Here is a 115,343-nt window from a genome sequence, read left to right on the forward strand (position 1 = left end):
CACCGAGCAGACCGCGCGGACCCTGCACCTGGCGGTCGGCCGGACCGTCCACCTGTCCACGATCGCCGCGCGGCCGCTGCCGGTCCGCGTCACCGGCATCGTCGCGCCGCGCGACCCCGCCGCGCTGTGGTGGAACGAGGACCCCGACCTGCTGCGCCCGCAGCTCGCCGCCCCGACCCCGCCGCCCGGCGAGACCCCCAAGACGTACTGGCACTTCACCGTGCTGGTGGACCGCACCGCCGCCGAGTCCTTCCCGCTGCTCGGCGTGGGCGCCGACCTGTACTGGCACCACCCGATGGACATCGGCCGGCTCTCCGCGCACGAGGTGCCGGCGCTGCAACGGGAACTGTCGTCGTTCGAGAGCGGCCCGGACGCGGCGGCGCTGCAAGGCGACTCCGGCGGCGTCCACCTGTCCGACAGCGCCGGCTTCGTCCTGGACACCTTCACCGCCGAACGCGCCGCCGCCTCGCCGCTGGTGCTGATCGCCGCGGTCGGCGTCGGCGCCACCGCGGCCGCCGTGCTGCTGATGACCGGCGGCCTGGCGGCGGACCGGCGGCGTACCGAGATCGCCCTGCTGCGCTCGCGCGGCGGGTCGCTGCGCGCCATAGCGCTGCGGCTGGCCGGGGAGACCGCCGCGGCCGCGGTGCCCGGCGGCGCGGCCGGCACCTTGCTGGCGCTGGCGCTGCTGCGCACCGACCGGTGGACGACGGCGACGGCGCTCGGCGCCGCGGTCACCGCGGTCGCGGTGCTCGCGCTGCCGCTGCGCGCGGCCTGGGCGGTGCGCAGGCCGCGGCCGGCCGGCGGCCGGGAGGATCTGGCGGTGGCGCGGCCCTCGCGGCGGCGGCTGGTCGTGGAGCTGACCACGGCGGTCGTCGTGGTGGGCGCGGTGGTGGCGCTGCGGCAGCGCGGCACGGGCGGCGGGGGTGGAAGCGGCCCGGCCGCCGGGGGAGCGGGGGCGACGGGAGCGATCCGTATCTGGCCGCCGCGCCCGTCCTCGTCGCGGTGGCGGCGGCGCTGGTGCTGCTGCGGCTCTACCCGCTGCCGCTGCGGCTGCTGGCCCGCCCGGCGGCGCGGCTGCGCGGCGCGGTCGCCCACCTGGGCCTGGCCCGCGCCGGGCGCTCGCCGGCCACCGCGGCGCTGCCGCTGCTCGCGCTGATGATCGCCCTGACCGTGGCGTCCTTCGGCGGCTCGGTGCTGGCCGGGGTCGACCGCGGCAGGGACCGCGCGGCGACGGCCGCGGTCGGCGCGGACGCGAGGATCGACGCGCGGGCCACGCTGCCGCCGGACCTGGCCGACGCGGTGCGGAAGGTGCCCGGCGTCGGGGAGGTCGTGACCGTGCGCACGGAGCGCTACAGCCCGGCCGAGCCGTTCTCGGTCGCCTACACGCTGATCGTGGCCGACCCGGTCCCGTACGCGGCGCTGACTCACGCCGTCGGACTGCCGGACTTCCCCGCGTCCGCCTACGCCGGCTGGAAGCGGGGCGATCCGCTGCCCGCGGTGGTCTCGCCCGCGCTGGCCGCCGTGCTGCGCGACGGGCCCGAGACGATCACCACGGGCATGGGCAGCGCGGAGGTCCGTGCCGCGGCCACCCTGCCCACCACGGCCGCGAGCCCCGGCACGGCCTTCCTCGTGCTGTCCCGGGCCCAGCTCACCGGCCTCCACCCCGAGATGAGGTCCTACCCGCAGTACTCCGGGCCGACCGCGCTGCTCGCCGTGCGGGCCCCCGGCCGGCACATCGACGGCAGGGCGCTGCACGCGGCGGCCCGCAGCGTGCCGCTCGCGACGGTGCTGCTGCGCGACGAGCAGCGCACCGCGCTGTCCGACAGCCCGCTCCAGCAGGGCGCCCGCCGGATCTACCTGGCCGCGGTCGCGGCGGGGCCGGCTTCAGCGTGCTGGCGCTGCTGCTGTCGCTGCTCCAGGCGGCTCCGCAGCGCACCGCCCTGCTGGCGCGGCTGCGCACGATGGGCATGGGCCGCGCGCAGTCCCAGCGGCTGTTGCTGCTGGAGATGCTGCCGCAGGTGCTGCTCGCGGCGATCGGCGGCGTGCTCGTCGGCCTGGCGGTGATCCCCCTGCTGGGCCCGGGCGTCGACCTGCGCGCGCTCGCCTTCGGCGCGGGGGCGCGGGACCTGGCCCCCTTCGACATCGGCATCGGCCTGCGCGCCGACCCCTGGTCCCTCGCCCTCCCCTCGATCGCCCTCGTGGCCCTGGCCTGCGCGGTCCTGCTCACCCAGTCCTGGCTGACCACGCGCCGCCGCGAGAGCACGGAGCTGCGAGCGGGGGACCGGGCGACATGAGCGGAAGCGGCGGCGCGAGCGGGGCGAGCGCGGACGCGGACGCGGGCGGCGCGAGCGGCAGCCCCGGCGGCGTAGGCGGTCAGGTCGGGGCGCGAGCGCGGGTACGGGCAGAGCGGAGGAGGCGGACATGGACGGGGACGCGACGGTGAACGGACCAGCGGAGTCCCGCGGCGCGACGTCGGAAGCGGCGGACGCGCCAGGCGCGGCGGGCGCGGACCGGGAGGGCGACGCCGCGGGGGCCACAGCAGCGGCCGGCGGTGCGGACCCTGCGCACGCGGGCGCGACCTCGCCGGTCCCGGGGCCGAACCCCGGGCCGGACCCGGCCGGCGCCGGGGCGTCCGACGCGGCGAGCAGCGCGGCACGGGGCGGGGCGCGCGACGTCGGCCTGCGTCCCGCCGCGGCCGTGGACGCCCGACCCGCGGCACGCAGCCTCGCGGAGCTGGAGCGCGCCGCGGCCGAACGCCGGGACCGCCCCGCCTACGGCAAGGACTCGCTGATCAGCTGCGACCGGCTGGTCCGGATCTTCACTGCGGACGGCGTCGAGGTGCAGGCCCTGCAAGGGCTCGACCTGCTGGTCGCGCAGGGCGAGCTGATGGCGCTGGTCGGCGCGTCCGGCAGCGGGAAGTCGACGCTGCTGAACATCCTCGCGGGCCTCGACGTGCCCACCGCCGGCGCCGCCTCGGTCGGCGGCTACGACCTGCTCGCCATGGACGCCGCGGCCCGGCTGCGCTACCGCCGCGAGGTCGTCGGCTTCGTCTGGCAGCAGACCGCCCGCAACCTGCTCCCGTACCTGACCGCCGCCCAGAACGTCGTCCTGCCCATGCAGCTCGCCGCCCGCACCGGCCCACGCGGCCGCCGCCGGCGCGCCGAGCGGGCCGCCGGCCTGCTCGACATGCTCGGCGTCGGCCACTGCCGCGACCGGCGGCCCGCCCAGATGTCCGGCGGCGAGCAGCAGCGCGCGGCCATCGCCGTGGCGCTCGCCAACAACCCCGCGGTCGTCCTCGCCGACGAGCCCACCGGCGAGCTGGACTCCGCGACCGGCGAGCAGGTCTTCGCCGCCTTCCGCACCGCCAACCAGGAGCTGGGCACCACCGTCGTCGTGGTCACCCACGACCACGCGGTGGCCGGCGCCGTGCAGCGCACCGTCGCCATCCGCGACGGCCGCACCGCCTCGGAGGTCGTGCGCCGCACCGAGGTCACGGCCAGGAGGCCATGGTGGCCAGGGAGTACGCCACCGTCGACCGCGCCGGCCGCCTCCAGCTCCCGCGCGACTACACCGAGGCCCTCGACATCCGCTCACGCGTGCTGCTCGAACTGGAGCCGGACCACATCGCCGTCCGCCCCGACCGGCCGGACGCCGAAGCGCCCCGCCCCCGGCCCGCCGCCGACGACGCCGCCTCCCCCGAGCGGCCGGACCCGGCGTAGCGCCGCTCCCGCCTCCGGGCCGGGCGGGTGCCACGCCGGTTGCGCGGTCGGTCCGTACGCCTACGCCGCGCGGGTCCCGTGCCGCGCCGGTCTCAGCGCGGCGAGACCGTCAGGCCCGCCGCCGCGGTCGCGGTGCGCATCGCGACCGAGCCGTAGCCGGTGCGCAGCCTGAGCCACGGTCCGGCCGTCAGCACGGCCGGCGCGTCCTGCTCGGGTCCGCCCGGCCGCAGGAAACCGAGCGCGTGCGCCGCGTGGACGAGACGCAGCGGCACCTCCACGCCCCCTGCGGGCGGAACGTCCGCCGGGCCGCCCAACGGCCTGCGCCACAACTCCTCCGCCAGCGCGTCCAGCCCGGCCCGGGTGCGCTGCTCGGGCACCAGCGCCTCGGTCCGCGCCCGGAACTCCGCGACCGTCCGCGCCGCCGCCTCCCGCACCGCCGCCGGGTCCAGTTCGGCTTCACGCCGCCAGCCGGTGCGCGGCGGGAGGAGCCCGGCCCACGAGGGCCCGGTGACCGACGCCGGCACCGTGAACTCGCCGCCGTCCGCCGCCGCGGCCACCGCCTCCAGCAACTCCCCCGCGGACACGGTCGCGTCGACCGCCTGTCCGACGCCTGCTCCGCCGAGCGCCATGCTGCGCACCGCCAGCACCGAGCCGAACGGCGGCTGTCCGAACACCCCGAGCGCCGGCTCCTCCTCGGCCGACCTCAGCCGGACCACCGCCGCCTTGTCCCAGCGCACCAGCCTGCCGAGGAAGGCCGCCATCCCGGCCTCCCCCGCCCGAACCGCGCCGGCGTCCCCGGCCAGGGCGAGCCGCACGCTCATGCGGCCACGGCCCCCTCGTCGCGGAACTGCTCCAGGAACGCCTTCTCCTCCGCGGTGATCCGCCGGGGCCGCTGCGTCGTCAGGTTGTACGGCACGACGACCGTCGCAGCCCGGGCGTAGAGCGTCCCGGGGTCCTTGACCTCGTAGCGCACCGTCATGGACGCCGCCGAGATGTCGGTCACCCACGTCTCGACGTCGACCGGCTCGTGCCGGTGCACCAGCGGCCGCAGGTAGTCGATCTCGTGCCGGGCCACCACGCTCCCGCCGGTGAACGACGCCGCGCCCTCCCCCGGCGCCAGGCGGAACATGAAGTCGATCCGCGCCTCCTCCAGATAACGGAGGAAGGCCACGTTGTTGACGTGCCCGAAGGCGTCCATGTCCGCCCAGCGCAGGGGGCAGCGGAAGACGTGCCGAGCCATCAGCCGCGGGTCAGCTTCTTGTAGGTCGCCCGGTGCGGGCGCGCGGCGTCCGGACCCATCCGCTCGACCTTGTTCTTCTCATAGGACTCGAAGTTGCCCTCGAACCAGAACCACTTGGAGTCGCCCTCGTAGGCGAGGATGTGGGTGGCGACCCGGTCCAGGAACCACCGGTCGTGGGAGACGACCACGGCCGCGCCCGGGAACTCCAGCAGAGCGTTCTCCAGCGAGGACAGCGTCTCCACGTCGAGGTCGTTGGTCGGCTCGTCCAGGAGCAGCAGGTTGCCGCCCTGCTTGAGGGTGAGCGCCAGGTTCAGCCGGTTGCGCTCACCGCCGGAGAGCACCCCGGCCGGCTTCTGCTGGTCCGGCCCCTTGAAGCCGAACGCCGACACGTACGCCCGCGACGGCATCTCCACCTGCCCGACGTTGATGTAGTCCAGGCCGTCGGACACGACCTCCCACAGCGTCTTCTTCGGGTCGATGTTGGCCCGGCCCTGGTCGACGTACGAGATCTGCACGGTCTCGCCGACCTTGATGCTCCCGGAGTCGGCCTCCTCCAGGCCCTGCAGCATCTTGAACAGCGTGGTCTTGCCCGCGCCGTTGGGGCCGATGACGCCCACGATGCCGTTGCGCGGCAGGGTGAAGGACAGGTCGTCGATCAGCACCTTGTCCCCGAACGCCTTCGACAGGTGCTCCACCTCGACGACGATCGCGCCCAGCCGCGGGCCCGGCGGGATCTGGATCTCCTCGAAGTCCAGCTTCCGCATCTTGTCCGCCTCGGCGGCCATCTCCTCGTAGCGGGCCAGTCGGGCCTTCGACTTGGCCTGCCGCCCCTTGGCGTTGGAGCGGACCCACTCCAACTCCTCCTTCAGGCGCTTCTGCCGCTTGGCGTCCTTCTGCCCCTCGACCTTCAGCCGGGACGCCTTGTTCTCCAGGTAGGTGGAGTAGTTGCCCTCGTACGGGATCGCCCGACCGCGGTCCAGCTCCAGGATCCACTGGGCCACGTTGTCCAGGAAGTACCGGTCGTGGGTGACCGCCACGACGGTGCCCGGGTACTTGGCGAGGTGCTGCTCCAGCCACTGCACGGACTCCGCGTCCAGGTGGTTGGTGGGCTCGTCGAGCAGCAGCAGGTCGGGGGCCTCGAGCAGCAGCTTGCACAGCGCGACCCGGCGCTTCTCACCGCCGGACAGGTTCGTCACCGGCCAGTCGCCGGGCGGGCAGCCCAACGCGTCCATGGCCTGCTCCAGCTGCGCGTCCAGGTCCCAGGCGTTGGCGTGGTCCAGCTGCTCCTGGAGCTGGCCCATCTCCTCCAGCAGCGCGTCGGAGTAGTCGGTCGCCATCAGCTCGGCGATCTCGTTGAACCGGTCCAGCTTCGCCTTGGTCTCGGCGACGCCGTCCTGCACGTTCTCCAGCACCGTCTTGGACTCGTCCAGCGGCGGCTCCTGGAGGAGCATCCCCACGCTGTAGCCGGGCGACAGGAACGCGTCGCCGTTGGACGGCTGCTCCAGCCCCGCCATGATCTTCAGCACGGTGGACTTACCGGCGCCGTTCGGGCCGACCACACCGATCTTCGCGCCCGGCAGGAAGCTCAGCGTCACGTCATCGAGAATGACCTTGTCGCCGTGCGCCTTGCGCGTCTTGCGCATCGTGTAGATGTACTCAGCCAAGAGAAACCGTCCGGCATTCGAGAAGGGCCAATGTGCGGCTCTGCCGCGCGAGGGCAGATACACCCCATCTTGCCAGCCGTCCACCCCGCCGTGCGAACGGGTTGGCCCGCTCGCCCGTCCGGGCCCCTCGCCGCCGGGTGGGACCCGGCGGTGAGGGGGTGCCGTGCGGTCGCGGGTCCTACTCGGAGGCCGCGCCGCTCTTCTTGCGGCGGAAGAAGAACGCGGTGCCGCCGCCGATCACCACGAGGGCCGCGGCTATGCCCGCGATCACCGGGGTGGCGTTGCTGCTACCGGTCTCGGCGAGGTCTCCGCCGGCCGGCGAGGGCTGGTTGGCCGGAGCGCTGGGGCTGGTGCTCGGCGCGGGAGCGGCGGTCTTGCAGTCCACCACGCCCTGGAAGGTCTTCACCGAGCCGTTGGGCAGCTTGATGTCGATCCTGTACTTCTGGTCCTCGGCCACCGGCACGGTGACCGTCCGGGACGCGCCCGGCGCCACGGTGTAGGTCTTGCCAGAGAGCTGGAAGACGAAGTCCTCGTCACCCTTGTTCGAGGCGGTGACGTCGACGCCGCCCTTGGCGCACACGACCTGTGCGGACAGCGCCGGGATCGGGCCCTTGCGGGCCCAGGTCAGCGTGGCCGCGGCGGTGACCGTGGCACTGTCGGAACCAGCCAGGATCTGCGACTGGCTCGGGGTGTCGGTCGCCGAGAAGGCGCGGCCGATGGAGATCTGGGTGGTCACCGAGACCTTCACCGAGGCGGAGCCGTCCGCGGTGCCGGCGGGCACGTCGAAGTACAGCTGCGTGCCGTCCTTCGCCGTGGTCAGCGCCTTGCCGTCCTTGTCGACCAGCTTCACCCCGGCCTGGCACGTCGGAGCCGAGCGCCACGTCCACCGAGTCGGCCGTGGTGTGGACGGTGATCGGGCCTATGCGGTCACCGGACTTGCCGGAGACGGACGCGGGATCGAGCGTCACCGACGGCTTGGGCTCGTCCAGCGTGACCGCGTGGCTGTTGAGGTAGTCCGACAGCACCTTGGCGTCCGCGTCGACCGCCTCGACCTTCACCGTCGGGTCGGAGAAGTGCCAGATCGCGACCTGGGTCCCCTCGGCAGCCTCGGCCTCGGTGAGCGGCTCCGGCAGGTTGACCCCGTCCGCGCCGAGCTTGGCGGACAGGGCCGCCACGTCCAGCTTGGGGTAGGAGTTGTTGAGTATCCACGCGATCTTCCCGGCGTCCGGGTTGCCGCCCAGCGTCGAGTTCTTCCAGCCGACCTCGGTGTAGCCGGCGCCGTCCGTGGTGTGGTGCTGGAAGTCGATGCAGTAGGTCTCGATCGTCCCGCCACCGGGCACCGTCATCGTGAACAGTCCCGCGGAGTACTTCGTCTCCTTGCCGCCGTCCTTGACGATCGCGGTGCCGAACTTGCCCTTCTCCAGTCCCTGGAGGACGGCCGTGGCCCCACCGGACGAAGGTGTGGCGCCGTCCGCGAACGCGGCCCCCGCCCCCGCCAGTGCGCCGGCCGCGAGCAGACCCGCGGTGGCTCCGGCGGCGGCGATGCGCGCAGCGCTCCGCCTGTGCTGAGTGAACATGTGTTTTCCCCTCCGGGCGAGGCATGGTCGTCGAGGGCGGCCCCGCCTGCAGCTTCGATCCCCCGTGCCTACGAACATGCAGATCCTAGGAACCACGCGTCACACCGGTACCGGTGGGTGGCAAAAGGACCGGCTCCGATTCGCAATCGTTACGCTTTCACGGGCACGCCTCCTTGATTGTCGACAAGTCCGCCATTCAATTCGCGGCGTAAATACCGCGGAAAACGGATACACCGGAAGCTCAGGGCACGGCGACCGCTTCGACTCCGGCGGGCGGCCCTTCCTGACGTTCCGTCACCGTCGGCGCGGACGCGCCGCCCCGGCTGAACCGGGCCACGCCGCGGTTGAGGTCGTGCCCGACGGACACCGCCTCGATCTCCGCGGACAGATATCGCCGCCCGTCCTTCTCGTCGTCGCGGATTCTCAACCGCCCATGCACCAGCAGGGGTTGACCGAGTCCGACGGACTCCTTCACGTGGGCGGCGAGACTGCGCCACGCGCGCACGGTGTAGAAGCTCGTCGGCCCGTCCGTCCACGCCCCGCGCTCGGCGTCGTAGCGCCGCGTGGCCGTCGCGAGCCGGAAACGCGTGAGCTGTACTCCGGCGCCCGTCGTCTGCGACTCGGGCTCGGTGGCGACATTTCCCACGACGGTGACCAGGGTCTCGTTCATCGCACTCTCCCCTTTCAAGGGATTTCCTCGACCGCGCTCCCGATCGGAACGCGACAAGGACATCGTGCTCGAATGTCGACCCTTCTGAACGGACCAAACCAAATCTGTGGACAACTACCGCATTGTGGATAACTCCGTCACCCGGAGGGGTGACGGACGGGTCCGGGAGCCGCTCCGGACACCACCGCGTACTGTTCGCGGACCTCGCGGTACCGCATCAGCTCGGCCGCCACCGGTTCCAGGACCCGGGCCCGGCCGCAGTCGGCCGCCGCGTCGCGCAGCCGGCGCTCCACGGCCTGTCCGTAGCGCCGGGCCGGGCCGCGGGCGGCGATCCGACAGCCGAGACCGACCATCGGACCGCCCAGCGCGCCGGCCGCGGCCATCGCGAGCGGAATCCACCAGTTCATGACCAGCCAGCCGGTCGTCACAGCCGTCAGGCAGACCAGCCCGGCGAGCCCGAGCGCCATCAACAACATCTGCGTGGCACCGGCCGCCGCCCACCACCGAGGACCTTCCGGCGCGCCGGGCCTGGCCCGCTCGACCACCGCGTCCAGCGCGTCCGGCAGGTCGGCCCCGCCGCGCCGCGCCGCCTCACGAACCGCTTGGGCCCACGGAGCCGGCAGCCCGCGGGCCGCATCAGCCGACAGAGCTCGCACGGCCTCGTCGACGATCGGACGCGAGGCCAACGGGCGCGGCCCGATCGCCGGGGAGTCCGCCCCGAAAGAAAAAGAAGAGGGGGCCGGGCGCGGAACCCGTCGCGGGCCGGGGGGCAGTCGGGTCTTTCCTGCGGCGGCGGCACGGCCGCCCGCCGTCGGCCCCGCACCGGTCACCCGCAGGGGTGAACCGGTCTTTTTCCGTGCGAATCGGGAACCGCCGACGGGGCCGGTCCGTTCTCCGATCAACCGGCCCCACGGTGTCCCGCAGGCATTCCGGGCCGCTTGTCCCCAGTCCCTTTCCGCAGACTGACCGACTCCGCAGGCGCCCACGGCGTCCGCGAGCCGGTCGACGAACTCCTCGCGCGCCGGATCGGTGAGCCCGGCGCCGCCCTCGCCGACGTAGAGCGGCTGGAGACTGCTCGCCGCGCGGTCCATGTCCGCAGCCAACCGCCGCACCGCCGCGGCGCGTTCGGCCACGATCTGGGCCAGCACGGCGCGCAGGTCCGGCACGCCCTGCCCGGTGAGGGCGGAGGTCGCGAGCACGACGGCTCCCGCCTCCCCGTGCTCGCCCACCGCGAGGCCGTCCTCGTCGAGCAGCCGCCGCAGGTCGTCCAGTACCAGGTCGGCCGAGTCCCCCGGCAGCCGGTCGACCTGGTTGAGCACCAGCACGGTGACATCGGCGTGCCCGGCCAGCGGCCGCAGATAGCGCTCGTGCAGTGCCGCGTCGGCGTACTTCTCCGGGTCCAGCACCCAGACGACGACGTCGACGAGCCGCAGCAGGCTGTCCACCTGCTCGCGGTGCCCGGCCGCGGCCGAGTCGTGGTCGGGCAGATCGATGAGGACCAGCCCTTCGAGGCTTCGCTCCTCGGCTCCGCCGCGAGTTCCACCGGCCCCGGCGCCGCCGCCAACTGAAGAGTGGACATGGCCCGACTCCGGCCCGCCCCACCCGGAAGCCGGGCCCTCCAGGCGCCCGTATCTGGCATAGCGGTCCTGCGGGGCCACGCCCAGCCGGTCCAACAGCCCCGCCGCGCGCTCCGGCTGCCACGCGCAGGCGATCGGCCGGGCGGTGGTCGGACGCCGCACACCGGTGGGCGACAGGTCCAGACCGGTCAGCGCGTTGAAGAGGGTGGACTTCCCGCTGCCGGTCGCCCCTGCCACGGCCACCACCGTGTGGTCGAGCGACAGGCGCCGCCGCTCGCCGACCCGGGCCAGCAGCTCGCCCGTCTCGGCCAGCACGTCCGGGCTGATCCGGGTGCGCGACAGGCCCAGCAGCTCGCTCAGCGCGTCGGCCCGCGCGGTGAGGGGATCGGTGCGCCCGCGCCGGCCCGGCGGTGCGGGCGCCGCGGACGGTGTGCGGGCCGGGGCGCCGGAGGATGTGCGGGAGGACGTGCGGGCGCTGCTCACCCGGTCACCTCTCCTTCTGCAGTACGGACACGGTGGCGATCAGGGCGGACTGCTGGGCGGCGGTGACGTCGTGGTCGTCGACGGGGCCCAGGCGCCGTTCGCGCTCGGCACGCAGCAGGCCGGCGACCGTGTCGTCGAGCAGGTCCCCCGCGGCGTCACACAGGGAGAGCGCCGACTGCGCGCCGACCGTCTCGGCGAGCAGTTCCCCGGCGGCGCGACCGCGGCGTCCGCCGAGCACGGTCGTCATGAGCAGCGCCGTGACGGCCTCGGGGTCGGCGGGCGGGCGGTCCCCCGTGCGCCCGGCCCTGACCTCGGTGTACGCGAGGGTCGTGACGCCCTTGCGCCAGCGGCGGACCCGCTTGTCGATGCGGGCGGCGACGGCCACCTGCTCGCGGTCGGGGCGCGAGCCGGGCTCGTCCAGGAGGGCTGCTCCGGCGGGGTCCCCGCGCCAGGTCTCGGCGATGGTCTCGTCGGCGGTGTCGACCTCGGTCCGCAGCAGGGCGGAGAGTTCCTCGGTGAGCGCCTGCTGGAGTGCGTCTGGGCCGCAGGCGGGATAGCCGTGCCAGCGGGCCAGCGCCTCACCCGCGAGCGTGGTCCCGGTGGCGACGGCGTCGCCGATCCGCACGGCGGCCAGCTCATAGGCGTCCTCGACGGCCCGGGCCAGCCGGACCGCGGCGGCGTGCTGGGCGGCCGAGGCGGCGGCCAGCGCGGGCAGCCGGGTGCGCAGCGAGTCGAGGGTGCCGACCGCGGTCCGGCGGGCGGCGAGCTGCCGGGCGGCGGGGTCGTCGGCGCAGTGCGCCAGCCAGGCGCGCAAGGGGGCGACCGCGGTCTGCGGCAGCAGGCCGCCGCCGGCCGCGGACTCCGGCAGCTCGGGGACGGTGAAGCGGGGCACGTCGCCGAGCCCCGCCTTGGCCAGCAGCGCGGCGTAGCGACCGCCGACCTCGTCCGCGACCTGGTGCGGGACCCGGTCGAGGACGGTGGCCAGCGTGACGTCGTAGTCCCGGGCCGCGCGCAGGAGGTGCCAGGGCACCGCGTCGGCGTACCGCGCGGCGGTGGTGACGAGAATCCAGATGTCGGCGGCGCAGATGAGTTCGGCGGCCAGCTCGCGGTTGCGTTCGACGAGGGAGTCGATGTCGGGGGCGTCGAGCAGCGCCAGGCCGCGGGGCAGCGAGTCGTCGGTCTCCAGGCGCAGTTCGGGCCGCCGGCCGCCGGGCCGATCGCCGCCGCGGTCGTGGTCGCCGCGGTCGTGGTCGCCGCGGTCGTGGTCGCCGCGGTCGTGCGCGTCCTCGTCGGCGCGCGAGCGCTGCCGCACCGCCCAGGCGCGGTTCAGCCGCGGCAGCACCCGTGGGTCGGCGAACCAGGCGCGGTCCTCGGGGTGGCAGACCAGAACGGGAGTGCGGGTGGTGGGGCGCAGCACCCCGGGGGCACTGACCCTGCGGCCGATGAGAGAATTGACCAGAGTGGATTTTCCGGCCCCGGTCGACCCGCCCACGACGGCCAGCAGCGGCGCTTCCGGCGCGGTGAGCCGGGGAACGAGATAGTCGTCGAGCTGGGTCAGCAGCTCCAGGCGGGTACGGCGGGCCCGGGCAGCCCCCGGCAGCGGGAAGGGGAAGCGTGCGGCGTCGACACGATCACGCAGGGCAGACAGCGCGTCGAGCAGCTCGGGCCGTACGTCCAAGATCACCACAATGGCAGAATGCCCCATATTGCGGCAATTTTGAAGCTTATTCCGCGTAGCTTGCCCTATTCGGCCGCCCGGTGCCCCCATGTGACGAGCGGGAGCCAGGGGACAGAATGAGCCATCGGCATAACGAGTGCACAACAGCAGCATTTCGACGCGTCAAAAGCGATGCACCTTCCGCAGACGCCTGCGATTATCGGACCGCTTCACCGAACCTCCACAACGTGTCACGCGGGTGAAGCGCCCGGCAGCAGGCGTATGACGCCCTATCCTTGACCCGATACGAGGTCACGGAACCACCCAGGGGCGGAGACAGCCGCGGCCACTGTCCGGCCCCCGTAGCTCAGCGGATAGAGCAGGCGCCTTCTAAGCGCTTGGCCGCAGGTTCGAGTCCTGCCGGGGGCGCGCCGACCGACGATGCGCCCCGCACCACAGCGGGGCGCATCGTCGCAGTTCAGCCCCTTGTCCGAGGGATTCGCCGGCGCCACGGCCGGGCGGCCCGACCATGGGTGGCGACGATCCGGCCAGCAGCGCCGGCTCCGGTCCCGTTGGCTGAAAACAGCGGTCGCCGGATGGTGGTCACGTATAGGGGCGGAACGTCACCCGAGGGGTACGGCCTGGTAGCAGCGACGGCAGCCGCAGTCCTCGTCCGACGTCAGCGGCCACGCGGCCCCGTCGGCGATCTGGACGCGGAACTCCCCGGTGGCGTCGCAGTACACCGGGTCTCCCCCCGGACCCACCTCGGCGGTCAGGTGGACGACGACCGTTTCCGGCGGCGCGTGCCCGCCCCGCCCGTGCGGCACGGTGACGCTATAGCGCCGGCGTGCGGGCCGCGCGGGAGACGCGTGACGGCCGGGCAATGACGTGGACACGGCTCCTCCTCAGGGGAACCCCCTCCGGACGGAAGAACTCTCCCCCGATTTTTCCACCACGGGCAGGCCAAGGCCAGGGGCAAACCGTGACGGAAAGGGGCGGAACCGGGCGGTTTCGGCCGTGTCGGCGCGGAAGGGTGGGCCGGCGCCGAGCCGTTTGCCCGCGAACGCCAGGGGCACGCGTGGTGCGGGACGTGCCGGGACGTGCCGGGACGTGCCGGGACGTGCCGGGACGTGCCGGGGCGGCCTCGCGCACCCGCGCGCCCACGCTCCACAGCGCACACGCCGGGGAAGGAGCCCCCATGGTCGCGAAGCGGACACCTGGCGGTACGGTCGCGCACCGGCTGATCGGCGAGCACCTGGTGGAGGGCAGGACCGAGCCCGGCTCGGAGATCGGTCTGGCCGTCGACCAGACGCTGACCCAGGACGCCACCGGCACGCTGGTGATGCAGGAACTGGAGGCGCTCGGGCTGGACAGGGTCAGGACGCGCACCAGCGTGCAGTACGTCGACCACAATCTGTTGCAGGCCGACGAGCGCAACGCCGAGGACCACGCCTTCCTGCGCTCGGCGGCGCGCCGCTTCGGCCTCTGGTGCTCCAAGCCCGGCAACGGCGTCTCGCACCCGACGCACATGCAGCGTTTCGGGGTTCCCGGGATGACCCTGGCCGGCTCCGACTCGCACACCTGCGCCGCGGGGTCCGTCGGGATGCTCGCGCTCGGCACCGGCGGGCTGGAGGTCGCGCTGGCCATGGCGGGCCGCCCGCTGCACGTGACCATGCCGCGCGTGTGGGGCGTGCGGCTGACCGGGCACCTGCCGGAGTGGGTGAGCGCCAAGGACGTGGTGCTGGAGATGCTGCGCCGGCACGGGGTGAAGGGCGCGGTCGACCGCATCCTGGAGTACCACGGCCCCGGACTGGCCGGGCTGACCGCGATGGACCGGCACGTCATCGCGAACATGGGCGCGGAGCTGGGAGCGACCACCACGGTGTTCCCCGCCGACGACGCGGTGCGGGACTTCCTGCGCGCCCAGGGCCGCGAGGAGGACTTCCGCGAGATCGTCCCGGAGTCCGGGGCCGTGTACGACCTGGACGAGGAGATCGACCTGTCGGCGCTCGAACCCCTCATCGCCCGCCCCACCTCCCCCGGCAACGTCGTGCCGGTGCGCGAGGTCGCGGGCGAGCCGATCGGCCAGGCGGTCATCGGCTCCTCGGCGAACCCCGGGCTGCGGGACTTCGCCGTGGCCGCCGCGATGGCCAAGGGCCGGCAGACCGACGACGCGGTGAGCTTCGACGTCAACCCGACCTCGCGCGAGATCCTCCAGGACCTCACCCGCCGCGGCGCGACCTTCGACCTGATCGCGGCCGGCGCGCGCATCCACCAGGCGGGCTGTCTGGGCTGCATCGGCATGGGCCAGGCGCCGGCGGCCGGCCGCAACAGTCTGCGGACGTTCCCGCGCAACTTCCCTGGGCGGTCGGGCACCGAGGACGACGCGGTGTGGCTGTGCTCGCCGGAGACCGCCGCGGCCTCCGCGCTCACCGGCGTCATCACCGACCCCCGTGAGTGGGCCGCGGCGGGTCACGTCCGGTATCCGCGGCCGGACCTTCCCGAACACGCGGCCGTCAACACCGCGATGCTCCAGCCGCCCGCACCGCCGGAGGAGGCGGCGCTGGTGGAGTTGGAGCGCGGCCCCAACATCAGCGGACTGCCGCCCGCCGAACCGCTGCCCGATGTGATCGAGGGCCCGGCCCTGCTCAAGGTCGGCGACAACGTCTCGACCGACGAGATCTCCCCTGCGGGCGCGAAGGCCCTGCCGTATCGCTCCAACATCCCCAAGCTGGCCGAGTTCACGTTCACCCGCATCGACCCCGGCTATCCCGAGCGGGCCGCGGCGGTACGGGACGAGGGAGGCCACTTCGTGGTGGGCGGCGACAACTACGGCCAGGGCTCCTCCCGCGAGCACGCCGCCATCACCCCGCGCCACCTGGGCCTGAGGGCCGTCGTCGCCAAGTCCTACGCGCGCATCCACTGGCAGAACCTGGCGAACTTCGGCGTGCTGGCCCTGGAGTTCGCCGACCCGGCCGACTACGACCGCGTCGAGCAGGGCGACCGCCTCCGCCTGGAGGGCGCGCACGCCGCCCTCGCACCCGGCGCCGAACCCGCCCTGCGGCTGTGCAACATGACCAGGGATCAGGTTTACGACGTGCGTCACCGGCTGTCCGACGGCCGCCGCCGCGCCGTCCTGGCCGGAGGCATCATCCCCGAACTCGCCCGGCGCGACTCCTAGCGCACACGCCGCCGCGCCCGCGGGCGCCACCCCCATGAGCAGGGCGTATGACCCGCGGTCAGTTGCGGCGTGATTGCTCCCGCTTATGGACATCGCCCCCGCGACGTGCTCTCATGCCACCGCGAACCCGGTTTTCCAACGTTGCAAGGCCGGTGCGCGCGAGGAACGGCACGGCATGGACGGGCCGTGCGTCCGATACAGATCGGAGTTGTCCATGAAAGCCGCATCACGGATGCGACGCCTCAGATCGGCGCGACGGCAGCTCGGGGCTGCCGCCGCGCTGGCCGTCGGCGCCGCCGTCACGCTCGCCGGCGCAGGCCCCGCGGCCGCCGGCAGCGCGTCGGCGGCGGCCTCGGCCGCCACGTCCGGCTCCGCCGGGCACGCCCACCGCATCCCCACCGTCTCCGCCGGGGACGCCCGCTTCGAGATCCTCTCGCCCACGCTGATCCGCACCGAGTACGCGGGCGACGGGAAGTTCACCGACGACCCCACCTTCAACGCGATCGGACGCGACGGCTTCGCCCCCGCCGCGTACACCGCCAAGAAGGCCGACGGCTGGCTGACCATCAGGACCAGCGCGGTGGTGCTGAAGTACAAGCTGGGCGCGGGAGCGTTCGACGCCTCCAACCTCTCCGTGCAGCTGACGGCGGGCGGCACCCCGGTGACCGCCACGCCGTGGCAGCTGCTGACCTGTTCGCTGGGCGCGCTCTGCGAGGGCGAGAACCTCAGCCTGAACGGCGTGTCCGTGGCGTCGGACCACACCGGCCACACCGGTACCGGCTTCGCCGCCGGTTTCTCGGGCACGGGCAGTTCCGCGTCCGCCGACATCGATGTCAAAACCGCGGGCCGCTACCAGTTCGACCTGCGGTACGCCAACTCCCAGGGCGGCGACGGCAAGAACGAGGCCCGGACGCTGACCCTGACGGTGGACGGCGGCGCGGCGCAGCAGCTGACCCTGCCGACGACCGCGAACTGGGACACCTGGAACGTGGTCGGCGCGGCCCTCGACCTCACCGCGGGCCGGCACACGATCGCGCTGACCCGCACCGCCTCGGACTCGGGGAACGTCAACCTCGACAGCGTCGCGCTGGTCGCTCCGGGCGCCCCGTACCCGGGGGCCTCCACCACCGCGATCCCCGACTGCCTGCTCGGCGCCAGCTGCGAGGCCGAGGACGGCCGGATCAGCGGCAGCGCGGGCGTCGCCACCGACCACCAGGGCTACGCGGGCACCGGGTTCGTCGCCGAGCTGAACCAGGGGTCGAGCCTGACCACCCACCTGGTCGGCGTGCCCTCCGACGGCACGTACACCCTGCGGGTGCGCTACGCCAACGGCAGCGGCGGGGACGGCCTGCACCAGACGCGCACCGCGGCCGTCTCCGCGGGCGGCGCCACCGCCACGCTGAGTCTTCCGGCCACTACCGACTGGAACGACTGGCAGACCGCCTCGGTTCCCGTCGCGCTGAAGGCGGGCGAGGACGACGTCACGCTGAGCTGCCCCGACGCCGGCAGCTGCCACGTCAACCTCGACACCGTCTCGCTGGCCGCGCCGGGCGCCGCGGCCCCGCAGCCGCACCTCGCGCTCGGCGGCTACCGGCGCGGCCTGGACGGCGTGACCGGAAACGGCCCCGCCCCGGTGACCACGCCCGGCCTGCTCAACAAGGACGGCTGGTACCTGCTGGACGACACGCCGTCGGCGCTGTACGACGTCGCCGAGCAGAAGGTCACCCAGCGGCCCTCGCACGGCGGCGCGCCCTACCAGGACGGCTACGTGTTCGGCTACGGCCACGACTACAAGCAGGGCCTGGGCGACCTCGCCACCCTCACCGGCCCGCCGGCGCTGCTGCCGCAGTGGGCGTACGGCGTGTGGTACTCGGAGTACATCGACCGCACCGCGGCCGACTACGAGAACACGATCCTGCCGGCGTTCCGCTCCGAGGGCGTCCCGCTGGACGTGCTGGTGACCGACACCGACTACAAGGCCGTGAACGACTGGAGCGGCTGGGAGATCGACCGGGGCAGGTTCCCCGACCCCAAGGGGTTCTTCGACTGGTCGGCCGACCAGGGCCTGCACAACACGCTGAACGTGCACCCCAGCATCCTCGCCTCCGACCCGCAGTTCGCCCAGGCGCAGGCCACGGCCAAGGGCAAGCTGACGCCGGGCGGCTGCGCGGGCGGCGCCTCGGTCCAGAACAACTGCTACACCTTCGACTTCGGCGACCCCGACCAGCTGAAGGCGTACCTGGACCTGCACCGGCAGATGGACCAGCAGGGCAACGACTTCTGGTGGCTGGACTGGTGCTGCGACGCCTCCCAGTCGTCGATGCCGGGCGTGACGCCGGACGCGTGGATCAACCAGCAGTACGCCACGATGACCGGCAAGACGCTCGGCCGCGGCTTCGTGCTGTCGCGGGCCTACGGCTCGCTGCAGGCGGCCGGCGACAGCGGCCAGGCCGGGCTGCCGACCGGGCCGTGGGCGGACAAGCGCACCACCGTCCACTTCACCGGTGACACCTCCTCCACCTGGGGCACCCTGAAGCTGGAGGTGGGCTACACCCCCGGTGAGTCCGCCGCGACCGGCATGGCCGCCATCACGCACGACATCGGCGGCCACAACGACACCACGGGGCTGACCGGCTCCGAGACGTACACCGACGGCGGCGGCACGCACACCACCCACAAGCTGCCCGACGACCTGTACGCCCGCTGGGTGCAGTTCGGCGCCTTCCAGCCGATCGACCGGCTGCACAGCAACCACAGCGACCGGCTGCCCTGGCAGTACGGCGCCCAGGCCCGCCAGTCCGCCGACAAGTTCCTCAACCTCCGCGAAAACCTGGTCCCCTACACCTACTCCCTCGCGGAGGAGGCGGCGACCACCGGCGTGCCCATCGTCCGCCCGACGTACCTGGAGTACCCGGACGAGGCGCAGGCGTACGCCACTGCGGGCAGCGAGTACTTCTACGGCTCGAACGTCCTGGTCGCCCCGGTGACCACGCCGGGCACGACGGCGACGACCTCGGTGTGGTTCCCGCCCGGCCAGTGGACCGACTACTTCACCGGCAAGACCTACCAGGGCGGCACCACCCAGGACGTCACCACCGGCCTGGACTCGATGCCGGTGTTCGTCAAGGCCGGCGGCATCCTGCCGACCCGCACCACGAACGTCTCCAGCGACGACAAGAACCCGCTGACCGACGTGACCCTGAGCATCGCCACCGGCGCCTCCGGTTCGTACCGCCTCTACGAGGACGACGGCACGAAGGCGGCGGCCCAGCCCGGCCACAGCGCCACGACGACCGTCCAGTACGCCCAGAACGGCGCGCGGCACACCGTCACGATCGGCGGGGCGCACGGCGGCTTCCACGGCCAGGTACAGAGCCGGCAGTGGACGCTGTCGCTGCTCGGCACGGCGCACGCGCCCACCAAGGTCACCGCGTCCAACGTGCGGCTGACCGCGCACGACTACCACTGGGACAGCGCCACCGGAATCCTCACGGTGACCCTGCCCAGGCACAACGTGCACAGCCCGATCACCGTCACCTACCAGTAGGAGGCTCGCACAGCGGCAGGGGGCGTCACCCTCAAGGTATCCACCCCTAGATGAGTAAGTCCGAAGTCTTCAGGGTGCAAAGGCGCGAGGGCCTCGTTGTTTGTGTGTGACGACAAACCTCAAGGCCCTCGCGACAGCACTCTACGTGAAGATCGATGACTGTCTGGCAGGATCGCGGCGCTCAGGACGCCCGCCCCGACTGTCGGACGCCGAACTGCTGACGCTGGCGGTCATGCAGGCACTGCTCGGCTTCGTCTCCGAGGCCAGATGGCTGCGCTACACCCGCACCCACCTGTCGGCCGAGTTCCCCTACCTGCCCGGCCAGTCCGGCTACAACAAACGCCTACGCGCCGCGAACACCCTGATCAGCCGCTTCATCCGCACACTGGCCCGCGACAGCGACCTGTGGCACGACGACGTGTGGGTCGTGGACTCCACACCGGTGGAATGCGCCCGCTCCCGCCCGACGGCCAAACGCTCCGACCTGGCCGGATGGGCCGGCTACGGCTACTGCCCCTCGCACTCACGGTTCTTCTGGGGCCTGCGTCTGCACCTGATGTGCACCCCCGGCGGACTGCCCATCGCCTGGGCTCTGGCCAACCCCAAGGTCGACGAACGCGAAGTCCTGGCCGACATGCTCACCCGCGACCCCGACCTGCCGGCCACCCACCCCGGGCAGACCATCATCGGCGACAAGGGCTACGTCTCCCACCAGCTCGACGCCCACCTGGCGCAGCTGGGCCTGACCCTGATCAGACCCAGCTACCGCAACCGCAAACCCCGCCCCGACGAGCACCTGCTCAAGCCGATCCGGCAGCTCATCGAGTCCGTCAACGACACCCTCAAAGGCCAACTCGACCTCGAACGCCACGGCGCCAGAACACCAGAAGGAGTCCTGGCCCGCATCGGCCAACGCATCCTCGCCCTGACCACCGCCATCTGGCACAACCGCAACACCGGAAGCCCCATCACCAGATCACTGATCGCCTACGACCACTAACCCCCAGACTTCGGACTTACTCATCTAGGGGAGCCCCTCTGCCGACGACCGCCCGCGGCACGGCGCACCACGCGCCGCGCCGCGGGCGGCTCCACGCCACGGCGCGGCCGGGAGAAGGAGACAGTCCCGGGAGGACGCGGCGGCCTCAGTGGTCGCCCGGCGGGCCGCCTGAACGGCCGGCCCCGCGGTGGACCGGCGGACGTACGGCGAGCGCGGCCCGCAGCGTCGGGCGCACGGTGAAGACCTCCTCGGTGCGGGTGAGCCGCAGCAGCCGCACCGCCTGCGGCGGCGGACCGGCGAGGACCAGCGGCACCCCGGCGGACCTGGCGTCGACGCGGGTGCGCAGCAGCGCGTTGAGCACGGTCGAGTCGCAGAAGCCGAGGGCGGTCAGGTCGACCACGAGAAGGGCGGGACGCGCCGCCACGGCGTCCGCGAGCGACCGCCGCAGCAGGGTGCGGCGGTGCACGGTCACCTCGCCGGCGAGGGTCAGGACCAGGACGTGGTCCTGCGGCCAGCCCGCCGTCACCCGCAGCCGCGGGAGCGGCGCGACGCCGGCCTCCGGTGGCCCCGGCCCGCCCTGGCGCCGGCAGGCGCGGCTGATACGACCGGTGTGACCCGTGTGAGGGAAGCATGAGCGGTTGCCTCCTCCTGGAGGTGTCCCTCTCCGATGATCCCACCGGGCCGCGCCCCCCGCCTCCGCGCGCGGCGGCCCCCCGCCTCCGCGCGCGCCCGACGCCCGCACTCGCCCGACGCCCGCACTCGCCCGACGCCCGCACCCACTGCTCACAAACAGACACAGAAGCCGCAAAAGGTTTCACGGTCCGGCCGCCGGGCACACCACTGTCGTGCTTCGGACCGCAGATGCCACGTCCGGGCGGAACCGGCCCACCGGTCCCGCCCGGCGCCCCCGCACCGGACACCCCCACGACGACGCGCCGGACACCACCGAGGCGTTCCGCCGCCTGGCCCGCATGCCGGAGGGCCGGGCCAAGGAGGAGCTGCGCCAGCAGATCGCCACCGCCTGGCTGCCGATGGCGCACCGGCTCGCCTCCCGCTACCGCAACCGCGGCGAGTCGCTCGACGACCTGCGCCAGGTCGCCGCGCTCGGCCTGGTCAAGGCGGTGACGCGGTACGACCCGGAGCGCGGCGCGGCGTTCGAGAGCTACGCGGTGCCGACCATAGACGGCGAGATCAAGCGCCACTTCCGCGACTGCCTGTGGTCGGTGCACGTACCCCGCCGGGTCCAGGCACTGCGGGCGCGGGTGCGGGCGGCGAGCCTGGAGCTGGCCCAGGAGACCGACGGCAGGGCGCCGACGACCGCCGAGATCGCCGCGCGTGCGCAGCTGACCGAGCAGGAGGCCGCGGACGGCCTCGCGGCGCTGGAGAGCTTCAGCTCCCTGTCGCTGGACGCACAGCGCCAGAGCGGCCGTCCCGCGGACACGCTGCCGCTGCCGCTCGGCGAGACGCTGGGCGCGCCCGATCCGGCGATCGAGGTGGTGGTGGACCGCGAGTCGGTCAAGCCGCCGCTGTGCCGGCTGCCCGAACGCGAGCGCCACATCCTCTACCTGCGGTTCTTCTGCGGGATGACGCAGAGCGCGATCGCCGACCGGCTCGGCATCTCGCAGATGCACGTGTCGCGCCTGATCGCCCGCTCCTGCCGCACGGTCCGGGCGGAACTGGCGCGGGGCCTGGCCGACGAGACGGGGCCCTGCGGCATCTGACGGCGCGCGTCCCGACCCGCGAGCAGGCCCGCGGCGGGGCGCCGGGCCTCGCCCGCCGGAACCCGCCGGCGGGGCTCGGGGGACCCGCCGGCGGGGCTCCGCGGGAGCCGCCGGCGGTGCCCGCGGGAGCCTTGCGGCGTGGCCGCCGCCGGTGTTCCCGGGCGCCTCCCGGCCGGCTTCCCCAGCCGGGCGCACCCCCGCCCCACCCCCGCCGCGGCACCCGGGTGAGCCCGTGAACCCCTTGCGCCACCTGCGCCTTCTCCCGCCACCCCCGACAGGACCGGGCACGAATGTTTGGGTCAATGACTACGGGCCGGAAAGCCTGCTGTGAGACTGTATGCGCCTGAGTCATGGGCCTTGACTCGGAGTTGAAGCGAGCGATGCGAGGGATCGTTGCGTATGGATTCCACACTGCCCGGGGACGCGCCCGCGACGGCCACGGCGGCGGCCGCGGCACGGCGCCGCCGGCGGCTGACCAACCGGATCAGGGACGGCCTGCGCGATGTCGGCATCCAGATGGCGCTGCTCAACCACCAGGTGGGCGCGCACCTCGACCTGCGGGACGCGGACCTGGAGTGCCTGGACCTGATCAGCCGCTACGGGCCCATCGGCCCGACCGCGCTCGCCCGCCGCGCGGGTCTGCACCCGGCCACCCTCACCGGCGTCCTCGACCGGCTGGAACGCGGCGGCTGGGTCGTGCGCACCCCCAACCCGACCGACCGTCGGGCCATCCTCGTACAGGTCATCAAGGAGCGCGAGGCCGAGGTGGCGCGCCTGTACGCGGGGCTCGCCGGCGCGATGGAGGACATCTGCGCCCAGATCGAGGACGACGACCTGTCGGTGATAGCCGACTTCCTGCTGCGTACGGCGCGGGCGAGCCGGGCGGCGACCGACCAGCTCGCGGGCAACTGACCCGACGCGCCCCGAGCCGCCCGCCCCGAACCGCCGCCCGCCCCTGACCCGCGGTCGCCGCACCGCCGCATCCGATACGGCCGCCGCACCCAGCCCGGCCGCCGCATTCCGCCCGAGTGCCGCATTCCGTCCGAGTGCCGCAGCGCCGACCGCGGCGCCGCCCGTCCGACCTCCCCGCCGGCCCTTCGCCCTCCCCCGCCGACCGTCCGGCGGGCGCTCCCGCATGCCCGCCTCCAGGGCCGCGCACGGTCACGCGAGCGGCGGGAGGTCGCCGCCCCGAGCAGGCCCGACGGGACGCACTCCCCACGCCCGTCTCACACCTCTGCGCATTTCTGTTCGTTAGATGCTCGTTTCGAGCAGGATTGCTCATCTACACTGACGTGAGCACGAGCGCGCCGGACCCGGGCCGCGGTCCGCGCCTGTCACCTGTGAGGAGCTTCGATGTCAGCGTCGTCCAGCCTGACCACCACCGAGATCACGACGCAGCCCGAGTGCTGGCGGCGCGCCGTCGCGCTCGCGCCGGCCGAGAGCGCGAAGCTGCCCGCCCCCGGCGAGCGGGTCGCGGTGATCGGCTGCGGAACCTCGTGGTTCATGGCGCAGTCCTACGCGGCGCTGCGCGAGCGGGGCGGGCACGGCGAGACCGACGCCTTCGCCGCCTCGGAGTTCCCCTTCGGCCGCGGCTACGACCGGGTGCTGGCGATCACCCGCTCCGGCACCACCACCGAGGTGCTGCGGGCGTGCGAGCAGCTGCGCGGCTCCGTCCCGGTGACGGCGATCACCGCGGACCCGTCGACCCCGGTGATGACCGCCGCCGACCAGGTCGTGGTGCTGGACTTCGCGGACGAGCAGTCCGTCGTGCAGACCCGGTTCGCCACGACGGTGCTCGCCCTGCTGCGCGCCCACCTCGGCGAGGACCTGACCGCCGCGGTGGCCGACGCGGAGCGTGCCGTCGCCGCCGAGCTGCCCGCCGGACTGGTGGACGCCGAGCAGTTCACCTTCCTCGGCACCGGCTGGACCTACGGGCTCGCCCAGGAGGCCGCGCTGAAGATGCGCGAGGCCGCGGGGGCCTGGACCGAGGCGTACCCGGCGATGGAGTACCGGCACGGTCCGATCAGCATCACGGGGCCGGGCCGCGCGGTGTGGTCGTTCGGCCCGCTGCCGGAGGGCCTGGCGGAGGACGTCGCGGGCGTCGGCGGCCGGCTGGAGGCCAGTCCGCTCGCCGACCCGCTCGCCGACCTGATCCGCGCGCAGCGGCTCGCCGTGGCCGTCGCCGAGTCCAAGGGCTACGACCCGGACCGGCCGCGGAACCTGACCCGCTCGGTGATCCTGGCCTGACCGAAGGTCCCCACGGCCGGCGCCCCCGGCCTGCCCGGCCCGCCGCGCCCACTCCCCCGCCCGCCCCTGCCGACCGCCCCGCACCCCACCGAACCGAGGACGTCCATGCCTGCCGCCGCCACCTCCGCGCTCGTCGCCGCCGCCCGCGAATCCGGGCGGGGCGTCGCCGCGTTCAACGTGATCACGCTGGAGCACGCCGAGGCGATCACGGCCGCCGCCGAGCGCACCGGGCTGCCGGTGGTGCTGCAGATCAGCGAGAACGCGGTGCGCTTCCACGGCGGCCGGGTGGAGCCGGTGGTGGCCGCGGCTGCGGCCGTCGCCCGCGCCGCCTCGGTGCCGGTGGCGCTGCACCTGGACCACGTGGAGGACGAGGATCTGCTGCGGGCCGGGGTGGCGGCCGGGGTGTCCTCGGTGATGGTCGACGCCTCGAAGCTGCCCTACGAGGAGAACGTCGCGGCCACCGCGCGGATCACCCGGTGGGCGCAGGCGCGCGGGGTGTGGGTCGAGGCGGAGCTGGGCGAGGTGGGCGGCAAGGACGGCGCCCACGCGCCCGGGGTGCGGACCGATCCCGGCGAGGCGGCGGCCTTCACCGCCGCGACCGGGGTGGACGCGCTGGCCGTCGCGGTCGGCAGCTCGCACGCGATGACCGAGCGCACCGCGCGGTTGGACCTGGAGCTGATCGGCAGGCTGCGGACGGCCGTCCCGGTGCCGCTGGTGCTGCACGGCTCCTCGGGCGTGGCGGACGGCGAGCTGCGCGCGGCGGTCGCGGCCGGCATGGTGAAGGTCAACATCGGCACCGCGCTGAACATCGCCTTCACCGCGGCCGTCCGCGAGCGCCTGGCCGAGGACGAGCGCGTCGTCGACCCGCGCCGCTACCTGTCCCCGGCCCGCGACGCGATGACCGCGGTCGCCGCGCATCTCCTGGAGGTGGTGGCGGCCCGGTCCGCGTGACGCCCCACCGGACGCCTCCGGCACACAGCGTAACCCGATCGCCACGTTTGTCACGGTTACGCGGGTTCCGTGTCACAGAAGATCGACAACCGCACGCGGCCGCCGCTGCCCGTCGTTGTCCGGACGAAGGTTACTGATCGACATCCCCGCCATTTGGAGGTGCATCATGACCGACCGGACCTTGTGGACGTACGCGGACATCGCCGCGCACATCCGCGTGCAGGTGGACACCGTCCGCTCGTACCGCAAGCACGGACACCTGCCGGACCCCGACCTGGTCGAGGGCGGCAAGCCGTACTGGTACGCCGACACGGTGCGCGCGTGGAGCGCCCGCCGCCCGGGCAACCGCGGCCGCAGAGATGCGTAGGGGCCGGATACGGTCCCCCGGCCCGCGCGTGGCGCCGGCGCGTCACGCCCGTCCGCCGGGTCCGCGCGGCGCTCGCACGCCGGGTCCGCGCCCCGGGACGCCTTACGTCCCGGGGCCGCCGTTCGCCGGGCAGATGTACGTCTCCGGTCCGCTCTCGGCGGGCGGGGGCTCGACCGCGAGGGAGGCGGCGACGACCGTCGAGGGGGTCGGGGGCACGGAGGCGGCCGGGGTCCGCGCGGCTTCCCCGGGGGCCCGCGGCCTGCGGCGCTCCCGGGCCCGCGACGCCCACTGCGCGCCGGTGCCGACGGCGGCGACCAGCAGGGACACGCCGAGCCCGAGGCACATGGCGTAGAAGGAGTTGGAGGCCGCGCGTCCGCTGACGTAGCCGACGCCGACCGAGTAGGACGCCCAGACCAGCTCCGCGATGCCGGCGCCGACCAGGTAGCGGCGGGCCGGGTAGCGCACGACGCCCGCCGCGAGGCCCCCGATAACGCGGCCGCTGGGCAGGAAGCGCACGCCGATCACGAACGGCACGCCGTGGCGCTGTATGCGCACCGCGGCCCAGCCCAGCAGCGCGGCCCGGCGCGGGCGGCGGCGCATGCGGTCCAGCACCCGGCCGCTGAGCGCCCGGCCGCTGCGGTGGATGACCATGTCGCCGAGGACCGCGCTCGCGGCCACCACGAGCAGCACCAGCGCCAGATTCAGGTGCCCCTCGGCCGCCATGACGCCGCCGGTCACGAGCAGCACGGAGTTCGGCACGAGCGGCGGGGCCGTGGTCAGGGCCAGCAGCGCGTACGCCCATATGACGTGCCCGCCGCGGAGGTACTCGGCGAGCCCGGAGGTGAAGTCCAGTGACGACACACTCAGTGCAACATCCATTCCGCCGCCCCTCTTCCCGCCTCCGCTCCTCAACGCTCGCAGCGCCGCGCGGGCGGGGGCAAGCGGGTTTCCCGCGCTTCAGGGATCTCTCCGGAAATCCCCAGGGAACGTCATCCTCAGGGGCAATGCCGGAGTAGTCCCCAGGCAGTACGGGCCCGGCGGCGGCTGCTACCGGGCCCGTACGGCGGCTGGAAGCGACCGGACGGCCACCCCGCGAACCGGACGGCCACCCCGCGAACCGGCCGGGCCGGAGGGCGGACCGGCGGGGCGCTCAGCGGCCGAGGAGTTCGCCGCCGTTGCACTGGAGGATCTCGCCGGTGATGAAGCCGGCCTCGGGCGAGGCGAGGAAGAGCACGGCCGCCGCGACGTCCGCCGGCCGCCCGACCCGGCCGACCAGGGTGCGGCCGGCCCGCCGGGTCAGCTCGGCCTCGTTGAGCCGCGAGCCGAAGAACTCGGTGCCGGCGACCGTGCCCGGCGCCACGATGTTGCAGGTGATGCCCTGCGGGCCGAGCTGGGCCGCCAGGGAGTGGTTCCAGGCGTGCAGGGCGGCCTTGGAGGCGCCGTAGGAGCCGCCGCCGCGCAGCGCCGCGACGGAGGTGACGGTGACCACGCGGCCCTGGTCGTGGGTGAGCCGGTCGCGCAGCGACTCGGTGATGAGCACGGCGGTCAGCACGTTGCGCTCGAAGTCGCCGCGCCAGCGGGCCAGCAGGCCGTGCGGGCCGGCGCCGGTGGCGAGCTCGCGGCTGCCGGCGTTGTTGACCAGCACGTCCACCCGCTCCGGCAGCTGCGGCAGCGCTCTCTCGACGTCGTCGGGGTCGGCCAGGTCGCACACCACGGGGGTGACGTCCAGGCCGCGCTGGGACCGCAGGTCGGCCGCGGTGGCGTGCAGCACCTCGCGGCGCCGGCCCACGATGGTGACATGGTGGCCGGCCTCCGCGAACCGCGTCGTGACGGCCAGACCGATGCCCGTGCCTCCCCCCGTCACGACGATGTTCCGGACCTGCGCCGCGTTGTCTGCCATGTGCTCCGCCCCTCAAGAAGAGACAGCACGCTACGGGATCGCCCCGAACCGGCCGCGAGCGGGGTAGCCTGCGGAAACAGCTTCCCTTCCGAGACGTAGATCACATAGCTTGGAACGTAACCATTACGGTGGTTCGTGGGTCTTATGTCTTGAGCACCCCGCTCCCGGCGGAGCGGGTGCTGGGGAGTGCAGTACGGACCGTCTTGGGGGACGGTCCGGGTTGCGTCGCCGGGGCGACGCCGGGGAGCTTTGAGCGGCCCTCCCGGTTTCTCGTCCCGGCTGCGACGCGCCACACTGGACACGCCACACTGAAAGCGCCCGGTTCGGACCCGTGGGGGGATCCGTACCGGGAAACGGGAGCGCCCCGTGCCGGACCCGTGGGGGGATCCGTCGCGGGGCGCTTCTTCGTACGTGGAGCGTGGCGCGCGGGGCGGGCCGCTCAGCGGGCCTCGACGGGCACGTAGTCCCGGGTGACGACGCCGGTGTAGATCTGCCGCGGGCGGCCGATGCGGGAGCCCGGCTCCTTGATCATCTCGTGCCACTGGGCGATCCAGCCGGGCAGCCGGCCGATCGCGAAGAGCACGGTGAACATGCTGGTCGGGAAGCCCATGGCCCGGTAGATCAGACCGGTGTAGAAGTCGACGTTCGGGTAGAGCTTGCGGGAGACGAAGTAGTCGTCGCTGAGCGCGTGCTCCTCCAGCTTCAGCGCGATGTCCAGCAGCTCGTCGGACTTGCCGAGCGCGGAGAGCACGTCGTGGGCCGCCGCCTTGATGATCTTCGCCCGGGGGTCGAAGTTCTTGTAGACGCGGTGACCGAAGCCCATCAGCTTGACGCCGTCCTCCTTGTCCTTCACCCGGCGGATGAAGGAGTCGACGTCGCCGCCCTCGGCCTGGATGCGCTCCAGCATCTCCAGCACGGACTGGTTGGCGCCGCCGTGCAGGGGGCCCCACAGGGCGTTGATGCCGGCCGAGATCGACGCGAACAGGTTGGCCTGCGAGGAGCCGACCAGCCGGACGGTGGAGGTCGAGCAGTTCTGCTCGTGGTCGGCGTGCAGGATGAGCAGCTTGTCCAGCGCGCTGACCACGGTCGGGTCGAGCTGGTACTCCTCGGCCGGGACGGCGAAGGTCATGCGCAGGAAGTTCTCGACGTAGCCGAGGTCGTTGCGCGGGTAGACCACCGGCTGGCCGACGGACTTCTTGTACGCGTAGGCCGCGATCGTCGGCAGCTTGGCGAGCAGCCGGATCGTGGACAGGTGGCGCTGCTCGGGGTCGAACGGGTTGTGGCTGTCCTGGTAGAACGTCGACAGCGCGCTGACCACGGACGACAGCATCGCCATGGGGTGGGCGTCGCGCGGGAAGCCGTCGTAGAACCGCTTGACGTCCTCGTGCAGCAGGGTGTGCTGGGTGATCTCGCGTTTGAACTCGGACAGCTCGTCGACGGTCGGAAGCTCGCCGTTGATGAGCAGGTACGCGGTCTCCAGGAAGGTGCCCCGCTCGGCGATCTGCTCGATCGGGTAGCCCCGATACCGCAGGATGCCCTGCTCGCCGTCGAGGAAGGTGATGCCGGACTTGTAGGCCGCGGTGTTGCCGTAGCCGCTGTCCAGGGTGACCAGGCCGGTGTCGGCGCGCAGCTTGCCAATGTCGAAGCCCTTGTCGCCGACGGTGCTGTCCACGACGGGGTAGGTGTACTCGCCGTCGCCGTACCGCAGTACTACAGAGTTGTCGCTCACGTCATTCCCTCACCGACGGTGTTGCCTCTTCTTCGAGGTGCCCTGACTACGTCCACTGTCCCCCATTTGGCACTGGGGTGTGCACTCGGGGTCGGCCATCGGGCCGAAAAGTGGCACGGAGTGCCTATTTTGCGCCCTGGGCGAGCCTGTGGTCGAGGGCCGTGAAGCGCCTTCCCGCGGACACGGTGCGCACCGCCTGCCCGATCGCGCGGCGCGACCCGACCAGGACGACCAGGCGTTTGGCCCTGGTGACGGCCGTGTAGAGCAGGTTGCGCTGCAGCATCATCCACGCACCGGTGGTGACCGGGATCACCACGGCCGGGTATTCGCTGCCCTGGGAGCGGTGGATGGTCACCGCGTAGGCGTGGGCGAGCTCGTCCAGCTCGTCAAAGTCGTACGCCACCTCCTCGTCCTCGTCGGTGCGCACGGTGAGCTTCTGGTCGACCGGGTCCAGGGCGGTGACCACCCCGACCGTGCCGTTGAAGACGCCGTTCGCCCCCTTGTCGTAGTTGTTCCTGATCTGCGTCACCTTGTCGCCGACGCGGAAGGTGCGACCGCCGAAGCGGCGCTCGGGCAGGTCGGGGCGGGCGGGGGTGACGGCCTGCTGGAGCAGGCCGTTGAGCACGCCCGCACCGGCCGGGCCGCGGTGCATCGGCGCCAGCACCTGGACGTCGCGGCGCGGGTCCAGCCCGAACTTGGCGGGGATGCGCCGGGCCACCACGTCCACGGTGAGCCGCCCGGCGGCCTCGGAGTCCTCCTCGGGGAAGAGGAAGAAGTCCGGCAGCCCCTGGGTGACCGGGGGCCGGCCGTCGTTGATCCGGTGGGCGTTGGTGACCACGCCGGACTGCTGGGCCTGCCGGAAGATCCGGGTGAGGCGGACCGCGGGCACCGGGCTCGCGGGGGCCAGCAGGTCCCGCAGCACCTCGCCGGCGCCGACGCTCGGCAGCTGGTCCACGTCGCCGACGAACAGCAGGTGCGCCCCGGGCGGGACCGCCTTGACCAGCTTGTTGGCCAGCAGCAGATCCAGCATCGACGCCTCGTCGACGACCACCAGGTCCGCGTCCAGCGGCCTGTCCCGGTCGTACGCCGCGTCGCCGCCGGGCTTGAGCTCCAGCAGCCGGTGCACGGTGGAGGCCTCCTCGCCGGTCAGCTCGGCGAGCCGCTTGGCGGCCCGGCCGGTCGGCGCGGCGAGCACCACCTTGGCCTTCCTGGCCCGGGCGAGCGCCACCACGGAGCGCACCGTGAAGGACTTGCCGCAGCCGGGGCCGCCGGTGAGCACGGCGACCTTCTCGGTCAGCGCCAGCCGTACCGCCTCCTGCTGCTCGGGGGCCAGATCCGCGCCGGTGGCGCCGGCCAGCCAGGACAGCGCCTTGTCCCAGTCCACCTCCTGGAAGGCCGGCATCCGGTCCTCCGGGCCGCGCAGCAGCCGCAGCAGCTGGGCGGCCAGCGAGATCTCGGCCCGGTGGAACGGCACCAGATACACCGCCGTGACGGCCTCGCCGCCGGGCTCCGGCGACGGCAGCCGCTCGCGGACCACGCCCTCCTCCTCGGCCGCGAGTTCGGCCAGGCAGTCGATCACCAGGCCGGTGTCGACCTGGAGCAGTTTGACCGCGTCGGCGATCAGCTGCTCCTGCGGCAGGAAGCAGTTGCCGCTGTCGGTGGCCTGCGACAGGGCGTACTGCAGCCCGGCCTTGACCCGTTCGGGACTGTCGTGCGGTATCCCGACGGCCTGGGCGAGCCGGTCGGCGGTCAGGAAGCCGATGCCCCACACGTCGGCGGCCAGGCGGTAGGGCTGGTTCTTCACCACGGAGATCGACGCGTCGCCGTAGTTCTTGTAGATGCGCACCGCGATCGAGGTGGAGACGCCGACGCCCTGCAGGAAGACCATGACCTCCTTGATGGCCTTCTGCTCCTGCCAGGCCGCGGCGATCAGCCGGGTGCGCTTGGGGCCGAGGCCGGGCACCTCCACCAGGCGGTCGGGCTCGGACTCGATGACGTCCAGCGTGCCGGGGCCGAAGTGGTCGACGATCCGCTTGGCGATCCTCGGGCCGATGCCCTTGATCAGGCCGGAGCCCAGATAGCGGCGGATGCCCTGGACGGTGGCGGGCAGCACCGTCGTGTAGTTCTCCACCGTGAACTGCTTGCCGTACTGGGGGTGGGAGCCCCAACGGCCGTGCATCCGCAGGGATTCGCCGACCTGCGCGCCGAGCAGCGCGCCGACGACGGTGAGCAGATCGCCGGAGCCGCGCCCGGTGTCGACGCGCGCGACGGTGTAGCCGTTGTCCTCGTTGGCGTACGTGATCCGTTCAAGGACGCCTTCGAGCACGGACAGATGGGGTGCTGCGGTGTCGGCCACGCCCGGCCTCCTCCCGGCTGCGGTGCTGATCCGCTGTCGAAAATACCGCCGGGCGCGGACAGTTCGCGGGGCCGCGACGCCGGCCTGTGGACAACTCGCCGACACGTCGCGGAAGGCGCCGCGGGCCGCGGCGGACGAAAGGGGTCCGGCACGAGGCCGGACCCCCTTCTCGTTCCCCCCGATACCCCCGAAGCCCCCCTCGGGCGTACTTACCCTCCCGGCTCCCTGAACCCCTCCCTGGAGCCGTGATGCCATGTACGACCCGCCACCCCCCGGAAGGGTTGTACGCCGGGCACAGGAATTTTCCGAAGATCTTTTCAGGGCGTCGCCGCGCCCTCCTCGGAGCGCGCCGGCCCGCGCGGACGCCTCGTCCGGGCGCCGCGCGGACGCCTTGTCCGGGGGCGGCGCGGGACCGTACGCGCGGGACCGGGTCCGGCGTGGGTCACAGGACGTGGCGCCGGTACCGCTCGGCGACCTCGGCGAGCACCTCCGCGCCGTCGCGGGCCCACAGACCGGGGTTGAAGATCTCCACCTCCACCGCGCCCCGGTAGCCAGCCGCGTCGACCGCCTCGCGCAGCCCGCGCAGGTCCACGCACCCGTCGCCGAGCTGGCCGCGCCCCAGCAGCACGCCCTTGGGCAGCGGGGTGACCCAGTCCGCGACCTGGAAGCAGGCGATGCGGCCGCCGCGCCCGGCGCGGGCGATCTGCGCGGGCGCCCGGTCGTCCCACCACAGGTGGTAGGCGTCGACGACGACGCCCACCTGTTCGGCGGGGAACGCCTCGGCGATGTCCAGGGCCTGCCCGAGGGTCGAGACCACGCAGCGGTCGGAGGCGAACATCGGGTGCAGCGGCTCGATCGCCAGCCGCACCCCGCGCGCCCGCGCGTACGGCGCGAGGTCCCTGACGGCGTCGGCGACGCGCCGCCTGGCCGCGGCGATGTCCCGGTCGCCCTCGGGCAGGCCGCCGGAGACCAGGACGAGGGCGCCGGCGCCGAGCGCGGCGGCCTCGTCGACGGCGGCCCGGTTGTCGTCGAGGGCCGCGGCGCGCTCCTCGGGGTCCCGGGCGGTGAAGAACCCGCCGCGGCACAAGGAGGTGACGGTCAGCCCGCGCTCGCGCATCAGCCGCGCCGCGCGCTCCACCCCGTACGCGCGCACGGGCGCCCGCCACAGCCCCACCGAGCCGACGCCGGCCGCGGCGCACCCCTCGGCCAGCTCCGGCAGCGACCACTGCTTGACGGTCTCCTGATTGACGCTCAGCCGGGCCAGGTCCCCGGCGGCGTCCGTGCCGGCCGCGGCCCGCGGCGCGCCGCCGTTCACGCGTCCACCCCGTGCACGGCGAGCAGGGCCCGCATCCGGGACTCGGCGAGGGCGGGGTCCGGGAACAGCCCGAGGCGGTCGGCCAGTTCGTACGCGGTGGCCAGGTGCGGCAGCGAGCGCGCCGCCTGCCGGCCGCCGACCATGGTGAAGTGCGTCTGGTGGCCGGCCAGCCAGGCCAGCAGGACGACGCCGGTCTTGTAGTGGCGGGTCGGCGCGCGGAACAGGTGCCGGGCCAGCGGCACGGTCGGGTCGAGCAGGGCGCGGAAACGCGCGGCGTCCCCGGTGTCCAGGGCGCTGACCGCGGCCGCCGCGAGGGGCGCCAGCGGGTCGAAGACGCCCAGCAGGGCGTGGCTGAAGCCCTGGGCGTCGCCCTCGACCAGTTCGGGGTAGTGGAAGTCGTCGCCGGTGTAGCAGCGCACCCCCTCGGGGAGGCGGCGGCGCAGGGCGACCTCGCGGCCGGCGTCGAGCAGCGAGATCTTCACGCCGTCGACCTTGTTCGGGTGTGCGGAGACGACCTCGACGAAGGTGTCGGTGGCCGCGTCGAGGTCGTCGCTGCCCCAGTAGCCCTCCAGCGCCGGGTCGAACATCGGGCCGAGCCAGTGCAGGACCACCGGCTCCGCGGCCTGCCGCAGCAGCCGCCCGTACACCTCCAGGTAGTCCTCCGGGCCCTTGGCGACGGCGGCCAGCGCGCGCGAGGCCATCAGCACCGCCCGCGACCCGGCGTCCTCGACGACCGCCAGCTGCTCCTCGTAGGCGGCGGCGACCTCGTCCGGTCCCGCGGCGGGGACCGTCAGCTGGTCGGTGCCGACCCCGCAGACGATCCGGCCGCCTTCCGCGCGGGCCTGCGCGGACGACCTGCGGATCAGCTCCGCGGCCCGCGGCCAGTCCAGGCCCATGCCGCGCTGCGCGGTGTCCATGGCCTCCGCGACGCCGAGGCCGTGCGCCCACAGGTGGCGGCGGAAGGCGAGCGTGGCGTCCCAGTCGACGGCGGCGGGCCCGTCCGCGACGGTGCGCAGCGGATCGGCCACCACGTGCGCCGCCGCGTACACCACGCGGCTGCGCAGCGGCAGCCGCGCCCCTGGGAGGGCGGTTCGGGAACGCGGCGCATAGGAGCGCAGTTCGCCGCTCTCGGCGGGCAGCAGGATCGTCACAGCGACAGCTCCGGCACGTCGAGCCTGCGGCCCTGCTCCGCGGACCTCAGCCCCAGCTCGGCCAGCTGCACGCCCCGCGCGCCCGCCAGCAGGTCCCACGTCCAGGGCTCGTCGAGCACCACGTGCCGCAGGAACAGCTCCCACTGCGCCTTGAAGCCGTTGTCGAAGTCGCCGTTGTCCGGCACCTCCTGCCACTGGTCGCGGAAGGCCTCGGTGGCGGGCAGGTCCGGGTTCCACACCGGCCTCGGCGTCGCCGAGCGGTGCTGCGCCCGGCACCTGCGCAGCCCGGCGACCGCGGAGCCGTGGGTGCCGTCGACCTGGAACTCCACCAGTTCGTCCCGGTGGACGCGCACCGCCCAGGAGGAGTTGATCTGCGCGACGATCCCGCCGTCGAGTTCGAAGACGCCGTAGGCCGCGTCGTCCGCGGTGGCGTCGTAGGGCTTGCCCCGCTCGTCCCAGCGCTGCGGGACGTGGGTGGCCGTCAGCGCCTGCACGGTGCGCACCGGCGCGAACAGCTCGCGCAGCACGTACTCCCAGTGCGGGAACATGTCCGCCACGATCCCGCCGCCGTCCTCGGACCGGTAGTTCCACGACGGGCGCTGCGCGGGCTGCCAGTCGCCCTCGAACACCCAGTAGCCGAACTCGCCGCGCACGGACAGCACCCGGCCGAAGAACCCGCCCTCCACCAGGCGCCTGAGCTTGATCAGGCCGGGCAGGAAGATCTTGTCCTGCACCACGCCGTGCTTGACGCCCGCGGCGGCCGCCAGCCGGGCCAGCTCCAGCGCCCCGGCGAGCGTGCTGCCGGTCGGCTTCTCGCAGTAGACGTGCTTGCCCGCGGCCACGGCCGCGCGCACCGCCTCCTCGCGCGCCGCGGTCACCTGGGAGTCGAAGTAGATCTCCACCGACGGGTCGGCGAGGACGGAGTCCAGGTCCGTCGTCCAGTGCTCCAGGCCGTGCCGCTCGGCGATGGCGCGCAGCGCCTCCTGCCGCCGGCCGACCAGGACCGGCTCCGGCCACAGCACGCTCCCGTCGCCGAGATCGAGCCCGCCCTGGTCGCGGATCGCCAGCAGTGAGCGCACCAGGTGCTGTCGGTATCCCATGCGCCCGGTGACGCCGTTCATGGCGATCCGCACGGTCCTGCGTGTCATCGTCGGTCCAATCCTCGGCGGTCGGGCCCCGCGCCCGCCGCGATCCGGTGCCGCCGCGATCCGGCGGGGCCCGGGACGGCGGGCCCGGGGAGGCGGGCCCGGGGTCTCCGCCAGGAGCGGGAATCATGAGCCGGGGTGCGCCGTGTGACAGCAAGCGCTTTCTCGCAATTCACGCTAGCGCCGGCGATCACTCCGCACAAGAGTGCCACTCTCGCCAGTAAGCGCTTTCACACGAGGCGCCGTGCCCCCTCGTCCCCCTTCTCCCGCTTCCCGGCGCCGAATGAGAGCATGACCCGGGCGGCGCGGGCGGCGTCCCGCGCCCGCCGGGGGACGGTGCGCCGCACCCGGCCGCCCCGCGCTTTCGCTCCCCGCGAGCGCCTCCACCCGGCCGACCCGAGGAGGACCGGAACGAGATGGCAGTGACTCTGGCCGATGTCGCGGCGCGCGCCGGGGTGTCCTCGGCGACCGTCTCGCGCGTCCTGAACGGCAACTACCCGGTGGCCGGCAGCACCAGGGAACGCGTCCAGCGCGCCGTGGCGGAGCTGGACTACGTCGTCAACGGCCAGGCCCGCGCGCTGGCCGCCGCCACCTCCGACCTCGTCGGCGTGCTCGTCAACGACGTCGCCGACCCGTTCTTCGGCCTCATCGCCAGCGCCCTGCAAGGGGAGATCGGGGCGGCCGGGACCGGCCCGGCACGGACGGCCGCGGGAAGCGGCGGCCCCAACGGCACGGGCGCCGGCCCCGGCGGCTCAGGCCACGGCGGCGCGGGAGCGGGCGGCACGGCGCACGGGAGTACCGGACTCGGCGGTCCGGGCCACGGCGGCGCGGGTTTCGGCGGTACGGGACCGGGGGGCGGGAAGCTCGCCGTCGTCTGCAACACCGGCGGCTCCCCCGAAGCCGAACTGACCTACCTCACGCTGCTGGAGCGGCAGCGCGCGGCAGGCGTCGTGCTCACCGGCGGCGCCGTGGAGGACGAGGCGCACACCGCCGCGGTCACCGCGCGGCTGGCCCGGCTGGCGGCGTCGGGCACCCGGATCGTGCTGTGCGGACGACCGCCGCTGACGCTCCCGGACGCCGCCGAGGCCGTGACGACGATCGCCTTCGACAACCGCGGCGGAGCCCGTCGCCTGACCGCACACCTGCTCTCGCTCGGCCACCGCAGGATCGGCTGCGTGACCGGCCCGGCCGGCCGCAGCACCACCCGCCACCGGCTGGAGGGACACCGCGCGGCGCTGGCAGCCCACGGCATGGGCCCCGGCACGCCCGGCGGGGCGCGGGCCGAGCGACTGACCGTGCACGGCGGCTACGACCGGGCCTCGGGATACGACGCCGCGCTCGAACTGCTGCGCAGGCAGCCGGACCTGACGGCGATCGTGGCCGCCAACGACACGGTGGCGCTGGGCGTCTGCGCCGCGCTGCGGGACCGCGGCCTCGACATCCCGGGGGACGTGTCCGTGGCGGGCTTCGACGACCTGCCGTTCAGCGTCGACGCCTCCCCCGCGCTGACCACCGTCCGCATCCCGCTGCAGGAAGCTGGCGCGCGGGCCGGCCTGGTGATGGGCCGGCAGGCCCCGCCGCCGGGCGGTCTGGCCACCGTCGCCACCGAGCTGATGGTCCGGTCCTCCACCGCACCCCCTCTGACCAGCGGTTCCTGACGTTATCCACAGGGCATTCCGCGACTCTTCCGCCCGGCTCCGCGCACCGGATATCTTTGACCCAGTCAAAGGAAATGTCGGGGGTGGAGACCATGACCGTCCAGGAAGTCCGCGAGTTCAACCGCTTCTACACCAACCTCATCGGCGCGCTCGACTACAGCCGCCACCTGCACACGCCGTTCACGCTCACCGAGGCGCGCGTGCTGTACGAACTCGCGCACGCGCGCGGCGCCGACGCCGCCGACCTGCGGGTCGAGCTGTCGCTGGACGCCGGCCACCTCAGCCGGATGCTCGCCAAGTTCGAGGACCGGCGCCTGGTCACCCGGGCCCCCTCCGAGCGCGACGCCCGCCGGCAGCGGATAGAGCTGACCCCCGGCGGCCGCGAAGCCGCCTCGCTGCTGGAGGAGCGCGCCCAGGAAACCGTCGCCGATCTCCTCGACCGCATACCGCCGCAGGACCGCACCCGGCTGACCGACGCCATGCGCACCGTGCGGGAGATACTCCGCCAGGACCGGCCGGACCGCGCACCCGGCGACCACCGGCGAGGCGGGCGGGGGCCGAGCGGCCACCGCCCCGGCGGGCAGCGGGACGCCGAGCGGCGGTCGCGGACAACGCTGCGCGACGCCCGCCCGGGGGACCTCGGGTGGGTCATCGAGCGCAACGCCGCCGTGTACGCCCAGGAGTTCGGCTGGAACGAGGAGTACGAAGCGCTCGTCGCGCGCATCGTCGCCGACTTCGCCGCCGGCCGCGACCCTCGGCGTGAGGCGGTGTGGATCGCCGAGTCGGACGGCGAACGCGCCGGCTGCGTCTTCTGCGTGCGCGACGAGAAGCCGGACACCGCGCGGCTGCGGCTGCTGCTCGTGGACCCCGCCGCCCGCGGCCTGGGCGTGGGCGGCCGGCTGGTGGACGAGTGCATCGCGTTCGCACGCGCCGCCGGCTACGCCGAACTGGTCCTGTGGACCAACGACGTGCTCGCCGGAGCACGCCGGATCTACCAGAATGCGGGGTTCGAACTCGTCGCAGAGCGGCCGCACCACAGCTTCGGCCAGGACCTCGTGGGCCAGGACTGGCGCCTGGCGCTGTGAGGCGCCACGAACCGGAAAGGGAGGCAGGACACATACGGCCCGACCGGCGGTGCGCGGTTGACCGTGCCGCGGCCAGGTGCCTAGGGTCCGCGGGATGAAACTCGCCTTCTCCACCCTCGGACTCCCCACCGCACCAATCGAGCAGGTGATCGAGCTGGCAGTCGAGCACGGCTACCACGGCGTCGAAGTGCGCGCGAGCCAGGAAGGGCCGGTCCACACCGGTCTCACCGCGGACGAGCGCGCGCGGATCGCCGGACGGTTCGGCGCCGCGGGGATCGCGGTCCTGGGTGTCGCCGCCTATCCGCAGGTGGCGGCCCCCGGCGACGACGAGCCGGTGCTCGCCGAGGTCGAGGCGACGCTGCGCCTGGCGGCCGACCTGGGCGCCGCACACGTGCGGGTCTTCCCCGGCGCAGGCTCCTCGCCCGCGGCGGAGGCGGACGCAGTGGCCGCCAGGCGGCTGGGCGCCGCCGCTGAGCTGGCAGAGGACCTCGGGGTGCGTGTGCTGCTGGAGACCCACGACTCGCACCGCGGCGGCGCCGACGTGGCCCGGGTCCTGGGCCGGGTGGGGCATCACGCCGCGGGCGCCCTGTGGGACGTCATGCACACCTGGCTGGCCGGCGAGCAGCCGTCGGCGACCTACCCGGCGCTGGCGCCCTACCTCGGCTACGTCCAGGTCAAGGACATCGCCTCGGCCGCGGACACCATGCCGCTGCCGCTCGGCGCGGGCGTACTGCCGCTGGCCGAGACCGTCGAGGTGCTCAGCCGCGCGGACTGGGACGGCTGGCTGTGCTGGGAGTACGAGAAGCGCTGGTACCCCGACGCCGCCGACCTCCCGGCCCTGCTCGGCCCGGCCCGCGAGCACCTGTCCCGCCTGCTCACCGAGTCGGCCTGACCGACCGGGCCGCCGTCGGCTCGGGGACAGCCGGCGACACTGTGCAGGCCGGGCGCCGACGCACCGCACAGATCGGAAGGGGGGGTGGGGGCGGGGGGAGGCCCCCGGGGGTGAAGGTGTGACCCGGAACCCGACCGCGGGGCTCGGCGTCTCATCGGCATGGTGACGTCGCGGGTGCGTGCGGTGGTGGCGACGGGCAGCGCTGTGGTGGCGCTGCTCGGGGCGGTGGGGTGCGGGCAGGGCGGCGCGGGGAAGGGCGTGGCGCGGGACAGGCCGTCGTCGCCGAGTTCGGCGCCGCGCACGGTGTTCTTGTCGTCGTCGGCGCGGGTGGTGCCACGGGCGCACGAGGTGCTGCGGGACCGGGCGCAGGTGGAGCGGTTCGCGGGACGGTTCGACGCGCGGGACGCGTCGGCGGCCGAGGGGATCAGGGCGGCCGGTCGGGCGGCGGACTTCTCGCGTTCGGTGCTGGTGGGGTGGACGGCGACGACGGGGTGCGGTGCGGCGACCTCGGCGCGTCTGGAGGTGGCGGGCGAGCGGCTGGCGTTGCGGGTGGTCACGCCGTCGGCGGCGCGGGAGTGTTTTGCGGCGTACCGGGTGACGGCGGTGTTCGAGGTGGCTCGGGAGCGGGTGCCGGCTGAGCCGGTGTTCGCCGACGGGTCCTGAAACGCGCGCCGCCCGGGTCAGGCGGCGGCGCGGACGTCGCCGGTGAAGGTCCGCCAGAGTGCGGCGTAGTGGCCGTCACGGGCGAGGAGTGCCTCGTGGGTGCCGTCCTCCACGACGCGGCCGTGGTCGAGGACGATGACGCGGTCGGCGCGGGCCGCGGTGCTGAGGCGGTGGGCGACGACGAGGGTGGTGCGGCGGACGGCGAGGCGGTCGGCGGCCTGGTTGACGAGGGCTTCGGTGGCAAGGTCGAGTGCGGCGGTGGCCTCGTCGAGGAGCAGCACGGCGGGGTCGACGAGTTGGGCGCGGGCGAGGGCGATGAGCTGGCGCTGGCCGGCGGAGAGGTTGCGGCCGCGTTCGGCGACGTGGTGGAGGTAGCCGCCGTCGAGGGTGGCGATCATCGCGTCGGCGCCGACGGCCCGGGCGGCGGCTTCGACTTCGGCGTCGGTGGCGTCCATCCGGCCGTAGGCGATGGCGTCGCGCACGGTGCCTGGGAAGAGGTAGGGCTCCTGGGGGACCACGCCGAGGCGCTGCCGGTAGGCGGTGAGGTCGAGGTCGCGGATGTCCTGGCCGTCGACCAGGATCGCGCCGCCGGTCGGGTCGTAGTAGCGGGCGACCATCTTGACCAGGGTGGACTTGCCGGCGCCGGTCTCGCCGACGAAGGCGACGGTCTGGCCGGCGGGGATGTGCAGCGAGATGCCGGTGAGGGCTTCCGGGTTGGCCGCTTCGGGGCCGCCGTAGCGGAAGTGCACGTCGCGGAACTCGACGTCACCTTCGAGGGCGGTGACGGGTTTGGGGTCGGCTGCGGCGGGCGTGCCGGTGGTCTCCCGCAGGAGCTGGCTGATCCGGCCGAGGGAGACGCTGGCCTGCTGGTAGCCGTCGAAGACCTGGGAGAGCTGCTGGACGGGTGAGAAGAACAGGTCGATGTAGAGCAGGTAGGCGACGAGGGCTCCGGCGGTGAGGGTGCCGTCGTTGACGCGGTGGGCGCCGACGATGAGGACGAGGGCCGCGGAGGCGCTGGACAGGAGTTGGACGAACGGGAAGTAGACGGAGATGAGGAACTGCCCGCGGACGCGGGCGTCGCGGTAGGAGTCGCTGCGGCTGCGGAACCGCTCGGCGCCTTGCTGTTCGCCGCGGAAGGCTTGCACGACGCGCAGTCCCGACACGAATTCCTGCAGGTCGGCGTTGACGACGGCGATGCGTTCGCGGGCGAGTTCGTAGGCGCGGACGGATTTGCGGCGGAAGATCCAGGTGGCGGCGATGAGCGGCGGGAGGGTGGCGAAGACCAGCAGGGCCAGTTCGACGTCGATGGCGAGGAGGGCGACGAGGATGCCGGCGAAGGTGAGGACGCTGACGAGTGCGGTGACCAGGCCGGTCTGCAGGAACGTGGACAGCGCGTCGACGTCGGTGGTCATCCGGGTCATGATGCGGCCGGTCAGTTCGCGTTCGTAGAAGTCCAGGCCGAGGCGGTGCAGGTGGGCGAAGATCTTCACGCGCAGGGTGTAGAGGACGCGTTCGCCGGTGCGGCCGGTGAGCAGGGTGGAGCCCCATTCGGCGAACCACTGGGTGATGACCAGGGCGAGGCCGATCAGGGAGGCGGCCCAGACGGCGCCGAGGGCGTGGCGGCGGACTCCGGCGTCGATGCCGTGCCGGATCAGGATGGGCAGCAGGAGTCCCGCGATGGCGTCGACGGCGACCAGCAGCAGGCTGACCAGCAGGGGTGAGCGGAAGCCGCGGAGCAGGTGGCCGAGGCCGAAGTGCGGGTCGGCGGCGCGGGCGTCGTCCTCGTCGATGTCGGGGGTGTCGGTGGCGGGCGGCAGGGCGGCGACCTTGGCGAGCAGGTCGGGGGTGGCGGGCATGCCGGCGAGTGCGCCGGCCATGGCGCCGCGTCCGGGTGCCGCGGGCGGGTTGCCGGGGGCGCCTGCCGTGCCGGTGGTGTCGGCGGCGGGGTCGGTGCGGCGCTCTTGCGGCCACAGGTGCGGGGTGATGCCCGGGAGTGCCGGGGTTTCGGCTGTGCGGGGTGCTTCCCGGGTCGTGACCGCTCCCCCGGCGGTCTCGGCTCCGGGGACGGTGTCGCCGGCCGGGTCGTCGGCGCGGAGGCCGGTGTGCGCCCTGGCGCCGGCGCCGGCCGGGTCGAGTGCGACGACGTCGGCGCCGAGTGCGTCGGGGTCGGTGAGCAGGGAACGGTAGAGGGCGCTGCGCTCCTGGAGTTCCTCGTGGGTGCCGATGTCGGAGAGCCGGCCGGCGTCGAGGACGGCGATGCGGTCGGCGAGGGCGAGGGTGGAGCGGCGGTGGGCGATGAGCAGGGTGGTGCGGCCGCGCATGACCTCGCGCAGCGCGTCGAAGATCTCGGCTTCCACGCGGGCGTCGACGGCGGAGGTGGCGTCGTCCAGGAGCAGGAGCCGGGGGTCGGTGAGGATGGCTCGCGCGAGGGCGACGCGTTGGCGCTGGCCGCCGGAGAGGGTGAGTCCCTGTTCGCCGACGACGGTGTCATAGCCGTCGGGCAGGGCGGTGATGAAGTCGTGGGCCTGGGCGGCGCGGGCGGCGGCGTGGATCTCCTCGTCGGTGGCGTCCGGTCTGCCGTAGGCGAGGTTCGCCCGCACGGTGTCGGAGAACAGGAAGCTGTCCTCGGGGACCATGCCGATCGCGGAGCGCAGGGAGTCGAAGGTGAGGTCGCGTACGTCGGCGCCGCCGATTCTGACGGTGCCGGCGGTGGCGTCGTAGAAGCGGGGCAGCAGCAGGGAGACGGTGGACTTGCCGGAGCCGGAGGCGCCGACGACGGCGACGGTCTCGCCGGGGGCGACGTCGAGGGAGAAGCCGCGCAGGACCGGCCGGTCGGGGCTGTAGCCGAAGGTGACGTCGTCGAAGGAGATGGTGGCGGGCGCGTCGGCGGGCAGGGTGGCGGTGCCCTCTTCGAGGGTGGGCTCGGTGTCGATGAGTTCCAGGACGCGTTCGACGCCGGCGCGGGCCTGCTGGCCGACGGTGAGCATCATGGTGAGCATCCTCACCGGGCCGGTGAGCTGGGCGAGGTAGGTGGAGAAGGCGACGAAGGTGCCGAGGGTGATCTGGCCGCGGGCGGCCATCCAGCCGCCGAGGGCGAGCATGCCGATCTGGCCGAGGGAGGGCACCGCCTGCAGTGCGGGGGTGTAGCGGGCGCTGAGTCGGACGGTGCGCAGCCGGCCGGCGAAGAGTCTGCGGCTGACCGTCGCCAGCTTGGTCATCTCCTGCTGTTCCTGGCCGAATCCCTTGACGACGCGGACGCCGGAGACTGATCCGTCGACGATGCCGGCGACGGCCGCGGCCTGTCCCTGGGCGTACCAGGTGGCGGGGAAGAGGCGTTTGCGGGAGCGGTCGGCGATGAACCACAGGGCGGGTGCGACGGCCAGGGCGACCAGGGTGAGCAGCGGTGAGAGCACCAGCATGACGACGAGGGACATCAAGAACAGCAGCAGGTTGCCGATCATCATCGGCGTCATGAAGAGCAGGCCCTGGATCAGTTGGAGGTCGCTGGTGGCGCGGCCGACGACCTGGCCGGTGCTGAGGTCGTCCTGGCGGCGGCCGTCGAGCCGCATGATCGTGGCGAGCATCTCGTTGCGCAGGTCGTACTGCACGTCGAGGGCGAGGCGGCCGCCGTAGTAGCGGCGCATGTAGGTGAGCACGTAGACGACGAGGGCGGCGGCGACGAGGGCGACGGCCCAGGGCATGAGCGGTTTGTCGTGCTTGACGATGACGTCGTCGATGATCAGCTTGGGCACGAGGGGGACGAGGGCGGTGACGGCCATGCCGCCGAGCGAGGCGCCGAGCGCCAGCAGCACGGTGGTCTTGTAGCGCCAGCAGTAGGCGAGCAGCCGGCGGAGCCATCCGGGCTCCGTGCGGTTCTTCGTCGCCGTCCGCGGCCTCGCCGTCGTCACGCGGTCCTCCCATGGGTCGCCGGGCGCGTCTCGCGCGGTCCGTGGTCTTCGCTGCTCGTCACTGCCCGTCACGGTCAGTCGCTGTCCGTCGCTGTCCGTCGCTGTCCGTCGCTGTCCGTCGCTGTCGTACGTCACTGCCGCCTGCGGCCGCCACGCGCCGCCGTCGCGCGGTGCCGCGTCGGACAACGTGCCGGGCTGCGGTTTTCATCCTCCCGCAACATTCCAACGACCAAGGTCGCACACGAGTGCGACCTTGGTCGTAATCCTTTCGGGTGGTTTGCCGAAGGGTTTGCCGAGTGCTGGGGTGGGTCGCCGGGCGGGGCCGCGGCGCCTGGGCGGGGCTGTCCGCCGGGGTTGGTTCAGCGGGCGGCGGCGATCTGCCGGGCCATGACCGTGGTGAGTTCGTAGGCGGTGTGGGAGGCGGCGACCGCGGTGATCTCGGCGTGGTCGTAGGCGGGGGCGACCTCGACGACGTCGGCGGAGACCAGGCGGAGGTCGGCGAGGCCGCGGAGGATCTCCAGCAGTTCGCGGGAGGTGAGGCCGCCTGCCTCGGGCGTCCCGGTGCCGGGGGCATGGGCGGGGTCCAGGACGTCGATGTCGACCGAGACGTACAGCGGCCGGTCGCCGATCCGTTCGCGCAGTTGCTGGACGACCTCGTCGACGCCGCGGCGCATCACGTCGGCGGAGGTGACGATGCCGAAGCCCATCCGCGCGTCGTCGTCCAGGTCCTGCTTGCCGTAGAGGGGGCCGCGGGTGCCGACGTGGGAGAGGGCGGAGGTGTCGAGGATGCCTTCCTCGACCGCGCGGCGGAAGGGCGTGCCGTGGGTGTAGGCGGCGCCGAAGTAGGTGTCCCAGGTGTCGAGGTGGGCGTCGAAGTGGAGCAGGGCGACGGGGCCGTGGCGGCGGGCGACGGCGCGCAGCAGCGGCAGGGCGATGGTGTGGTCGCCGCCGAGGGTCATCAGGCGGGCGCCGGTGGCGAGCAGGTCGTCGGCGGCGCCTTCGACGGTCGCCACGGCCTCCTCGATGTCGAAGGGGTTGGCGGCGATGTCTCCGGCGTCGGCGACCTGGGCGAGGGCGAACGGCGAGGCGTCCTGCGCGGGGTTGTACGGGCGCAGCAGCCGGGACGCCTCGCGGACGGCGTTGCCGCCGAAGCGGGCGCCGGGGCGGTAGGAGACGCCGGAGTCGAAGGGCACGCCGACCACGGCGACGTCGGCCGTTCCCACCTCGTCCAGCCTCGGCAGCCGGGCGAAGGTGGCCGGGCCGGCGTAGCGCGGGGTGCGGGAGGAGTCGACGGGGCCGCGCGGCGCTGCGCTGCTCATTGAGGTGGCCTCTTTCTGTGTGCTTCTGCTTGCTTCTCGGTGCTTGGGTCGGCGCGGGGGACGTCGTCCCGCCGCGGGACGCGTCGGGGACGCGGGGTGCGGGCCGCCCGCCGGGACGTAACGGTATGCGGCGGTCCGAAGGCGGCGGAATGTACGTTTCCTCCAATCCGCGGCGGCCATTGTGCCTCGGCGTCGATCCCCGTCCGTCGCACGGGCGGCGTCCGGAGGGCGACAATGTGCGCATGCCATTGGATTCCGCACCGGGCGCGCCCAGCCGCCAGACCCTCGCCGCCCATCTGATACGCACCCGGATAGCCGGGGACGTCGCCACGAGCCGGGACAACAACCTGGACCACTACCGGGCGCTGGCCGAGGGCAGCCGGTACTACTGGTTCGGCCTGGACTTCGGCGACCGCTGGCAGGACCCGCGGGCGGTGCTGGGGCTGATGGCCGAGCGGTGCGGGGTGGTGGCCGACCCGGAGCACCGCCAGGGGCAGGACACGATCGATCCGCAGCTGACGGTGGACGCCTTGGAGAGGATGGCGGAGGCGCTGGCCAAGGCGGCGGAGAACCGGTCGCGGGTGCTGCTGGCGACCGGGCACCCGGCGGGGCTGTTCGCGGTGCACCAGGCGGTGGCGGACGCGCTGCGGGCGGCGGGGTGCACCATAGCGGCGCCGGCCGAGCACCTGTACGCCGACGGGGGGAGGTGCGGCAGCTGGCGGGGGTGTTCATGCTGCACCGCGGCGGCGGCCTGGTGCACACGCACTCGCCGGACCCGATGCGGGAGATCCTGGACGCCCTGGAGCGGGCCGGGGAGCCGCTGCCGGACCTGGTGGTCGCCGACCACGGCTGGGCGGGGCACGCGGGGTGGCGCGGCATCGACACGGTGGGCTTCGCCGACTGCAACGACCCGGCGCTGTTCGTCGGCGAGGCGGAGGGCTCGATCAAGGTGAGCGTCCCGCTGGACGACAACGTGGCGCCGCACTTCTACGCGCCGATGACGGCGTACCTGCTGGCCGCGGCCGGGTTGCACGGCCGCCCCTGGGGCTGAGCCGGGGCCCGGAGGGCTGGGCCGGGACCCGGAGCGCTGGGTCGGGGCCCTGGGAGCCGGGCGAGGGCTGAACGGCCCTCGGGCAGGTCAGGCGCGCGGAATCCTGACCAGGCCCTCCTGGATCACCGACACGGCCAGCCGCCCGTCGCGGGTGTAGATGCGGGCGGTCCCCAGGCCCCGGCCGCCGGAGGCGGACGGACTCTGCTGGTCGTACAGCAGCCACTCGTCCGCGCGCAGCGGCCGGTGGAACCACATGGCGTGGTCCAGGCTGGCGCCGACCACGTCGCCGACGGCCCAGCCGCCGCGTCCGTGGGCGAGCAGCACGGAGTCCAGCAGGGTCATGTCGGACACATAGGTGGCCAGGCACACGTGCAGCATGGGGTCGTCGGCGAGCCGGCCGCGGGCCCGGAACCACACCTGGGAGCGCGGTTCGCGGGCGGTCCCCGCGGTCAGGAACGGCGGGTCCTCGACGTATCGCAGGTCGACCGCGGCGCGCGCCTCCAGGAGGCGGTCGACGACGCGCGGGTCGGGGAACTTGTCGGCGTGCGCGGGGAGCAGTTCCTCGGCGCTGGGCAGCGTCTCGGGGTCGGGTGCGTACGGCATCGGCTCCTGGTGCTCCAGGCCGGCCTCGTGGACCTGGAAGGACGCCGAGAGGTGGAAGATCGGCTGGCCGTGCTGGATGGCGACGACGCGCCGGGTGGTGAAGGAGCGGCCGTCGCGGATGCGGTCGACCTCGTAGACGATGGGGGCGCCGGGGTCGCCCGGGCGCAGGAAGTACGAGTGCAGGGAGTGCGCGCCGCGCTCCGCGGGGACGGTGCGGCCGGCGGCGACCAGCGCCTGTGCGGCGACCTGCCCGCCGAAGACCCGCGGCACCACCGCCGAACGGCTGAATCCGCGGAAGATGTCCTCTTCGATGCGCTCCAGGTCCAGCAGTTCCAGCAGTTCCCGCAGCGGCTTGGGGTCCTCGGGCGCAAAGTCCCCCGGCCGCGGGCCCCGGGGCGCGGAGCCGCCGGGTGCTCGGTCTTCTGGTGCGGGGCCGCCGGGCGCGGCGGCCCCGGCCGGGCTGTCGTTCACAGCCCCATCGACTTGGCGATGATCGACTTCATCACTTCACTGGTCCCGCCGTAGATCCGGTTGACGCGGTTGTCAGCGTACAGCCGGGCGATCGGGTACTCGTTCATGTAGCCGTAGCCGCCGTGCAGCTGGAGGCAGCGGTCGATGACGCGGGCGGCGACCTCGGTGCAGAACAGCTTGGCGGAGGCGGCGTCCGCCGCGGTCAGCTCGCGGCGGTCGTGGGCGTCCAGGGCGCGGTCCACGACGGCCTGCGCGGCGTCGACCTCGGCCTTGCAGGCGGCCAGTTCGAACTTGGTGTTCTGGAAGGACGCGACGGTGCGGCCGAAGACGGTGCGCTCCTGGACGTAGTCCTGGGCGAAGCGGACGGCCGCCGCGGCCTGGGCGTAGGCGCCGAAGGCGATGGCCAGGCGCTCCTGCGGGAGGTTCTGGCCGAGGTAGGAGAAGCCCTTGCCCTCCTCGCCGAGCAGGTCCTCAACGGGGACCTTGACGTCGGAGAAGGCGAGTTCGGCGGTGTCGGACGCCTTCAGGCCGAGCTTGTCGAGCTTGCGGCCGACGCTGTAGCCCTCGGAGGTGGTGTCGACGACGAACAGGGAGATGCCGGCCCTGCGGTCCTCGGGGGTGGCGGGGGCGGTGCGGGCGCAGACGATGACGCGGTCGGCGTGGACGCCGCCGGTGATGAAGGTCTTGGCGCCGTTGAGGACGTAGTGGGTGCCGTCGGCGGAGCGCTTGGCGGTGGTCTTCATGCCGGCCAGGTCCGAGCCGGTGCCGGGCTCGGTCATGGCGATGGCGAACATCGTCTCGCCGGTGACGAAGCCGGGCAGCCAGCGCTTCTTCTGCTCGTCGGTGGCGTAGGCCGTCAGGTACGGCAGGCACAGGCCGGTGTGGACGCTGCTGCCGCCGAAGCTGACGCCGGCGCGGGCGCACTCCTCGCTGAGGACGGCCTGGAACTTGAAGCTCTGCTCGCCGGCGCCGCCGTACTCCTCGGGGACCTCGATCCCGAAGACGCCCAGCTCGCCGAGCTTGTAGTAGAAGTCGCGGGGGGCCTGTCCCGCGTGCAGCCACTCGTCGTAGACGGGTACGACCTCGGCCTCGATGAAGGCGCGTATCGTCTGGCGGAACGCCTCGTGGTCCTCGTTGAACACCGTGCGACGCACAGCGCGCCTCCCATCGGCGGATCGGCGGGGCCGGGCCGCAGGAGCCGGGCCCGGACGACGAGCGGATAATAAGCAAGCGCTCAGTAAGTTACCCGTCGGTCCAGCCGGCTGTCCAGGTCCGGCCGCTGTCGAGGGCGTCCAGCGCGCTCAGCGCCAGCCGGTGCAGCAGGGCGGCGGTGGCGGCGCGGTCCGGCGCGCGGCCGCCGCCGCCGAGGTGCGGGGTGGAGTTCAGCAGGCCGAAGACGGCGTGCACGGCAGCGCGGGCCTCGAGTTCGGTGGCGTCGGGGTAGAGCCGGCGGACGACGCCGACCCACTCCTCGACGTACTGCCGCTGGAGCTGGCGGACCAGCTTGCGGTCGGAGTCGCGCAGCCGGTCCAGCTCGCGGTCGTGCAGGGTGATCAGCGGACGGTCGTCGATGGCGAAGTCGATGTGGCCGCGGATCAGGGCGTCCAGCGCCTCGGCCGGGCCCGGCGCCTCGGCGACCCGCATCCGGCCGGCCGACAGCAACCGGTCGCTGATCCCCACCAGCAGTTCGGCCAGCATCGCGTCCTTGCCCGCGAAGTGGCGGTACAGGCCGGGGCCGCTGATGCCGACCGCGGCGCCTATCTCGTCCACGCCGACGCCGTGGAAGCCGCGTTCGGCGAAGAGCCGCGCGGCCTCCCGCAGGATCTGCTCGCGGCGGTTTTCCACAGTCCTCGTCGGGTTCATGGAATCGAGTCTAGACAATCCAGTTAGCGAGCGTTAACGTAGAACCACCACGTTAACGCTCGCTAACATCCGGGGGCCGAACCATGGCAGCACCCGCCCTGTCCAGCGCCGTAGATCCGGCGTCGCAGGCGTACCGCACCAACGCCGAGGCGCACGCCGCGCTCGGATCGGTGCTGCGCGACAAGCTCGCCGCCGCCCGGCTGGGCGGCGGCGAGAGGGCGCGCGCCCGGCACGTCTCGCGCGACAAGCTGCTGCCGCGCGACCGGGTGGACGGCCTGCTCGACCCCGGCTCGCCGTTCCTGGAGCTGGCGCCGCTGGCGGCCGACGGGATGTACGACGGACAGGCGCCCGCCGCGGGCGTGATCGCCGGGATCGGGCGGGTCTCGGGCCGCGAGGTCGTCGTGGTCGCCAACGACGCCACCGTCAAGGGCGGCACCTACTACCCGATGACGGTCAAGAAGCACCTGCGCGCGCAGGAGGTGGCCCTGGACAACCACCTGCCGTGCGTCTACCTGGTCGACTCCGGCGGCGCCTTCCTCCCCCGGCAGGACGAGGTCTTCCCCGACCGCGACCATTTCGGCCGGATCTTCTTCAACCAGGCCACCATGTCCGCGCGCGGCATCCCGCAGATCGCCGCGGTCATGGGCTCGTGCACGGCCGGCGGCGCCTATGTGCCGGCGATGAGCGACGAGGCGGTGATCGTGCGGAACCAGGGCACGATCTTCCTGGGCGGGCCGCCCCTGGTGAAGGCCGCGACCGGCGAGGTGGTCACCGCGGAGGAGTTGGGCGGCGGCGAGGTGCACGCCCGCACCTCCGGCGTCACCGACCACCTGGCGGAGGACGACGCCCACGCGCTGCGCATCGTCCGCGACATCGTCTCCACGCTGCCCGCGCGCGGGGCGCCGCCGTGGACGGTGCGCCCGGCCGAGCCGCCCGCGGTCGACCCCGCCGGGCTCTACGGAGCGGTGCCGGTGGACTCCCGCACCCCGTACGACGTGCGGGAGGTGATCGCGCGGCTGGTCGACGGCAGCAGGTTCGCGGAGTTCAAGGCCGAGTACGGCACGACGCTGGTCACCGGCTTCGCGCACGTCCAGGGCCACCCGGTCGGCATCGTGGCCAACAACGGCATCCTGTTCGCCGAGTCGGCGCTGAAGGGCGCGCACTTCATCGAGCTGTGCGACCAGCGCGGCATCCCGCTGCTGTTCCTGCAGAACATCTCGGGGTTCATGGTCGGCCGGCAGTACGAGGCCGGCGGCATCGCCAAGCACGGCGCCAAGATGGTCACCGCGGTGGCCTGCGCACGGGTGCCCAAGCTGACCGTGGTCATCGGCGGGTCCTACGGCGCGGGCAACTACTCGATGTGCGGCCGCGCCTACAGCCCCCGGTTCCTGTGGATGTGGCCGAACGCGAAGATCTCGGTGATGGGCGGCGAGCAGGCCGCCTCGGTGCTGGCCACCGTCAAGCGCGACCAGCTCGCCGCGGCCGGAGAGAAGTGGAGCGAGCAGGACGAGGAGGCGTTCAAGGCGCCGGTCCGCGAGCAGTACGAGACCCAGGGCAGCGCCTACTACGCCACCGCGAGGCTGTGGGACGACGGTGTGATCGACCCGCTGGAGACCCGGACGGTGCTGGGCCTGGCCCTCACCGCCTGCGCCAACGCCCCGCTGCCGACCCCCGACCCGAGCGCGCCCGGCTACGGCGTGTTCCGGATGTGAGGCCGAGATGACCGCCGACATGACCGCCGACACCCCCACGACCGCGGGCACGGCCGCGGGCACGGCCGCGGACTCGACCTCGGTGACGGGCACAGCCGGCCGCCGGGTCCCCGAGGGGACGGCGCCCGCGATGTTCGACACCGTGCTGGTCGCCAACCGCGGCGAGATCGCCGTCCGCGTGATGCGCACGCTGCGCGAGCTGGGGGTGCGCTCGGCCGCGGTGTTCACCGACGCAGACGCCGGAGCGCGGCACGTCGCGGAGGCCGACACCGCGGTGCGGATCGCCGACTACCTCTCCTCGGCCGAGCTGGTGCGGGCCGCCCGGGCCGCCGGCGCGCAGGCCGTGCACCCCGGCTACGGCTTCCTCGCCGAGAACGCCGCCTTCGCCCGCGCCTGCGCCGATGCGGGGCTGGTCTTCATCGGGCCGCCGGCCGACGCGGTGGAGCTGATGGGCGACAAGATCCGCGCCAAGGAGACGGTGCGGGCCGCCGGGGTGCCGGTGGTGCCCGGCAGCAGCGGCAGCGGCCTCAGCGACGCCGAACTGGCGGCCGCGGCACGGGAGATCGGCATGCCGGTGCTGCTGAAGCCGTCCGCGGGCGGCGGCGGCAAGGGCATGCGCCTGGTGCGCGACGAGGCGCTGCTGGCCGAGGAGATCGCCGCCGCCCGCCGGGAGGCCCGCGGCTCCTTCGGCGACGACACCCTCCTGGTGGAGCGGTGGATCGACCGCCCCCGGCACATCGAGATCCAGGTCCTGGCCGACGCCCACGGCACGGTGCTGCACCTCGGCGAGCGCGAGTGCTCGCTGCAGCGCCGCCACCAGAAGGTCGTCGAGGAGGCACCCTCGGTGCTGCTGGACGCCCGGACCAGGGCCGCGATGGGCGAGGCGGCGGTGCAGGCCGCCCGGTCGTGCGGCTACACGGGAGCGGGGACGGTGGAGTTCATCGTGCCGGGCGACGACCCGTCGTCGTATTACTTCATGGAGATGAACACCCGGCTCCAGGTGGAGCACCCGGTGACGGAGATGGTCACCGGACTGGACCTGGTCGCCTGGCAGTTGCGGGTGGCCGCCGGGGAGCCGCTGGACTTCGGACAGCAGGACGTGACGCTGACCGGGCACGCGGTGGAGGCCCGGATCTGCGCGGAGAGCGCCCGCCCCGCGGAGGGCCGGGTGGATTTCCTGCCCTCGGCCGGCACCGTGCTGGAACTGCGCGAGCCCGCCGGCCCGGGGTGCGGGTGGACTCCGGGCTCGCGCCCGGCACCGAGGTCGGCACGTCCTACGACCCGATGCTCGCCAAGGTCGTCGCGTACGGCCCCGACCGGGCCAACGCGCTGCGCCGACTGCGGGCCGCGCTGGCCGGCACGGTGGTGCTCGGTGTGGAGACCAACACCGGGTTCCTGCGGAGGCTGCTGGCGCACCCCGCTGTGGTGGCCGGCGACCTGGACACCGGGCTGATCGACCGGGACGCCGCCGGACTGCTGCCGGACGGCGTGCCCGACCAGGTGTACGCCGTGGCCGCGCTGCTGCGGCAGCACGCGCTGCGGCCCGCGCCCGACGCCGCGGGGTGGACCGATCCGTTCGCGGTGCCCAGCGGCTGGCGGCTGGGCGGCGAGAGTGCCTGGACCGTCCACCATCTGAAGGCCCCAGGCCGGGACCCGGTGGCCGTCCGGGTCGCCGGCGGCCGGGTGCGGATCGGCGACGCCCCGCCGTTCGAGGCCCGGCTCACCGTGGACGGGTCGCGGGCGCTGCTGGAGCACGAGGGCACGGTCACCGCGTTCGAGCACGCCGAGGACCCCGGCGGCGTCTGGCTGGGCCGTGACGGCGACAGCTGGCGCGTGCAGGTCCACGACCCCGTCGCGGCGGCCCTGCGGCTGTCGGCGGCCGGAACCGGCGGCGACGCGCTCACCGCCCCGATGCCCGGCACGGTCACGGTGGTCAAGGTCGCCAAGGGCGACGAGGTCACGGCCGGCCAAAGCCTTCTGGTGGTGGAGGCCATGAAGATGGAACACGTCATCACCGCGCCGCACGACGGGACGGTCGCCGAGATCGACGTCGCCGCGGGCGCCACGGTGGCCATGGACCAGGTGCTCGCCGTGGTGATACCGGCTGACGCCGCGGGCGCCTCCGCCGCCGTGGACGCCGCGGACGCCGACGCCGCGGGCACGGGCGCTGCCCCCGCCCCCGCTCCCGCCGACGGGAAGGACGCGTCATGACCGCCGACGACGCCGCCAGGACGCCGCAGGCCGCGCGGGACGGCGCGCGGGAGGCCGCGGGGGCGACGGACGCCGATCCCGGTCCGCTGGCCCTCGGGCTGCCCATGGCGGTGGCCGCGCCCGGCCTGCCCCCGGCCGTGCGCATCCACGAGGTCGGCGCCCGGGACGGGCTGCAGAACGAGAAGGCGACCGTGCCGACGCGGGTGAAGGCGGAGTTCGTGCACCGGCTCGCCGATGCCGGGCTGACGACGATCGAGGCGACGAGTTTCGTGCACCCCACGTGGGTGCCCCAACTGGCCGACGCCGCCGAGCTGATGCCGCTGCTGGCCGACCTCACCGAGGACGGCGGCCGCTCCCCCGGTGTGCGGCTGCCCGTGCTGGTGCCCAACGAGCGCGGCCTGGACCGGGCGCTGGAGCTGGGCGTGCGCGAGATCGCCGTCTTCGGCAGCGCCACGGAGTCCTTCGCGCGGGCCAACCTCAACCGCACGGTGGACGAGTCGCTGGCGATGTTCGAGCCGGTGGTGGCACGCGCCAGGGCCGCGGGAGCGAGCGTGCGCGGCTACCTGTCGATGTGCTTCGGCGACCCCTGGGAGGGCCCGGTGCCGATCGCGCAGGTCGCCGCCGTCGCCCGGCGGCTGTACGCCATGGGCTGCACCGAGCTGAGCCTCGGGGACACCATCGGGGTCGCCACGCCCGGCCACGTCACCGCCCTGCTCACCGCCCTCACCACGGGCGTGGACCCGGCCCCGGCGGCCGGCTCCGCGGCGGCCGCCGGCCCGAGCACCGGCCCACGCACCGGAACCGGGGGCGGAACCGGGGGCGGAACCGGGACCGCCGGCCCCATCCCTGTCGCACATCTGGCCGTGCACTTCCACGACACCTATGGGCAGGCCCTGTCCAACACCCTCGCCGCGCTCCAGCACGGCGTGACCGTCGTGGACGCCTCCGCCGGCGGCCTCGGCGGCTGCCCGTACGCCAAGAGCGCCACCGGCAACCTCGCCACCGAAGACCTCGTGTGGATGCTGCACGGCCTCGGCATCCGTACCGGGGTCGACCTCGACCGCCTCAGCGCCACAAGCGTCTGGATGGCGGAGCAGCTGGGACGGCCCAGCCCGTCCCGTACCGTCCGCGCCCTGACCCACCAGGAGCAGTAGCCATGTCGATCGACCACCGCCTCTCCGAGGAGCACGAGCAGCTGCGCGCGACCGTCGCGGAGTTCGCCCACGACGTGATCGCCCCGAAGATCGGCGACTTCTACGAGCGGGAGGAGTTCCCGTACGAGATCGTGCGGGAGATGGGCCGGATGGGCCTGTTCGGGCTGCCGTTCCCCGAGGAGTACGGCGGCATGGGCGGCGACTACCTGGCGCTGGGCCTGGCGCTGGAGGAGCTGGCCCGGGTGGACTCCTCGGTGGCGATCACCCTGGAGGCCGGGGTGTCGCTGGGCGCGATGCCGGTGTTCCGGTTCGGCACCGAGGAGCAGAAGAAGACCTGGCTGCCGAAGCTGTGCTCCGGGGAGATGCTGGGCGCGTTCGGGCTGACCGAGCCGGACGGCGGCTCGGACGCCGGGGGCACCCGTACCACCGCCCGGCTCGACGAGACCACCGGCGAGTGGGTGATCAACGGCACCAAGTGCTTCATCACCAACTCCGGCACGGACATCACCGGCCTGGTCACCGTGACCGCCGTGACCGGCCGCAAGCCGGACGGCCGGCCGCGGATCTCCTCGATCATCGTGCCGTCGGGCACCCCCGGGTTCACGGTGTCGAAGAAGTACAGCAAGGTCGGCTGGAACGCCTCGGACACCCGCGAGCTGTCCTTCACCGACTGCCGGGTCCCGGCGGCGAACCTGCTGGGCGAGGAGGGCCGCGGGTACGCCCAGTTCCTGCGCATCCTGGACGAGGGCCGGATCGCGATCTCGGCGCTGGCCACCGGACTGGCCCAGGGCTGTGTGGACGAGTCGCTGGCGTACGCGCGGCAGCGCGAGGCGTTCGGACGGCCGATCGGCGCCAACCAGGCGATCCAGTTCAAGATCGCCGACATGGAGATGCGGGCCTACACCGCGCGGCTGGCCTGGCGGGACGCGGCGTCGCGGCTGGTGCGCGGCGAGCCGTTCAAGAAGGAGGCGGCGCTCGCCAAGCTCTACTCCTCCGAGATCGCGGTGACCAACGCCCGCGAGGCCACCCAGGTGCACGGCGGCTACGGCTTCATGAACGAGTACCCGGTGGCCCGGATGTGGCGCGACGCGAAGATCCTGGAGATCGGCGAGGGCACGAGCGAGGTGCAGCGGATGCTGATCGCGCGGGAGCTGGGCATGACCGGCTGAGCACCCGCACCGCCGCCGCGCCGCCCCGCCGCCGCGCCGTCCCGCCGCCCCGGCGCTCCCCGGCCGCTCCGCGCGCCTGTCCGACGCCCGCGCGGGGCGGGTGAGATCAGGACGCCGGCCAGTCCACCTGCGGCGAGCGGTAGTAGTCGATCCCCATCGCCGCCCAGCGCGGGCCCTGCGCGGCCAGGCGCACCCGATAGGCGTCCCAGTCGTGCGTGGCCTGCGGGGACCAGCCGATCTCGGCGATGCCGGGCAGGCGCGGGAAGGTCATGTAGTCCATGTCCTTGTTCGCCTGGAGCGTCTCGGTCCACAGCGCCGCCTCGACGCCCCGCACGGCGCCCGCGGGGACGCCCTGGACGAAGGTCGCCGGGTCCCAGTCGTAGGAGGTGCGCACGTCGACGTAGCCGGCCCAGTGCTTGCCGACCGGGGTGGAGGCGTCGTACTGCATGTCGAGGTAGGAGCGGTTGGCCGGTGACATGATCAGCCCGGTGCCGGCCTGGGCGGCCTTGGCGACGTCGGCCTCGTTGCCCGCCGTCCCCCAGTACTGGGCGAGGGCGCCGGGGGCCGGGTGCGCGGAGTCGATCTGGTGCCAGCCGACCGCGGTCTTGCCGTGGGCGGCAACGATCTGCTGGGCCCGGTCGGTGTAGGTGGCGTAGTCGGCGGCGCTGGTGGACTGCGCCTCGTCGCCGCCGATGTGCACGTACGGCCCCGGGGTGAGGGCGGCGATCTCGCGCACGACGTCGTCCAGGAAGGTGTACGTGACCTCCTTGGGCGCGCAGAAGGAGCTGAAGCCGACCGCGGTGCCGGTGTAGAGGGCCGGGGCCTTGCCGTCGCAGTTCAGCTCGGCGTACGAGGCGAGCGCGGCGTTGCTGTGGCCGGGGCCGTCGATCTCGGGGACGACGGTGAGGAAGCGGGAGGCGGCGTAGCGGACGATCTCCCGGTAGTCGGCCTGCGTGTAGTAGCCGCCGGAGCCGCCGCCGACCTGGGTGCTGCCGCCGTAGGAGGCGAGGCGCGGCCAGGAGTCGATCGCGATGCGCCAGCCCTGGTCGTCGGTGAGGTGCAGGTGCAGCGTGTTGATCTTGTACAGGGCGTACTGGTCGATGGCGCGCTCGACCTGGGCGACGGTCAGGAAGTGCCGGGCGGAGTCGAGCATCGCGCCGCGGTAGGCGTAGCGCGGCACGTCGCGGATGTCGGCGTCGGGCACGGTCCACGCGACGCCGGAAACAGCGTCGTGGCTCTCGACGGCGGCGGGCAGCAGCTGACGCAGGGTCTGCACGCCGTGGAAGAGGCCCGCCGGGGTGCGGGCGGTGACGGTGACGGCCTGCGCGGTGGTACGCAGCCGGTAGCCCTCGTCGCCGAGGCCCGGATCGGCGGAGTCCAGCGCGAGCACGATGCCCGCGGGGTCGGCGTCGCGTCCGCCCTCGCCGTCGGCGGTACGGCTCTGCTCGACCGGCAGCGGGTAGCCGGTGGCCGGGCGCAGCAGCGCGGCGGCGTAGTCGGCGACCGCGTGGGCCTCCGGCGAGCCGGCGTCGGGGGCGTCGGCCCCGCCGTCGACCTCGATCCGCGTCCCGGAGGTGATGCGGAAGGCGCCGCCGCCGGCCTGCACCGCGGCCGGCACGGGGATGACCCGCGCGTCGACTTCCGCCGCGGCGGCCCGCGAGGCGGCCGAGCCGGAGCCCGAGGCCGAGCCCGAGGCGGTCGCGGCGCCCGAAGCGGCCCCGGGCGCGGACCCCGGCGGGGAGGACGCGGCGCGCGCGCCGGCGGCCGTGGCACCGGACGCCAACAGCAGGGCGCACAGCACCCGGGGCAGCGCCCCTCGCATCCGCGGCGCCCCCCGGCCCGACCGGCCGCCCGACCGCGACGGCCCGCAGGCCCCGGACGGCCCGGAGCGCTCGCCCTCGGACGCCGCCTCGGACCCGTACGTCCACGCAAAAGCCCTGACTCGTCTCACGCCCCACGACTACCCCCGCGCCCCGGGGCGGTCAAGGCGACCGGGCCGCCCCACCCCGGACCGCCACCCGCCCGGCCCCGCGCCGCCCCCGACGCCGGCCCCGGCACCGGCCCCGACGCCGACCCCGGCACCGCGCCGGCACCGCGCCGCCCACACCCGCCGCCACGTCACGCCGAGCAGCCCCGAGCAGCCCCGAGCAGCCCCTGAGCCACCCTCGAAGCGACCCCCGAAGCGACCCCCGCCCCTCTCCTCGCGCCTCCTCACCCCTCCTCACCCCTTTGGCCGCGCTTGCGCGGCTGATCTGCCCGGAATCGGGCAGGATTCTTGCAAAGCAAAGATGATCACACCAGTATTCGTCGGGTGCTCGAACGCCGGACGCCGTACGACGACCTGATCGACCACCTGGTGCGCACCACCCCGCTGCACCGAGGGGAGGCCGGGCGGGTGGTGCTGGACGTCCTCGCGTACTTCGACGAGACGACGGAGGAGTTCGTCCGCCGGCGGCACCGCGAACTCCAGGCGAAGGGCATGGTGAACACCGAGATCTTCGAACGCATCGGCGAGGAGCTGCCGCACCGGGCGGTGGCGCCGCCCGCCCTCTCGGCCCGGCAGCTGCGCCGCATCGTCTACGGCTGACCCGGCCGCCCCCGGGCACGGCGCGCCTCCCCCGGACACGCCGCGCGCCCCGCCCCACAGCGCACCCACGAGCATCCACGAGCACCCGGAAGCACCCCCGCAAGCACCCAACCGAGCCCCCACGAGCACCACGCGCGGCGCCCCACCCTCACGCCGGAGGCCGGCCGCGACCGGACAGGAACAACGGAAAAGAGACGGAACATGTGCGGAATCGTCGGTTACATCGGCAGGCGCGACGTCGCGCCGCTGCTGCTGGAGGGCCTGCAGAGGCTGGAGTACCGCGGCTACGACTCGGCCGGCGTGGTGATCCACGGCAAGTCCGGCGAGCTGCGCGCGGTCAAGGCCAAGGGCCGGGTGCGCGAGCTGGAGAGCCGCATCCCCAAGCGGTTCGCCGGCACCACCGGCATCGCGCACACCCGCTGGGCCACCCACGGCGCGCCGAGCGACGAGAACGCGCACCCCCACCTGGACAGCGAGAGCAAGGTCGCCGTCGTCCACAACGGGATCATCGACAACGCCTCCGAGCTGCGCGCCAAGCTCGTCGCCGACGGCACGGTCTTCGCCTCCGACACCGACACCGAGGTGCTCGCCCACCTGATCGGCCGCGCCCAGGCCGAGACCCTGGAGAAGAAGGTCAGCGAGGCGCTGCGGTCGATCGAGGGGACCTACGGCCTCGCGGTGATGCACCGCGACTTCCCCGACCGCATCGTGGTGGCCCGCAACGGCTCGCCCGTGGTGCTGGGCATCGGCGAGAAGGAGATGTTCGTCGCCTCCGACGTGGCGGCGCTGATCGCGCACACCCGCCAGGTCGTCACCCTCGGGGACGGCGAGATGGCCACGCTCAAGGCCGACGACTTCCGCACGTACACCACCGAGGGCTCGCTGACCACGGCGACGCCGACCACGGTGGAGTGGGAGGCCGAGTCGTACGACATGGGCGGCCACGACACGTACATGCACAAGGAGATCGCCGAGCAGGCCGAGGCGGTGGACCGGGTGCTGCGCGGGCGGATCGACGACCGGTTCGCCACCGTGCACCTGGGCGGGCTGAACCTGGAGCCGGGCGAGGCCCGCCGGGTGCGGCGGATCAAGATCCTCGGCTGCGGCACCAGCTACCACGCGGGCCAGATCGGCGCCCAGCTCATCGAGGAGCTTGCCCGCATCCCCGCGGACGCCGAGCCGGCCTCGGAGTTCCGCTACCGCAACCCGGTGGTGGACCCCGACACCCTGTACGTCGCCGTGTCGCAGTCCGGCGAGACCTACGACGTGCTGGCCGCGGTCCAGGAGCTGAAGCGCAAGGGCGCGCGGGTGCTCGGCGTGGTCAACGTGGTGGGCTCGGCGATCGCCCGCGAGGCCGACGGCGGCACCTATGTGCACGCGGGCCCCGAGGTGTGCGTGGTGTCCACCAAGTGCTTCACCAACACGGTGGTGGCCTTCGCGCTGCTCGCGCTGCACCTGGGCCGTATCCGCGACCTGTCGGTCTCCGACGGCCGGCGGATCATCGAGGGCCTGCGCCGGCTACCCGGCCAGATCGACGACATCCTCAAGACCGAGCCGGAGATCAAGCGGCTCGCCAAGAGCTACGCGGACGCCAAGTCGATGCTCTTCATCGGCCGGGTGCGCGGCTTCCCGGTGGCGCGCGAGGCGTCGCTGAAGCTCAAGGAGGTCTCGTACATCCACGCCGAGGCGTACCCGGCGAGCGAGCTGAAGCACGGGCCGCTGGCGCTGATCGAGCCGGCGATGCCGACCGTGGCGATCGTGCCGGACGACGACCTGCTGGAGAAGAACCGGGCGGCGATGGAGGAGATCAAGGCGCGCAGCGGGCGCATCCTGGCGGTCGCCCACCAGGAGCAGGAGAAGGCCGACCACACGATCGTGGTGCCCAAGAACGAGGACGAGCTGGACCCGATCCTGATGGGCATCCCGCTGCAGCTGTTCGCCTACCACACGGCGCTGGCGCTGGGCCGCGACATCGACAAGCCGCGCAACCTCGCGAAGTCCGTCACCGTGGAGTGAGGATCACCGGCCGAGTGGGTCTCACCCGGAGTGTGCGGGTCGCCAGGTGAGACTCACCGTGCAGTGAGCGTCACGGAATGACGACCACCGGTCGCTGGGCGCGGCGGGCCAGGCGCCCGGCGACCGATCCGAAGATCCGGCCGGCCAGCCCGTGGGTCCCGCCGACCACGATCGCGTCGGCCTCGTACTCGCGGCCGACCTCCTCCAGCTCGTGGCAGATGTCGCCGCCGCGCTCCACCAGCACCCAGGAGATCTCGGCGAGGTGGTCGGCGCAGGCCAGCTCCAGGCCGAGCACCTCGGTGCGGTGGTCGGGGACGTCGACGAAGACCGGTGGCTCACAGCCGGCCCAGACCGTGGCCGGCAACCGGTTGGCCACGTGCACGATGATCAGCGCGGAGTGCGTCCTGCGGGCCATGCCCACGGCGTACGCCAGCGCGCGCTCGCTGGACAGGGAGCCGTCGAAGCCCACCACCACGCCGTGCCGGAAGGCCGGGTCGCACGCGTGGCTCTCTTCCGTGGCGCGTTCGGGCAGCGCCGCCGACTCGGCGAGGGACGGCCTGCGGTCCGCAGGGGCCCCGCGCTCGGCGGGCGGCCTGCGGTCGGCGGGCTCGGGAATCTCATGACCGGCCATGATGCGGATTCTCGGCGAGGGCGGCGCTGACGCGCCGAGCAGCGGACAGGACGGTTCGCGCGGAGCGGGGCCGCCGACCAGCCGGTTTCGGCCAGTTCGCCACTTCCCGTCCCACTCTCCCCAGAGTACGGCCGTGGAGTCCGTCTGCACAGGCGCTACGGACCCCACACGGTCTCCCGTACCCGAAGTTCCCAGGAGAATGCCGGAGCGGGGGCCGGAACGCAACGGGATCACGCCAACCGGGGACATGGCCGGGCGCACGGGCGCATCCCGGGGGCGCATGCCCCGGGCCGCAGGCCGGCGCGGTGCGTGCCTGGTCAGCGCGGGCGCGGCGGCATTCGCGGAGCGACCCGGCGAACAGCCCGTACCGAGGGAATTCCCAGTGGATTCCCAGCGGACACCCGCCTTTCGCGCCCCCGGCGCACCACCCGGCGCTCCAGGCCCAGCCGCGCCACCAGAAGGGCGATTTTCGGCCAACTTCCCTTGCCCGTCGCGGACTTGAGCAGGAGGCGGGCTAACACCTCCACCACCTGCGGTTCTACGATGCGCGGTGACGCAGGAGGTCGTTTCCACGGGCCGCGCGACAGGAGGCGTACTTCCCAGCGCGCTCTGCGAGTGAAACGCTTCGTGATCGAATGCTTCACGCCACGTTGTCTTGTCGACTTAGCGTCAGATGGTGAACTTGTCACTAACGCCCCACCTGACACAGTAGATTTGATCATGAGGTGGCTGCGCTGGATCAACGGGGGAGTACGTGCAGGACCGAGGGGACGACGCGTCGATACGAGGGGGGCTTGAGCTCCATGACCCAGGAGTCCAGTTCCGGTACGGCGACGGAGACTTCGTCGCAAGCACCATCGGCATCGCCCCGCGCCATCCGCAAGCTGTCCGCGCGGAGACGACCTGAAGTCGTCGCGGTGCTGCTGTTCAGCGGCGGCCCGATATTCGAGAGCTCCATACCGCTGTCGGTGTTCGGCATCGACCGCCAGGACGCCGGGGTGCCGCGCTACCGGCTGCTGGTGTGCGCGGGCGAGGACGGCCCGCTGCGCACCACCGGCGGCCTGGAGCTGACCGCGCCCTACGGCCTGGAGGCGCTGTCGCGGGCCGGCACCGTCGTGGTGCCGACCTGGCGCTCGATCTCCCAGGCGCCGCCGCCCGAGGCGCTGGAGGCGATCCGCCGCGCCCACGAGGAGGGCGCGCGGATCATCGGGCTGTGCACCGGCGCGTTCGTGCTGGCCGCCGCCGGGCTGCTCGACGGCCGCCCGGCCACCACGCACTGGATGTACGCGCCGACGCTGGCCAAGCGCTACCCGTCGGTGCACGTCGACCCGCGGGAGCTGTTCGTCGACGACGGCGACGTGCTGACGTCCGCGGGCACCGCCGCCGGCATCGACCTGTGCCTGCACGTGGTGCGCACCGACCACGGCGCGGAGGCCGCGGCGGCGCTGGCCCGCCGCCTGGTGGTGCCGCCGCGCCGGGCCGACTGGCAGACCGGCCAGGGCGGACGCCACCTGGACCGCTCTTTACCCGAGGAGATCGGCGCGGACCCGCTGGCCGAGGTCGTCGCCTGGGCGCTGGAGCACCTGCACGAGCAGTTCGACGTGGAGGCGCTGGCCGCGCGCGCGTACATGAGCCGGCGCACCTTCGACCGGCGGTTCCGGTCGCTGACCGGCAGCGCCCCGCTGCAGTGGCTGATCACCCAGCGGGTGCTCCAGGCGCAGCGGCTGCTGGAGACCTCCGACTACTCGGTGGACGAGGTCGCCGGACGCTGCGGGTTCCGCTCGCCGGTGGCGCTGCGCGGGCACTTCCGCCGGCAGCTGGGCTCCTCCCCCGCGTCGTACCGGGCCGCCTACCGGGCCCGCCGGCCGCAGGACGAGCCGGACCGCACCCCGCCGCCCGAACCGCCCGCGGCGCTGCGCCGGCCGCACAGCGGCCCGCACGGCGGCGCGCACCCCGGTCCGGCGTCCCAGGTGCTGACCATCCCCGGCAAGGCCGACCCGGAGGTCTACCGGGTGCCGGAGCAGCCGGGGCGGGGCGAGGCGGAGCACGCCGGCCGGACCCGGCTGCGGGCCGGGCGGGGCCTGGGCGCGGCCCTGCCGGGGCCGCGGGATCGCCCCGTGGGCTGAGGGGAACGTAGGGTGAGGGGCATGAACGACCGGATGGTGTGGATCGACTGTGAGATGACGGGGCTGTCGCTGGCGCACGACGCGCTGATCGAGGTGGCCGCCCTCGTCACCGACTCCGAGCTGAACATCCTCGGCGAGGGGGTGGACGTGGTGATCCGTCCGCCCGCCGAAGCCCTGGAGTCCATGCCCGAGGTCGTGCAGCAGATGCACACCGCGTCCGGGCTGCTGGACGAGCTGGCCGGCGGCGTCGGCATGGCCGAGGCGGAGAAGCTGGTACTGGACTACGTGCGCGAGCACGTGGCCGAGCCGCGCAAGGCCCCTCTGTGCGGCAACTCCGTCTCGACCGACCGCGGCTTCCTCGCGCGGGACATGCCGACGCTGGAGCAGCACCTGCACTACCGCATCGTGGACGTCTCGTCGGTCAAGGAGCTGGCCCGCCGGTGGTACCCGCGGGCCTACTTCAACAGTCCGGAGAAGAACGGCAACCACCGGGCGCTGGCCGACATCCGGGAGTCCATCGCGGAGCTGCGCTACTACCGCGAGGCGGTGTTCGTGCCGGCGCCGGGCCCGGACACCGACACCGCCCGCGCCATCGCGGCCAAGCACGTCCTCCCGGCCGCCTCCGAGGCCGCCTCGGGGCCGGGCCACTGACCCCGCGAAAGCCTGGCGCGACCACCCTCCGGCACCCTGTACACTTTTCCAGGTGACGCGGAAGCGCCGCACGCGGTGGGTGTAGCTCAGCTGGTAGAGCACCTGGTTGTGGTCCAGGATGTCGCGGGTTCGAGTCCCGTCACTCACCCTGAACGATCAAGGCCCGGCCCGGGTTCCCCGGGGCGGGCCTTCGTCGTGTGCCGGCGTCGGCCGCACGGGCGCGCGCCCGCGAAAGGGGGCGGCCCCGTGCACGCCATCCATGCACGGGACCGCCGGTCCGTGGCCGCCGCCCCGGGAGGGCGGCGGGCGGTTCAGGCCGCTCGGCAGGGGATCAGCCGAGCGACGCCAGGTGGTTCTTCAGGCCGAGGCCGTAGTTCGTCGGGGTGCCGTCGTAGGAGGAGATCAACGACGGGCCCGAGGAGCAGTCCCAGGTATTCCAGGTCCACCCCAGATACCCCAGTTGATGGGTGTCCAACCAGCTCATGAAGGAGTCGACGAAGGAATGGGCGCAGGTGTTCTCGCCCGTCTCCCCCGCCACCAGCGGAACCTTGGCCGCGACCGGCGCGAGTTGGGAGTCCCAGCAGGACGCGGAGGAGCAGGTGTTGAAGTTGTACACGTGCACCGCGGCGCCCAGGTTGCCGGTCGGGTCGGTGGGCTCGTGGGCCAGCCAGCCGGTCAGGTCGTTGGAGTACGCCAGCCCGCCCATCAGGACCACATTGGTCGCGCCCGTGCCGCGGACCGCGTTCAGCAGGCTCTGCATGCCGGCCACCTGGTAGCCGATGCCCGGGCAGGTGCCGCCGTCCCGCCAGCAGGTCCACGCCTGCTCCGAGGTGGAGGTGGCGCGGTCCGGGTAGGGCTCGTTGAACAGGTCGAAGACCACCGAGGTGTTCGACTTGAAGGTGTTCGCCACGCTGGTCCAGAACGGGATCGCGTACTGGGCGTCCGGCATCGGCTTCTGGCAGGTCGCGTCGACGTCCGAGCAGCCCGCGGAGTTTCCGGTGTACGTGCCGTGGGTCCAGTGCAGTTCGACGATCGGCGTGATGCCGTGCGCGACCAGGCGGTCGACCCAGCCGGTGATCGCCGCGATGTAGTTCGCGCCGCCGTCCGCGGCCGGCACGTACGGCAGGCCCTCCCAGCAGTCCTCGTTCAGCGGCACGCGGACCGCGTTGACGCCCTTCCAGCTGGTGATCGCGTCGATCGCCGCGTCGTCCACCGGGCCGTCGAAGATGCCGTTGCCCTGCGCGCAGGCGAACTCGGTCCCGGAGCGGTTCACCCCGTGCAGCACGACCTGCTTGCCGGTGGAGTCCACCAGCTTGTTGCCCGAGACGTGCAGCTTGGGCGGCGCGGTGTCGCCGGGCGGGCCGGTCGGCGGTGAGGTGGGCGGCGAGGTGGGCGGCGACGTCGGCGGCGAGGTGGGCGGTGTGCCGTCCTCGTCGCAGGTGACGCCGTTGAGCTTGAACGCCGTCGGCGCCGGGTTGCCGCCGGTCCAGCTGCCCAGGAAGCCCAGCGAGACCTGGCCGCCGGTGGCGATCGTCCCGTTGTACGACAGGGAGGCCGCGGTGACGGTCGTGCCGGACTGGGTCCAGGTGGCGTTCCATCCCTGGGTGACCTTCTGGCCGGCCGCGAAGTCGAAGCTGAGGGTCCAACTGGTGGTGGGCGCGGCGTTGTTGGTGACGACGACGCCGCCCTGGAAGCCGCCGGTCCACTGGTTGGCGACGGTGTAGGCGACCGAGCAGGCCGGCACGGCGCCGGACGCGGTCGCGCCGAGCGCGGGCAGCAGCGCGGCGGCGGTCGCCGCGGTCGTCACGGCGGCCGCGCCGAAGGCGGCGACACGCGTCCGCCGCCGTGCGGACCGGCGCGCCGGGGGCGGCGCCGATCCCGGTGCACGGCGGAGCAGGGATCGTCGCATGAGCGACTCCTGGGAGTGGGAAGTGGTGGGGGGAAAGGCCAAGCTGTGGACACGCTCCCACTGGTCCGACGGACGACCCTAGCGGGTGGTGGCCCGGCTCGGTAGGGGCCCGATAAAGACTTCGACGTTCACCCGCGTGAAATGGCCGTGAAAAGCCGGTTCAGCTTCACCTCTTGACACTGCCTCACCACGGCTCGATGGTGGGAGCGCTCCCACTGGTTCAGTCATTGTCCATTCGGTGCGCCCGCGTACGCCGTATGCCCGCGCAAGTCCGCGCGCATTCCGGTCCGCCCGCGCACCCCGGCATCCCCCCACGATCCCCCACGATCCCCCCACACCAGAACCGCGAGGAGGACCTCCCGCATGCCCAGAGGAAGACCCTTCCGTCTCCCGTTGCGCACGCGCGACCGCGACGGTCGTGACCACGCCCCCGGTGGCGGCCCCACGCGCGTGCGCGCGCGGCGGCGGCTGCGCCGGCTGGCCACCGCGTTCACCGCCGCGCTCGCCCTGCCCCTGGGGCTGACCGCGGCCGGCGGCGGCGACGTCGCGCACGCCGCCGGCGTCCAGTGCAGCGTCGACTACTCGACGAACGACTGGGGTTCCGGCTTCACCGCCAACGCCAAGATCACCAATCTCGGCACCTCGGCCATCAACGGCTGGACGCTGACGTACGCCTACGCCGGCAACCAGACGCTGCAGAGCGGCTGGAACGGCACCTGGTCGCAGTCCGGCAAGAACGTCACCGTCAAGTCGCTGGACTGGAACGCGGCCATCCCGGCCAACGGCAGCGTCACCACCAGCGCCAACTTCAACTACAGCGGCACCAACACCGCGCCGACCAGCTTCTCGGTCAACGGCACGGTCTGCGGCGGCGCCCACCAGGCCCCGCTGCCGGTGCTGACCAGTCCCTCGGCCGGGGCGACGTACTCCGCGGGAGCGACCATCCCGCTGGCCGCGACGGCGGTGGCCGCCGACAGCGCGACCATCACCAAGGTGGAGTTCTACAGCGACACCACGCTGCTGGGCACCGACACCACCGCGCCGTACACCTTCGACTGGACCGCGGTCCCGGCCGGCGACTACTCGGTCTACGCCAAGGCGTACGACAGCCTGGGCGCGTCCGGCGAGTCGACACCGGTGGGCGTGCACGTGGCGTCCGGGCCGTCGATCACCGCGTCCCCCGGGCAGTTGAGCGTGCAGCAGGGCAAGACCGGCACCTTCGGGGTCAAGCTCTCCGCCGCGCCGTCGTCGAACGTGACGGTGGCGGTGGCGCGCTCGTCCGGCAACACCGGTCTGAGCGTGCAGTCCGGCGCGAGCCTGACCTTCACGCCGTCCAACTGGAGCACCGCGCAGAACGTCACGATCGCCGCCGACGCCTCCGGCACCGGCTCGGCCGTCTTCTCGGCGACCGCGACCGGCTACGGCAAGGCGGACGTGACGGTCAGCGAGATCGGCGCGACCAGCGACTACAACGCGCGCTTCCTGTCGCTCTACAACAAGATCACGGACCCGGCGAACGGCTACTTCTCCCCCAGGGCATCCCGTACCACTCGGTGGAGACGCTGATCGTCGAGGCGCCGGACTACGGTCACGAGACCACGTCCGAGGCGTACTCGTACCTGATCTGGTTGCAGGCGATGTACGGCGAGGTCACCCAGGACTGGAGCAAGTTCAACGCGGCCTGGACGACCATGGAGACGTACATGATCCCCACCCATGCCGACCAGCCGACGAACAGCTTCTACAACGCCAACTCGCCGGCCACCTACGCGCCCGAGCACGACCTGCCGTCGGACTACCCGTCGGTGCTGGACAAGAGCGTGCCGGTGGGCGTGGACCCGATCGCCGGCGAGCTGAAGTCGGCGTACGGCACCGATGACATCTACGGCATGCACTGGCTGCAGGACGTGGACAACATCTACGGCTACGGGGACACCCCGGGCGGCGGCTGCGAGCTGGGCCCGACGGCCAAGGGCCCGTCGTACATCAACACCTTCCAGCGCGGCTCGCAGGAGTCGGTCTGGGAGACGGTGCCGCAGCCGACCTGCGACGCCTTCAAGTACGGCGGCAAGAACGGCTATCTGGACCTGTTCACCGGTGACTCCAGCTACTCCCAGCAGTGGAAGTACACCGACGCCCCCGACGCCGACGCGCGCGCGATCCAGGCCGCCTACTGGGCGGACACCTGGGCGCAGGCGCAGGGCAAGGAGGCCGACGTGAAGGCCACCGTGGCCAAGGCCGGCAAGATGGGCGACTACCTGCGGTACGCGTTCTTCGACAAGTACTTCAAGAAGATCGGCAACTGCACCAGCCCGACCTCGTGCGCGGCCGGCACCGGCAAGGACAGCGAGCACTACCTGCTGTCCTGGTACTACGCGTGGGGCGGCTCCGAGGGCTCCGGCGGCGGCTGGGCGTGGCGGATCGGCGACGGCGCCTCGCACTTCGGCTACCAGAACCCGCTGGCCGCGTACGCGCTGACCACGGACGCGAACATGGCGCCCAAGTCGGCCACCGGCAAGTCGGACTGGACCACGAGCCTCAGCCGGCAGCTGGAGTTCTACCGCTGGCTGCAGTCCGACGAGGGCGCGATCGCCGGCGGCGCGACCAACAGCTGGAACGGCGCCTACGCACAGCCCCCGGCCGGCACGTCGACCTTCTACGGGATGGCGTACGACTGGGAGCCCGTCTACCACGACCCGCCGTCGAACCAGTGGTTCGGCATGCAGGCGTGGTCGATGGAGCGCGTCGCGGAGTACTACCAGCAGACCGGCAACGCGCAGGCCAAGGCCATCCTCGACAAGTGGGTGACCTGGGCGATCTCGCAGACCACGATCAACTCCGACGGGACCTTCCTGATCCCCTCGGACCTGCAGTGGAGCGGGCAGCCGGACACCTGGAACGCCTCCAGCCCGGGCGCCAACGCGAACCTGCACGTGACCGTGTCCGCGTACGGCACCGACCTCGGCGTCACGGCGGCCTACGCCAAGACGCTGGCCTATTACGCCGCCAAGTCCGGGAACACCGCCGCCAAGACGACGGCCAAGGCTCTCATCGACGGCATGTGGAACAACTACCAGGACCCGCTGGGCATCGCGACCCCGGAGACGCGGAAGGACTACAGCCGCTTCAACGACCCGGTGTACGTGCCGTCCGGCTGGACCGGCACGATGCCCAACGGCGACAAGATCAGCAGCAGCTCGACCTTCCTCGAACTGCGCTCGTGGTACAAGAACGACCCCAACTGGTCCAAGGTCCAGGCGTACCTGGCCGGCGGAGCGGTCCCGTCGTTCACCTACCACCGCTTCTGGGCGGAGGCCGACATCGCCATGGCGATGGGAGCGTACGCCCTGCTGTTCAACGCCTGACGGCCGCCGGCACACCGCTGACGACCGACACCACCCACGCCCGACGGCCGGCAGGCCCGACGGCCCGAGTCCCCGGGAGCCGGGGGCGCGGCGGGAGATGACCCGGACGACCTGACCGTCTCCGGCCCGCCGCGTCCCGCCCCGGGCGCCGGGGCCCGTCCTCGCGGAGAGTGCGAGCGACGGGCCCCGTGTGCATGTCCGCATCGTGGATGGGGTGTTCGGGAGTCGAAATCAGCGAGGGTCGCGACCGGCCAGTATGGAACAACTCATTGACGGGGCCGTATGGGGCTTGTAAACATCTGGACGCCACGGAGAGCGCTCTCATCACGATCTCCGGGGCCTCCGCCACGGACCCCCCACCCGGTTGAGGAGACCATATGTCAGGCAGCACACCCCTCGCGGTGCGCCGACGGCACGGGCGTGACCGATCCCGGCCGATACTGATCCTCACTCTGTTCTGCGCGCTGCTCGCGGGCCTCGCGCTCGTCGTCACCTCGCAGTCCCCCGCCCGCGCGGCCGGCACGCTGCTGTCGCAGGGCAAGGCCACCACCGCGTCCTCCTCGGAGAACGCCACCTTCCCCGCCTCCGCGGCGACCGACGGCAACACCGGCACCCGCTGGTCCAGCGCCTTCAGCGACCCGCAGTGGCTCCAGGTCGACCTCGGCTCGGCACAGACCATCAGCCAGGTCACCCTCAACTGGGAGGCCGCGTACGCCAAGGCGTTCAAGGTTCAGGTCTCGAACGACGCCGCGAACTGGACCGACCTGTACTCCACCACCACCGGCTCCGGCGGTGTGCAGAACCTCGCCGTAAACGGTTCCGGCCGTTATGTGAGGTTCTACGGCACCGCGCGCGCCACCGCCTACGGCTACTCGCTGTGGGAGTTCCAGGTCTACGGCGGCAGCGGCACCACCCCCACCGCATGCGGCACCACCGACCAGGCGCAGAACAAGACCACCACGGCCTCCTCGACGGAGAACGCCGGCACTCCGGCCTCCGCCGCGACCGACGGCAACACCGGCACCCGCTGGTCCAGCGCCTTCAGCGACCCGCAGTGGCTCCAGGTCGACCTCGGCTCCTCGCAGACGGTCTGCGGCATCGGCCTGAACTGGGAGGCGGCGTACGCCACCGCGTTCCAGATCCAGGTCACCGACAACCCGAGCGGCGCCTGGACCCCGGTCTACTCGACCACCAGCGGCGCCGGCGGCACCCAGAACCTCGACGTCAACGGCACCGGCCGCTACGTCAGGATCTACACCACCGCCCGCGCCACCGCCTACGGCGTCTCGCTGTGGGAGTTCCAGGTGCACACCACCGCGGCCGACACCGGCGGCGGCACCAACGGCGGTACGACCGGCGGCACCACGCCGCCGGACGACTTCTGGGGCAGCACCGACGACATCCCGGCGGCGCACAACGTGCTGGAACTGAAGATCCTCAACCGGACCAACGGCGCCTACCCCGACAGCCAGGTCTACTGGAGCTTCAACGGCCAGACGCACTCCATCGCCGAGCAGCCGTACTTCGACATGCCGGCGAACTCCTCGGGCCGCATGTACTTCTACGTCGGCCAGCCCAACGGTCAGTACTACGACTTCATCGAGTTCACCATCGGCCCGGACGTCTTCAACGGGAACACCACCCGCGTCGACGCGTGGGGCCTGCCGCTGGCCATCCGGCTGCACGCGCACAACGGCCAGGACATCCAGCTCGGCGACAGCCAGGACCTGTTCACCATGCCCCGCGACCAGGTCTTCTCCACCTTCCAGTCCGCGGTGCCGCAGCAGTTCAAGGTGCTCGCGCAGACCCAGGCACCCTACCGGATCATCGCCCCGGGCAGCGACCCGAGCTTCCGCGAGGGCGGCGCGAACGCCAACTACTTCACGGCGTACGCCAATTCAGTCGGCGTGAACGAGCCCACCTCGAACATCTTCGGCTGCGCCGGCTCGCTGGCCGGCGACGCGGCCACGTGCGCGGCGCTCAACCGCCACACGGCCACCCTGCCGACCGCCCAGCAGCAGGACCCGTCGAAGTTCTACGGCGGCGACCCGGCCAACTGGTACGCCAAGTTCTGGCACGACCACGCGATCAACGGGCTGGCCTACGGCTTCCCGTACGACGACGTGGCCGGCCAGGCGGCGTACACCTCCATGCAGGACCCGCAGTGGATGGAGATCGCGGTCGGCTACTGACCGGGGCCGGCGCCGGCCGCGGCTGCGACCGCGGCCCGGCGCGGCTCCCGACGTCGATCCCGACGTGGCCGGCGGTCCGCTTCCGGACCCCACGCCTGCCGGACTCCCCCACGGCCGCCGGTTCCCCCCACATCCGCCGGGGGCGGCCCGCACGCACACCAGTTGCGTACGGGCCGCCCCCGGCGGTCCGCATCCGCCCAGCGGTCCGCGTCCGCCGGGCCCGGCTCACCAGTCGCGCCAGTAGCGGCGGCCGTCCGGGGTGCGGGTCAGCAGGCCCTCCTCGACCAGGTAGCGCCGCAGCGCCGAGGGGTCGTCGTGGACCCGCAGCAGCGCCTCGTTGACCTCCTCCTCGCTGTAGTCGCGCTCCCGGCCGAACAGCGTCTGCGCCAGGTGCGTCAGCAGTTGCCGGCGCCGGGCCGGCCGCCGCGGCACCACCACGACCCGCCCCTGGACGAACAGGTCCGCGACCCCCGCCGCGACCGCGGCGTCCGCCTTATGAGTCTTCTGCGCCTTCTGAGTCTCAGCTCCGGTCATCCCCCCACCTTCACCCGCCTCCGGGCGCGGCGGCAACGCGAATACGCGGCGGCGGACGGGCCGGGACGGGGAGGCGGCGGGGCGGAAAAGCGGCGGAGTCGGCCCAGCCGATCAGAGGGGGAGCCAGCCGGCTCCGGGGCGCCAGTGGCCGCCGGCGGCGAGGTGGTCGCGGACGGCGCGTTCGAGGGCGGTGCGGCCGGGCAGCGCGGCGGGGTCGAGGTCGGGGTCGCCGAAGACGAAGCCGATGGTGGTCCGGTCGTCCGGCTCGTCCCGGCCGCAGGCGGGGCGGAAACGGCGCTGGAAGCGGACGATGTTGGAGTCCGCGGGCAGGTGGTCGGCGAGCTGGGCGTCCAGCAGCCACGAGTGGCAGGTGACCACCGTGTAGGGCTCGTCCGGGAAGTGCCGCGCGAAGAACTCCCGCGCGCGGGCCAGCGAGGCGTCGCACGCCGCCGGGTCGAGCGGGCCGGTGAAGTCCGGGACGTGCAGGGCGAGTACGGGGTCGCCGGGGCCGAGCGGCAGGCCGGCGTCGGCCAGCGCGCGCCCGGTGGCGCCGCCGAGCCGCGTCCGCTCGTACTGCAGCCGGCCCACCTGGTAGAGCGCGCCGCGGAAGAGCCGGCCGAGCCAGCGCAGGTCGGCCGCGCCGGGGCTGCCGTGACGCCTGCGGTGCACGGTGACGTGCCGCCCGGTGTCGGCGAGGGTGCGCCGCGAGACCTCCGGGTCGATGCCGCGGGCGCGGTGGTGGGCCAGCGTGTACGGCCGGGCCGCGACCAGCACCAGCAGCGGCAGCCACTGCCCGGCCGGGCCGCGGTCGGGCAGTGCCTCCAGTCGCGGGCCGAGCTGCGGGCCGCCGCCGGGGCCGCCGCCGACGACGCCCATGTCCCGGACGAGCTCCCGCACCTGTGTGCGCAGCACCTGGGCGAGGTCCGGTTCCCGGTCCAGCGCGGCGCGCGCGGCCAGCACGGCGTTGACGTCCTCGTACGGCACCGCGAGGTCGACCAGCGCCTCGGCCAGGGCCGTCCCGGCGGGGACCTCGACGTCGCCGTCACCCGGGCCCGCGCCCGGGCCCGCGCCCGGCTCGGCGCCCGGTGGCTTCGCGCCGGCGGCAGGCTCCGCGCCGTGCGGGCGGCTCGCCGCGCCGTTCCCCGCTTCGTCCTCCGCCCCGTTGTCCGCGTCGTTGTCGGCGTCGTTGTCCGCGTCGTCGTCCACCCGCCCGAACCTACCCGGGAGGGGTGGACCGCGGGGGCGGCACCGGGGCTTCCCGGAGGCCGGGGCGGCCGTCCTCTGGGCGGGCGGCACCGTGCCCTGGGCCGGGTGGTGGGGCGGTGGGACGGCGCGGATGGCCGGGTGGCCGGGTGGCCGGGTGGCCGGGTGGCCGGGTGGCCGGAGCCGACCCGTATACGATCGGCGGAGTCGTCGGGGCGGCGGTGACGGACTACGCAGCCGGCGCGGGGGGCGCAGGCAGCCGCGGACCCCGGTCACGGAGCGGTCGCGCGACCCGGCGCGGCTCCCGGTTCGCCCGGGCCCGGAGCGCGGAGGGCAAGGACAGGGCTGGGGCTGGGCCAGGACAGCGGCAGCGGCAGCCGCGGGGTCAGACGGAGTCGCGCTGGACCAGTTCCGTCGCCAGGACGACGTGGCGCCGCACCGAGGCGCGTTCGGCGATCTCCTCCAGCAGGACGCGGGCCATCGTGCGGCCCATCTCCTCGGTCGGCTGGCGGACCGAGGTGAGCGGGGGGTCCATGTGCCGGGCGATCACGGAGTCCTCGAAGCCGACGAGGGCCACGTCCTCGGGCACCCGGCGGCCGGACTCGCGCAGCACCGCGCGGGCGCCGGCGGCCATGAGGTCGGACGCGGCGAAGACGCCGTCGATGTCCGGGCGCCGCTCCAGCAGCTCGCGCATCGCGCGCCGGCCGCCCTCCTCGGTGAAGTCCGCGTGGGCGACCAGAGCGTCGTCCGCGCCGCCCCCGCCCGTCCCGCGCGCCGAACCGCGGCCCGCGCCCGTGCCCGTCTCCTCGACCGCCTGGCGGTAGCCGTCGAGCCGGCACCGCGCCACGTACATGTCCGGCGGCCCGGTGATCGTGGCCACCTGGCGGCGCCCGCGGGCCAGCAGGTGCGCGACGGCGGCCCGGGCCCCGCCCACGTTGTCCGCGTCGACGTAGGACACCGACTCCAGGTCGCTGCGCCGGCCGTTGAGCACCGCCGGCATCTCCAGCTGTTCCAGCAGGTCGGGCAGCGGGTCGTCCTCGTGCACGGAGACCAGCAGCACGCCGTCCACCCGGTGCGCGGCCAGGTACTGCGCGAACCTGGCCCGTTCCTTGGGCGTGCGGATGAGCGTGAGCAGCAGCTGCATGTCGGTGTCGGCCAGCTCCGCGCCGATGCCGCGGATGATGTCCGAGAAGTACGGCTCGGCGAACAGCCGGGTCTCCGGCTCGGGGATGACGAGCGCGATCGCGTCCGTGCGGTTACCGGCCAGCGCGCGGGCCGCGCGGTTGGGCACGTAGCCGAGTTCGGCGATGGCGGCCTCGACCGCGGCCTTGGCCCGGTCGCTGACCCGCGGCGAGCCGTTGATGACGCGCGAGACCGTACCGCGTCCCACGCCGGCCCGGACGGCGACCTCTTCCAGGGTGGGCCGCCCGCTGTGCCGACCGTTCATGGCCACTTCCGCCTCCTGCTGCTTCCTGCTGGCGCAACCTTAGCGCCCGGCCGTTCCGCCGCCGAGAGGTTCTGAGAGCGCTCCCACGACGCCTCTCCACGGTACCTGCCCCGCACGTCGGCCCAGGCAGGCAGCCCGCCACGCGGTCCGGCCCGCCGTCCGGGCCGCCGCCCGCCGCGCCGGCCGCCCGCGAACCCCGTCGCCGCGCGCGCCGTCCGTTCAAGAAGTGACCGCCACTCAGCTCCGGACACGTTCCAGCAACGAATTGGACTTCACATCTTGACACTGACCCCTCCGAGGCGTGAATGTTCCGGAAAGCCTACGTGGGAGCGCTCCCACGCACACGCTCCCACACGCTCCACGCACGTACCCGGGGACCACGCACGACCCGCACGCCGACCCACCCTGACAAGGAGAGTGGAATGCGCACTCCAGGCAGAACCCGCAGGACCGCCGTCATCGCGGTCGCGGGTCTCGCGACCTGCGCGACCCTGATCACCGCTTGCAGCAGCAGCGACGACGACTCCAAGAGCAACGGCTCCAAGTCGTCCTCGGGCGAGCAGATCACGCTGCACATCGGTGACTTCGGCTCGTTCGGCTACGACGACAAGACGGGCGCGAAGCTCTTCTCGGAGTACGAGCAGCTGCACCCGAACATCAAGATCGTCGAGGACAACGTCTCCGACGGCCAGCAGTACTGGGACTCGCTCAAGCTGCACCTGCAGCAGAACAGCGGGCTCGACGACATCCAGGCGATCGAGATCGGCTACATCGCCGAGGCCGTGCAGCCCAACCTGGCGTCGAAGTTCGAGGACTTCAAGACCGTCAAGGGCTTCAACGCCGACGACTGGGTCAGCTACAAGGAGAAGGAGGCCACCACCTCCGACGGCAAGGTGATCGGCGTCGGCACCGACATCGGCCCGACCGCGATCTGCTACCGCACCGACTTCTTCAAGCAGGCCGGGCTGCCCACCGACCCCGCCCAGGTGGCGGCGCTGTGGAACGGCGACTGGTCGAAGTTCATCCAGGTCGGCCAGCAGTTCAAGGCCAAGGCGCCGAGCGGCGTGGCGTTCACCGACTCGGCCGGCGGCCTGTTCAACGCGGTGCTCTCCAGCCAGCAGACGCAGTACTCCGACCAGAACGGCAAGCTGGTCTACGACTCCAGCACCGGCGTGCAGACCGCCTGGAACCTGTCGGCGCAGGCGATCAAGGAGGGGCTGACCGCCAAGCTGCAGCAGTTCGACTCCAACAACACCTGGTCGGCGGCGTTCAAGACCGGCAAGTTCGCCACCGTCGCCTGCCCGAGCTGGATGATCGGCCAGGTCGCCAGCAACTCCGGCCCGGCGAACAAGAACAAGTGGGACATCGCCCAGCCGCCGCAGGCCGGCAACTGGGGCGGTTCCTTCCTCGCGGTGCCCAAGTCGGGCAAGCACGTCGCCGAGGCGACCGCGCTGGCGCAGTGGCTGACCGCCGCCGCCCAGGAGGTCAAGGTCTTCCAGAAGTTCGGCAACATCCCGTCGAACAAGGCCGGTCTGGCCGACCCCGCGGTGCAGAACGCGACCAACGACTACTTCGGCCCGGCCGGCAAGCCCGCGCCGATCGGGAAGATCTTCTCGACCACCGCGAACGCCATCCAGCCCGCGCCGATCGGCCCGGACGACGGCACGGTGAAGGACATCATCACCAAGAACGGCCTGCTCGACATGGAGCAGCGCGGCACCTCCGCCGACAAGGCGTGGTCCAACGTCAAGGCCCAGGTCAAGGACAAGACCGGAGAGTAACCCCGTTCGGGGCCGCCCGGCAGTGACTCCCACCTGCCGGGCGGCCCGGCTCCGCGCGTTCCCCTCGCACGCGCACCCGCCCCACCCACTACCGGAAGGACGCCACTCGTGGCCACCTCCGCCCCGCCGGCCGGCTGGCGCTCCCGGCTCTACCGGCTGGACACCAAGGCGTCGCCGTACGCGTACATCGCCCCCTTCTTCCTCGTCTTCGCGGCCTTCGGGCTCTTCCCGCTGATCTACACCGGCTGGCTCTCCCTGCACCACGTGGAGCTGGGCGACAGCGGCTCCGGGACCTGGGTGGGCTTCGACAACTACACGAGCCTGTGGGACAACCAGTTCTTCTGGAAGGCGCTGCGGAACACCTTCACGCTCGGCGTGATCTCCACCGTGCCGCAGCTGATGATGGCCCTGGGCCTGGCCCACCTGCTCAACTACAAGCTGCGCGCCCGGGGCTTCTTCCGGGTCGCGGTGCTGGCGCCGTACGCGACCTCGATCGCCGCCGCGGCGCTGGTCTTCGTACAGCTGTTCAACCCCGACTACGGGATGATCAACCAGCTGCTCGGCCACGTCGGGGTGCACGGCATCCGCTGGGACTCCTCCAAGTGGCCCGCGCAGATCGCCATCTCGGCGATCGTGACCTGGCGCTGGACCGGCTACAACGCCCTGATCTACCTCGCCGCCATGCAGGCGGTCCCGGCCGACCTGTACGAGGCGGCGGCGCTGGACGGCGCCTCGCGCTGGCGGCAGTTCATCAGCGTGACGATCCCCTCGATCCGTCCGACGATCTTCTTCACCATCATCGTGTCGACCATCGGCGCCACCCAGCTGTTCGGCGAACCGCTGATCTACGGCGGCGGCGTCGGGCCCACCGGCGGCACCGACCACCAGTACCAGACGCTCAGCCTGTACATGTACGACAAGGGCTGGCAGGTCGGCCAGCTCGGCCAGGCGTCCGCGGTGGCCTGGGTGATGCTGCTGATCCTGCTGCTCATCGGTGCCGTGCAACTCCTCGTCATGCGGGCCAACCGCCGGAAGCTGGGGGGCTGACCCGTGGCACAACTGACCGAGTCCGTCAACGAACCGATCAAGTCCGGCGGGCCGCGCCACCAGGCCGCCTCCTCGCGGTCGGCGCGCCGCCGCAAGGTGCGCGCGGGCGGCGCGGGCAAGCAGCACAACGGCGGCCCGATCGCGTACGCCTTCCTGATCTTCGCGGCGCTGGTGTCGCTGTTCCCGCTGTACTGGACGGTGGTGGCGGCCTCGCACACCGACACCGACATCGTCACCCCGCCCACCCCGCTGCTGCCCGGCAGCCACCTGATCGACAACCTGAAGATCGTCTGGGACCAGGTCGACATGACCAAGGCCCTGATCAACTCCACGATCGTGGCCGGCTGCGTGTCGATCAGCACGGTGCTGTTCGCGACGCTGGCCGGGTTCGCCTTCGCCAAGCTGGAGTTCCGCGGCCGCAACGCGCTGCTGACCGTCGTGGTCGCGACGATGACCGTGCCGCCGCAGCTGACCGTCATCCCGCTCTACCAGATCATCACCAAGGCCGGCTGGGTCGGACACCTGCAGTCGGTGATCCTGCCGTCGCTGGTGGCCGCGTTCGGCGTGTTCTTCATGCGGCAGTTCCTCTCCGAGGCGCTGCCCATCGAACTGGTCGAGGCGGCTCGGGTGGACGGCGCGCACAGCCTGCGGATCATCTGGCACGTGGTGTTCCCGATCGCCCGACCGGCCATGGCGGTGCTGGGGATGCTGGTCTTCGTCCAGTCCTGGAACGACTTCTTCTGGCCCTTCATCGCGCTCAGCCAGCAGAACCCGACCGTGCAGGTCGCGCTGGCCGGCGTCGGCTCGGGCAACCACCAGATCGACCACGCGGTCGTGGTGTGCGCGGCGCTGGTCGCCACGCTGCCGCTGCTGCTGGTGTTCGCGGTGCTCGGCCGGCAGATCGTCAGCGGCATCACCGCGGGGGCCGTCAAGAGCTGACCCCTCCCCGCCCTGCCGCGGTCCTCCCCCCGGGCCGCCCACCCCCGGCGCCCCTCCCGCCTCTTTCCGCCCTCTTCCCGCCTTCTTCCCGCCCGCCCCCGGCACGCCCCTCCGCGCCCCTGACCTCCCGACGACCCCCTGATTCCCCTGGAGTCCCCGCATGACAGCTGTCCGTTCAGAGAGCACCGAGGCCGCCACCGCCTCGCTCCGCTTTCCCCCGGCTTCGTCTGGGGGGCGGCCACCGCCGCCTACCAGATCGAGGGCGCCGCGGCCGAGGACGGCCGCACCCCCTCGATCTGGGACACCTTCAGCCACACCCCCGGCCGCGTACTCAACGGCGACACCGGCGACATCGCGGCCGACCACTACCACCGCTACCGCGACGACGTCGCGCTGATGTCCGACCTGAACCTGGCCGCGTACCGCTTCTCGGTGTCCTGGTCGCGGGTGCAGCCCACCGGCCGCGGCCCGGCCGTGGAGCGCGGCCTGGACTTCTACCGGCGCCTGGTCGACGAGTTGCTCGAGAAGGGCATCACCCCGGTCGCCACCCTCTACCACTGGGACCTGCCGCAGGAGCTGGAGGACGTCGGCGGCTGGACGGTGCGCGACACCGCCGAGCGGTTCGCCGAGTACACCGGGATCGTGGCCGGCGCGCTCGGCGACCGGGTGCCGTACTGGACCACCCTCAACGAGCCGTGGTGCTCGGCCTTCCTCGGCTACGGCTCCGGCGTGCACGCCCCCGGCCGCACCGAGCCGGAGTCCGCGCTGAAGGCCGCCCACCACCTCAACCTCGCGCACGGCAAGGCGGTGGGGGTGCTGCGCTCGGCCGCCCCGGCGGCGCAGGCCTCGATCACCCTCAACCTGCACCAGATCCGGCCGCTCAGCTCCTCGGCCGCCGACCTGGACGCCGCCCGCCGCATCGACGCGGTCGGCAACCGGGTCTTCCTCGGCCCGATCCTCGGCGGCGACTACCCCGCCGACCTGCTCGCCGACACCGCGCACCTGGTCGACTGGGAGGCGCTGGTCCACGAGGGCGACCTCGCCGAGATCTCCCGGCCGATCGACCTGCTGGGCGTCAACTACTACACCCCGACGCTGGTCTCCGACGGCACCGCGCACGCCGACGGCGACCTGCAGCGCAACGACGGCCACGGCGCCAGCGACCACTCGCCGTGGCCGGGCTCGGAGCACGTCGCCTTCCACCTGGCGCCCGGCGAGACCACCGCCATGCGCTGGGCGGTGGACGCCTCCGCGCTGTACGACCTGCTGATGCGGGTGCACCGCGACCACCCGGGCCTGCCCATGATGGTCACCGAGAACGGCGCCGCCTACGACGACTACATCTCCCCCGAGGGGACCGTCGCCGACCCGCAGCGCATCGCCTACCTGCGCGGCCACCTGTCGGCCGTGCACCGCGCGCTGGCCGACGGCGCGGACGTCCGCGGCTACTTCCTGTGGTCGCTGATGGACAACTTCGAGTGGGCCTACGGCTACAGCAAGCGCTTCGGCGCGGTGTACGTGGACTTCTCCACCCAGCGCCGCATCCCCAAGCAGAGCGCGCACTGGTACGCGGCAGTGGCGCGCGACAACGTCCTCACGGACCTCCCGCAGGAGGACGGGAAGCTCTGAGAGGACGCACCAAGGGAGCGGCGCGGCAGTCCGAGGGTGCTGCCGCGCCGCTCTTCGGCGTCTCGGGGACCGCGGGGGTCAGCCGGTGTAGGCGTTGAACGCCCTGGCGAAGTCGCCGGCGCCCTGGGTGACGGAGCTGCAGGTGGCGCTGGCCCAGGTCTGGGCGCCGCCGTCGCACTGCTTGTCGCGGGTCGCCGACCACATCGACAGCCAGGCCAGGTGCTCGGATGCGGCGAAGTCGGCGAGCTCGCGCGCGTCGGCGACGGTGAACGTCTCGGTGCTGACGTCGTTGACGCCGATCATCGGGGTGACCGCGATCTTCTTCCACGCGTCGGCGTCGGAGATCCCGAGCACGCTCTTGACCTGCGCCTGGGTCGCGGTGGCGCCGTCGATGGCGTACTGGCCCATGTCGCCGGTGAACGAGGAGCCGTAGTCCATCGCCATGATGTTGACGGCGTGGATGGCGACGCCGTTGCTCTTGGCGCTGCTGAGCAGGTTGATGCCGTCCTGGGTCAGGCCGGTCGGCATCGCGGGCAGCGTGAAGGAGACCTCCAGGCCGCTGTGGCTCTTCTGCAGCTGCGCGACGGCCTGCGCGCGGCGGGTGTTGGCGGCGGCGTCCGGCAGCGCCGCGCCCTCGATGTCGAAGTCGACCTTGGTGAGCTTGTACTGGTCGACGACCTTGCCGTACGCGGCGGCGAGGTCGGTGGCCGAGGAGCAGGCGGCGGCCAGTTCGGTGCCGTTGGCGCCACCGAAGGACACCCGGACGTCGCCGCCGGCCGAGCGCACGGCGCCGATCTGCGCGGCCACCGCGTCGCCGCCCAGGTCGCTGACGCCGCCCCACTTGGGGGTGCAGCCGCCGCCGGCCGTCACGAACGCGAGGTTGAACTGCTTGACGCCGTCGGCCTTCATCGCGCCGGTCAGGTCGTAGGCCGGGTAGAGCGAGGTGTCGACGTACGGCGAGAAGCCGCCGGAGGCGCTCGAACCGGAACCGGTGCCGGTGGAACCGGTGGGGGTGGGGGCGGGCGTGCCGGTGGGCTGCTGTGTGGGCTGCGCCGGGCTGGTGGCGGGCGGCGGGGTCGGCGTGGCGGTCTGCGTGGGGCGCCCGGTGGGCGTGGGCGTCGGGCCGTCGTCCACCGAGCACTTGGCGTTGTCGATCATGCAGTGCACGGGGTCGGCCGCCTTGGCGGACGCCTTGGTGACGAAGCCGACCTCGACGGTGGCGCCCGGCGCGATCTTCGCGTTCCAGCCGGCCGGCTTCACCGTGACGGTCTGCCCCGAGACGGTGTAGTCGCCGTTCCACAGCGAGCTGATCGAGGTGCCGGCCGGCAGGTCGAAGGTGAGCGTCCAGCCGTCCAGGGTGCTGCCGGTGGAGTTGGTGATCACGTACTGGCCGGTGTAGCCGGTGGACCAGTCGCTGGTCTTGGAGTAGGCCGCCCCGACGGTCGCGGCGCTCGCGGAGCCGGCCAGGGCGACGGCCCCGCCGGCGATCGCCGCGGCGGCGACGATCGCTGCGCTCAGCTTGACCGTACGGCCGGTGCGGCGACGGTGAGTGGATGCCATGTGCTGCCTGCCTCAGACGCGGTGTGCGGCGGGACCCGGTGGGGTCCCCGTGGGGTGCACACGCACGCTAGCGGCCGGGATCCGGGCAAAAGCCCTGTTCAGGGCGGCGGGACCGGTTCTTATGGCGGGCTTAAGGACGGCGAAGGAAGCGCTTAAAGCTCCGGCGCGGCGGCAGCTCCGGGGCGCGGCGGCAGTTCCCGCGCGGGCCCGGCAGGCGTGCGGCGGGCCGGGCGCGGCGGTGGGTGGGTCAGCCCTGCCGGGAGGAGTCGAGGTGGGCGAAGACCACGACGTTGTCCTTGTAGTCCTGCTTGGCGTGGTCGAAGGTCCCGCCGCAGGTGATGATGCGCAGTTCGGCGTCCGGGGTGTCGCCGTAGACCTGCTGGTCGGGGAAGGCGTTCTTGGAGAACGTCTGCACCGAGTCGACCTTGAAGGTGGCGACGACGCCGTCCGCTCTGGTGATGTCGGCGGTGGCGCCCGGCTTGAGCAGCGAGAGCAGCAGGAACACCGCGGGCCCGGTCTTCGTGTCGACGTGCCCGGCCACGATCGCGCTGCCGCGCTGGCCCGGCATGGGGCCGTCGGCGTAGTACCCGGCGAGGTTGCTGTCGTCCTCGGGCGGCGGTTGCAGCCGGCCGTCCGAGCCGAGGGTCAGCGGGACGAAGGGGGCGTTGACGCCGATCGAGGGGATCGACAGCCGGACCGGGACCGAGGGCGGCAGTACCGGGCCCTGTTCGGCCCGCGCCGTGGCGGCGGCCTGCGCGGAGGCGGCGGCCGACGCCTGCGCCTGGGGTTTGGCCGGGGCGGGGGCCGCGGGGGCGCCGAGCGCGGACTGCGAGGCGCCCGGGTTCAGCGAGTTGTAGACGAGCAGTGCGCCCAGAAGCGCCGCCCCGGCCGCCCACTTCAGGCCGCGCGCTTTCGGGCTGCGGGCCGGCTGCTCGGGCTCCGCGGTGTCCTGCGTCATGGCGCTTCCTCTCCTCCTCTGCGTCCGCACCGGCTCGGGGCCGTCTGGCCCCCGAGGGGCGCGGGGAACGGACCGCGTTCCCCGCGCCCCTGACATCGACGCCCGGCGCCGGCCGGCGCCGGGGCCTGGGCCCCGGGGCGCTGACCGGCTCGGCGCTCGGCGTCAGGCCGGCGTCGGGGCCGAGGCGGTGCGGCGGCGCAGGAGGTACGCGCCGGCGCCGAGGCCGCCGAGCAGCAGCACGCCGCCCGCGGCGAGGCCGCCGCCGGTGGCCAGGGACATGCCGCCGCCGCCGGTGTGCATGCCGCCGTGCGGGCGCTGACCCTCCCAGCCCGGGTCGCCGCCCTCCTCGCTCTTCTGCCACCCGCCGTTGTCACCGCCGTGCTCGGCGGCCCAGCCCGAGCTGTCGGTGGACGTGGTCTTCGGCCCGCTCGGGTCGTACGCGTCGATCGCGCCGGTGGCGTGGGCGGCCGGAGCGGCGATGACGAGGCAGCCGGTGAGGGCAGCACCGGCCAGCAGGGAGCGCGCAGTACGCATGGGGACGTCCTTCCGTCGCGACGTGCGCCTGGCCGGCTTCGTACCGGCCAGGAAAAGCGCAGTGGCGACACGATCACCGTCAGTCACACCCGCGCGGTCTGCCAGCGGAACGACGCACGAGGGTGGCGGCTTCGCCCCTTCGGGTGGCGCGGGCCGCCCGACGCCCCCTCGACTCCCCGGCCCCGGGCGGTCGCGGCGCCGGGTCGGCCCCGCCCGGTTCGCCGCGTCCCCGGGCCGCTCCCGGTCACCCGCTCGGCCCGGCCCGGCGGCGTGTGCGGCCTGTCGGCACACACAAGAGGGGCAATACGGGCGAAGCTGGGCGAACCACCGTCCGCGAGCGCCGCGGCGCCCGTGCGCACCGCGGTGTCCGTACGCACCGCGCCGCCGCGGTCCCGACCGACCGCGCACGACCCTCACGACCCGCACGTCCGGCCCCACTCGCCCGATCCGCCCGACCCGCTGGACCGCACGACCCGCACGACCCGCACCCCGGCCCGCCCGCTTCGTCGAAAGGACGCCATGGCCACGGACCCCGCACGTCCCGCGCACAATGACCGCACCTCCCGGGGGCGCCGCTCGCTGCTGCGGGCGCTGACCGGCGGGGGCGCGGCGGCGGCGCTGTCGCTCTCCGCGAGCCCGCGCGCGACCGCCGCGGCGGACTCCGCGCCGGGGTCGGCCCCGGCGGGCGCCGCGGGCCTCGACCCGTTCGCGGCCGACGGCTTCCGGCCCAGCGGCCGGGTGCGCGAATACTGGCTGCAGGCCGACTCGTTCGCGCTCAACCTGGTGCCCAGCGGGCGCGACGCGATGACCGGCATGACGTTCACCGCCGACCAGACGACGTATCAGGCGATCGGCTACCGCGCGTACACCCCGGGCTGGGAGCAGCCGCTGCCCGGCGACGAGGGGCCCGACGGCATCGGCCCCAACGCCGGGGTGCCGGGCCCGGTGCTGCGCGGCGAGGTGGGCGACGTGATCCGCGTGCACTTCCGGAACAACGACACGCACTACAAGTGGCCGCACAGCATCCACCCGCACGGCGTGCGGTACACGCCGGAGAACGACGGGGCGTGGATGGCCGACGATCCCGAGGCGCCGGGGACGGCGGTCGCGCCCGGGGAGAGCCACACGTACGAGTGGACCTGTGTGCCGCAGTCGGTGGGCAGTTGGCCCTACCACGACCACGCGGCGCCCCAGGCGGTCCCGCACGCCGGGTCCGCGCCGCCGCCGGCCGGCGGGTCGCACTCCGAGGCGCTCGTGCCGGGCGGGCCGGTGATGGAGATCGGCGCGGAGCTGGGGCTGTTCGGCATGATCGCGGTGACGGACGCGGCGACGCCCCGGGTGGACCGGGAGTTCGTGCTCTTCTTCCACGACCTGTCCGCGGCGGACGCGCCGCAGCTGAAGCAGGACCTGTCGTTGTGCAACGGCGGCGCGTTCGTGGACAACGCGCCGACGTTCACGGCGCGGGCGGGTGAGCGGGTGCGGTGGCGGGTGAGTTCGCTCGGCAACTCCTTCCACGTCTTCCACGTCCACGGGCACCGCTGGCGCTCGGCGGACGGGTGGGTCGACTCGCAGGTGCTCGGGCCGGCGACGACGCTCACGGTGGAGTACCGCGAGGACAATCCCGGCGACTGGATCTACCACTGCCATCTGCCGGGGCACATGATGCGCGGCATGACGGGCCGCTATCGCGTCACCCCGTAGCGGGCCTCCCCGCGCCGGCCTCGCGCCGGGCGACGCCCGGGGCCGCGCCCGTTCCGCGCCGGCTCGGCGCCGGGCGTGTCTTTCGGGGGCGCGGCGCCCGGCGTCAGGGGAGGCGGAAGGCCGCGCGGAGGGCGGATTCCAGGGCGGCCCTGGGGTCGTCCGCGGCGCCGTTCGCCGACCAGGCGACGAAGCCGTCGGGGCGGACCAGGACGCAGCCCTCGTCCGTGACGCCGTGGAGCGCGGCCCAGTCGGCCGGCGCACCCGGACCCGCGGTGCGCGAGCCCTCCGGGGCCGGCGCGCCCGGACCCGCCGGGCGCGAGCCCTCCGCCGATGGCGCAACCCCACCCGCCGGGCGGGCGTTCTCCGTGGACGGCGCGCCCTCGCTCGCCGGGGCCGCGTTCCCCGGGGCCGGGGCGGGCGGAGCGGTGGGGTGCAGGTCGCGGGCGATGACGTAGGAGGTCAGGGGGACGCCGGTGGTGGCGGCGGCGCGCCGGGCCGCGTCGTGCCACGCGGCGCCCCGCGGCCCGCAGAGGAGGACCGGTGCGGTCTCGTACAGGTCGAGGGTGGAGAGGACCTGCCCGGAGCCGTCCCCGCGGCGCAGCCACATGTGCGGGGCGCGGCCCCCGACCCGGGCGACCGGGCGGAACTCGTCGGGCACGACGGGGGCCGCCGGGTCCGCGCCGTGCACCGCGCCGCCCTCGCCGTACCCGTAGCCGAGGACGACCGCGAGCATCCCTCCCCCGGGGCCTCGCCCGGGAGGCGCCCCCAGCGGCCCGCCGGCGCCGCCGCCGATGCCGACGTCGTAGCCCGGGTGGCGGTGCTCCGCGGAACGCGCCGAGGCCCGCGCCCCGGTGGCCAGCGCGACGGGCCGCCGCTCGGCGTCGTAGGTGTCGAGCAGCCCCGGCCCGGCCCATCCCGCGAGGACCGCCGCGAGCTTCCACGCGAGGTTGTGCGCGTCCTGGATGCCGGTGTTGGAGCCGAACGCCCCGGTCGGCGACATCTCGTGCGCGCTGTCGCCGGCCAGCAGCACGCGCCCGTCGCGGTACGCCGCCGCGGTGCGCTCGGCCGCGTGCCAGGGGGCCTTCCCGGTGATCTCGACGTCGAGCCCGGGCACCCCGGTGGCGGTGCGGATCAGCTCGGCGCAGCGCTCGTCGGTGAAGTCCTCCAGCGTCTCGCCGTCGTCGGGCCGCCAGGGCGCGTGGAAGACCCAGTCCTGCGCGTTGTCGACGGGCAGCAGCGCGCCGGGACTCGCCGGGTTGGTCAGGTAGCAGACGATGAACCTGCGGTCGCCGACCGCGTCGGCCAGCGCCTTGGCCCGGAACGTGATGCTGACGTTGTGGAACAGCTCGCCGGGCCCGGTCATCGCGATGCCGAGCCGTTCGCGCACGGGGCTGCGCGGGCCGTCCGCGGCGATCAGGTAGTCGGCCCGCACGGTGCGCTCGGCCCCGGTCTCCCGGTCGCGCAGCAGCGCGCTGACGCCCTCGCCGTCCTGCGCGCAGTCCACGAGCTCGACGCCGAAGCGGATGTCGCCGCCGAGGTCGCGCGCGGCGTCCAACAGCACCGGCTCCAGGTCGTTCTGGCTGCACAGGCACCACCCGGACGGGCTGATCGCGGCCAGCCGGTTCCCGGGGTCGATCTGCCGGAACAGCCACTCCTGCTCCGCGCCGGTGAGGGTGTCGGCCTGGAGGATGCCGTGGTTGCCGGCCAGCACCGAGGCGGCCTCGCGGATCGCCGGCTCGACCCCGGCGGTGCGGAACAGCTCCATCGTCCGGACGTTGTTCCCCCGGCCGCGCGGGTGGTGGAGGTGCGCGCGTGCCGCTCCACCAGCAGGTGCGGCACGCCGAGCCGGCCGAGGAACACCGAGGCGGACAGGCCGACGAGCGAGCCGCCGACGATCAGCACCGGCACCCGCTCGCCGCCCTCCGGGCGCGGGCCCGGGCCGCCGCCCGGCGGAATGCTCCCGGTGCGGGCGGTCCCGGCGCGGGCGGTCCCGCCCGGTGGGTCGGGCGCGGGGCCGGTTCCGCGGTCGGGCGACGGGGAGCGGTGGTCGGGGTGGCGCGTCATGGGGGTCCTCCAAGGACGGGGACGAGCGGTGCGCGATGTGTGTTCCCGCTCGGGCCGCCCGGCGGAGCCGGTTCGCCGGGGCTTCACTCGGCCGCCTCACGCGCCGTGCGCGTCGTCGTGCTTTACGTGAGCATTACGTCATACCGGGCTCGCCGAACGCATATGCGGACGGCAACCCGTCCCGCACCTGCGAGAGGACCCTCCCGTGACCACCCTCGACGACCGGAGTATCCCGCCGTCCTCCACGGACGCGGCGACCGCCGCGTACCGCGTCCCGACCACGAACGCCCGCCTGCGGGTGGTGCTGCTGCTGGACGTCCTCGACGGCAAGCAGCAGGACTTCCTGGCCGCCTACGAGCAGATCCGCCACCAGGTGGCGGCCGTGCCGGGCCACATCAGCGACCAGCTGTGCCAGTCGCTCGGCAACTCCTCGCAGTGGCTGATCACCAGCGAGTGGGAGAGCAGCGAGCCGTTCCTGGAGTGGGTGGAGAGCGCCGCGCACCGCGCGATGGTCGAGCCGCTGCACGACTGCGTGCGCGACACCACGAGCCTGCGCTATCTGATCGCCCGCGAGACGCCCGAGCCGGGCGGGCCCGCCCCGGACCGGCGGGGACGGGACGCACGGGACGCCTCCGCCGCCCCCCGGACCGGGGAGGCCGCGCAGACCGCTCAGGCCGGGAAGGGCGCGCAGACCGCTCAGGCCGGGAAGGCCGCGCAGACCGCTCAGGCCGCCGGGACCGACCCGGTGCCGGCCCCGCCGCTGTGCGTCGGCGGCGTCGTCCGGCACGCCATCACCTTCACCGTCCGGCCCGGCAGCGAGGAGGCCGTCGCCAAGCTGCTGTCGGACTACGAGTCCCCGCAGGCCCGCGTCGACGACACCACCCGGCTGCTGCGCACCTCGCTCTACATGGACGGCAACCGCGTGGTGCGCGCCGTGGAGGTCGAGGGCGACCTCGGCAACGCGCTGCGGCACGTGGCCGCTCAGCCGCAGGTGCGCGCGGTGGAGGAGGCGATCAACCCCTACCTGGAGGAGGACCGCGACCTGACCGACGCGGGGTCCGCGCGCGCCTTCTTCGCCCGGGCGGCGCTGCCCGCGGTGGCGCACGTCGCCGCCGACCCGCAGGCCGGGCGGACGCCGGGGCTGGGCCGGCTGGCCTTCCTGCACCCGGTCGCCGCCGAGCAGGGCCCGGCCGAGGCGCGCCGGCTGTCCGCGCTGGACGCGGCGGACTGCGCGGACCCGGGCCGGCCGGTCGTCGCGGCCACCGTCTACCAGCGCGGCGAGGTGCTGGTGCGGCTGCTCGACGTGCAGGGGCCCGCGGACGCCGGGCAGTTGGCGCGCGGCGGCCGGCCGATGGCACTGCTCACCGACCGCTCGGCGGGCGGGGACCGGCGGCCGGCCCGTAGGACCGCGGGCGGCTCCGGCCGGACCTCCGCACCCGGACCCGCCGGCGCCACCGCTCCGGCCGGGTCTCCGCACCCGGACCCGCACCCGGACGCGGACCCGCCCGGACCCGCACCCGGACGCGGACCTGCCCGGACCCGGACCCGCCGGCACCCGCTTGCCGCTCCGTACTCCTCCGCTCCCCTCCTCCCCCGACGGACCGCTCTCCGTCCGCTCCCCTCCGTCCGCCCCCTCCGCCCTCTCCGCTTCCCTCCCCGTACCTCCGTCCCCCACCGGGCCGATCGGCCGGCCCGCGCCGCGCCGACCGGAACCTTCCACGTCCCCGATCCGGCCAAGGAGCCGTCATGGCACAGCAGCAAGCACGCATCGTGCATCTCGACGAGACCGCCCCCAACCGTCGCCGCGGCGGCGACCTGCGGGCCGTGCTCACCCCCACCTCGACCGGCGCCACCAGCGGCTTCATGGGCATGGCGATCCTGCAGCCGGGCGAGCGGATCGGCGAGCACTACCACCCGTACTCCGAGGAGTTCGTGTTCGTGGTCAGCGGCTCGCTGGAGGTCGACCTCGACGGGGTCACCCACCCGCTCCGGCCCGACCAGGGGCTGATGATCCCGATCGACCAGCGGCACCGCTTCCGCAACGTCGGCGACACCGAGGCCCGGATGGTCTTCCACCTCGGCCCGCTCGCGCCCCGCCCGGAACTCGGCCACGTCGACACCGAGGAGGAGCCCGGGGCCGGGCGCCCGCACGCCGGCAGTCGGGCGCACGACACCGCGGGGGGCGACGCGGCGGCCCCCGCCGTGCCCCCCGACCCCGCCGGGGCGCACGCATGAGCCGGCGCGTGGCGGTCACCGGCCTCGGGGTGGTCGCCCCCGGCGGCATAGGCGTCCCCGCCTTCTGGGACCTGCTGACCGCCGGCCGGACCGCCACCCGCGGCATCACCCTCTTCGACCCCGAGGGCTTCAGGTCGCGGATCGCCGCCGAGTGCGACTTCGACCCGGCGGCGGCCGGGCTCACCGCCGAGCAGGCCGAACGCTGCGACCGCTACGTGCAGTTCGCGCTCACCGCGGCCCGCGAGGCGGTGCGCGACAGCGGTCTCGACATGGGCGCGGAGGACCCGTGGCGGATCGGCGCGTCGCTCGGCTCCGCGGTCGGCGGCACCACCCGCCTGGAGCACGACTACGTCGAGGTCAGCGCGTCCGGCCGGCGGTGGGACGTGACGCACCAGGAGGCCGGGCCGCATCTGCACCGGGCCTTCCAGCCCAGCGCGCTGGCCGCCGAGGTGGCCGCCGACCTGGGCGCGCACGGCCCGGTGCAGACGGTCTCCACCGGCTGCACCTCCGGCCTGGACGCGGTCGGGCACGCCTTCCACCTGATCCAGGAGGGCCGCGCCGACGTCATCGTGGCCGGCGCGGCGGACTCCCCCATCTCGCCGATCACGGTGGCCTGTTTCGACGCGATCAAGGCGACCTCGACCCGCAACGACGACCCGGCGCACGCCTCCCGGCCGTTCGACGCGGACCGCGACGGCTTCGTGCTCGGCGAGGGCGCGGCGGTGCTGCTGCTGGAGGAGTGGGAGCACGCCCGCCGGCGCGGCGCGCGGGTCCACTGCGAGCTGCGCGGCTTCGCCACCTTCGGCAACGCCTACCACATGACCGGGCTGACCACCGAGGGCAAGGAGATGTCCCGGGCCATCGACCGCGCGCTGGCCGACGCGCGGATCGCCCGCGATGGCGTGGACTACGTCAACGCGCACGGCTCGGGCACCAAGCAGAACGACCGGCACGAGACCGCGGCGGTCAAGCGGTCGCTGGGCGAGCACGCCCGCACGGTGCCGATGAGTTCGATCAAGTCGATGGTCGGCCACTCGCTGGGCGCGATCGGCGCGATCGAACTCGCCGCGTGCGCGCTGGCGTTGCGGCACGACGTGGTGCCGCCGACCGCCAACTACGACACCCCCGACCCGGAGTGCGACCTGGACTACGTGCCGCGCACCGCCCGGCAGGTCAGCCTGCGTTCGGTGCTCTCGGTCGGCAGCGGCTTCGGCGGCTTCCAGTCCGCGGTGGTGCTCGCCCACGCCGAGAGGAGCACCCGATGAGCGACGACTCCCGCGAGCGCCGGGCCGTCGTCACCGGCCTCGGCGTGATCGCCCCCAACGGCACGACCGTGGACGCCTTCTGGAAGTCGGTGCTGCGCGGCGTGTCGGTGCTGGGCCCGGTCACCCGGGAGGGCTGCGCCCACCTGCCGCTCAAGGTCGCCGGCGAGGTGCGGGACTTCGACCCGTCCGCGCTGGTCGACAGCCGGTTCCTGGTGCAGACCGACCGGTTCAGCCACTTCGCCATGGCCGCGGCCGAACTCGCCCTTGCCGACGCCGCGTTGGCCACCGACCCGGACGACCCGTTCGCGATCGGCGTGGTCACCGCGGCGGGCAGCGGCGGCGGCGAGTTCGGCCAGGGCGAGCTGCAGCGGCTGTGGGGCCAGGGGCCGTCGTTCGTCGGCCCGTACCAGTCGATCGCCTGGTTCTACGCGGCCAGCACCGGCCAGATCTCCATCCGCGGCGGCTTCCGCGGCCCCTGCGGGGTGCTCGCCGACGACGAGGCCGGCGGCCTGGACGCCTTCGCCCACGCCTGGCGCACCCTGCGGCGCGGCACCGACGCGGTGGTGGTCGGCGCCACCGAGGCGCCGCTCGCGCCGTACTCGGTGGTGTGCCAGCTCGGCTACCCCGAGCTGAGCCTGGCCGAGCACCCGGAGCAGGCCTACCAGCCGTTCACCGTGGACGCCCGCGGCTTCTCCCCGCCGAGGGCGGCGCGATGTTCGTGCTGGAGGAGGCCGCGGCGGCACGCCGGCGCGGCGCCCGGGCGCGGGCCGAAGTGGCCGGGCACTGCGCCACGTTCACCGGCGGCGGCGACTGGGCGGACTCCCGGCAGGGCCTGGCCCGGGCGATCCGCGGCGCGCTGGACGAGGCGGGCTGCTCGGCCCGCGAGATCGACGTGGTCTTCGCCGACGCGCTGGGCGTGCCGGCCGCCGACCAGGCCGAGGCGCTGGCGCTGGCCGACGCGCTCGGCCCGCACGCGGCCAACGTGCCGGTGACCGCGCCCAAGACCGGTTACGGCCGCGCCTACTCCGCCTCCTCCGCGCTGGACGTCGCCACCGCCGTCCTCGCGCTGGAGCACGGCGTGGTGCCGCCCACCCCGAACGTCGCCGAGGTCCGGCACGACCTCGACGTCGTCACCGGCGAGGCCCGCCCGGCCGCGCTGGAGACCGCGCTCGTGCTCAGCCGCGGCCTGATGGGCGGCAACGCCGCCCTGGTGCTGCGCCGCGCACCGGGCGACGAGCGCTGACCGCACACCCCCGAATCCCCCGAATCCCCCGGGTCCCCGCTCCCGCAGGACCTTTCGTCCCCACTGCAAGGAGAACCACCGTGAACGCACCCGTGAACGAACCCGTCGGCTACCCGGAACTGGCCGAGCTGATGAACTCCCGCGCCGGACTGGCCGTCGACGCGGCGCAGTTGGCCGACCGCCCGGACGCGGCCTTCACCGACTTCGACCTGGACTCGCTCGGCCTGCTGGGCATCGTCGCCGAGCTGGAGAAGCGGCACGGCGTGAAGCTGGGCGAGAACGCCGAGGGGTGCAGGACCCCGCGGGCCTTCCTGGCCGCCGTCAACGCCGCCCTGGGCACCGCGGTCTGAGCACCGCGGTCTGACCACCGCCGCCCGCCGGCCGTCCGCCCGGGGCGGCGGCCGGCGGGCGACCGCCGCACCCGACGAGCACCGAGGAGTGAGCACCGTGACCGGACACACCGACAACCGCATCACCATCGCCGCACCACTGGACCTGACCTGGCGGATCACCAACGACCTGGAGCGCTGGCCCACGCTGTTCAGCGAGTACGCGGCCGTGGAGATCATCGAGCGCGACGGCGACCGGGTGCTGTTCCGCCTGACCATGCACCCGGACGAGAACGGCACCGTGTGGAGCTGGGTCTCCGAGCGCGAGACCGACCGCGACACCTGGACCGTGCGGGCCCGGCGGGTGGAGACCGGCCCGTTCGAGCGGATGGACATCCGCTGGGAGTACGAGGAGGTGCCGGGCGGCACGTCCATGCGCTGGGTGCAGGACTTCGCGATGAAGCCGACCGCGCCGATCGACGACGCGGGGATGACCGACCGCATCAACGCCAACTCGCAGGTCCAGATGGAGCGCATCCGCGAGCAGGTCGAGAAGGCCGCCGCGGAGGCCGGAAGCGCGGGGCGGATGTGAGCGCCGTGCACCGCAGCCTGATCGTGGCCCGGATGAAGCCGGACGGCGCGCAGGGCATCGCGGACGCCTTCGCCGCGTCCGACCGGGGCGAACTGCCCGGCCTGATCGGGGTGACCGGACGCAGCCTGTTCCAGTTCGGCGAGCTGTACCTGCACCTGATCGAGGCCGAGCGGCCGCCCGGCCCCGAGGTGGCCCGGATGAAGGACCACCCGGAGTTCCGCGCGGTCAGCCAGGCGCTCAGCGCCTACGTCTCGGCGTACGACCCGCTGACCTGGCGGGAGCCGAAGGACGCGATGGCCAGGGAGTTCTACCGCTGGGAGCGCGGCTGATCCCGGCCGGCCACGGCCCGGCGCCGGCCGCGCAGCACGGACTCGGCCCGTACCCCTCCCCGGGGGTACGGGCCGACGTCCGCGCGGGCACGGGCTACTTGACGACGACCGCCTCGAACGCGTGCAGGTGGCGGTTGACCGGGCGGACCTCGCCGAGCCGCAGCCCGGCCTCGGTGATCAGCGCGCTCAGGCTGCGCCGGGTGTGCTTGGCGCCGCCGACGTTCAGCAGGAGCAGCAGGTCCATGGCGGTGGTGAAGCGCATCGAGGGGCTGTCGTCGACCAGGTTCTCGATCACCAGCACCCGGGCGCCGGGCTCGGCGGCGGCCACCACGTTGGCCAGCGTGGCGCGGGTGCTGGCGTCGTCCCATTCCAGGATGTTCTTGATGACGTAGAGGTCCGCGGCCACCGGCACGGACTGCCGGCAGTCCCCGGCGACGACGGTGGCCCGGTCGGCGAGCGCGCCGCCCTCGCGCAGCCGCGGGTCGCAGCCGGCCACCACGGCGGGCAGGTCGAGCAGCGTGCCGCGCAGGTCGGGCCGGGTCTCCAGCAGCGCGGCCAGCGCCAGGCCCTGGCCGCCGCCGATGTCGGCGATCGAGGCGACGCCGGTGAGGTCGGCGTAGCCGGCGAGGTCGGCGGCGGCCTGCCGGCTGGAGGCGGTCATCGCGCGGTCGAACACGCGGGCCGACTCGCCGCCGTCGGTGTGCAGGTAGTCGAAGAAGCCCTTGCCGAAGGCGTCGGGGAACACCGCGCGGCCCGAGCGGACCGCGTCCTCCAGCCGCGGCCACACCTGCCAGGTCCACGGCTCGGTGCACCACAGCGCGATGTCGCGCAGGCTGCCCTGGGCGTCCTGGCGCAGCAGCCGGGACATCTCGGTGTGCGCCCACCGGCCGTCGTCGGTCTCGGCGAACAGCCCGTGGCTGGCGAGCGCGAGCAGCAGCCGGCGCAGCGGCCCGGGTTGCGCGCCGACCGCGCGGGCGAGGTCCTCGGCGGCGGCGGGCGCGTCGCCCAGCGCGTCGGCGAGGCCGAGCCCGGCGGCGGCGCGGACGGCCGCGGCGGGGGCGGCGCCGAACACGATCTCGCGCAGCCGCATCGAGGCTCCGGGATCGGGCGTACGGGCGCGGTCGCCGTCGGCGGTACGGGGGTCGTCGGCGCGGTCGGGCGCGCGGTCGTCGGAGGTGCGGTCGTCGGAGGTGCGGTCGTCGGGCGCGGGTGGCGCGGTGGTCATGGCGCCGCCTTTCTCAGCGGGGGCGGGACGGGCGGGAACGGAACGGGAACGGGAACAGGAGCGAGAACCGGGACGGGGGCCCGAGTGGGTACGGGTCCGGTCCGGGGGTGCGTACCGGCCCGGGATGGTGGCGGCGGTCGGCGCCGCGCCTGCCGGGCCGGAGGGTCAGCAGTGGCCGGCGGGCAGGGAGACCGCGCAGGCGTTGCCGGTGAACGTGTTGCCCTTGCCGGTGTCGCGGTCGGCGATGTCGGCGGGGCCGTTGCCGGTCATGACGTTGTCGCGCACGACGTTGTCGGTGTTCGGGATGCCGACGAAGCTGTGGAAGAGCACGACGCCGCCGGACATCGGCGCGGCGCCGGTGTTGCCGGTGATCGTGTTGCCCTCGACGACGGTGTCCTCGACGCCGGTCAGCACGATGCCGGAGCCCTGGACGTAGGGCAGCCGGCTGGTGGCGGCGCAGTACTTGGTGTTGCCGGTCACCGCGTTGCCGCGCAGCGTCAGGTGGCCCCCGCGCGGCACGCCCTCGTCGCCGACGACGAACATGCCGGCGCAGTTGCCGCCGGCCGCGTTGGCCTCGACGGTCAGGTCGCGGACGCGGCGCAGCACGACGCCCATCTTGTTGCCGGTCAGCGCGTTGCCGGCGATCTGCGCGCCCGCGGTGTCCAGTGCGCCGCCCTCCTCGCTGACGGCGTTGGCCAGCAGGATGCCGGCCTCGCCGTTGTCCCGGGCGGCGTTGCCGGTGAAGCGGGCGCCGGTCGACTTCTCCTGCGCGATGCCGTACTGGCCGTTGCCCTCGCTGACCACGCCCTCGACGGTGAGGGCGTCGGCGCGGGTGGCCCAGATGCCGTAGCGGGCGAAGCCGGAGACCGTGAGCGCCTCCACCCGCACGTCCGAGGCGCCGCTGACCGCGATCCCGGTGTCCGCCGCCGCGCCGGTCGCGCCCTGCGGCGGGCTCAGCGTCACCTGCCCGGCGCCGGTCCCCCGCAGGGTCAGCCGCGGCACGCGGACCGTGATGTTCTGCCGGTAGACGCCGGGCTGCAACTCGACGGTGTCCCCCGGCCGGGCGGCGTCGACGGCCGCTTGGACGGACTGGTCCGGCCCGACGCGACGGACCACGGCGGCGGCGCGGCCCCGCCCGCCCGAGCCGCCCCGCGCGGTGGCCGGGCTTCCGTGCGCGGCCCGCGCGGTGGCCGTCACCTGACCGGTCGTCATGTCCGCGTGGGCGGCCGGCGTCGCGTGGCCGGTCGTCGTGTCCGCGTGGGCGGTCGGCGTCGCGTGGCCGGTCGTCGTGTCCGCGTGGGCGGTCGGCGTCGCCAGGGCCGTGGCCGCGGCGAGGCCGGCCGCCACGGTCATCGCGAGCCGGCGCGGCCGGGGCGTCACCTGTCGAGAAGTCATCAGCGCATCCGCTTTCGCCAGCAACCACCTACGTGCACCACGCAGGACGCGCCGCACCGGCCCGCGTTCCGACGCTAAGTTCCCCCCACCCCACCCGCCACACCTGTACCCCCGCGCGGGATCCCCCCTCCCCCGGAAGGCCCCGCCCCTCCCCCCGCACCACCCCGGGCACACCCCGCACCGCGCGCGCGGAGCGACGGAGGCCGCGGCCTCCACCCCGGGGAGCGGCGCGCGAGCGGTCCTGCCGACGCAGCGGGCGTAAGCGGCGCGGCCCACGCGGCCGGCGCACCCCGCGCCGCCCGCGCGGTCGCAGGAGGCCGCGCCTCCTTCACTCCGCCGCCGCGGCGGGACGCGGGACGGCGCAGGCCTGCGGTGCCGAACCGACCGCACCCGCCGCACGGGAACGCCAAGCGCAACGCGACCGCACCCGCCGCACGGGACCGCACGGCGCACCCCCCGCGCGAGTCCACCCGCACCGCCCCGGCCGGGCGCACCACCGCGAAGCCCAGCGGCAGGCGACGCCTCACGCGTGGCGCGACGGCCGTCGCAAGGAGGCGGCGCGGGCCGGCGGGGTCGGCGGGCGCCGCGCCAGGTAGACCCGGATCTCGGCGCCGCCGAGCACGCTGCGGCCGACCGCGACATCGCCCCCCGTGGATTCCGCGACGCGCCGCACGATGTCCAGGCCGAGCCCGGTGGAGCCCTGCCCGCCGTCGCCGTGGCCGCGGCGCACCGCCGCGTCCGGGTCCGCGACGCCCGGCCCCGCGTCGGAGACCAGCACGATCACCGCGTCGTCGGAACTGTGCACGTCCACCGCGAACGCGGTCCCCTCCGGCGTGTGCCGGAAGACGTTGCCGAGCATCGCGTCGAGCGCCGCGGCCAGCTCCGCCCGTCCGACCGGCACCCGGGCCGGCCGGTCCGCGCCCGCCGTGGACACCGAGCGGCCCTCGTCCTCCGCGAGCGCGGACCAGAACGCCATCCGCTCGCGGATCACCTCCGCCGCGTCGCAGCCCGTGGCCGCGGTGACCGGCGCGCGCTGCTCCCGCGCGGTGCGGATGATCTGGTCGACCTCGCGCTCCAGTTGGGCGACCGCCGCCCGCGTCTGGTCGGCGGCGGGACCGTCGCCCAGGGACGCGGCGTTGAGCCGCAGCACGGTCAGCGGCGTCCGCAGCCGGTGCGACAGGTCGGCGGCCAGCTCCCGCTCGTTGGCCAGCAGCCGCACCACCCGGTCGGCCATCGCGTTGAACGCCGCGGCGGCGGCCCGCAGTTCGCCGGGACCGTCCTCGGGGACGCGTACCTCCAGCTCGCCCTCGCCCAGCCGGTGGGCCGCGCCGGCCAGTCGTACCGCGGGCCGGATCATGCGCGCGCCGAGCCGGTCGGCGATGGCCACCGAGCCGATGATCAGCGCGAGCCCGACCCCGGCCAGCACCATCCACGCGGTGGCCACGCCGCGCGTGACGTCCGCGGAGGGCACGAACACCTCGACCACCGCGGTGGTCGTGCTGACCGCGGTGGGCCGCAGCAGCGCGTACCCGCCGGGCACCCGCACCGTCGCCGCCTCGCCGCGGCGCGCCGCCCGGTCCAGGTCGGCGCGCGGCGCGTGGTGGGTGCCGAGGTCGACCGCGGGGACGCCGTCCGAGGCGGGTACGAGCACGGCGATGCGGTTCTCCGCGCCGGCCTGCGTGGTGGCCAGCGCCCGGTCGAGCGGGGCGCGGTCGGTGGTGATCGCGAGCGCCGGCGCGACCGCGGCGGCCTGCCGTTCGGCGTTGGTCAGCGCGCGGTCGCGGGCCAGCTCCTTGACGACCAGGCCGAGCGGCACGGCGAAGGCGATGACGACCATGGCGGTCACCGCGAGGCTGACCCGGATCAGCGACCAGCGCATGCCCCACCGGTGGCCGCGTTCCCGCTCACCGCCCTGGTCCCGCCCGGCGTCCCGTTCCGGGCCGGGTCCGCCGCCGCGGCCGGGGTCGCGGCCGCGGCCGGGGTCCCGTCTGCCGCCGCGGGGGTCGCCGTGCGGTCTGGCCCGGCGGCTCACGCCGGGGGCTCCAGCTTGACGCCCACGCCGCGCAGCGTGTGCAGATAGCGCGGCCGGGCCGCGGTCTCGCCGAGCTTGCGGCGCAGCCACGACAGGTGCACGTCGATCGTCTGGTCGTCGCCGTACGACTGCTGCCACACCTCGGCGAGCAGCTCGCGCCGGGCGACCACCACGCCGGGCCGCGCGGCCAGGAACGTCAGCAGGTCGAACTCCCGCCGGGTCAGGTCCAGCGGCACGCCGTCCAGCGCGGCCTGCCGCCTGCGGACGTCGATCTGCAGGCCGCCGACGCGTATCAGCTGCTCCTCCGCGGCCGGGCCGGCGCCGGCCCGGCCGCGGGCGCGGCGCAGCACCGCGTCCAGCCGGGCGGACAGGTGCGCGACGGAGAACGGCTTCACCAGGTAGTCGTCGGCGCCGGCGTTGAGCAGGCGGACGATCTCCGCCTCGTCGTCCCGCGCGGTCGCCACGATGACGGGCACGTCGCTCAGGCCGCGGAGCATCTTCAGCGCCTCCGAGCCGTCCAGGTCGGGCAGGCCGAGGTCCAGGATCACGACGTCGAAGCCGAACTGGGCGACTTCGCGGAGCGCTTCCAGCGCGGTGCCGACGCTGCGGACGGTGTGGGCGGCGTCGGTCAGGTGCCGGATCAGGGCGGAGCGGACGAAATGGTCGTCCTCGACGACGAGCACGCTTGGCATGCGCGCAACCTATCGCCTCCGGCGCGACCGCCCCCATCCCCGTCTGCCCCGACGCGGCCGGGAGCGGGTTGGGCGGCGTCCGGCGTCCAAGGGGGCCGGGCGGAAGCTAGTTCTCGTACGTCGTGACCTCGGGGGGGTGGCCGTTCCAGGTGCAGGAGACCGTGGAGGCGCGGTCGCCGGACGCGGACGTGAAGGTGACGCGGAGCCACTGGTCGGCGTAGGGCGTCCAGACGCTCATCTGCCAGCCGGACTCGGGCGTCGCGGAGACGAGCGACGCCGCGTCGGCGTCGAGGGAGAGCACCACGCGCCCGCCGCCCACGGTGTACGCGTGCACCTCGCCGGAGGAGGCCGGGGAGGTGGGGGCCGCGGGGGTCGTCGGGGCCGGCGCGCGCGTGGTGGTCGCCGACGCGCTGGGCCTCGGCGTGCCCGTGGCCGTGTGCCGGGGCGTGGGGCTCGGCGACGGGCCGGTCGTGCCGGGCCGGGGCGACGGCCGCTGCGTCGCCGAGATCTGCGGCGGCAGCGTCGTCGTGATCGGCATCGCCCGCGGCGGGTCGTACGCGGTGCTGCGCAGCACGGACCGCACTCCGAACCAGGACAACGTGACGGCCGCCGCCGTCGCCGCTGCCCAGGCACCCGCATGCATCAGCCCACGCCGCACGCTGCCATCCTGTCACGCCCGGCCGCGGCGCCCCGCCGCGGCCGGTCAGTCGGGGAACACCCCCGGCGGCGGGGCCGGCGAGCGGACCGCCGCCGCGTCGGCCACCGGGGGCGCGCCGGCGGCGAAGTCGACCAGCGCGGCGCCGTGCTCGACGCGGCCGGGATGCGGGTCGGTGGCCACCCGCCGGGTGAACTCGGCCACCGGCAGCGGCTCGTCGGAGGCGACCAGCACGAGGTTGCCGAAGCGCTTGCCGCGCAGCACCGCGGGGTCGGCGGCGAGGGCGACGTCGCCGAACGCGGCGCGCGCGGTGGCGATCTGACCGCGGACGAAGGCGAGCGGGCCGCCGTCGGCGAGGTTGGCGGCGTACCAGCCGCCGGGGCGCAGCCGGCGGCGCACCTCGGCGAGGAACTCCGTGCTGGTCAGGTGCGCGGGGGTACGGGCGCCGGCGAACACGTCCGCGACGACGAGGTCGGCCTGGCCCTCGGGGAGCCGGGCGAGGCCGGCGCGGGCGTCGTCGCCGCGGACCTTGATGCGCCAGCCGCGGTCCCACGGCAGCTCCGCGCGGACGAACTCCGTCAGGGCGGCGTCGACCTCCACGACCTGCTGGGTCGAGCGGGGCCGGGTGTGCGCGGTGTACCGCGCGAGGGTCACCGCGCCGCCGCCCAGGTGCACGGCGCGCAGCGGGCGTCCGGGCGGCGCGGCGAGGTCCACGAGGTGGCCGAGGCGGCGCTGGTACGCGAAGGTCAGCTCCGCGGGGTCCGCGAGGTTCACGTGCGACTGCGGTGCGCCGTCCACGTACAGGGTCCAGCCCTGCGCGTTGTCCCGGTCCGCCCGCAGCTCCGCGGTGCCGCTGCGCTTGCTCTCCCGCACCGCCCTCTTCCTCGCCACACCCCCATTCTGCGCCCCCGGCCGCGCCGCACTCCCCTCCACGGGTCTGCCCGTCCCAACCGGCCACGCGTCTGCCCCGTCCTCGCCGTGCCCGCCCGCCGGTCCACTGTGGTCGCTCGCGCAGTTCCCCGCGCCCCTGAAAAGCCGGCCACCCGTCTGCCCCGAACAGGCCGCCCCCGTCCAACGGTCCGCTGGGGTCGCTCGCGCAGTTCCCCGCGCCCCTGAAAAGCCGGCCACCCGTCTGCTCCGAAACAGGCCGCCCCCGTCCAACGGTCCGCTGGGGTTGCTCGCGCAGTTCCCTGCGCCCCTGAAAAGCCGGCCACCCGTCTGCCCCGAACAGGCCGCCCCCGTCCACCGGTCCGCTGGGGTTGCTCGCGCAGTTCCCTGCGCCCCTGAAAAGCCGGCCACCCGTCTGCCCCGAACAGGCCGCCCCCGTCCACCGGTCCGCTGTGGCTGGTCGCGCAGTTCCCCGCGCCCCTGACTACTCGGCCCGCAGCGCACATGCGGCCCGAGGGGGCGGTCCGGGGGTGTCCCCGCAGGACTTCGAAAACAACACCGGCAGAAGCAGGCAACGAAACGAGTCACTTTCGAAGTCCGAGGAGATACCCCCGGGACGACCCCGACCCACAACGCAACCCAGCGCACCCGGCCAAGCGCAGCGCCCAGCGCCCAGCGTCACGCCGACTCGGTGAAACCCTCCGCCAGCTCCACGTTCCGCGCCGCCTCGTCCAGCGCCGCCCGCAACGTCACCGGATCGTTCACCGCCGCGTCCGTATGCGGCGGCACGAGCCACCCCGCCCCCGCCACCCGTCCCCCGCCGCCCCGCGAGGACCTGCACGAACTCCCGGGCACATCCCACCCGTCCGCCGTCCCCGGCGGCACCAGGAACTCCAGGCTGTCCCCGGACCGATCGTGGAGCACCGGCCCCACCCCCGCCCCCAGCCGCAGGATGTCCACCGCCTCCAGCCCCTGCCGCGCCGGCACCGTCACGATGTCCCGCCCGTCGCCCTCGACGCCGCCCCCCACGCCGCCACCATCGACCCCGGGCGTCCCGCCCATGCTGTCCACCACGGCAAAAGCCTCCTCGCAGGCGTTTGCGGCGCCCTCCTTGTGACCGGCGCCACATCAAGTACAACGCCGCGCCGCGTCAACGGCTACGGACGCGTCACGCCTCAAGGGGTGGCGTTTCGTGGCGAATTACCGCGCCGCCTCCAGATGCGCCGTGTCGTTCCAGCGCTCGATCGCGGGCAGCCCGTACGCCCAGCCGAGGACGGACAGCGACGCCGGCTCCAGCCGCAGCGCCGCCGCGAAGGCGATGTCGAAGCCGAGCCAGCGCGCGCCGATCGTGCGCAGGACGTGGCCGTGCGCGAAGACCACGACGTCGCGCTCCGCGGACCTGGCCCAGTCGACCACCTCGTCGGCGCGCGCGGCCAGCGCCGCGAGGCTCTCGCCGCCGGGCACGCCGTCACGCCAGATGTGGAAGCCGGGCTGCCGCTCCTGGAGCTGCGCGGGGGTCAGGCCCTCGTAGTCGCCGTAGTCCCACTCCAGCAGCGCGTCCCACTCCTTGGCGCGGTCGCCGAGCCCGGCCAGCCGCGCGGTGTCGGCGGCGCGCAGCAGCGGGCTGGTGCGGACCTCGGCGTCGGGCAGGCCGTTCCAGGGCGCCGCGGCGAGGCGGCCGGCCAGCAGCCGGGCGGTGCGCTCGCCCTCCTCGGTCAGCGGGATGTCGGTGCGGCCGGTGTGGCGGCCCAGCCGGGACCACTCCGTCTGCCCGTGCCGTACGAGGATGATGCGCGGTGCCAATGCAGGGCCTTTCGTTCAGGTCGTCGGAAAACCCTACGCCCCGGGGCCGCGACGCCACGGCTCGCCCCCGCCGGCCCCGCGCCCGCGCGCGGCCCTACGCCCCCGCCGCCGCCACCCCGCCGAGCAGCCCGTCCAGCAGCGCGTCGAGCCCCCGCTCGTACTGGCCGCCGGTGTCGTCGTGCGCGCACAGCAGTTCCGGCGCGAGGGAGACGACGGCCGGGTAGCGCTCGGGGGGCAGGGCGGCCAGCTTGGCGCGGACCCGGTCCCGTACGCCCTCCTCGGACAGCGCGCGGGCGCGCCGGGTGGTCCACAGCGCGGCCCCCACGGTGAACTGCATGAGCGCGACGTGCGCGCCGGCGGCCTCGGAGCGGGACAGCCCGGTCCGGTGCAGCAGGCCGAGCATGCGGTCGATGACGGCTATGGCGTCGTCGCCGCGCAGCGGCCGGACGGTGAGCAGCTGGAGCGCCGAGGGGTGCTCGGTGAACAGCCGGTAGACGCCGCGGCACACCTCGCGCAGTTCGGCGCGGGGGTCGGCGCAGCCGCCGGGGGGCAGCTCGATGGTGTCCAGCAGGCGCTCGGTGACCGCGTCGGTGATCTCTTCCTTGTTGCGGAAGTGGGAGTACACCGCCATCGTGCCCACGCCCAGCTCCTCGGCGAGCGCGCGCATGGTGAAGGCGGCGGCGCCCTCGCGGTCGAGCAGACCGACGGCCGCCCGGAGGATACGATCCGGGTTCAGCGTGTTGCGGGGTGCGCGGCGCCGCTGGGGGCTGACCGGCTGGGTGGCGGGCATGGCGTCTCTTGTTCTCGACCTGCTGCTTCTCGGCGTGCTGCGGACTGCTGGGGACTGCTGGGGCTTGCTGCGGACTCGTGCGGACGCCCTCGACCTGCGGCGACGCGCCCCGCGGGGACGCGTGGAGCTCGGCTGCCGGCGGAGCCGGCCGCGGGGACGGGCAACCCGACCGGGCGGACCGGGCGTCCTCGTGCGTGTGCATACCCCGTGGCCGGTGCCAGGACACCGTACGATGCGGGGCTCGGCGGAAGTCGCCGGGGGCCGCCGGAATAATCCGGGGCGGTGCGCTGTCCGTCTAACGTACGTCGTACGGTAAAAAGCCTACGACACAAGTCCATGACCGCCGGAAGCGGCCTCGGAGAACCTGGAGAGACGTCCCCTATGACGATCACCGCCGCCGCGCCGCGAGCCGCCGCCTACCGCGGCCGGCTCCGCTGGTGGACCGAGCTGCCGCTCATCGCCGTGGTCTACGCGCTGTACTCCGGCGCCCGGCTGCTGGTGCGCGGCGACGTGGACGACGCGGTGGAGCACGGCCTGGACATCCTGCACTTCGAGCAGCTGACGCACCTGGACCCCGAGGGCTTCTTCAACCGGCTCTTCACCGACCACGCGTTCCTGGGCGTGCCGGCCGACTTCGCCTACGCCTCGCTGCACTACATCGTGACCCCGACGGTCCTGGTCTGGCTCTGGCGCCGGCGCCCCACGCACTACCGGACGGCCCGCACCTGGCTGATGATCTCCACGCTGATCGGCCTGGTCGGCTTCACCCTGGTGCCCACCGCCCCGCCGCGGCTGCTCACCGGCCACCACGGCTTCATCGACACGATGGCGCAGTACGGCTCGTACGGCTGGTGGGGCACCGACGCGAGCGCGCCGCGCGGCATGGGCCACCTGACCAACGAGTACGCGGCGATGCCCAGCCTGCACGTGGGCTGGTCGCTGTGGTGCGGCATCATGCTCTTCCGCTACGGGCGGCACTGGACGGTCCGCACCCTGGGCGTCCTCTACCCGCTGGTCACCGCCCTGGTGGTGATGGGCACGGCGAACCACTACCTGATGGACGCGGCGGCGGGCGTGGCCGTGATGGGCCTCGGCTTCCTGCTGGCCAAGCCGGCGCTGCGCGGTGTGGACGCGCTGCGGGCGCGGGCGCTCGCGGCGGTCGGCGCCGGAGGGTCGGCGACGGCGGAGGCGGCCGACTCGGCGGAGGCGGCGGGTCCGGCGGAGGCGGCCGAGGCGGGTCCGGTGGCGTTCGCGCCCGCGATCGGCGGCGGCTCCGGCGCCGGCGCCCGCGCGGAGGGCGCCGGGGACCCGGACATCGCCGGGAACCCGGACACCGCGGACAGCACGAGCAGCACGAACAGCATGGACACCGACGCCGCGGACACCGGCGGCGCGGGCCGCGACGACGCCGCGCACCCCGGCGCGGAACCGGTCAGGTCGCTGGTGCAGCGGACGGTTCCCGTGCCCCGCGCCGGACGCCGTACGGACACCGCGGACGGCGCCGCGGACGCCGTGGAGGCCCCCGCTCGCAGCGGACTGTCCTGACCGGGTGCCAGACTCTCCCAGGTGAGCACTGAGCACCGCCCCCTGCGGGAGCGTCTGGCCGCGCTGCGCGGCCCCGCCGTCCCGCCGCGCCCGCTCGACGCGCGGGCGCTCGCCGCGCTGGCCGCCAACCCCGGGTGCCGTCGCCGGGCCGTGCTAGACGCCGCGGGCGTCGACAAGGGCGCGGTGGCCGGGCGGCTGGGCGCGCCGGCGCCGTTCGGCCAGTCCCGGTTCGCCTTCTCGCGCGGGCACGCCTTCGAGGCCCGGCTGAAGGCCGACCGCTGCGCGGAGCTGCTGCGGCTGCTCGCGGTGCACGCGGACGCGCCGGAGCAGGCGGGCACGGAGGGCGTCGCGGACCCGGCGGACCGGGCGGACGCGGCGGGCGCGGCGGACCGGGCGGATGCCGCGGCCTCGGGGGACGGCGCGGCGGAGTGGACCGGCGCGGCGCAGCCGGCCGACGCGGCCGGCGCCGCGGTGCCGGACCTGTCCGCGCCCGGGCCGCAGGGCCGCGCCGCCCGTACGAGGATGGCGCTCGCGGAGGCCGCGCCCGGCGCGTGGACGCTGCTCGACCACCCGATGCTGGCGCTGGAGGCGGCGGGCTCGACCGCGTACCTGGAGCCGGACGCCGTGGCGGTCGGCCCGGACGGGCGGCTGACCGTGATCGAGATCAAGTCGTTCCCGATCCTGGACGGCGCCGCGGACCCGGTGAAGGTGGGCGCGGCGGCGCGGCAGGCGGCGGTCTACGCGCTGGCGCTGGACGAGCTCGCGCCGGGCCGTACCGAGCCGTCGTTCCTGCTCGTCTGCCCCAAGGACTTCTCCAACCTGCCGACCGCGCAGTGGGTCGACGTGCGCAAGCAGCTCGCCGTGACGCGGCGGCAGCTGGCGCGGCTGACCCGGATCGAGGAGATCGTCGCGGCGCTGCCCGAGGGCGCGAGCTTCGACCTCGCGCCGGACGCGGCGGGCGCGGCCACCCGCCCGGCCGCCGACCTCGCCGCCGCGGTGGACGCGGTCCCCGCGGTGTACGCGCCGGAGTGCCTGTCCACCTGCGAGCTGGCCTTCCACTGCCGGGCCGGGGCCCGCGCCGCCGACCGCGTCGAGGCGCTCGGCCGTTCGCTCCGCGCCGACCTCGGCGACCTCACGACCACCGGCGCGGTGCTGTCCGCCGCGGCGGGCGCGGCCGGCGACCCGGACGATCCGGCGGTCCAGGCGCTGCGGCGCGCCGCGCGGTTGCGCGCGGAGGCGCTGGGGTCCGCCTCGGGCGCGCCCACGATGCCCGGCGCCTGCCCGCCGCCCGAGGCAGGAGCGGTGCCCGAGGCAGGGGCGGTGCTTCCGGCTGAGTCGACGCCCGGAGCCGGGTCGACGCCCCCGGCCGATCCGCCGCCCCAGGCGGGGTCTGCGCCCGCGGTCGGACCGCTGTCCGCAGTCGGACCGCTGTCCGCGGTCGGACCGGTGCCGGACCCGCGGCCGGCAGCCGACGCGGACGCCGGGACGACCGGGTCCGGCGTCGGGACGCGGCCGGCAGCCGGGCGCGCGTCCGCAGCCGGGCGTGGGCCCGTGACCGAACCCGTGACGAACTCCGCGACCGGGCCCGCGGCCGGGCGCGAACCCGGCGTCGGCAGCCGCGGAAGCGGTCCCGCCACGCGCTCGGAAGGGGGGACGGCGTGAGCGTGCTGCAGGCACTGGCGCGGGCGGAGGCCGTGGCGGGCCGGCGGGCGGTGCCCGCGGCGACGGTGTGCCACCGCCACCTCTCCGAACGCCCCCTCGTCCTCGTGCCGTTGACGACCGCGGGCGAGGCGGGCGCGCCGCTGGGCGCGCTGGTGGGCACGGACCGGGACGCGCCGCGACTGCTGGTGGTGCCGCAGCCGCTCGACCGCGAGCTGCGGTTCCGCTTCTTCGCCGAGCTGGCCGACGCGCTGCTGCCGCTGCTGGAGAAGTACGCGGACGCGGTGGACGTGGAGCCGGCCACGCGCAACCGCGAGGAGACGGAGGTGTGCGCGGACGCCCTCCAGATCGTGGTGCCCAACTCCGCGGCGGTGGAGTACGTCCGGCTGCTCGGCCGTTCGACGCGCTTCCTGCGCACCGCGGAGGACGACCCCGAGGCGCCGCACCCCGTACCGGCGCCGCTGCCGCTGCTCGGCCGCTGGCTGACCCACTACGCCGAGCGGGCCCGCACGCCCGGCAGCGCGCTGCTGCTGGCCGCGACCGAGCTGCTGACGCGGCACTGGACGACCGGGCAGAGCGCGATGGAGGACCAGCACCTGGGCGCGCTGCTCGGCTGGATCGACCCGCCGGCCGGGCTGGACGGCCCTGCGGCGGCGGCCCGCGCGGAGACCGGGCGCGGCCCGGACGGCCTGCTGTTCAGTCCCCCGGCCGGCCCCGCGACCGATCCCGCCTTCGACAACCGCGTCCTCGCGCCGGCGCTCGAACGCTATGACGCCGCGCGCAAGGCCCTGCGGGCGGCGGCAGCGTCCGAGCCCAAGCCGACGCCACCGACACCGACGCCGACACCGACGCCGGGGGTCGCGCCGGGGTCCCCGCGGGAGCTGGAGTCGAGGGTGGAGGCCGCCGAGGCGGAGGTACGGCGGCTGGTGGAGTCCCAGTTGCGGCCCGCGTGGGACGACGTCTGGCGGAGCCTGGACCTGCTGCGGGCGCTGCCGCCGGGTGCGCACACCGAGGAGCGCTGGAAGCGCGACCGGTGGTCGTTCACCGGCCACCGCGACCGGGTGCGGGCCGGCGAGCCGCCGCAGCCGCGGCGCGACGACGCGATCACCGCGGCGCAGAAGCTCGCGACGCGCGAGACGGCGCAGGCGCGGCTGTCCGCGCAGGAGGCGCTGGACGATCCGCTGGCGATGGCGGCGCGGCGGCTGGCCGGCGAGGCGTTCGCGGGCGAGGTGGTCGCGGTGGAGATGGCGTACTCCGAGGGCCGCCGCCCGATGCCGCGGCCCCTGGTCACCCTGGTGACCTCCGACCAGCCCCAGGCGGAGCCCGGCGCGAAGTGCTTCCGCGCGCTCCCCGACGCGAAGTCCCCCCAGTCGGCCACGCTCGTCACGATCGCTCCGAGCGGCACCGGCGGCGCGGGTGGGGACGGGGTCCCGGGTGGCGTCGCGGAAGGCGGCGCGGGAGCCGTCGCGGAAGGCGGCGCCGGGGCCGTCGCGGAGGGCACGCGGTGGGCGGTCACCGTGCGCCTGACCGGTGGGATGGGCAGCGGGCGTACGCCGCGCGAGGGTTCCGTGCCCGCGGCGGGCGACCCCGTGACGTTCACCCTCTTCGAGCACGAGCCCCGCGGCGGCCCCGCCCTGCCCGACGCCGAGCAGACGCCCTGGACGCACGGCGGTCCGCCCGGCGCCGACCGCCCGGCCGCCGCGGCGCCGGGCGCGGCCCCGACCACGCCCCCGACCACGCCCCCGGCCGCGCGAGCCGACGACCCCGACCCCGTCACCGCGGAGGACTTCCTGTGACGCACCCCGTGCGCACGCCGCCGAGCGCCGCACCGCACGCGGCTGCCGGCGCGACCCCCGGCGCGACCCCCGGCGAGGCCGCCGCCCAGGCGCCCGCGTTCGACCCCGGCGGGGCCGCCGCCGAGGCGACCGCCGCGATTCTGCGCAGCACCCTGCACGGCACCGCCCGCGGCGTCGTCGTGGACTCGCCGCCGGGCGCCGGCAAGTCCACCCTGGTGGTCCGCGCCGCCCGCGAACTCGCCGCGGCGGGCGAGCAGTTGATGATCGTCGCGCAGACCAACGCCCAGGTGGACGACCTCGCCGACCGGCTGGCCACCGCCGACCCCGAGCTGCCGCTCGGCCGCCTGCACGGCACGGACTCGCCGCCGGACGCCGCGCTCGACCGGCACCCGATGCTCGCGAAGTCGACGTCCGTCGCGGAGCTGAGGGACCGCGCGGTGGTGATCGCGACCGCGGCGAAATGGGCGTACGTCAAGGACGTCGAGCCGTGGCGGCACGCGATCGTCGACGAGGCGTACCAGATGCGGTCCGACGCGCTGCTGCGCGTGGCCGGGCTGTTCGAGCGCGCGCTGTTCGTCGGGGACCCGGGCCAGCTGGACCCGTTCAGCGTGGTGGGCGCCGAGCAGTGGGCGGGGCTGAGCTACGACCCGTCGGCGAGCGCGGTGGTCACCCTGCTCGCGCACAACCCCGGGCTGCCCCAGCACCGGCTGCCGGTGTCGTGGCGGCTGCCGGCCACCGCGGCGCCGCTGGTGTCGCGGGCGTTCTACCCGTACACGCCCTTCCGCAGCGGCACCGGGTACGGCGACCGGCGGCTGGCGTTCGGCGTGAAGGGCGACGGCGGCGGTCCCGACCGGGTGCTGGACGAGGCGGCGGAGAGCGGCTGGGGCTTGCTGGAGCTGCCCGCGCGGCACACTCCGCGGACCGACCCCGAGGCGGTGCGCGCGGTGGCGCTGGTGGTGCGGCGGCTGCTGGACCGCGGCGGCGTGACGTACTCCGCGCCCGATCCGGAGCCGGCGCCGCTGACCGCCGAGCGCATCGCGGTGGGCACCGCGCACCGCGACCAGGCCGCGGCGGTGCGGGCGGCGCTGGCCGCGCTCGGCGTCGGCACGGGCGTCGGGGGCGTCGCGGTGGACACGGCGAACCGGCTGCAGGGCCGGGAGTTCGACGTCACGGTCGTCCTCCACCCGCTGTCCGGGCGGCCGGACGCGACCGCCTTCCACCTGGAGACCGGCCGCCTGTGCGTGCTCGCCTCACGCCACCGGCACGCGTGCATCGTCGTCTGCCGGGCCGGCGTCGCCCGCCTCCTCGACGAGCACCCCTCCTCCGAGCCCGTCCAGCTCGGCGTCACCGTCAAATTCCCCGACGGCTGGGAAGCCAACCACGCCGTCCTCGCCCACCTCGCCGAACACCGCGTCCCCTGGCCCACCTGACCCGCCCTCCCGGGCGCCCGTCGGACGCCCGGGGCGAGGACCGGTCCGCGCGGCGCGGGTGTCAGGCGTCGGTCGGGGGCTCGGCGTTATGTGGGGCGGCCGGGGGGGCGGGGGTCAGGGCTGTGGCGGTGAGGGTGAGGTGGTGGGTGAGGGCCTCGGCCGCCGCCTCGGGGTCGCGGGCCAGGGCGGTCGCCTCCAGGCGGCGGTGCTCGCGCACGCCGTCGCGGCCGGGGGTGCGGCGGGCCGACCAGCGGCGGGCGAGTTCGCTCGCGGTCCACATCCGGTCGAAGGTCTCCAGCAGCACGGGGTTGCCGCAGCCCTCCAGCAGCGTGCGGTGGAAGACGCGGTGCGCCTCGGCCCACGCGGCGCTGTAGTGGCGGCCCTCCCCGGGCGCGTACGCGGGAGTGCGGGCCAGGCGGTGGTGGGCGGCGCGCACCCGGGCCTCCCAGTCGAGGTCGCCGCGCTCGACGGACATCCGCAGCACCACCGGCTCGATCGTGCGGCGCGCCTCGGCGATCTCCTGCCAGCGCCGGTCGGAGACCTCCGGCACCGCGAAGCCGCGGTTGGGCAGCCGGTCGGCGAGGCCCTCCCCGACCACCCGCACCAGCGCCTCGCGCACCACCGCGAGGCTCACCCCGTGCGCCCTGGCCAGGTCCTGCGGCTTGAGCGGCTCGCCCGGCGCGTAGTCGCCGCGCAGGACCGCCTCCCGCAGCCGGCCGTAGACCTGCTCGGAGAGCATCTGCTTGGCCGCGGGGGTCCGGCCGCCCGCGGCGCCGGTGGAGTCCTGCGGGCCCGTCGGTGGGGTGGCCGTCTCTGTCATGAGGCCAGCATAGACGATGGTGCAGATAATCGATTATCGGTGCTATGGTCGATGCATCGGCGCCGATCCGCCGACGCGTCGCACCGCGCCGGCCCCGGCGCGCACCCGCTCGCCGCCACACCGCGCGGCGAACCCCTTCGAGAGGAAACGCCACGATGACCGCCAACGACCCCTTCGCCCGCCTTCCCGAAGCGGCGACGTTCACCGTCACCAGCACCACCGTCAGCGACGGCGGCACCCTGCCGCCCGAGCAGTACTCCGGCCTGTTCGGCGTCCCCGGCGGCAAGGACGTCTCGCCGCAGCTGTCCTGGAGCGGCGCCCCCGCCGGGACGAAGAGCTACGCCGTGACGGTGTACGACCCGGACGCCCCGACCGGCTCCGGCTTCTGGCACTGGGCCGTCGCCGACATCCCGGCGACCGTCACCGAGCTGCCCGAGGGCGCGGGCGACGACACCGGCTCGGGCCTGCCGGCGGGCGCCTTCCAGCTGCCGAACGACGCCCGCTCCGCCCGCTTCCTCGGCGCCGCCCCGCCGGCCGGGCACGGCCCGCACCGCTACGTCGTGGTGGTGCACGCCCTCGACGTCGAGTCCATCGGCGTCGCGGCCGACGCCACCCCGGCCGTCCTCGGCTTCACGATGGCCGGGCACATCCTCGGTCGCGCGGTCCTCACGGTCACCGGCGAGACCCCGGCCTGAGCCGCCGCCCGGCGACGACCTTCCCGAGGCCCCTCGTCCCCCTCCTCCCCGGAGGGGGCTTGCGGGCGGGGGGAGAATGGGAGGGTTGGGCATCGCGCGGAGCGGAGGGTGGACGGATGGCGGAGGCCGGGGCGGAGCGGGGTCGCGAGGACGACGCGGGGCGGTCGAGGCCGCGGCGGCCGGTGCCGCTGACGTTCGAGCCGGGCGCCCCCGCCGACACGGGCGGCGACCGCTTCTTCGACCTGGAGTCGATGGACGACCCGAGCGAGCTGCTCGACCGCGCGACCGAGCTGGCGCTGGCCTTCCGCGCCGCCGCCGACCGCGCCACCGAGTTCCAGGCGATCGCCGCCGCGCAGCTCGCCGACCCGCGCCGGTTCGACCGGCTGACGTTCGAGGGGCTCGCCGAGCAGGCCGGGTGGACCGAGGACTACGCGCGCCGGATGGTCGAGTACGGCGAGAGCCTGATCAGGGGCGGCGGCATCGCCCCCTGACCGGCCGCCTGCACGGGGATCGGCCGCGTCAGCCGACCCCAGACCCGGGCCCCCGGCCGCCGGACCCGGGCCGCCCGAATCCGGTCGAGGACGCCGGCCGCCCGGCACCCCCGTCGAGGACGTCCGCCCGGCCGCCCGCGCCCCCCGCCCGGCCGCGCCCGCCGAGTCCGCCGCGCCGCCGTGCCCCGCCGCACCGTCGCGCCCCGCCGGGCGCCCCCCCGCCGCGACGTCACCACCGCGGCCGGCGCCCGCCCGCCTGTCACCTCAGCGTCACCACACGATCACCGCGCGCCACAGTACCCTCTCGAAGGCGCCCGCGTCCCGGGTTCCGCCGATTCCCCCGGGGCAACCACGTCACCGAGTACATGTAGGACCCATGGATGAATGGCACGCCATGGACATCGTGGACATCGTCACCGTCAGCGGCGCGGGCACCGGCGGCATCGCGGACGGCGTGGACCTCGTGACCGAGGCGCTGCGCCGGCAGCACACCGCGTCCGTCACCGCCGAGGGCGCCGCCTGGCTCGCCTCCGCCAGCGCGTTCCCGCGCAGCGTGGAGGCGCTGTGGTCGGCCCGGCCGAGCACGCCGAGCGTGCTGCCGTGCGGCACCGCGTTCGACGTGGTGAACGTGCCCGCGCTGTTCGGCCGCCGGGTTCTGGAGCAGTTATGGGCGCAGGGCCCGGGCAGCGGCCCGGTGGCCGTGCACCGCGACCGGCTGCTGCTGTTCGCCGTCCCGGGCGCGGCCCGGCGGCTGCCGGCGCTGCTGCGCTGGGAGGAGTGGTCGGCCGCGGTGCCGCCGCTGCTGTGCCACGGCGCCGGCGACGCGGTGACCGTCCCGCCGCTGTACGGGCCGCTGCCGGGCGAGGGCCGCGACGGGGGCGACAGCCGCGACGGCGGTGACGGCGGCGACGGCCCGGCCGGGAGCGCCGGCGCCTCGCGCTGGGTGGTCGCGCCGGACGTCCGGCACCCGTGGCTGCCGACCGCGGAGGTCCTGTTGTGGGCCTGCGTCCGCGCGGCCCGGCGCACCGGCACGAGCCCGGCGGCGAACCCGGCCGCGAATCCCGCCCGGGACCATGCCACGAACCCCTCCCGGGGCCCCGCCGCGAACCCCTCCCAGGACCCCGCCGCGAGCTCCCGCTGACCGATTTTCCACCCGCCCGGACCTGGTGCTACTGTCTACCCCGTCAGCAGGCGCCGCTAGCTCAGTTGGTTAGAGCAGCTGACTCTTAATCAGCGGGTCCGGGGTTCGAGTCCCTGGCGGCGCACCTGATCCGAAGGCCCCTCGCGGAAGCGGGGGGCCTTCGGCGTGTCGGCGGGACCCTGGTCGCCGCCGCGCCGGACCGGACGCCACCCTGGGAGCCATGGGGCACTGGCTGGCTGATCCGTACCGCACGCGCGTCGTGGAGACCGGCCGGCTGCCGCTGCTCCTGCTGCTGCTCGGGCTGATCGGGTCGTTCCTGTTCATCCGGTTCAGCGTGCGGATGATCCGGCGCGGGGTGAAGTGGTGGCCGGGCAACGTCCAGCCGGGCGGGCTGCACATCCACCACGTGGTGTTCGGCCAGGCGATGATGCTGATCGGCGGCATCGGGGCGTTCGCGGCGCGCGGCGGCGCGGTGGCGTTCGACGTGCTCGCGGTGGTCTTCGGGGTGGGCTGCGGGCTGGTGCTCGACGAGTTCGCGCTGGTGCTGCACCTGGAGGACGTCTACTGGAAGGAGGAGGGCCGGCAGTCGGTCGACGCGGTCATCCTCGCGGTGTCGGTGATCGGGCTGATGCTGATCGGGCAGGCGCCGCTGGGCGGTTACGTCGGCGGGCGCTCGTACAGCCCCTATCTGGTGGCCGCGGTGCTGCTGGGCTTCGTGGTGGTGTGCCTGTTCAAGGGCAAGGTGTGGACCGGGCTGCTCGGGGTGATGCTGCCGCTGCTCGCGGTGGTGGGCGCGCTGCGGCTGGCCCGCCCGGCCAGCCCGTGGGCGCGCTGGCGGTACGCCTCCCGGCCGCGCCGGATGGCCCGCAGCGAGCGGCGCGAGGAGCGCATCCACAACCGGGTGGTACGCGTCAAGACCCGGCTGATGGACGCGGTCGCGGGCGCGCCGACCCCGGTGTCGCTGGCCAAGCGGCCCGGCCCGGAGCGGTCCCGGCCGACGGTGGTCGAGGTGCCGCCCTCGCGCCTCGAACTGCTGCTGGCGCGGGTGCTGCGCCCGCTGCGCGACCCCGGCGCGGCGCTGGCCGTGTGGTACCTGCGGGCGGCCTCCGCGCTCAACGCGGTGACCGGGCTGATCGCGCCGTTCCGCGACCGGGTGCGGGCCGCGACCGACGGCGAGTACGTGACGGCGTTCCTGGTCAGCCCCGGTTTCACCGGCGCGGTGCTGGCGTTCGTGCTGTCGGTCAGCCTGCGGCGGCGCAAGCGGGCGGCGTGGCTGGTGGCGACGGTGCTGACGGCCGGGTACCTGGTGCTGATCGCGGCGACCGCGGCGGTGGTGCCGCGGGCGCACCGGCACCCGTTCAACTGGGTGTCGCTCGCGGTGACCGCGCTGCTGCTGGCGGCGCTGCTGGTCTCGCGGACGGCCTTCAACGTCCGCGGCGAGCGCCGCAACACCTGGCTGGCGCTGATCGCGCTGGTGGCCGGCGCGGTGGTCGGCATCGGTCTGGGCACGGTGCTGGTGCACGCCACCGACCGGCTGCCGCCGGCCGAGTGGGGCGCGAGCGCGCGGTACGCGAGCGTGCGGGTGCTGACGGTGTCCGGCCTGTTCGACCTGCCCGGCGTGGACGTCCCCGGCTGGACGGACCTGGCGGTCAACGTGCTCAGCGTGGCGCTGATGCTGGTGGTGCTGCTGGTCTTCTTCCGCTCGCCGCGCGCCCGTACGCGGCTCCAGCCGGCCGACGAGCGGCGGCTGCGGGCGCTGCTGCGGGCGTACGGCGGCGCGGACTCCTTCGGCTACTTCGCGCTGCGCCGCGACCTGTCGGTGAGCTGGAGCCCGGACCGGGCGGCGGCGGTGGTCTACCGGGTGGTGAACGGCGTCGCGCTGGCCTGCGGCGATCCGCTGGGCCCCGCGGCGGCGCGGCCCGCGGCGGTGGCCGGCTGGCTGGACACCGCGCGCCGGCACGCGCGGGCGCCGGCCGCGGCGTACGCGGGCGAGGCGGGGACGGCGGCGTACCGGGCGGCGGGCCTGCACGCGGTCGCCTCCGACGAGGAGATCGTGCTGGCCGCGGGCGCGCTGCCGGCCGAACTCGCCGCGGTGCGGCGGAACATGGCCGCGGCCGGCTACCGGGCGGTGCTGCGCCGGCAGCGGGACGTGGCCGAGGAGGAGTGGGCGCGGCTGGGCCAGCTCGCCGACGCGTGGCGGCAGCACGGCCGGCGGCTGCGCGGGGTGCGGTACGGGCCGGGGACCGGGCGGCTCGGCGACGCGGCGGACGGGGACTGCGTGGTGGCCGAGTGCAGGGACCGGCGGGGGCGGGCGTGCGCGCTGGTGGTGCTGGTGCCGTGGGGGGCGGACGGGCTGACGGTCGATCTGCTGCGGTGGGACCGGGAGTCGGGGCGCGCGCCGGTGGACTTCCTCCTGGCGGAGGTGCTGCACGGCGCGGCGGCGGGCCGCGCCGCCGTCGCGGGCGTGGCCCGCGTCTCGCTCGCGCTGGCGGGCGTGCCGGGCCTGCCCGGCCTGGCGGCCCCGCGCCGCCCCCGCCGCCTCCTGTGCGAGCGCCGCACCGAACTCCCCCGCGTGCTGGCCGCCGCGGCCTTCGCCCACCCCGCCCCCCACTACCGCTCGACGCTGCGCTGACCTCCGTCTGATGACCCGTCGTCGAGTGCAGGGTGCTGATGGGGTCGGTGGCGCCGGAAGACCGCGTCGGGATCGCGGGGGAGAACCCGCAGGCGTAGTCAGCTTTCGTTACTGCCATAGCCATACACTCGAACCAACGGCAACACCGGCAGGCCGGCGGCGGCATAAGGTGTGGATCTCGCGGGATCGGTCGGGCGAGGGGCTGGGAGCGGCATGGACGACGAGCAGCGGGTTGACCTGGGGACGGCACTGTTCATCCCGTACCGGTACACCGAGGACCGGATCTTCCGGGCCCTGCGGGACGCCGGATTCGACGACTGGACCCTCGCCCAGTGCAGGGTGTTCCAGCGCGTCGCCCAGGACGGTTCGCGCCTCACGGACCTCGCCGACCAGGCGCAGGTGACCAAGCAGAGCGCCGGCGTGATGGTCGACCAGCTGGAGCGCCTGGGGTACGTCCGCCGGATCCCCGACCCCGCGGACGGCCGCGCCCGGCTGATCGTGATCGAGCCGCGCGGGCGGCGGGCCGTCGAGGTGGCCAGGGCGACCCTCGACGAGATCCTCTCCGAGTGGAAGACGTACCTGGGCACCCGCAACTTCACGCTGCTGCAGCAGATCCTCGACCAGCTCCGCGAGATCACCGACCCCTACGCGCGGTAGCCCCGGCCGCACGAGCCGTCAGCGCCGGCTCCGCCCCGCGGGCCACCGCGGGCACCGCACCCCCACAGACACCGTGCGCCCGCAAGTCACGACTCTTGCGACATAGTCAGAATTGCTGACTGTATAAGTCAGTGGCACTGACCGGGTCTGCTGCCCGGCCGCGACGCCTGCGGGTTCCGGGCCGGGGCGCGCGGAGCGGAGCGGCCGGGCGGGAGCCGGTCGTTGTAGCGTCGGGGGCGACGGCGAGGGCCGTCGGGCCGCACGTAATCAATGGAGGCTAGGAATGGCAACCACCCGCACCGCGACGACTCAGTGGCACGGCTCGCTGATGGAGGGCTCGGGTTCCGTCGAGCTGAACTCCTCGGGCGTCGGGAAGTACGACGTCACGTGGGCCTCGCGGGCCGAGCAGGCCAACGGCAGGACCTCGCCCGAGGAGCTGATCGCCGCGGCCCACTCCTCCTGCTTCTCGATGGCGCTCTCGCACGGCCTGGCCGGCGCGGGCACGCCGCCGGAGACGGTGGAGACGCAGGCCGACGTGACGTTCCAGCCCGGCGAGGGCATCACCGGCATCGTGCTGTCGGTCAAGGCGCGGGTGCCGGGCCTGACCGCCGAGCAGTTCGAGGAGGCGGCGCAGAACGCCAAGGCCAACTGCCCGGTGAGCAAGGCCCTGGCCGGCGTGGACATCTCCCTGAAGGCCGAGCTGCTGGCCTGAGCCCGCGCGCCGCTCCCCCGCACCGGCCGAGCGGCGAGCGGCCGGCGTTGAGGGCGTGTCCTAGCGGCGGGTGACGTGGATGTCCCACGCACCCGCCGCGGTGTGCCGGAGCACCTTGAAGGTGACGCCGGAGTCCGCGTCGGTCCAGCCCTCGCCGACCGAGAAGGGCGCGTCGTTGAGGGAGTTGAAGGCGCCGCTGCTGAAGTCGCAGGCGGAGGTGAGCGGGTGCGCGTCGGTGACGGTCACCGGGCCCTGCCCCGAGTCGATGTCGGTGCGCACCCGGTAGGCGAGCACACCGGTGCGGCACGCGTCCTTGTCGTCGCCGGTCCTGGACCGCGCCTCCAGCACATAGGCGCGGGTGTCGTCGTAGGGGACGATGACCGCCTTCGCTCCGCCGGGCACCTCGATCGGCGTTATCCGGTACGTGGCGCTGCTGCCGGACCGGGTGTCGCAGTCAATCTG

Annotated in this window: 81 protein-coding genes, 3 tRNA genes and 10 pseudogenes (2 of these 94 cut by a window edge); 51 read left to right on the forward strand and 43 right to left on the reverse strand. The window is 74.2% G+C overall.

Annotated features, from left to right (window positions below; all coding sequences use genetic code 11):
* The 3 genes and pseudogenes from VSR01_RS12360 to VSR01_RS12370 form a co-directional block, all read left to right on the forward strand.
* Positions 1 to 1,156, forward strand: partial view of a hypothetical protein gene (locus VSR01_RS12360; protein WP_326449299.1) — the 3' portion only. Its footprint begins 812 nt before the window's first position; the window shows 1,156 of its 1,968 coding nt (coding positions 813-1,968); the start codon falls outside the window, past its left edge; it ends in the stop codon at positions 1,154 to 1,156.
* A 733-nt stretch (positions 1,157 to 1,889) separates the two neighbouring features.
* Complete coding sequence (locus tag VSR01_RS12365) at positions 1,890 to 2,294, forward strand: FtsX-like permease family protein (RefSeq protein WP_326449300.1); 405 nt, start codon at positions 1,890 to 1,892, stop codon at positions 2,292 to 2,294.
* Between the two features lie 403 nt (positions 2,295 to 2,697).
* A pseudogene (locus tag VSR01_RS12370) lies at positions 2,698 to 3,719 on the forward strand (ABC transporter ATP-binding protein).
* Between the two features lie 92 nt (positions 3,720 to 3,811).
* On the opposite strand, the gene VSR01_RS12375 reads toward VSR01_RS12370, so the two are convergent.
* The 7 genes and pseudogenes from VSR01_RS12375 to VSR01_RS12405 all read right to left on the reverse strand — a co-directional run bounded on the left by VSR01_RS12375 (position 3,812) and on the right by VSR01_RS12405 (position 12,608).
* On the reverse strand, positions 3,812 to 4,540 hold the full coding sequence (locus tag VSR01_RS12375; protein ID WP_326449301.1) for a hypothetical protein: 729 nt from the start codon (positions 4,538 to 4,540) through the stop codon (positions 3,812 to 3,814).
* Positions 4,537 to 4,959 carry an acyl-CoA thioesterase gene (locus VSR01_RS12380; RefSeq protein ID WP_326449302.1) on the reverse strand — a complete coding sequence of 141 codons (423 nt, stop codon included), beginning with the start codon at positions 4,957 to 4,959 and terminating at the stop codon, positions 4,537 to 4,539. Before VSR01_RS12380 ends, VSR01_RS12375 begins: the two co-directional genes overlap by 4 nt.
* Entirely contained in the window at positions 4,959 to 6,623 is a 1,665-nt protein-coding gene (gene ettA / locus VSR01_RS12385) for an energy-dependent translational throttle protein EttA (protein ID WP_326449303.1), read from the reverse strand. The genes VSR01_RS12380 and ettA overlap by 1 nt, the downstream gene beginning before the upstream one ends.
* Positions 6,624 to 6,801: 178 nt before the next feature.
* Positions 6,802 to 8,200 (reverse strand): annotated as a pseudogene (locus VSR01_RS12390) (LAETG motif-containing sortase-dependent surface protein).
* A 241-nt stretch (positions 8,201 to 8,441) separates the two neighbouring features.
* Entirely contained in the window at positions 8,442 to 8,870 is a 429-nt protein-coding gene (locus tag VSR01_RS12395; RefSeq protein ID WP_326449304.1) for a single-stranded DNA-binding protein, read from the reverse strand.
* A 137-nt stretch (positions 8,871 to 9,007) separates the two neighbouring features.
* Positions 9,008 to 10,930, reverse strand: coding sequence for a GTPase (locus VSR01_RS12400; RefSeq protein WP_326449305.1), 1,923 nt, complete (start codon positions 10,928 to 10,930; stop codon positions 9,008 to 9,010).
* Between the two features lie 4 nt (positions 10,931 to 10,934).
* The gene (locus tag VSR01_RS12405) at positions 10,935 to 12,608 is read right to left on the reverse strand and encodes a dynamin family protein (RefSeq protein ID WP_326453614.1); all 1,674 of its coding nucleotides are present in this window, start codon (positions 12,606 to 12,608) and stop codon (positions 10,935 to 10,937) included.
* Positions 12,609 to 12,943: 335 nt separating this feature from the next.
* On the opposite strand from VSR01_RS12405, the gene VSR01_RS12410 reads away from it, so the two are divergent.
* Positions 12,944 to 13,016 (forward strand) — tRNA-Arg (locus tag VSR01_RS12410).
* 194 nt (positions 13,017 to 13,210) lie between these two features.
* On the opposite strand, the gene VSR01_RS12415 is transcribed toward VSR01_RS12410, so the two are convergent.
* Complete coding sequence (locus VSR01_RS12415; RefSeq protein ID WP_326449306.1) at positions 13,211 to 13,483, reverse strand: DUF6296 family protein; 273 nt, start codon at positions 13,481 to 13,483, stop codon at positions 13,211 to 13,213.
* Between the two features lie 302 nt (positions 13,484 to 13,785).
* Between VSR01_RS12415 and VSR01_RS12420 the strand changes: the two genes are divergently transcribed.
* The 3 genes from VSR01_RS12420 to VSR01_RS12430 all read left to right on the forward strand — a co-directional run bounded on the left by VSR01_RS12420 (position 13,786) and on the right by VSR01_RS12430 (position 20,315).
* Positions 13,786 to 15,768 carry an aconitate hydratase gene (locus tag VSR01_RS12420; RefSeq protein WP_326449307.1) on the forward strand — a complete coding sequence of 661 codons (1,983 nt, stop codon included), beginning with the start codon at positions 13,786 to 13,788 and terminating at the stop codon, positions 15,766 to 15,768.
* A gap of 214 nt (positions 15,769 to 15,982) precedes the next feature.
* On the forward strand, positions 15,983 to 19,315 hold the full coding sequence (locus VSR01_RS12425; protein ID WP_326449308.1) for a TIM-barrel domain-containing protein: 3,333 nt from the start codon (positions 15,983 to 15,985) through the stop codon (positions 19,313 to 19,315).
* Positions 19,316 to 19,421: 106 nt separating this feature from the next.
* Positions 19,422 to 20,315, forward strand: a complete 894-nt coding sequence (locus VSR01_RS12430) for an IS982 family transposase (protein WP_326449309.1) — start codon at positions 19,422 to 19,424, stop codon at positions 20,313 to 20,315.
* A 145-nt stretch (positions 20,316 to 20,460) separates the two neighbouring features.
* Here the strand turns inward: VSR01_RS12430 and VSR01_RS12435 are convergent, their stop codons facing one another.
* The gene (locus tag VSR01_RS12435) at positions 20,461 to 20,841 is read right to left on the reverse strand and encodes an STAS domain-containing protein (RefSeq protein ID WP_326449310.1); all 381 of its coding nucleotides are present in this window, start codon (positions 20,839 to 20,841) and stop codon (positions 20,461 to 20,463) included.
* A gap of 319 nt (positions 20,842 to 21,160) precedes the next feature.
* Between VSR01_RS12435 and VSR01_RS12440 the strand changes: the two genes are divergently transcribed.
* From VSR01_RS12440 to VSR01_RS12460, 5 genes are all read left to right on the forward strand, one after another.
* Positions 21,161 to 22,036: a SigB/SigF/SigG family RNA polymerase sigma factor gene (locus VSR01_RS12440; protein WP_442785442.1), complete on the forward strand. Its 876-nt coding sequence runs from the start codon at positions 21,161 to 21,163 to the stop codon at positions 22,034 to 22,036.
* Between the two features lie 399 nt (positions 22,037 to 22,435).
* A complete protein-coding gene (locus tag VSR01_RS12445; protein WP_326449311.1) occupies positions 22,436 to 22,948 on the forward strand; it encodes a MarR family transcriptional regulator in 513 nt (170 codons plus the stop codon).
* 441 nt (positions 22,949 to 23,389) lie between these two features.
* Entirely contained in the window at positions 23,390 to 24,283 is an 894-nt protein-coding gene (locus VSR01_RS12450; protein WP_326449312.1) for an SIS domain-containing protein, read from the forward strand.
* A 105-nt stretch (positions 24,284 to 24,388) separates the two neighbouring features.
* Complete coding sequence (locus VSR01_RS12455) at positions 24,389 to 25,234, forward strand: class II fructose-bisphosphate aldolase (protein ID WP_326449313.1); 846 nt, start codon at positions 24,389 to 24,391, stop codon at positions 25,232 to 25,234.
* A gap of 166 nt (positions 25,235 to 25,400) precedes the next feature.
* On the forward strand, positions 25,401 to 25,601 hold the full coding sequence (locus VSR01_RS12460) for a MarR family transcriptional regulator (protein ID WP_326449314.1): 201 nt from the start codon (positions 25,401 to 25,403) through the stop codon (positions 25,599 to 25,601).
* 102 nt (positions 25,602 to 25,703) lie between these two features.
* On the opposite strand, the gene VSR01_RS12465 is transcribed toward VSR01_RS12460, so the two are convergent.
* The 7 genes from VSR01_RS12465 to VSR01_RS12495 all read right to left on the reverse strand — a co-directional run bounded on the left by VSR01_RS12465 (position 25,704) and on the right by VSR01_RS12495 (position 35,200).
* A complete protein-coding gene (locus VSR01_RS12465) occupies positions 25,704 to 26,480 on the reverse strand; it encodes a DedA family protein (protein WP_326449315.1) in 777 nt (258 codons plus the stop codon).
* Between the two features lie 271 nt (positions 26,481 to 26,751).
* Entirely contained in the window at positions 26,752 to 27,501 is a 750-nt protein-coding gene (locus VSR01_RS12470) for an SDR family NAD(P)-dependent oxidoreductase (RefSeq protein WP_326449316.1), read from the reverse strand.
* Between the two features lie 439 nt (positions 27,502 to 27,940).
* Entirely contained in the window at positions 27,941 to 29,230 is a 1,290-nt protein-coding gene (locus VSR01_RS12475; protein WP_326449317.1) for a citrate synthase, read from the reverse strand.
* Positions 29,231 to 29,354: 124 nt separating this feature from the next.
* Positions 29,355 to 31,586 (reverse strand): SF1B family DNA helicase RecD2, encoded by a 2,232-nt coding sequence (gene recD2 / locus VSR01_RS12480; protein ID WP_326449318.1) that lies wholly within the window; start codon positions 31,584 to 31,586, stop codon positions 29,355 to 29,357.
* Between the two features lie 442 nt (positions 31,587 to 32,028).
* Positions 32,029 to 32,901 (reverse strand): sugar phosphate isomerase/epimerase family protein, encoded by an 873-nt coding sequence (locus VSR01_RS12485; RefSeq protein ID WP_326449319.1) that lies wholly within the window; start codon positions 32,899 to 32,901, stop codon positions 32,029 to 32,031.
* Entirely contained in the window at positions 32,898 to 34,052 is a 1,155-nt protein-coding gene (locus VSR01_RS12490; protein ID WP_326449320.1) for a dihydrodipicolinate synthase family protein, read from the reverse strand. The genes VSR01_RS12485 and VSR01_RS12490 overlap by 4 nt, the downstream gene beginning before the upstream one ends.
* Positions 34,049 to 35,200, reverse strand: a complete 1,152-nt coding sequence (locus VSR01_RS12495; protein WP_326449321.1) for a Gfo/Idh/MocA family protein — start codon at positions 35,198 to 35,200, stop codon at positions 34,049 to 34,051. The genes VSR01_RS12490 and VSR01_RS12495 overlap by 4 nt, the downstream gene beginning before the upstream one ends.
* Positions 35,201 to 35,613: 413 nt before the next feature.
* Between VSR01_RS12495 and VSR01_RS12500 the strand changes: the two genes are divergently transcribed.
* The 4 genes from VSR01_RS12500 (at position 35,614) to VSR01_RS12515 (ending at position 39,495) form a co-directional block, all read left to right on the forward strand.
* On the forward strand, positions 35,614 to 36,855 hold the full coding sequence (locus tag VSR01_RS12500; RefSeq protein WP_326449322.1) for a LacI family DNA-binding transcriptional regulator: 1,242 nt from the start codon (positions 35,614 to 35,616) through the stop codon (positions 36,853 to 36,855).
* 92 nt (positions 36,856 to 36,947) lie between these two features.
* The gene (locus VSR01_RS12505; RefSeq protein ID WP_326453616.1) at positions 36,948 to 37,940 is read left to right on the forward strand and encodes a bifunctional helix-turn-helix transcriptional regulator/GNAT family N-acetyltransferase; all 993 of its coding nucleotides are present in this window, start codon (positions 36,948 to 36,950) and stop codon (positions 37,938 to 37,940) included.
* Positions 37,941 to 38,034: 94 nt separating this feature from the next.
* Positions 38,035 to 38,832: a sugar phosphate isomerase/epimerase family protein gene (locus tag VSR01_RS12510; RefSeq protein ID WP_326449323.1), complete on the forward strand. Its 798-nt coding sequence runs from the start codon at positions 38,035 to 38,037 to the stop codon at positions 38,830 to 38,832.
* 174 nt (positions 38,833 to 39,006) lie between these two features.
* Positions 39,007 to 39,495, forward strand: a complete 489-nt coding sequence (locus VSR01_RS12515; RefSeq protein WP_326449324.1) for a hypothetical protein — start codon at positions 39,007 to 39,009, stop codon at positions 39,493 to 39,495.
* Positions 39,496 to 39,512: 17 nt separating this feature from the next.
* On the opposite strand, the gene VSR01_RS12520 is transcribed toward VSR01_RS12515, so the two are convergent.
* A complete protein-coding gene (locus VSR01_RS12520) occupies positions 39,513 to 43,403 on the reverse strand; it encodes an ABC transporter ATP-binding protein (protein ID WP_326449325.1) in 3,891 nt (1,296 codons plus the stop codon).
* 359 nt (positions 43,404 to 43,762) lie between these two features.
* Positions 43,763 to 44,722 carry an agmatinase gene (gene speB / locus VSR01_RS12525; protein WP_326449326.1) on the reverse strand — a complete coding sequence of 320 codons (960 nt, stop codon included), beginning with the start codon at positions 44,720 to 44,722 and terminating at the stop codon, positions 43,763 to 43,765.
* A gap of 242 nt (positions 44,723 to 44,964) precedes the next feature.
* Between speB and VSR01_RS12530 the strand changes: the two are divergent.
* Positions 44,965 to 45,773, forward strand: a pseudogene (locus VSR01_RS12530) (phosphatase).
* Positions 45,774 to 45,860: 87 nt separating this feature from the next.
* On the opposite strand, the gene VSR01_RS12535 reads toward VSR01_RS12530, so the two are convergent.
* The 3 genes from VSR01_RS12535 to VSR01_RS12545 form a co-directional block, all read right to left on the reverse strand.
* The gene (locus tag VSR01_RS12535; RefSeq protein ID WP_326453617.1) at positions 45,861 to 46,724 is read right to left on the reverse strand and encodes an acyl-CoA thioesterase; all 864 of its coding nucleotides are present in this window, start codon (positions 46,722 to 46,724) and stop codon (positions 45,861 to 45,863) included.
* A gap of 119 nt (positions 46,725 to 46,843) precedes the next feature.
* The gene (locus VSR01_RS12540) at positions 46,844 to 48,001 is read right to left on the reverse strand and encodes an acyl-CoA dehydrogenase family protein (RefSeq protein WP_326449327.1); all 1,158 of its coding nucleotides are present in this window, start codon (positions 47,999 to 48,001) and stop codon (positions 46,844 to 46,846) included.
* 88 nt (positions 48,002 to 48,089) lie between these two features.
* On the reverse strand, positions 48,090 to 48,710 hold the full coding sequence (locus tag VSR01_RS12545; protein WP_326449328.1) for an SACE_7040 family transcriptional regulator: 621 nt from the start codon (positions 48,708 to 48,710) through the stop codon (positions 48,090 to 48,092).
* Positions 48,711 to 48,793: 83 nt separating this feature from the next.
* Here VSR01_RS12545 and VSR01_RS12550 point away from each other — a divergent pair, with 83 nt between their 5' ends.
* From VSR01_RS12550 to VSR01_RS12565, 4 genes and pseudogenes are all read left to right on the forward strand, one after another.
* Entirely contained in the window at positions 48,794 to 50,422 is a 1,629-nt protein-coding gene (locus tag VSR01_RS12550) for a carboxyl transferase domain-containing protein (protein WP_326449329.1), read from the forward strand.
* Positions 50,423 to 50,552: 130 nt separating this feature from the next.
* Positions 50,553 to 52,633: pseudogene (locus VSR01_RS12555) on the forward strand (acetyl/propionyl/methylcrotonyl-CoA carboxylase subunit alpha).
* Between the two features lie 104 nt (positions 52,634 to 52,737).
* Positions 52,738 to 53,787: a hydroxymethylglutaryl-CoA lyase gene (locus VSR01_RS12560; protein ID WP_326453618.1), complete on the forward strand. Its 1,050-nt coding sequence runs from the start codon at positions 52,738 to 52,740 to the stop codon at positions 53,785 to 53,787.
* Positions 53,788 to 53,789: 2 nt separating this feature from the next.
* Positions 53,790 to 54,956 (forward strand): acyl-CoA dehydrogenase family protein, encoded by a 1,167-nt coding sequence (locus VSR01_RS12565; RefSeq protein WP_326449330.1) that lies wholly within the window; start codon positions 53,790 to 53,792, stop codon positions 54,954 to 54,956.
* Positions 54,957 to 55,062: 106 nt separating this feature from the next.
* On the opposite strand, the gene VSR01_RS12570 is transcribed toward VSR01_RS12565, so the two are convergent.
* Complete coding sequence (locus VSR01_RS12570) at positions 55,063 to 56,778, reverse strand: beta-N-acetylhexosaminidase (protein ID WP_326449331.1); 1,716 nt, start codon at positions 56,776 to 56,778, stop codon at positions 55,063 to 55,065.
* A 489-nt stretch (positions 56,779 to 57,267) separates the two neighbouring features.
* On the opposite strand from VSR01_RS12570, the gene VSR01_RS12575 reads away from it, so the two are divergent.
* Together VSR01_RS12575 and glmS are read left to right on the forward strand one after the other, a co-directional pair.
* Entirely contained in the window at positions 57,268 to 57,543 is a 276-nt protein-coding gene (locus VSR01_RS12575; RefSeq protein ID WP_326449332.1) for a hypothetical protein, read from the forward strand.
* A gap of 201 nt (positions 57,544 to 57,744) precedes the next feature.
* Positions 57,745 to 59,559 carry a glutamine--fructose-6-phosphate transaminase (isomerizing) gene (gene glmS / locus VSR01_RS12580; protein WP_326449333.1) on the forward strand — a complete coding sequence of 605 codons (1,815 nt, stop codon included), beginning with the start codon at positions 57,745 to 57,747 and terminating at the stop codon, positions 59,557 to 59,559.
* A gap of 70 nt (positions 59,560 to 59,629) precedes the next feature.
* On the opposite strand, the gene VSR01_RS12585 is transcribed toward glmS, so the two are convergent.
* Positions 59,630 to 60,190, reverse strand: a complete 561-nt coding sequence (locus VSR01_RS12585) for a universal stress protein (RefSeq protein WP_326449334.1) — start codon at positions 60,188 to 60,190, stop codon at positions 59,630 to 59,632.
* 803 nt (positions 60,191 to 60,993) lie between these two features.
* On the opposite strand from VSR01_RS12585, the gene VSR01_RS12590 reads away from it, so the two are divergent.
* The 3 genes from VSR01_RS12590 (at position 60,994) to VSR01_RS12600 (ending at position 63,115) form a co-directional block, all read left to right on the forward strand.
* Complete coding sequence (locus VSR01_RS12590; protein ID WP_326453619.1) at positions 60,994 to 62,316, forward strand: GlxA family transcriptional regulator; 1,323 nt, start codon at positions 60,994 to 60,996, stop codon at positions 62,314 to 62,316.
* Between the two features lie 21 nt (positions 62,317 to 62,337).
* Positions 62,338 to 62,967, forward strand: coding sequence for an oligoribonuclease (gene orn / locus VSR01_RS12595; RefSeq protein WP_326449335.1), 630 nt, complete (start codon positions 62,338 to 62,340; stop codon positions 62,965 to 62,967).
* 75 nt (positions 62,968 to 63,042) lie between these two features.
* Positions 63,043 to 63,115: transfer RNA gene (locus VSR01_RS12600), tRNA-His, on the forward strand.
* Between the two features lie 183 nt (positions 63,116 to 63,298).
* Here VSR01_RS12600 and VSR01_RS12605 read toward each other — a convergent pair.
* The gene (locus tag VSR01_RS12605; RefSeq protein WP_326449336.1) at positions 63,299 to 64,774 is read right to left on the reverse strand and encodes a cellulose binding domain-containing protein; all 1,476 of its coding nucleotides are present in this window, start codon (positions 64,772 to 64,774) and stop codon (positions 63,299 to 63,301) included.
* A 552-nt stretch (positions 64,775 to 65,326) separates the two neighbouring features.
* Between VSR01_RS12605 and VSR01_RS12610 the strand changes: the two are divergent.
* Both VSR01_RS12610 and VSR01_RS12615 read left to right on the forward strand, forming a co-directional pair.
* Positions 65,327 to 68,241 (forward strand): annotated as a pseudogene (locus VSR01_RS12610) (glycoside hydrolase family 48 protein).
* 377 nt (positions 68,242 to 68,618) lie between these two features.
* Positions 68,619 to 70,433, forward strand: a complete 1,815-nt coding sequence (locus tag VSR01_RS12615; RefSeq protein WP_326449337.1) for a discoidin domain-containing protein — start codon at positions 68,619 to 68,621, stop codon at positions 70,431 to 70,433.
* Positions 70,434 to 70,658: 225 nt separating this feature from the next.
* On the opposite strand, the gene VSR01_RS12620 is transcribed toward VSR01_RS12615, so the two are convergent.
* The 3 genes from VSR01_RS12620 to VSR01_RS12630 form a co-directional block, all read right to left on the reverse strand.
* The gene (locus tag VSR01_RS12620) at positions 70,659 to 70,967 is read right to left on the reverse strand and encodes a DUF2087 domain-containing protein (RefSeq protein ID WP_326449338.1); all 309 of its coding nucleotides are present in this window, start codon (positions 70,965 to 70,967) and stop codon (positions 70,659 to 70,661) included.
* 111 nt (positions 70,968 to 71,078) lie between these two features.
* On the reverse strand, positions 71,079 to 72,173 hold the full coding sequence (locus VSR01_RS12625) for an acyltransferase domain-containing protein (RefSeq protein ID WP_326449339.1): 1,095 nt from the start codon (positions 72,171 to 72,173) through the stop codon (positions 71,079 to 71,081).
* A gap of 382 nt (positions 72,174 to 72,555) precedes the next feature.
* Positions 72,556 to 73,617: a LacI family DNA-binding transcriptional regulator gene (locus VSR01_RS12630; protein ID WP_326449340.1), complete on the reverse strand. Its 1,062-nt coding sequence runs from the start codon at positions 73,615 to 73,617 to the stop codon at positions 72,556 to 72,558.
* Positions 73,618 to 74,039: 422 nt separating this feature from the next.
* Between VSR01_RS12630 and VSR01_RS12635 the strand changes: the two genes are divergently transcribed.
* From VSR01_RS12635 to VSR01_RS12650, 4 genes and pseudogenes are all read left to right on the forward strand, one after another.
* Entirely contained in the window at positions 74,040 to 75,398 is a 1,359-nt protein-coding gene (locus VSR01_RS12635) for an ABC transporter substrate-binding protein (RefSeq protein WP_326449341.1), read from the forward strand.
* 108 nt (positions 75,399 to 75,506) lie between these two features.
* Entirely contained in the window at positions 75,507 to 76,445 is a 939-nt protein-coding gene (locus tag VSR01_RS12640) for a carbohydrate ABC transporter permease (RefSeq protein ID WP_326449342.1), read from the forward strand.
* A 3-nt stretch (positions 76,446 to 76,448) separates the two neighbouring features.
* Positions 76,449 to 77,384 (forward strand): carbohydrate ABC transporter permease, encoded by a 936-nt coding sequence (locus VSR01_RS12645; RefSeq protein ID WP_442785443.1) that lies wholly within the window; start codon positions 76,449 to 76,451, stop codon positions 77,382 to 77,384.
* 160 nt (positions 77,385 to 77,544) lie between these two features.
* A pseudogene (locus VSR01_RS12650) lies at positions 77,545 to 79,013 on the forward strand (GH1 family beta-glucosidase).
* A 78-nt stretch (positions 79,014 to 79,091) separates the two neighbouring features.
* On the opposite strand, the gene VSR01_RS12655 reads toward VSR01_RS12650, so the two are convergent.
* The 3 genes from VSR01_RS12655 to VSR01_RS12665 form a co-directional block, all read right to left on the reverse strand.
* Positions 79,092 to 80,573, reverse strand: a complete 1,482-nt coding sequence (locus tag VSR01_RS12655; protein ID WP_326449343.1) for a glycoside hydrolase family 18 protein — start codon at positions 80,571 to 80,573, stop codon at positions 79,092 to 79,094.
* 247 nt (positions 80,574 to 80,820) lie between these two features.
* Positions 80,821 to 81,531, reverse strand: coding sequence for a class F sortase (locus tag VSR01_RS12660; RefSeq protein ID WP_326449344.1), 711 nt, complete (start codon positions 81,529 to 81,531; stop codon positions 80,821 to 80,823).
* Between the two features lie 162 nt (positions 81,532 to 81,693).
* Positions 81,694 to 82,065, reverse strand: coding sequence for a hypothetical protein (locus VSR01_RS12665; protein ID WP_326449345.1), 372 nt, complete (start codon positions 82,063 to 82,065; stop codon positions 81,694 to 81,696).
* Positions 82,066 to 82,584: 519 nt separating this feature from the next.
* Here VSR01_RS12665 and VSR01_RS12670 point away from each other — a divergent pair.
* Positions 82,585 to 83,766 carry a multicopper oxidase domain-containing protein gene (locus VSR01_RS12670; protein WP_326449346.1) on the forward strand — a complete coding sequence of 394 codons (1,182 nt, stop codon included), beginning with the start codon at positions 82,585 to 82,587 and terminating at the stop codon, positions 83,764 to 83,766.
* A gap of 103 nt (positions 83,767 to 83,869) precedes the next feature.
* Here VSR01_RS12670 and VSR01_RS37725 read toward each other — a convergent pair whose 3' ends face one another.
* Entirely contained in the window at positions 83,870 to 84,499 is a 630-nt protein-coding gene (locus tag VSR01_RS37725) for an aromatic-ring hydroxylase C-terminal domain-containing protein (protein ID WP_442785668.1), read from the reverse strand.
* Between the two features lie 180 nt (positions 84,500 to 84,679).
* Positions 84,680 to 85,830, reverse strand: a pseudogene (locus VSR01_RS37730) (FAD-dependent monooxygenase); the annotation flags it as partial.
* 229 nt (positions 85,831 to 86,059) lie between these two features.
* On the opposite strand from VSR01_RS37730, the pseudogene VSR01_RS12680 reads away from it, so the two are divergent.
* The 7 genes and pseudogenes from VSR01_RS12680 to VSR01_RS12710 all read left to right on the forward strand — a co-directional run.
* Positions 86,060 to 87,151 (forward strand): annotated as a pseudogene (locus VSR01_RS12680) (SchA/CurD-like domain-containing protein); the annotation flags it as partial.
* A 425-nt stretch (positions 87,152 to 87,576) separates the two neighbouring features.
* On the forward strand, positions 87,577 to 88,065 hold the full coding sequence (locus tag VSR01_RS12685) for a cupin domain-containing protein (protein WP_326449347.1): 489 nt from the start codon (positions 87,577 to 87,579) through the stop codon (positions 88,063 to 88,065).
* Positions 88,062 to 89,330 (forward strand): beta-ketoacyl-[acyl-carrier-protein] synthase family protein, encoded by a 1,269-nt coding sequence (locus tag VSR01_RS12690; protein WP_326449348.1) that lies wholly within the window; start codon positions 88,062 to 88,064, stop codon positions 89,328 to 89,330. Before VSR01_RS12685 ends, VSR01_RS12690 begins: the two co-directional genes overlap by 4 nt.
* Positions 89,327 to 90,573, forward strand: a pseudogene (locus tag VSR01_RS12695) (beta-ketoacyl synthase N-terminal-like domain-containing protein). Before VSR01_RS12690 ends, VSR01_RS12695 begins: the two are co-directional and overlap by 4 nt.
* A gap of 131 nt (positions 90,574 to 90,704) precedes the next feature.
* Complete coding sequence (locus VSR01_RS12700; RefSeq protein ID WP_326453621.1) at positions 90,705 to 90,923, forward strand: acyl carrier protein; 219 nt, start codon at positions 90,705 to 90,707, stop codon at positions 90,921 to 90,923.
* Positions 90,924 to 91,020: 97 nt separating this feature from the next.
* Entirely contained in the window at positions 91,021 to 91,494 is a 474-nt protein-coding gene (locus tag VSR01_RS12705; protein ID WP_326449349.1) for an SRPBCC family protein, read from the forward strand.
* A 5-nt stretch (positions 91,495 to 91,499) separates the two neighbouring features.
* The gene (locus VSR01_RS12710) at positions 91,500 to 91,823 is read left to right on the forward strand and encodes a TcmI family type II polyketide cyclase (RefSeq protein WP_326453622.1); all 324 of its coding nucleotides are present in this window, start codon (positions 91,500 to 91,502) and stop codon (positions 91,821 to 91,823) included.
* A 94-nt stretch (positions 91,824 to 91,917) separates the two neighbouring features.
* On the opposite strand, the gene VSR01_RS12715 is transcribed toward VSR01_RS12710, so the two are convergent.
* The 9 genes from VSR01_RS12715 to VSR01_RS12755 form a co-directional block, all read right to left on the reverse strand.
* Complete coding sequence (locus VSR01_RS12715) at positions 91,918 to 93,048, reverse strand: methyltransferase (RefSeq protein ID WP_442785444.1); 1,131 nt, start codon at positions 93,046 to 93,048, stop codon at positions 91,918 to 91,920.
* Positions 93,049 to 93,213: 165 nt separating this feature from the next.
* A complete protein-coding gene (locus VSR01_RS12720; protein ID WP_326449350.1) occupies positions 93,214 to 94,443 on the reverse strand; it encodes a right-handed parallel beta-helix repeat-containing protein in 1,230 nt (409 codons plus the stop codon).
* A 523-nt stretch (positions 94,444 to 94,966) separates the two neighbouring features.
* Positions 94,967 to 96,322, reverse strand: coding sequence for a sensor histidine kinase (locus tag VSR01_RS12725; RefSeq protein WP_326453624.1), 1,356 nt, complete (start codon positions 96,320 to 96,322; stop codon positions 94,967 to 94,969).
* Between the two features lie 149 nt (positions 96,323 to 96,471).
* Complete coding sequence (locus VSR01_RS12730) at positions 96,472 to 97,167, reverse strand: response regulator transcription factor (RefSeq protein WP_326449351.1); 696 nt, start codon at positions 97,165 to 97,167, stop codon at positions 96,472 to 96,474.
* Positions 97,168 to 97,273: 106 nt separating this feature from the next.
* On the reverse strand, positions 97,274 to 97,741 hold the full coding sequence (locus VSR01_RS12735) for a hypothetical protein (RefSeq protein WP_326449352.1): 468 nt from the start codon (positions 97,739 to 97,741) through the stop codon (positions 97,274 to 97,276).
* Positions 97,742 to 97,870: 129 nt separating this feature from the next.
* Positions 97,871 to 98,713 carry a spermidine synthase gene (locus VSR01_RS12740; protein ID WP_326449353.1) on the reverse strand — a complete coding sequence of 281 codons (843 nt, stop codon included), beginning with the start codon at positions 98,711 to 98,713 and terminating at the stop codon, positions 97,871 to 97,873.
* 675 nt (positions 98,714 to 99,388) lie between these two features.
* A complete protein-coding gene (locus VSR01_RS12745; protein ID WP_326449354.1) occupies positions 99,389 to 99,784 on the reverse strand; it encodes a hypothetical protein in 396 nt (131 codons plus the stop codon).
* Between the two features lie 126 nt (positions 99,785 to 99,910).
* Positions 99,911 to 100,513 carry a histidine phosphatase family protein gene (locus VSR01_RS12750; RefSeq protein WP_326449355.1) on the reverse strand — a complete coding sequence of 201 codons (603 nt, stop codon included), beginning with the start codon at positions 100,511 to 100,513 and terminating at the stop codon, positions 99,911 to 99,913.
* Positions 100,514 to 100,607: 94 nt separating this feature from the next.
* Positions 100,608 to 101,303, reverse strand: a complete 696-nt coding sequence (locus VSR01_RS12755) for a TetR/AcrR family transcriptional regulator (protein ID WP_326449356.1) — start codon at positions 101,301 to 101,303, stop codon at positions 100,608 to 100,610.
* Between the two features lie 381 nt (positions 101,304 to 101,684).
* On the opposite strand from VSR01_RS12755, the gene VSR01_RS12760 reads away from it, so the two are divergent.
* From VSR01_RS12760 to VSR01_RS12775, 4 genes and pseudogenes are all read left to right on the forward strand, one after another.
* Positions 101,685 to 102,848: a phosphatase PAP2 family protein gene (locus VSR01_RS12760; protein ID WP_326449357.1), complete on the forward strand. Its 1,164-nt coding sequence runs from the start codon at positions 101,685 to 101,687 to the stop codon at positions 102,846 to 102,848.
* A 21-nt stretch (positions 102,849 to 102,869) separates the two neighbouring features.
* A pseudogene (locus tag VSR01_RS12765) lies at positions 102,870 to 104,093 on the forward strand (hypothetical protein); the annotation flags it as partial.
* A 413-nt stretch (positions 104,094 to 104,506) separates the two neighbouring features.
* Positions 104,507 to 106,303 (forward strand): hypothetical protein, encoded by a 1,797-nt coding sequence (locus VSR01_RS12770; RefSeq protein WP_326449358.1) that lies wholly within the window; start codon positions 104,507 to 104,509, stop codon positions 106,301 to 106,303.
* A 137-nt stretch (positions 106,304 to 106,440) separates the two neighbouring features.
* Positions 106,441 to 107,733 (forward strand): AAA family ATPase, encoded by a 1,293-nt coding sequence (locus VSR01_RS12775; protein WP_326453625.1) that lies wholly within the window; start codon positions 106,441 to 106,443, stop codon positions 107,731 to 107,733.
* A gap of 61 nt (positions 107,734 to 107,794) precedes the next feature.
* Here VSR01_RS12775 and VSR01_RS12780 read toward each other — a convergent pair whose 3' ends face one another.
* Positions 107,795 to 108,472: a GntR family transcriptional regulator gene (locus tag VSR01_RS12780; protein ID WP_326453626.1), complete on the reverse strand. Its 678-nt coding sequence runs from the start codon at positions 108,470 to 108,472 to the stop codon at positions 107,795 to 107,797.
* Between the two features lie 236 nt (positions 108,473 to 108,708).
* Between VSR01_RS12780 and VSR01_RS12785 the strand changes: the two genes are divergently transcribed.
* The 7 genes from VSR01_RS12785 to VSR01_RS12815 all read left to right on the forward strand — a co-directional run bounded on the left by VSR01_RS12785 (position 108,709) and on the right by VSR01_RS12815 (position 114,881).
* Entirely contained in the window at positions 108,709 to 109,248 is a 540-nt protein-coding gene (locus VSR01_RS12785) for a YbhB/YbcL family Raf kinase inhibitor-like protein (protein WP_326449359.1), read from the forward strand.
* Positions 109,249 to 109,364: 116 nt separating this feature from the next.
* Complete coding sequence (locus VSR01_RS12790; RefSeq protein WP_326449360.1) at positions 109,365 to 109,739, forward strand: hypothetical protein; 375 nt, start codon at positions 109,365 to 109,367, stop codon at positions 109,737 to 109,739.
* 394 nt (positions 109,740 to 110,133) lie between these two features.
* Positions 110,134 to 110,880, forward strand: coding sequence for a bifunctional DNA primase/polymerase (locus VSR01_RS12795; RefSeq protein WP_326453627.1), 747 nt, complete (start codon positions 110,134 to 110,136; stop codon positions 110,878 to 110,880).
* Between the two features lie 50 nt (positions 110,881 to 110,930).
* Positions 110,931 to 111,004 (forward strand) — tRNA-Lys (locus VSR01_RS12800).
* 96 nt (positions 111,005 to 111,100) lie between these two features.
* On the forward strand, positions 111,101 to 113,512 hold the full coding sequence (locus VSR01_RS12805; RefSeq protein ID WP_326449361.1) for a phosphatidylglycerol lysyltransferase domain-containing protein: 2,412 nt from the start codon (positions 111,101 to 111,103) through the stop codon (positions 113,510 to 113,512).
* Between the two features lie 213 nt (positions 113,513 to 113,725).
* Positions 113,726 to 114,169, forward strand: a complete 444-nt coding sequence (locus VSR01_RS12810; RefSeq protein WP_326449362.1) for a MarR family winged helix-turn-helix transcriptional regulator — start codon at positions 113,726 to 113,728, stop codon at positions 114,167 to 114,169.
* Between the two features lie 283 nt (positions 114,170 to 114,452).
* Positions 114,453 to 114,881, forward strand: a complete 429-nt coding sequence (locus VSR01_RS12815; RefSeq protein WP_326449363.1) for an OsmC family protein — start codon at positions 114,453 to 114,455, stop codon at positions 114,879 to 114,881.
* A gap of 60 nt (positions 114,882 to 114,941) precedes the next feature.
* On the opposite strand, the gene VSR01_RS12820 is transcribed toward VSR01_RS12815, so the two are convergent.
* A protein-coding gene (locus tag VSR01_RS12820; RefSeq protein ID WP_326449364.1) for a M6 family metalloprotease domain-containing protein crosses the window boundary here: on the reverse strand, positions 114,942 to 115,343 show its 3' end. It continues 837 nt past the right edge of the window; 402 of the gene's 1,239 nt are visible here — the last part of the coding sequence; the start codon falls outside the window, past its right edge — the gene reads right to left on this strand; it ends in the stop codon at positions 114,942 to 114,944.

Source organism: Actinacidiphila sp. DG2A-62, from assembly GCF_035825295.1.
Taxonomy (GTDB): domain Bacteria; phylum Actinomycetota; class Actinomycetes; order Streptomycetales; family Streptomycetaceae; genus Actinacidiphila.

Bases quoted from the DNA above. Each gene is read 5' to 3' on its own strand.
- VSR01_RS12375 (WP_326449301.1), bottom strand. From the start codon at position 4,540: ATGAGCGTGCGGCTCGCCCTGGCCGGGGACGCCGGCGCGGTTCGGGCG.
- VSR01_RS12380 (WP_326449302.1), bottom strand. From the start codon at position 4,959: ATGGCTCGGCACGTCTTCCGCTGCCCCCTGCGCTGGGCGGACATGGAC.
- VSR01_RS12395 (WP_326449304.1), bottom strand. From the start codon at position 8,870: ATGAACGAGACCCTGGTCACCGTCGTGGGAAATGTCGCCACCGAGCCC.
- VSR01_RS12420 (WP_326449307.1), top strand. From the start codon at position 13,786: ATGGTCGCGAAGCGGACACCTGGCGGTACGGTCGCGCACCGGCTGATC.
- VSR01_RS12425 (WP_326449308.1), top strand. From the start codon at position 15,983: ATGAAAGCCGCATCACGGATGCGACGCCTCAGATCGGCGCGACGGCAG.
- VSR01_RS12445 (WP_326449311.1), top strand. From the start codon at position 22,436: ATGGATTCCACACTGCCCGGGGACGCGCCCGCGACGGCCACGGCGGCG.
- VSR01_RS12450 (WP_326449312.1), top strand. From the start codon at position 23,390: ATGTCAGCGTCGTCCAGCCTGACCACCACCGAGATCACGACGCAGCCC.
- VSR01_RS12455 (WP_326449313.1), top strand. From the start codon at position 24,389: ATGCCTGCCGCCGCCACCTCCGCGCTCGTCGCCGCCGCCCGCGAATCC.
- VSR01_RS12460 (WP_326449314.1), top strand. From the start codon at position 25,401: ATGACCGACCGGACCTTGTGGACGTACGCGGACATCGCCGCGCACATC.
- VSR01_RS12465 (WP_326449315.1), bottom strand. From the start codon at position 26,480: ATGGATGTTGCACTGAGTGTGTCGTCACTGGACTTCACCTCCGGGCTC.
- VSR01_RS12470 (WP_326449316.1), bottom strand. From the start codon at position 27,501: ATGGCAGACAACGCGGCGCAGGTCCGGAACATCGTCGTGACGGGGGGA.
- VSR01_RS12495 (WP_326449321.1), bottom strand. From the start codon at position 35,200: ATGACACGCAGGACCGTGCGGATCGCCATGAACGGCGTCACCGGGCGC.
- VSR01_RS12500 (WP_326449322.1), top strand. From the start codon at position 35,614: ATGGCAGTGACTCTGGCCGATGTCGCGGCGCGCGCCGGGGTGTCCTCG.
- VSR01_RS12505 (WP_326453616.1), top strand. From the start codon at position 36,948: ATGACCGTCCAGGAAGTCCGCGAGTTCAACCGCTTCTACACCAACCTC.
- VSR01_RS12510 (WP_326449323.1), top strand. From the start codon at position 38,035: ATGAAACTCGCCTTCTCCACCCTCGGACTCCCCACCGCACCAATCGAG.
- speB (WP_326449326.1), bottom strand. From the start codon at position 44,722: ATGAGCAGCGCAGCGCCGCGCGGCCCCGTCGACTCCTCCCGCACCCCG.
- VSR01_RS12545 (WP_326449328.1), bottom strand. From the start codon at position 48,710: ATGAACCCGACGAGGACTGTGGAAAACCGCCGCGAGCAGATCCTGCGG.
- VSR01_RS12550 (WP_326449329.1), top strand. From the start codon at position 48,794: ATGGCAGCACCCGCCCTGTCCAGCGCCGTAGATCCGGCGTCGCAGGCG.
- VSR01_RS12560 (WP_326453618.1), top strand. From the start codon at position 52,738: ATGGCGGTGGCCGCGCCCGGCCTGCCCCCGGCCGTGCGCATCCACGAG.
- VSR01_RS12565 (WP_326449330.1), top strand. From the start codon at position 53,790: ATGTCGATCGACCACCGCCTCTCCGAGGAGCACGAGCAGCTGCGCGCG.
- VSR01_RS12570 (WP_326449331.1), bottom strand. From the start codon at position 56,778: ATGCGAGGGGCGCTGCCCCGGGTGCTGTGCGCCCTGCTGTTGGCGTCC.
- glmS (WP_326449333.1), top strand. From the start codon at position 57,745: ATGTGCGGAATCGTCGGTTACATCGGCAGGCGCGACGTCGCGCCGCTG.
- VSR01_RS12585 (WP_326449334.1), bottom strand. From the start codon at position 60,190: ATGGCCGGTCATGAGATTCCCGAGCCCGCCGACCGCAGGCCGCCCGCC.
- VSR01_RS12590 (WP_326453619.1), top strand. From the start codon at position 60,994: ATGACCCAGGAGTCCAGTTCCGGTACGGCGACGGAGACTTCGTCGCAA.
- orn (WP_326449335.1), top strand. From the start codon at position 62,338: ATGAACGACCGGATGGTGTGGATCGACTGTGAGATGACGGGGCTGTCG.
- VSR01_RS12615 (WP_326449337.1), top strand. From the start codon at position 68,619: ATGTCAGGCAGCACACCCCTCGCGGTGCGCCGACGGCACGGGCGTGAC.
- VSR01_RS12620 (WP_326449338.1), bottom strand. From the start codon at position 70,967: ATGACCGGAGCTGAGACTCAGAAGGCGCAGAAGACTCATAAGGCGGAC.
- VSR01_RS12630 (WP_326449340.1), bottom strand. From the start codon at position 73,617: ATGAACGGTCGGCACAGCGGGCGGCCCACCCTGGAAGAGGTCGCCGTC.
- VSR01_RS12635 (WP_326449341.1), top strand. From the start codon at position 74,040: ATGCGCACTCCAGGCAGAACCCGCAGGACCGCCGTCATCGCGGTCGCG.
- VSR01_RS12655 (WP_326449343.1), bottom strand. From the start codon at position 80,573: ATGGCATCCACTCACCGTCGCCGCACCGGCCGTACGGTCAAGCTGAGC.
- VSR01_RS12660 (WP_326449344.1), bottom strand. From the start codon at position 81,531: ATGACGCAGGACACCGCGGAGCCCGAGCAGCCGGCCCGCAGCCCGAAA.
- VSR01_RS12665 (WP_326449345.1), bottom strand. From the start codon at position 82,065: ATGCGTACTGCGCGCTCCCTGCTGGCCGGTGCTGCCCTCACCGGCTGC.
- VSR01_RS12670 (WP_326449346.1), top strand. From the start codon at position 82,585: ATGGCCACGGACCCCGCACGTCCCGCGCACAATGACCGCACCTCCCGG.
- VSR01_RS37725 (WP_442785668.1), bottom strand. From the start codon at position 84,499: ATGCTCGCGGTCGTCCTCGGCTACGGGTACGGCGAGGGCGGCGCGGTG.
- VSR01_RS12685 (WP_326449347.1), top strand. From the start codon at position 87,577: ATGGCACAGCAGCAAGCACGCATCGTGCATCTCGACGAGACCGCCCCC.
- VSR01_RS12690 (WP_326449348.1), top strand. From the start codon at position 88,062: ATGAGCCGGCGCGTGGCGGTCACCGGCCTCGGGGTGGTCGCCCCCGGC.
- VSR01_RS12700 (WP_326453621.1), top strand. From the start codon at position 90,705: ATGAACTCCCGCGCCGGACTGGCCGTCGACGCGGCGCAGTTGGCCGAC.
- VSR01_RS12715 (WP_442785444.1), bottom strand. From the start codon at position 93,048: ATGACCACCGCGCCACCCGCGCCCGACGACCGCACCTCCGACGACCGC.
- VSR01_RS12720 (WP_326449350.1), bottom strand. From the start codon at position 94,443: ATGACTTCTCGACAGGTGACGCCCCGGCCGCGCCGGCTCGCGATGACC.
- VSR01_RS12725 (WP_326453624.1), bottom strand. From the start codon at position 96,322: ATGCGCTGGTCGCTGATCCGGGTCAGCCTCGCGGTGACCGCCATGGTC.
- VSR01_RS12730 (WP_326449351.1), bottom strand. From the start codon at position 97,167: ATGCCAAGCGTGCTCGTCGTCGAGGACGACCATTTCGTCCGCTCCGCC.
- VSR01_RS12755 (WP_326449356.1), bottom strand. From the start codon at position 101,303: ATGCCCGCCACCCAGCCGGTCAGCCCCCAGCGGCGCCGCGCACCCCGC.
- VSR01_RS12760 (WP_326449357.1), top strand. From the start codon at position 101,685: ATGACGATCACCGCCGCCGCGCCGCGAGCCGCCGCCTACCGCGGCCGG.
- VSR01_RS12780 (WP_326453626.1), bottom strand. From the start codon at position 108,472: ATGCTCTCCGAGCAGGTCTACGGCCGGCTGCGGGAGGCGGTCCTGCGC.
- VSR01_RS12785 (WP_326449359.1), top strand. From the start codon at position 108,709: ATGACCGCCAACGACCCCTTCGCCCGCCTTCCCGAAGCGGCGACGTTC.
- VSR01_RS12790 (WP_326449360.1), top strand. From the start codon at position 109,365: ATGGCGGAGGCCGGGGCGGAGCGGGGTCGCGAGGACGACGCGGGGCGG.
- VSR01_RS12795 (WP_326453627.1), top strand. From the start codon at position 110,134: ATGGACATCGTGGACATCGTCACCGTCAGCGGCGCGGGCACCGGCGGC.
- VSR01_RS12805 (WP_326449361.1), top strand. From the start codon at position 111,101: ATGGGGCACTGGCTGGCTGATCCGTACCGCACGCGCGTCGTGGAGACC.
- VSR01_RS12810 (WP_326449362.1), top strand. From the start codon at position 113,726: ATGGACGACGAGCAGCGGGTTGACCTGGGGACGGCACTGTTCATCCCG.
- VSR01_RS12815 (WP_326449363.1), top strand. From the start codon at position 114,453: ATGGCAACCACCCGCACCGCGACGACTCAGTGGCACGGCTCGCTGATG.